The 112342-nt window shown below is 70.4% G+C and carries 108 protein-coding genes, 3 tRNA genes, 1 other RNA gene, 3 pseudogenes and 1 riboswitch (1 of these 116 cut by a window edge); of the genes and pseudogenes, 49 read left to right on the forward strand and 66 right to left on the reverse strand.

The features are described from left to right. From ABEA62_RS03310 to ABEA62_RS03325, 4 genes and pseudogenes are all read left to right on the forward strand, one after another. Positions 1-854 (forward strand): IS30 family transposase (locus ABEA62_RS03310; protein WP_345378574.1); only part of this gene is annotated, 854 nt, incomplete at its 5' end. After that, a complete protein-coding gene (locus ABEA62_RS03315; protein ID WP_286214826.1) occupies positions 838-1143 on the forward strand; it encodes an integrase core domain-containing protein in 306 nt (101 codons plus the stop codon). The genes ABEA62_RS03310 and ABEA62_RS03315, both read left to right, overlap by 17 nt. 403 nt (positions 1144-1546) lie before the next feature. Then, positions 1547-2797 (forward strand): glycosyltransferase family 4 protein, encoded by a 1251-nt coding sequence (locus tag ABEA62_RS03320; protein ID WP_286214825.1) that lies wholly within the window; start codon positions 1547-1549, stop codon positions 2795-2797. Between the two features lie 39 nt (positions 2798-2836). After that, a pseudogene (locus tag ABEA62_RS03325) lies at positions 2837-2965 on the forward strand (GDP-mannose 4,6-dehydratase); the annotation flags it as partial. Here ABEA62_RS03325 and ABEA62_RS03330 read toward each other — a convergent pair. Both ABEA62_RS03330 and ABEA62_RS03335 read right to left on the reverse strand, forming a co-directional pair. Then, positions 2965-3915 (reverse strand): integrase core domain-containing protein, encoded by a 951-nt coding sequence (locus ABEA62_RS03330; protein WP_286214824.1) that lies wholly within the window; start codon positions 3913-3915, stop codon positions 2965-2967. The pseudogene ABEA62_RS03325 and the gene ABEA62_RS03330 overlap by 1 nt on opposite strands. After that, entirely contained in the window at positions 3912-4229 is a 318-nt protein-coding gene (locus ABEA62_RS03335; RefSeq protein WP_286214823.1) for a helix-turn-helix domain-containing protein, read from the reverse strand. The genes ABEA62_RS03330 and ABEA62_RS03335 overlap by 4 nt, the downstream gene beginning before the upstream one ends. Before the next feature lie 194 nt (positions 4230-4423). On the opposite strand from ABEA62_RS03335, the gene ABEA62_RS03340 reads away from it, so the two are divergent. Continuing rightward, positions 4424-5455 (forward strand): AMP-binding protein, encoded by a 1032-nt coding sequence (locus tag ABEA62_RS03340; protein ID WP_286214822.1) that lies wholly within the window; start codon positions 4424-4426, stop codon positions 5453-5455. Beyond that, the gene (locus ABEA62_RS03345; RefSeq protein WP_286214821.1) at positions 5452-6321 is read left to right on the forward strand and encodes a 1,4-dihydroxy-2-naphthoate polyprenyltransferase; all 870 of its coding nucleotides are present in this window, start codon (positions 5452-5454) and stop codon (positions 6319-6321) included. Before ABEA62_RS03340 ends, ABEA62_RS03345 begins: the two co-directional genes overlap by 4 nt. A 12-nt stretch (positions 6322-6333) precedes the next feature. On the opposite strand, the gene ABEA62_RS03350 is transcribed toward ABEA62_RS03345, so the two are convergent. Beyond that, the gene (locus ABEA62_RS03350) at positions 6334-6615 is read right to left on the reverse strand and encodes a DUF4229 domain-containing protein (RefSeq protein ID WP_286214820.1); all 282 of its coding nucleotides are present in this window, start codon (positions 6613-6615) and stop codon (positions 6334-6336) included. A 31-nt stretch (positions 6616-6646) separates the two neighbouring features. Between ABEA62_RS03350 and ABEA62_RS03355 the strand changes: the two genes are divergently transcribed. Next, positions 6647-6946: a PLD nuclease N-terminal domain-containing protein gene (locus ABEA62_RS03355; RefSeq protein WP_286214818.1), complete on the forward strand. Its 300-nt coding sequence runs from the start codon at positions 6647-6649 to the stop codon at positions 6944-6946. Here the strand turns inward: ABEA62_RS03355 and ABEA62_RS03360 are convergent, their stop codons facing one another. Genes ABEA62_RS03360 through ABEA62_RS03380 form a run of 5 tightly spaced genes read right to left on the reverse strand, consistent with a single transcriptional unit; the run spans position 6947 to position 13785 of the window. Next, complete coding sequence (locus tag ABEA62_RS03360; protein WP_345378579.1) at positions 6947-8200, reverse strand: endo-1,4-beta-xylanase; 1254 nt, start codon at positions 8198-8200, stop codon at positions 6947-6949. It abuts the gene before it with no gap. Continuing rightward, on the reverse strand, positions 8197-10464 hold the full coding sequence (locus ABEA62_RS03365; RefSeq protein ID WP_345378580.1) for a beta-xylosidase/alpha-l-arabinosidase: 2268 nt from the start codon (positions 10462-10464) through the stop codon (positions 8197-8199). Before ABEA62_RS03365 ends, ABEA62_RS03360 begins: the two co-directional genes overlap by 4 nt. Then, on the reverse strand, positions 10461-11351 hold the full coding sequence (locus tag ABEA62_RS03370) for a carbohydrate ABC transporter permease (RefSeq protein ID WP_286214815.1): 891 nt from the start codon (positions 11349-11351) through the stop codon (positions 10461-10463). The genes ABEA62_RS03365 and ABEA62_RS03370 overlap by 4 nt, the downstream gene beginning before the upstream one ends. Positions 11352-11356: 5 nt before the next feature. After that, positions 11357-12406: a carbohydrate ABC transporter permease gene (locus ABEA62_RS03375; RefSeq protein ID WP_286214814.1), complete on the reverse strand. Its 1050-nt coding sequence runs from the start codon at positions 12404-12406 to the stop codon at positions 11357-11359. Positions 12407-12441: 35 nt separating this feature from the next. Beyond that, positions 12442-13785 (reverse strand): ABC transporter substrate-binding protein, encoded by a 1344-nt coding sequence (locus ABEA62_RS03380; RefSeq protein ID WP_286214813.1) that lies wholly within the window; start codon positions 13783-13785, stop codon positions 12442-12444. Between the two features lie 128 nt (positions 13786-13913). On the opposite strand from ABEA62_RS03380, the gene ABEA62_RS03385 reads away from it, so the two are divergent. Then, positions 13914-14927: a LacI family DNA-binding transcriptional regulator gene (locus ABEA62_RS03385; RefSeq protein ID WP_286214812.1), complete on the forward strand. Its 1014-nt coding sequence runs from the start codon at positions 13914-13916 to the stop codon at positions 14925-14927. Positions 14928-14938: 11 nt separating this feature from the next. Here the strand turns inward: ABEA62_RS03385 and ABEA62_RS03390 are convergent, their stop codons facing one another. The 7 genes from ABEA62_RS03390 to ABEA62_RS03420 are packed head-to-tail and all read right to left on the reverse strand — an operon-like array spanning position 14939 to position 20941. Continuing rightward, positions 14939-16063, reverse strand: coding sequence for a glycosyltransferase family 4 protein (locus tag ABEA62_RS03390; protein WP_286214811.1), 1125 nt, complete (start codon positions 16061-16063; stop codon positions 14939-14941). Between the two features lie 3 nt (positions 16064-16066). Next, a complete protein-coding gene (gene ccsB / locus ABEA62_RS03395) occupies positions 16067-17101 on the reverse strand; it encodes a c-type cytochrome biogenesis protein CcsB (RefSeq protein WP_286214810.1) in 1035 nt (344 codons plus the stop codon). Beyond that, a complete protein-coding gene (gene resB, locus ABEA62_RS03400) occupies positions 17098-18723 on the reverse strand; it encodes a cytochrome c biogenesis protein ResB (protein WP_286214809.1) in 1626 nt (541 codons plus the stop codon). Before resB (ABEA62_RS03400) ends, ccsB (ABEA62_RS03395) begins: the two co-directional genes overlap by 4 nt. Then, positions 18723-19487: a cytochrome c biogenesis CcdA family protein gene (locus ABEA62_RS03405; RefSeq protein ID WP_345378589.1), complete on the reverse strand. Its 765-nt coding sequence runs from the start codon at positions 19485-19487 to the stop codon at positions 18723-18725. Before ABEA62_RS03405 ends, resB (ABEA62_RS03400) begins: the two co-directional genes overlap by 1 nt. Continuing rightward, positions 19484-20059, reverse strand: coding sequence for a TlpA family protein disulfide reductase (locus ABEA62_RS03410; protein ID WP_286214807.1), 576 nt, complete (start codon positions 20057-20059; stop codon positions 19484-19486). Before ABEA62_RS03410 ends, ABEA62_RS03405 begins: the two co-directional genes overlap by 4 nt. Beyond that, a complete protein-coding gene (locus ABEA62_RS03415) occupies positions 20056-20685 on the reverse strand; it encodes a histidine phosphatase family protein (protein ID WP_286214806.1) in 630 nt (209 codons plus the stop codon). The genes ABEA62_RS03410 and ABEA62_RS03415 overlap by 4 nt, the downstream gene beginning before the upstream one ends. A gap of 19 nt (positions 20686-20704) precedes the next feature. Further along, positions 20705-20941, reverse strand: coding sequence for a glutaredoxin family protein (locus ABEA62_RS03420; protein ID WP_286214805.1), 237 nt, complete (start codon positions 20939-20941; stop codon positions 20705-20707). A 196-nt stretch (positions 20942-21137) separates the two neighbouring features. Between ABEA62_RS03420 and ABEA62_RS03425 the strand changes: the two genes are divergently transcribed. After that, entirely contained in the window at positions 21138-22004 is an 867-nt protein-coding gene (locus tag ABEA62_RS03425) for an HAD family hydrolase (protein ID WP_286214804.1), read from the forward strand. 91 nt (positions 22005-22095) lie between these two features. On the opposite strand, the gene ABEA62_RS03430 is transcribed toward ABEA62_RS03425, so the two are convergent. Both ABEA62_RS03430 and ABEA62_RS03435 read right to left on the reverse strand, forming a co-directional pair. Then, positions 22096-22194, reverse strand: a complete 99-nt coding sequence (locus ABEA62_RS03430) for a 30S ribosomal protein bS22 (RefSeq protein WP_074789180.1) — start codon at positions 22192-22194, stop codon at positions 22096-22098. Positions 22195-22281: 87 nt separating this feature from the next. After that, a complete protein-coding gene (locus ABEA62_RS03435) occupies positions 22282-22515 on the reverse strand; it encodes a helix-turn-helix domain-containing protein (RefSeq protein ID WP_286214802.1) in 234 nt (77 codons plus the stop codon). 176 nt (positions 22516-22691) lie between these two features. On the opposite strand from ABEA62_RS03435, the gene ABEA62_RS03440 reads away from it, so the two are divergent. Together ABEA62_RS03440 and ABEA62_RS03445 are read left to right on the forward strand one after the other, a co-directional pair. Then, positions 22692-24062, forward strand: a complete 1371-nt coding sequence (locus ABEA62_RS03440; protein ID WP_286214801.1) for a TrkH family potassium uptake protein — start codon at positions 22692-22694, stop codon at positions 24060-24062. Next, positions 24055-24720: a potassium channel family protein gene (locus ABEA62_RS03445; RefSeq protein ID WP_286214799.1), complete on the forward strand. Its 666-nt coding sequence runs from the start codon at positions 24055-24057 to the stop codon at positions 24718-24720. Before ABEA62_RS03440 ends, ABEA62_RS03445 begins: the two co-directional genes overlap by 8 nt. A gap of 163 nt (positions 24721-24883) precedes the next feature. Here ABEA62_RS03445 and ABEA62_RS03450 read toward each other — a convergent pair whose 3' ends face one another. The 7 genes from ABEA62_RS03450 to ABEA62_RS03480 all read right to left on the reverse strand — a co-directional run bounded on the left by ABEA62_RS03450 (position 24884) and on the right by ABEA62_RS03480 (position 32108). Continuing rightward, on the reverse strand, positions 24884-25660 hold the full coding sequence (locus ABEA62_RS03450) for an anti-sigma factor (protein ID WP_286214798.1): 777 nt from the start codon (positions 25658-25660) through the stop codon (positions 24884-24886). Continuing rightward, on the reverse strand, positions 25647-26219 hold the full coding sequence (locus ABEA62_RS03455; protein WP_286214797.1) for an RNA polymerase sigma factor: 573 nt from the start codon (positions 26217-26219) through the stop codon (positions 25647-25649). Before ABEA62_RS03455 ends, ABEA62_RS03450 begins: the two co-directional genes overlap by 14 nt. Before the next feature lie 11 nt (positions 26220-26230). Continuing rightward, positions 26231-26896, reverse strand: coding sequence for a class F sortase (locus tag ABEA62_RS03460; protein WP_286214796.1), 666 nt, complete (start codon positions 26894-26896; stop codon positions 26231-26233). Positions 26897-26966: 70 nt separating this feature from the next. Then, on the reverse strand, positions 26967-27779 hold the full coding sequence (locus ABEA62_RS03465; protein ID WP_286214795.1) for a DUF4397 domain-containing protein: 813 nt from the start codon (positions 27777-27779) through the stop codon (positions 26967-26969). A gap of 152 nt (positions 27780-27931) precedes the next feature. Next, complete coding sequence (locus ABEA62_RS03470; RefSeq protein ID WP_345378602.1) at positions 27932-29128, reverse strand: anti-sigma factor domain-containing protein; 1197 nt, start codon at positions 29126-29128, stop codon at positions 27932-27934. Between the two features lie 52 nt (positions 29129-29180). Beyond that, positions 29181-29582, reverse strand: a complete 402-nt coding sequence (locus ABEA62_RS03475) for a GreA/GreB family elongation factor (RefSeq protein WP_286214791.1) — start codon at positions 29580-29582, stop codon at positions 29181-29183. Positions 29583-29684: 102 nt separating this feature from the next. Then, complete coding sequence (locus ABEA62_RS03480; protein WP_345378605.1) at positions 29685-32108, reverse strand: glycoside hydrolase family 94 protein; 2424 nt, start codon at positions 32106-32108, stop codon at positions 29685-29687. A 245-nt stretch (positions 32109-32353) separates the two neighbouring features. Here ABEA62_RS03480 and ABEA62_RS03485 point away from each other — a divergent pair, with 245 nt between their 5' ends. Beyond that, the gene (locus ABEA62_RS03485; RefSeq protein ID WP_286214789.1) at positions 32354-32638 is read left to right on the forward strand and encodes a PLD nuclease N-terminal domain-containing protein; all 285 of its coding nucleotides are present in this window, start codon (positions 32354-32356) and stop codon (positions 32636-32638) included. A gap of 247 nt (positions 32639-32885) precedes the next feature. Here the strand turns inward: ABEA62_RS03485 and ABEA62_RS03490 are convergent, their stop codons facing one another. Together ABEA62_RS03490 and cmtR are read right to left on the reverse strand one after the other, a co-directional pair. Beyond that, positions 32886-33488 (reverse strand): cadmium resistance transporter, encoded by a 603-nt coding sequence (locus tag ABEA62_RS03490; RefSeq protein WP_094364785.1) that lies wholly within the window; start codon positions 33486-33488, stop codon positions 32886-32888. Next, the gene (gene cmtR / locus ABEA62_RS03495) at positions 33485-33844 is read right to left on the reverse strand and encodes a Cd(II)/Pb(II)-sensing metalloregulatory transcriptional regulator CmtR (RefSeq protein ID WP_006590980.1); all 360 of its coding nucleotides are present in this window, start codon (positions 33842-33844) and stop codon (positions 33485-33487) included. Before cmtR ends, ABEA62_RS03490 begins: the two co-directional genes overlap by 4 nt. A 217-nt stretch (positions 33845-34061) precedes the next feature. Between cmtR and ABEA62_RS03500 the strand changes: the two genes are divergently transcribed. Then, a complete protein-coding gene (locus ABEA62_RS03500) occupies positions 34062-34418 on the forward strand; it encodes a copper resistance CopC family protein (RefSeq protein ID WP_345378776.1) in 357 nt (118 codons plus the stop codon). A gap of 4 nt (positions 34419-34422) precedes the next feature. On the opposite strand, the gene ABEA62_RS03505 is transcribed toward ABEA62_RS03500, so the two are convergent. Next, positions 34423-35337 carry a cation diffusion facilitator family transporter gene (locus tag ABEA62_RS03505; RefSeq protein ID WP_013882289.1) on the reverse strand — a complete coding sequence of 305 codons (915 nt, stop codon included), beginning with the start codon at positions 35335-35337 and terminating at the stop codon, positions 34423-34425. Beyond that, positions 35337-35714: an ArsR/SmtB family transcription factor gene (locus tag ABEA62_RS03510; RefSeq protein ID WP_286214766.1), complete on the reverse strand. Its 378-nt coding sequence runs from the start codon at positions 35712-35714 to the stop codon at positions 35337-35339. The genes ABEA62_RS03505 and ABEA62_RS03510 overlap by 1 nt, the downstream gene beginning before the upstream one ends. A gap of 129 nt (positions 35715-35843) precedes the next feature. Between ABEA62_RS03510 and ABEA62_RS03515 the strand changes: the two genes are divergently transcribed. Continuing rightward, positions 35844-36836 carry a cytochrome c oxidase assembly protein gene (locus tag ABEA62_RS03515; RefSeq protein ID WP_084074644.1) on the forward strand — a complete coding sequence of 331 codons (993 nt, stop codon included), beginning with the start codon at positions 35844-35846 and terminating at the stop codon, positions 36834-36836. Between the two features lie 11 nt (positions 36837-36847). Here the strand turns inward: ABEA62_RS03515 and lnt are convergent, their stop codons facing one another. The 12 genes and pseudogenes from lnt to ABEA62_RS03575 all read right to left on the reverse strand — a co-directional run bounded on the left by lnt (position 36848) and on the right by ABEA62_RS03575 (position 47687). After that, positions 36848-38698 carry an apolipoprotein N-acyltransferase gene (gene lnt / locus ABEA62_RS03520; RefSeq protein ID WP_286214765.1) on the reverse strand — a complete coding sequence of 617 codons (1851 nt, stop codon included), beginning with the start codon at positions 38696-38698 and terminating at the stop codon, positions 36848-36850. Between the two features lie 174 nt (positions 38699-38872). Continuing rightward, positions 38873-39859, reverse strand: coding sequence for a c-type cytochrome biogenesis protein CcsB (gene ccsB / locus ABEA62_RS03525; protein WP_286214764.1), 987 nt, complete (start codon positions 39857-39859; stop codon positions 38873-38875). 2 nt (positions 39860-39861) lie between these two features. After that, a pseudogene (gene resB / locus ABEA62_RS03530) lies at positions 39862-41442 on the reverse strand (cytochrome c biogenesis protein ResB). Between the two features lie 125 nt (positions 41443-41567). Continuing rightward, a complete protein-coding gene (locus ABEA62_RS03535; RefSeq protein WP_084074653.1) occupies positions 41568-42254 on the reverse strand; it encodes a DUF305 domain-containing protein in 687 nt (228 codons plus the stop codon). Further along, complete coding sequence (locus ABEA62_RS03540) at positions 42254-42892, reverse strand: thioredoxin-like domain-containing protein (RefSeq protein ID WP_084074655.1); 639 nt, start codon at positions 42890-42892, stop codon at positions 42254-42256. Before ABEA62_RS03540 ends, ABEA62_RS03535 begins: the two co-directional genes overlap by 1 nt. A 30-nt stretch (positions 42893-42922) precedes the next feature. Then, positions 42923-43663 carry a cytochrome c biogenesis CcdA family protein gene (locus ABEA62_RS03545; protein WP_084074658.1) on the reverse strand — a complete coding sequence of 247 codons (741 nt, stop codon included), beginning with the start codon at positions 43661-43663 and terminating at the stop codon, positions 42923-42925. 2 nt (positions 43664-43665) lie between these two features. Further along, complete coding sequence (locus ABEA62_RS03550) at positions 43666-43935, reverse strand: TlpA family protein disulfide reductase (RefSeq protein WP_286214756.1); 270 nt, start codon at positions 43933-43935, stop codon at positions 43666-43668. Positions 43936-43947: 12 nt separating this feature from the next. Continuing rightward, positions 43948-44253 carry a TlpA disulfide reductase family protein gene (locus ABEA62_RS03555; RefSeq protein ID WP_286214755.1) on the reverse strand — a complete coding sequence of 102 codons (306 nt, stop codon included), beginning with the start codon at positions 44251-44253 and terminating at the stop codon, positions 43948-43950. Positions 44254-44332: 79 nt separating this feature from the next. After that, complete coding sequence (locus tag ABEA62_RS03560) at positions 44333-44728, reverse strand: ArsR/SmtB family transcription factor (protein WP_286214753.1); 396 nt, start codon at positions 44726-44728, stop codon at positions 44333-44335. Between the two features lie 87 nt (positions 44729-44815). Further along, positions 44816-45310, reverse strand: coding sequence for a signal peptidase II (locus tag ABEA62_RS03565; protein ID WP_286214751.1), 495 nt, complete (start codon positions 45308-45310; stop codon positions 44816-44818). Positions 45311-45342: 32 nt separating this feature from the next. Further along, positions 45343-47307, reverse strand: coding sequence for a heavy metal translocating P-type ATPase (locus ABEA62_RS03570; RefSeq protein ID WP_345378622.1), 1965 nt, complete (start codon positions 47305-47307; stop codon positions 45343-45345). Next, entirely contained in the window at positions 47304-47687 is a 384-nt protein-coding gene (locus ABEA62_RS03575) for an ArsR/SmtB family transcription factor (RefSeq protein WP_286214749.1), read from the reverse strand. The genes ABEA62_RS03570 and ABEA62_RS03575 overlap by 4 nt, the downstream gene beginning before the upstream one ends. A gap of 146 nt (positions 47688-47833) precedes the next feature. Here ABEA62_RS03575 and ABEA62_RS03580 point away from each other — a divergent pair, with 146 nt between their 5' ends. Then, on the forward strand, positions 47834-48427 hold the full coding sequence (locus tag ABEA62_RS03580) for a cadmium resistance transporter (protein ID WP_286214748.1): 594 nt from the start codon (positions 47834-47836) through the stop codon (positions 48425-48427). A gap of 114 nt (positions 48428-48541) precedes the next feature. Here the strand turns inward: ABEA62_RS03580 and ABEA62_RS03585 are convergent, their stop codons facing one another. After that, positions 48542-48931, reverse strand: a complete 390-nt coding sequence (locus tag ABEA62_RS03585; RefSeq protein ID WP_019285885.1) for a heavy metal-responsive transcriptional regulator — start codon at positions 48929-48931, stop codon at positions 48542-48544. Between the two features lie 98 nt (positions 48932-49029). On the opposite strand from ABEA62_RS03585, the pseudogene merA reads away from it, so the two are divergent. From merA to ABEA62_RS03640, 11 genes and pseudogenes are all read left to right on the forward strand, one after another. Beyond that, positions 49030-50377 (forward strand): annotated as a pseudogene (gene merA / locus ABEA62_RS03590) (mercury(II) reductase); the annotation flags it as partial. Positions 50378-50428: 51 nt separating this feature from the next. Next, positions 50429-51826: an IS30 family transposase gene (locus tag ABEA62_RS03595; protein ID WP_286216765.1), complete on the forward strand. Its 1398-nt coding sequence runs from the start codon at positions 50429-50431 to the stop codon at positions 51824-51826. A 420-nt stretch (positions 51827-52246) separates the two neighbouring features. Beyond that, positions 52247-52846 (forward strand): recombinase family protein, encoded by a 600-nt coding sequence (locus ABEA62_RS03600; RefSeq protein WP_147794727.1) that lies wholly within the window; start codon positions 52247-52249, stop codon positions 52844-52846. A 7-nt stretch (positions 52847-52853) separates the two neighbouring features. After that, a complete protein-coding gene (locus tag ABEA62_RS03605) occupies positions 52854-54257 on the forward strand; it encodes a Mu transposase C-terminal domain-containing protein (RefSeq protein WP_286214744.1) in 1404 nt (467 codons plus the stop codon). Further along, a complete protein-coding gene (locus ABEA62_RS03610; protein ID WP_147794725.1) occupies positions 54254-55072 on the forward strand; it encodes an AAA family ATPase in 819 nt (272 codons plus the stop codon). Before ABEA62_RS03605 ends, ABEA62_RS03610 begins: the two co-directional genes overlap by 4 nt. Positions 55073-55238: 166 nt before the next feature. Next, entirely contained in the window at positions 55239-55523 is a 285-nt protein-coding gene (locus ABEA62_RS03615) for a PLD nuclease N-terminal domain-containing protein (RefSeq protein ID WP_286214740.1), read from the forward strand. Between the two features lie 177 nt (positions 55524-55700). Then, positions 55701-56273 (forward strand): dCTP deaminase, encoded by a 573-nt coding sequence (gene dcd / locus ABEA62_RS03620; RefSeq protein WP_286214739.1) that lies wholly within the window; start codon positions 55701-55703, stop codon positions 56271-56273. An 86-nt stretch (positions 56274-56359) separates the two neighbouring features. Next, a complete protein-coding gene (locus ABEA62_RS03625; protein WP_286214738.1) occupies positions 56360-57325 on the forward strand; it encodes a DUF2510 domain-containing protein in 966 nt (321 codons plus the stop codon). Between the two features lie 51 nt (positions 57326-57376). Next, positions 57377-57513, forward strand: a riboswitch (TPP riboswitch). A gap of 18 nt (positions 57514-57531) precedes the next feature. Continuing rightward, on the forward strand, positions 57532-58626 hold the full coding sequence (locus ABEA62_RS03630) for a thiamine ABC transporter substrate-binding protein (RefSeq protein WP_286214737.1): 1095 nt from the start codon (positions 57532-57534) through the stop codon (positions 58624-58626). Positions 58627-58654: 28 nt separating this feature from the next. Next, positions 58655-60295 (forward strand): ABC transporter permease, encoded by a 1641-nt coding sequence (locus ABEA62_RS03635; RefSeq protein WP_286214735.1) that lies wholly within the window; start codon positions 58655-58657, stop codon positions 60293-60295. Continuing rightward, a complete protein-coding gene (locus ABEA62_RS03640) occupies positions 60292-60957 on the forward strand; it encodes an ABC transporter ATP-binding protein (protein ID WP_345378630.1) in 666 nt (221 codons plus the stop codon). Before ABEA62_RS03635 ends, ABEA62_RS03640 begins: the two co-directional genes overlap by 4 nt. Positions 60958-60997: 40 nt before the next feature. On the opposite strand, the gene ABEA62_RS03645 is transcribed toward ABEA62_RS03640, so the two are convergent. Next, positions 60998-61480 (reverse strand): rhodanese-like domain-containing protein, encoded by a 483-nt coding sequence (locus ABEA62_RS03645; protein WP_286214733.1) that lies wholly within the window; start codon positions 61478-61480, stop codon positions 60998-61000. 216 nt (positions 61481-61696) lie between these two features. On the opposite strand from ABEA62_RS03645, the gene dnaK reads away from it, so the two are divergent. The 4 genes from dnaK (at position 61697) to ABEA62_RS03665 (ending at position 65686) form a co-directional block, all read left to right on the forward strand. After that, positions 61697-63565: a molecular chaperone DnaK gene (dnaK, locus tag ABEA62_RS03650; protein WP_286214732.1), complete on the forward strand. Its 1869-nt coding sequence runs from the start codon at positions 61697-61699 to the stop codon at positions 63563-63565. Positions 63566-63644: 79 nt separating this feature from the next. Further along, positions 63645-64235 carry a nucleotide exchange factor GrpE gene (locus ABEA62_RS03655; RefSeq protein ID WP_286214730.1) on the forward strand — a complete coding sequence of 197 codons (591 nt, stop codon included), beginning with the start codon at positions 63645-63647 and terminating at the stop codon, positions 64233-64235. Positions 64236-64257: 22 nt separating this feature from the next. Continuing rightward, entirely contained in the window at positions 64258-65226 is a 969-nt protein-coding gene (locus ABEA62_RS03660) for a DnaJ C-terminal domain-containing protein (RefSeq protein ID WP_345378634.1), read from the forward strand. A 46-nt stretch (positions 65227-65272) separates the two neighbouring features. After that, positions 65273-65686, forward strand: a complete 414-nt coding sequence (locus ABEA62_RS03665; protein WP_286214728.1) for a heat shock protein transcriptional repressor HspR — start codon at positions 65273-65275, stop codon at positions 65684-65686. On the opposite strand, the gene ABEA62_RS03670 is transcribed toward ABEA62_RS03665, so the two are convergent. After that, complete coding sequence (locus tag ABEA62_RS03670; protein ID WP_345378637.1) at positions 65683-66285, reverse strand: TetR/AcrR family transcriptional regulator; 603 nt, start codon at positions 66283-66285, stop codon at positions 65683-65685. The two genes, ABEA62_RS03665 and ABEA62_RS03670, sit on opposite strands and share 4 nt — an antisense overlap. 123 nt (positions 66286-66408) lie before the next feature. Then, positions 66409-67182, reverse strand: coding sequence for a hypothetical protein (locus ABEA62_RS03675; RefSeq protein WP_286214725.1), 774 nt, complete (start codon positions 67180-67182; stop codon positions 66409-66411). A gap of 176 nt (positions 67183-67358) precedes the next feature. Here ABEA62_RS03675 and ABEA62_RS03680 point away from each other — a divergent pair, with 176 nt between their 5' ends. Further along, positions 67359-70364 carry a sigma-70 family RNA polymerase sigma factor gene (locus tag ABEA62_RS03680; protein WP_345378640.1) on the forward strand — a complete coding sequence of 1002 codons (3006 nt, stop codon included), beginning with the start codon at positions 67359-67361 and terminating at the stop codon, positions 70362-70364. Between the two features lie 28 nt (positions 70365-70392). Here ABEA62_RS03680 and ABEA62_RS03685 read toward each other — a convergent pair whose 3' ends face one another. The 5 genes from ABEA62_RS03685 to upp form a co-directional block, all read right to left on the reverse strand. Continuing rightward, the gene (locus tag ABEA62_RS03685) at positions 70393-71001 is read right to left on the reverse strand and encodes a GlxA family transcriptional regulator (protein ID WP_345378642.1); all 609 of its coding nucleotides are present in this window, start codon (positions 70999-71001) and stop codon (positions 70393-70395) included. Between the two features lie 51 nt (positions 71002-71052). Then, entirely contained in the window at positions 71053-72249 is a 1197-nt protein-coding gene (locus tag ABEA62_RS03690) for a multidrug effflux MFS transporter (RefSeq protein ID WP_286216763.1), read from the reverse strand. A gap of 292 nt (positions 72250-72541) precedes the next feature. After that, entirely contained in the window at positions 72542-73531 is a 990-nt protein-coding gene (locus tag ABEA62_RS03695) for a ribonucleotide-diphosphate reductase subunit beta (protein ID WP_286214717.1), read from the reverse strand. Between the two features lie 29 nt (positions 73532-73560). Continuing rightward, on the reverse strand, positions 73561-76524 hold the full coding sequence (locus tag ABEA62_RS03700) for a ribonucleoside-diphosphate reductase subunit alpha (RefSeq protein ID WP_425557965.1): 2964 nt from the start codon (positions 76522-76524) through the stop codon (positions 73561-73563). Positions 76525-77104: 580 nt separating this feature from the next. Further along, a complete protein-coding gene (gene upp, locus ABEA62_RS03705; protein ID WP_286214716.1) occupies positions 77105-77746 on the reverse strand; it encodes a uracil phosphoribosyltransferase in 642 nt (213 codons plus the stop codon). Positions 77747-77808: 62 nt separating this feature from the next. Between upp and ABEA62_RS03710 the strand changes: the two genes are divergently transcribed. From ABEA62_RS03710 to ABEA62_RS03720, 3 genes are all read left to right on the forward strand, one after another. Next, positions 77809-78264: a nucleoside deaminase gene (locus ABEA62_RS03710; protein WP_425557959.1), complete on the forward strand. Its 456-nt coding sequence runs from the start codon at positions 77809-77811 to the stop codon at positions 78262-78264. Between the two features lie 36 nt (positions 78265-78300). Continuing rightward, positions 78301-79341 carry an FUSC family protein gene (locus ABEA62_RS03715; RefSeq protein ID WP_286214714.1) on the forward strand — a complete coding sequence of 347 codons (1041 nt, stop codon included), beginning with the start codon at positions 78301-78303 and terminating at the stop codon, positions 79339-79341. A gap of 34 nt (positions 79342-79375) precedes the next feature. Further along, positions 79376-79465, forward strand: a tRNA-Ser gene (locus ABEA62_RS03720). Positions 79466-79554: 89 nt separating this feature from the next. Here ABEA62_RS03720 and ABEA62_RS03725 read toward each other — a convergent pair. Next, on the reverse strand, positions 79555-80124 hold the full coding sequence (locus ABEA62_RS03725) for an NADPH-dependent FMN reductase (RefSeq protein WP_345378647.1): 570 nt from the start codon (positions 80122-80124) through the stop codon (positions 79555-79557). A 324-nt stretch (positions 80125-80448) separates the two neighbouring features. On the opposite strand from ABEA62_RS03725, the gene ABEA62_RS03730 reads away from it, so the two are divergent. Continuing rightward, positions 80449-82407, forward strand: a complete 1959-nt coding sequence (locus tag ABEA62_RS03730; protein WP_286214707.1) for a glycoside hydrolase family 127 protein — start codon at positions 80449-80451, stop codon at positions 82405-82407. 29 nt (positions 82408-82436) lie between these two features. After that, on the forward strand, positions 82437-83429 hold the full coding sequence (locus ABEA62_RS03735) for a LacI family DNA-binding transcriptional regulator (RefSeq protein WP_345378783.1): 993 nt from the start codon (positions 82437-82439) through the stop codon (positions 83427-83429). 23 nt (positions 83430-83452) lie between these two features. Here the strand turns inward: ABEA62_RS03735 and ABEA62_RS03740 are convergent, their stop codons facing one another. The 5 genes from ABEA62_RS03740 to ABEA62_RS03760 form a co-directional block, all read right to left on the reverse strand. Next, on the reverse strand, positions 83453-84145 hold the full coding sequence (locus ABEA62_RS03740; protein ID WP_286214705.1) for a YesL family protein: 693 nt from the start codon (positions 84143-84145) through the stop codon (positions 83453-83455). An 8-nt stretch (positions 84146-84153) separates the two neighbouring features. Continuing rightward, on the reverse strand, positions 84154-85515 hold the full coding sequence (locus ABEA62_RS03745) for an arabinan endo-1,5-alpha-L-arabinosidase (protein WP_286214703.1): 1362 nt from the start codon (positions 85513-85515) through the stop codon (positions 84154-84156). Position 85516: 1 nt separating this feature from the next. Next, positions 85517-86461, reverse strand: a complete 945-nt coding sequence (locus tag ABEA62_RS03750; protein ID WP_345378654.1) for a carbohydrate ABC transporter permease — start codon at positions 86459-86461, stop codon at positions 85517-85519. Positions 86462-86477: 16 nt separating this feature from the next. Next, positions 86478-87431, reverse strand: coding sequence for a carbohydrate ABC transporter permease (locus ABEA62_RS03755; protein WP_286214699.1), 954 nt, complete (start codon positions 87429-87431; stop codon positions 86478-86480). Between the two features lie 74 nt (positions 87432-87505). Beyond that, complete coding sequence (locus ABEA62_RS03760) at positions 87506-88906, reverse strand: ABC transporter substrate-binding protein (protein WP_286214696.1); 1401 nt, start codon at positions 88904-88906, stop codon at positions 87506-87508. A 424-nt stretch (positions 88907-89330) separates the two neighbouring features. Between ABEA62_RS03760 and ABEA62_RS03765 the strand changes: the two genes are divergently transcribed. The 5 genes from ABEA62_RS03765 (at position 89331) to ABEA62_RS03785 (ending at position 95329) form a co-directional block, all read left to right on the forward strand. Continuing rightward, positions 89331-90617 (forward strand): alpha-galactosidase, encoded by a 1287-nt coding sequence (locus ABEA62_RS03765; RefSeq protein WP_286214695.1) that lies wholly within the window; start codon positions 89331-89333, stop codon positions 90615-90617. A gap of 42 nt (positions 90618-90659) precedes the next feature. Then, complete coding sequence (arfA, locus tag ABEA62_RS03770; RefSeq protein WP_286214694.1) at positions 90660-92168, forward strand: arabinosylfuranosidase ArfA; 1509 nt, start codon at positions 90660-90662, stop codon at positions 92166-92168. Beyond that, the gene (locus ABEA62_RS03775) at positions 92165-93211 is read left to right on the forward strand and encodes an arabinan endo-1,5-alpha-L-arabinosidase (protein WP_286214693.1); all 1047 of its coding nucleotides are present in this window, start codon (positions 92165-92167) and stop codon (positions 93209-93211) included. Before arfA ends, ABEA62_RS03775 begins: the two co-directional genes overlap by 4 nt. A 49-nt stretch (positions 93212-93260) precedes the next feature. Next, on the forward strand, positions 93261-93542 hold the full coding sequence (locus ABEA62_RS03780; protein WP_286214692.1) for a hypothetical protein: 282 nt from the start codon (positions 93261-93263) through the stop codon (positions 93540-93542). A 167-nt stretch (positions 93543-93709) separates the two neighbouring features. Further along, positions 93710-95329 carry a hypothetical protein gene (locus tag ABEA62_RS03785; RefSeq protein WP_286214691.1) on the forward strand — a complete coding sequence of 540 codons (1620 nt, stop codon included), beginning with the start codon at positions 93710-93712 and terminating at the stop codon, positions 95327-95329. A 4-nt stretch (positions 95330-95333) separates the two neighbouring features. On the opposite strand, the gene ABEA62_RS03790 is transcribed toward ABEA62_RS03785, so the two are convergent. Together ABEA62_RS03790 and ABEA62_RS03795 are read right to left on the reverse strand one after the other, a co-directional pair. After that, positions 95334-96023, reverse strand: coding sequence for a LytR C-terminal domain-containing protein (locus ABEA62_RS03790; RefSeq protein WP_286214689.1), 690 nt, complete (start codon positions 96021-96023; stop codon positions 95334-95336). Positions 96024-96053: 30 nt separating this feature from the next. Continuing rightward, positions 96054-96141 (reverse strand) — tRNA-Ser (locus ABEA62_RS03795). An 83-nt stretch (positions 96142-96224) separates the two neighbouring features. Between ABEA62_RS03795 and ffs the strand changes: the two genes are divergently transcribed. From ffs to recR, 3 genes are all read left to right on the forward strand, one after another. Next, positions 96225-96321, forward strand: an RNA gene (gene ffs, locus ABEA62_RS03800) — signal recognition particle sRNA small type. A 63-nt stretch (positions 96322-96384) separates the two neighbouring features. After that, on the forward strand, positions 96385-98361 hold the full coding sequence (locus ABEA62_RS03805) for a DNA polymerase III subunit gamma and tau (RefSeq protein ID WP_345378660.1): 1977 nt from the start codon (positions 96385-96387) through the stop codon (positions 98359-98361). A 27-nt stretch (positions 98362-98388) separates the two neighbouring features. Continuing rightward, a complete protein-coding gene (gene recR / locus ABEA62_RS03810) occupies positions 98389-98985 on the forward strand; it encodes a recombination mediator RecR (RefSeq protein ID WP_286214685.1) in 597 nt (198 codons plus the stop codon). Between the two features lie 30 nt (positions 98986-99015). Here recR and ABEA62_RS03815 read toward each other — a convergent pair whose 3' ends face one another. The 3 genes from ABEA62_RS03815 to ABEA62_RS03825 all read right to left on the reverse strand — a co-directional run bounded on the left by ABEA62_RS03815 (position 99016) and on the right by ABEA62_RS03825 (position 102833). Beyond that, complete coding sequence (locus ABEA62_RS03815) at positions 99016-100257, reverse strand: ABC transporter permease (protein ID WP_345378661.1); 1242 nt, start codon at positions 100255-100257, stop codon at positions 99016-99018. Continuing rightward, positions 100254-101189, reverse strand: a complete 936-nt coding sequence (locus ABEA62_RS03820) for an ABC transporter ATP-binding protein (protein WP_286214682.1) — start codon at positions 101187-101189, stop codon at positions 100254-100256. Before ABEA62_RS03820 ends, ABEA62_RS03815 begins: the two co-directional genes overlap by 4 nt. Positions 101190-101300: 111 nt before the next feature. Next, positions 101301-102833: a carboxylesterase family protein gene (locus ABEA62_RS03825; RefSeq protein WP_286214681.1), complete on the reverse strand. Its 1533-nt coding sequence runs from the start codon at positions 102831-102833 to the stop codon at positions 101301-101303. 97 nt (positions 102834-102930) lie between these two features. On the opposite strand from ABEA62_RS03825, the gene ABEA62_RS03830 reads away from it, so the two are divergent. Beyond that, positions 102931-104202: an aspartate kinase gene (locus ABEA62_RS03830; protein ID WP_345378663.1), complete on the forward strand. Its 1272-nt coding sequence runs from the start codon at positions 102931-102933 to the stop codon at positions 104200-104202. Further along, the gene (locus ABEA62_RS03835) at positions 104199-105245 is read left to right on the forward strand and encodes an aspartate-semialdehyde dehydrogenase (RefSeq protein WP_286214679.1); all 1047 of its coding nucleotides are present in this window, start codon (positions 104199-104201) and stop codon (positions 105243-105245) included. The genes ABEA62_RS03830 and ABEA62_RS03835 overlap by 4 nt, the downstream gene beginning before the upstream one ends. Positions 105246-105323: 78 nt before the next feature. Here the strand turns inward: ABEA62_RS03835 and ABEA62_RS03840 are convergent. The 3 genes from ABEA62_RS03840 to ABEA62_RS03850 form a co-directional block, all read right to left on the reverse strand. After that, a tRNA-Pro gene (locus ABEA62_RS03840) sits at positions 105324-105397 on the reverse strand. An 85-nt stretch (positions 105398-105482) separates the two neighbouring features. Then, entirely contained in the window at positions 105483-106385 is a 903-nt protein-coding gene (locus ABEA62_RS03845; RefSeq protein WP_286214678.1) for a metallophosphoesterase, read from the reverse strand. Positions 106386-106387: 2 nt separating this feature from the next. Beyond that, positions 106388-108970 carry a penicillin-binding protein gene (locus tag ABEA62_RS03850; RefSeq protein ID WP_345378667.1) on the reverse strand — a complete coding sequence of 861 codons (2583 nt, stop codon included), beginning with the start codon at positions 108968-108970 and terminating at the stop codon, positions 106388-106390. Between the two features lie 76 nt (positions 108971-109046). Here ABEA62_RS03850 and sp36 point away from each other — a divergent pair, with 76 nt between their 5' ends. Together sp36 and ABEA62_RS03860 are read left to right on the forward strand one after the other, a co-directional pair. Continuing rightward, positions 109047-109208, forward strand: a complete 162-nt coding sequence (gene sp36 / locus ABEA62_RS03855; RefSeq protein WP_286214676.1) for a Sp36 family protein — start codon at positions 109047-109049, stop codon at positions 109206-109208. 2 nt (positions 109209-109210) lie between these two features. After that, entirely contained in the window at positions 109211-109684 is a 474-nt protein-coding gene (locus ABEA62_RS03860) for a RidA family protein (protein WP_286214674.1), read from the forward strand. 18 nt (positions 109685-109702) lie between these two features. Here the strand turns inward: ABEA62_RS03860 and ABEA62_RS03865 are convergent, their stop codons facing one another. Together ABEA62_RS03865 and ABEA62_RS03870 are read right to left on the reverse strand one after the other, a co-directional pair. Continuing rightward, positions 109703-110395 carry a Crp/Fnr family transcriptional regulator gene (locus ABEA62_RS03865; protein ID WP_286214673.1) on the reverse strand — a complete coding sequence of 231 codons (693 nt, stop codon included), beginning with the start codon at positions 110393-110395 and terminating at the stop codon, positions 109703-109705. Between the two features lies 1 nt (position 110396). Continuing rightward, positions 110397-110801, reverse strand: coding sequence for a hypothetical protein (locus ABEA62_RS03870; protein WP_345378670.1), 405 nt, complete (start codon positions 110799-110801; stop codon positions 110397-110399). Positions 110802-110893: 92 nt separating this feature from the next. Between ABEA62_RS03870 and nth the strand changes: the two genes are divergently transcribed. Then, a complete protein-coding gene (gene nth, locus ABEA62_RS03875; protein ID WP_345378672.1) occupies positions 110894-111598 on the forward strand; it encodes an endonuclease III in 705 nt (234 codons plus the stop codon). Between the two features lie 39 nt (positions 111599-111637). On the opposite strand, the gene ABEA62_RS03880 is transcribed toward nth, so the two are convergent. Beyond that, positions 111638-112342, reverse strand: the 3' portion of a protein-coding gene (locus tag ABEA62_RS03880) for a response regulator transcription factor (protein WP_286214667.1). The gene runs 6 nt beyond the window's last position; only the last 705 of its 711 coding nucleotides appear in the window; its start codon lies off the right edge, out of view; its stop codon occupies positions 111638-111640.

The following is a 112342-nucleotide window of genomic DNA, read 5'->3' on the forward strand; positions in this document are numbered from 1 at the left end:
CGCGCTTCACCGGGCGGGGCAAGCCGCACCGCAAGGACCGGGCGTGGACGCAGGCGTGGAGCCCTGAGCAGATCTCGAACCGGCTGCCGATCGACTTCCCCGATGATGAGTCCATGCGTATCAGCCACGAAGCGATCTACCAGTCGCTGTTCATCGAGGGACGGGGTGCGCTCAAGCGTGAGCTGGTGTGGTGCCTGCGGACGGGGCGCGCGCTGCGAATGCCACGTGAGCGCTCAAGGCGCAAGACGTGGGCCCACGTCACCCCCGAGACGCTGATCAGCGAACGCCCCGCCGAGGCCGACGACCGGGCCGTGCCCGGCCACTGGGAAGGCGACCTCCTCATCGGGCTTGAGCGGTCCGCGATCGGCACCGTCGTGGACCGCACGACACGCTTCACAATGCTCGTGCACCTTCCCCGTGAGGAGGGCTACCGGCACAAGGAGACACCGAAGAACGGACCGGCGCTGGCCGGCTACGGCGCACTCACGATGGCGAAGGCACTGACGAACACCATGTCGACGCTGCCGACCGAGCTGGCACGGTCGCTGACCTGGGATCGTGGCAAGGAGATGTCCGCGCACGCCCAGTTCAAGGTCGCCACCGGCATTCCGGTGTTCTTCGCCGACCCGCAGTCGCCGTGGCAGCGCGGCACGAACGAGAACACCAACGGGCTGCTGCGCCAGTACTTCCCCAAGGGCACCGACCTATCCCGCTGGTCCGCCGACGAGCTCGCCGCCGTCGCCCACGCACTCAACACCAGACCCCGAAAGACCCTCGGTTGGAAGACCCCAGCCGAAGCCTTCAACGAGCAACTAGTCTTGCTCACACAAGCCGGTGTTGCATCGACCGGTTGAACCTGGTCAATACACCAGCGCACAGATCGCCGCTGCCGCCAAGGAACTCGGACTGCTGCGATCGATGGGCCGCACCGGCGTGTGTTGGGATAACGCCCCGGCCGAGTCGTTCTGGTCGGTGTTCAAAAACGAGTACTACCACCGGCACGTCTTCGCGACCATCGAGGATGCCCGGCGAGGCTCCTACACCTGGATCGACGGCTGGTACAACGCCCGCCGACGCCACAGCGCCCTGGGCTACCTCAGCCCGCTAGAGTACGAACGCCACCAGCTCGCGCTGGCCGCATGACCAACCAACTACCTGTCCGGGAAACGGGGTCAACTTCACAGTGGTTGACGCGGTGCCAAAGGATCAGCGCGGAGTTGTCCAGCATGACGAGGAGCGCCAAGCGTCTCAGCACAGAACCTGACGACTTCAGATCCTTGCGAATAAGTCGGGAGGTGGACTCAGCACACTGTGGACAGGCGCGAGACGCGCGTGAGTGGAGATTCAAGACCGTCGCCCCCGTAATGCCAGCCTGGCCGCCCCGGTTTGTCCTGTCAATGGGCCGGGTGTTCGTACACGAATAATATGCGGGGACCTACACATTGTGCCGAGGCCACCCAGCGGCGCACGGAGGATGGCATCGCGCACCGACCTCGAGCGCTAAATTTTAGTACGACGTGCTCATTTACATCGGTAGAGTAGCGGCGTGGCATCCGGGCGCAATGTGACTCTCCTCGCACTGAACTACTCGCCCGAGCCCACCGGCAACGCCCCGTACACCACCGCTCTCGCACGCCGATTGGTGGAGAACAGCGGGGTGACGGCCGTGACCGGCTTCCCCCACTACCCCCAGTGGTCGCGGTATGCAGAGTACCCCGGTCTGTACGCGCGGTCCGAGGACCAGGGGGTTGATCTGCGCCGCGTTGCCCACTGGATCCCGAACCCGCCGCGCGGCCTCAAGCGGCTGCTCTCGGAGCTTCATTTCGGGTTGCACCAGATGAACTCGCCCTGGGGCCGCACCGACGCCGCGATCCTGGTCTCCCCGGCGCTGTTCGCATCTGCGCTCTGTGCGGTGCGTCTGCGATTCCCACGGCGCATCCCCCACGCGGTGTGGGTACAGGACCTCTACACCCACGGAATGATGGAGACCGGCGAGGGCTCGAGCATCGCTGTCCGCATCGCCAAGACGGTCGAGCGGTGGCTCTTGAAGCACGCCGACGCGGTCGTCGCCATCCATCCGGCCATGCGCGAGCGCATGATCCGCGACCTGGGCGCCGATCCCGATCGCACCTTCGTGATCCGCAATTGGTCGCACGTGTCGCCCTCGCCCCGGCGCCGGGACGATGCACGGGCAAGGCTTGGGTGGGACCCGGCGGCGCGCATCGTCCTCCACAGCGGCAACATGGGTCGCAAGCAGGGCCTCACGACTGTGGTCGAGGCCGCGCGCCTCGCCCACCAACGCGGCGACGATGTCCAGTTCATTCTGTTGGGCGACGGCGCCGAGCGCGCCGAGCTCGAGTCGCTCGCGGACGGCGCACCCACCCTGCGATTCATCGACCCGCTATCGGATGAGTTGTTCCCCGACGCGCTGGCGGCAGCGGACGTCCTGCTGGTGAATGAGCTCCCCGGGGTCAAGGAGATGGCGGCGCCGTCCAAGTTGACGTCGTACTTCGCAGCGGAGCGGCCAGTGCTCGCCGCGGTGGATCCCGAGGGAATCGTTGCAGGCATCCTCAGGGAGTCGCAGGCTGGCCGGATCACTCCGTCCGGCGATCCTCACGGCCTGCTCGACGCGGCATTGGAGTACCTCGAGGACTCGGACGCACTGGATGCCGCCGCCTTGGCAGGTGCCGCGTACTGGCGCTCTCACCTGTCGGAGGATGCCGCGATCAAGTCATGGCTCGAAGTTCTGGACGTAGTAACCCAGCGGAAAACTGCGCCCGGTACCCTGGCCTCCTGAGCGGAACTCACGACCACACCGACACATGGGGGAACCGACGTGGCCGAGAAGGCATTCATCACCGGTATCACGGGCCAGGACGGCAGCTACCTCGCCGAGCTCCTGCTGAGCAAGGGGTATGAGGTCCATGGCTTGATCCGTCGGGCTTCCACCTTCAATGTCCCGCGTCAAGTAGTTGGCAGGATTTCTTCGGTTTCAAAGGTGGGGATGGTCGGGTCTGCCAGCCCCTGGTGGACCTCGGCGGGCCGGTTCCAGGCGATCGCCTCGTGAGATCGCACGTGGTTGTAGTCGGCGCGGTACGCGTCGATTTGGTCGACGAGGTCCAGGGCGTCGTCGATCTCGTGGCGGTACAGCCACTCGTACTTCATCGATCCGAAGCCGCGCTCGCGCGAGCCGTTCTGGCCCGGCGTGCGGACGCGGGTGCGGACGTGGCACAGCTCGGGATGGGCGGCGATGAACGCCTCGAACGTGAACGACCGGAACGGTCCGCCGTTGTCCGTCACGATCGTCACCACCGGGATCAACAGACCCGTCTCGGGGTCCTCCACCGCCAGATCGCGCAGCGGCCGGCCGAGCATCGCTTCAGCCTCCGCGAGGGCCTTCTCGACGGCGGCGATGGCGTCGTACATGTTCGCACTCGGTGACACGTGAGCGTCGAACTCGAACTTGGACCAGTAGTCGCGGCAGGCGGCGATGCGCCACGTGCCGCCGGCGGTGGTTTCGAACTCGCTGAAGTCCAGCTGCCACACCTGATTCGGCCCCGTCGGTTCGGTCGCGAACGCCGCTTTGCGTCGCTGCGCGAGCTGCTTGCGTTCCCGCTGGTAGTGGGCGGGCAGCAGCAGTCCCTCGGCGCGAAGCGTGCGCAGCACGGTCGCCTCGGACGTGCGCACGCCGTCGTGGCGCACCATCGCCCAGATCTTGCGGTGCCCCCACGCCGGATGCGCGGTCGCGTGCGCCACGACATGCTCACGCACGGCGGTGCGCGCGGGTTGCGGCCACGGCCCCTTCACCTGCTCGCCGCCACGAGCACGCGCTTGCCAACGCCGCCACGTCCGCTCGGGCATGTCGAAGATCTCGCAGAACCTCGAGGTCGACATGCCCGCCTCTACGCGGATCATCTCGAGGTCCGTGAAGGGCCCAAGCGGCCCTCCGCGGACTTCTTCCACACCCGGATCTCGACCGCCGCCTCACCCAGCGCTTGCGTCAGCTCCGTGACCTCAGCCTCAAGCTGCTGCTCGCGTGTTGACGGACCCGAGCGGCCCGATGTGAGGGCGCTCTTGCCGGCCTCGAGGAAGTCGGCCTTCCAGCGGCCGATCGACTGCTCCGAGACCTTCTCCTTACGGGCCGCCTCAGCAATCGACAACTCGCCGGCCAGCACTGCCAGGACGATCCTGGTCTTCTTCTCCGCGGGGATCTGCGGGGGTCTTCCCATGACTGACTCTCCGTTCAGGACTCAACTAACAGCCCTGCCACTAAGTCTGACGCGCGACAGGTCGACCCCACCCGCACCCCCATCCTGGGAGGCAAACGAGCCCTCGACCTCCACCCACCCCAAGCACCACCACAAGCCGCATGAGTGCGCCGCGGCACGACACTGCCACGCGTGGCACCGCCTAGGCTGGAGCGGTGAGCTACGCGCGCCTCGACCGGGACCCGCATCGCGCCCTGACCGAGGCCCGCGAGGGTCGGTCCGAGGGAATCATCGTCCCCACGTCGGGTTCGACCGGAGCCCCACGCGACGTGCTCGTGAGCGCGGCCGCGATCCGTGCATCGGCCGCACTCACCGCCGCCCGACTGGCGGGCGACTCAGACCCTGCGGCGACCGCGTCGTGGCTCCTCGCACTCCCTCCCACGCGGATCGGCGGCGCGATGGTCATCGCCCGCGCGATCCTCGCGGGCACCGCACTAGCGACCATGCCAGCGGGCCCCTTCACGGCATCCGCATTCGCGAGCGCCGCCGCCGCAATGCCCCACTCCGGCCCGCGCCGAGTCTCGCTCGTGCCCACCCAGCTCAGGCGCCTCCTCTCGGATCCCGAGGGGCGCGCAGCACTCGCCACCTTCGACAACGTCCTGGTGGGCGGCGCCGCCCTGACCGAGCCGGACGCCCCCGCGAACGTCGTGACCACCTACGGCATGTCCGAGACCACGGGCGGCTGCGTCTACGACGGCATTCCGCTCGACGGCGTCGGGGTTCGGGTCGACGCCGACGGGCGCATCTGGCTGTCGGGGCCCACCCTGGCGCTCGGCTACGCTGACGGCGACGCCTCCGACTTTCGGGAGCGCGACGGCACCCGCTGGTTCGTCACGAGCGACCTGGGCGAACTGTCCGGCGGACGGCTTCGCGTGCTCGGCCGCGCCGACCACGTCATCAACACCGGCGGCGTCAAGGTCCATCCGCAGCGCGTCGAGCTCGCGATCGAGCGCGCGGGAGCCGCGGCGGCGGCCGTGGTCGGTGTGCCCGACCCCGACTGGGGCGAGCGCGTGGTCGCGGTAGTCGAGGGCGACATCGACGCGGACGCACTGGCCGCAGCCCTCGACACCCTGGAGCGCTACGAGAGGCCGCGGAGCATCATCCGGGTCGCGCGCCTGCCCCGCACCCCGGGTGGGAAGATGGACCGGCCCGCCGCCCGGAGGCTGGCGCAACAGGAGGATCGATGACCACCACCGCCGACTGGATCGCGGGCGCCCGCCCACGCACGCTGTGGACCGCGGCAGTGCCCGTGATCGTGGGAACGGCGTCAGCCATCGCGATCGGCGGCTTCCGCCTGCTGCCCGCGGTCCTCGCGCTCGGCGTCGCGCTCGCCCTCCAGGTGGGCTCGAACTACGCCAACGACTACTCGGACGGGGTGCGCGGCACCGACATCGACAGGATCGGCCCCGAGCGGCTGGTCGCGTCGGGCAAGGCGCTGCCGTCCTCGGTCAAGCGCGCCGCGTACCTCTCGTTCGCGGTCGGAGCGGTGCTGGGCCTGGCGCTCGTCGTGGTCGCGGGACCGTGGTGGCTCCTTGCGGTGGGTGCGGTCGCGATCGTGGCCGCGTGGACCTACACGGGCTCGTCCCGGCCCTACGGATACGACGGCTGGGGAGAGGTGAGCGTCTTCATCTTCTTCGGACCGGTCGCGACCCTGGGAACGATGCTCACACAGGCCGGCACGGTGACGTGGTGGGCTGCGGCGGCATCGGCGGGCGTGGGGCTCTACGCCGTCTCGCTCCTGCTGGTCAACAACATCCGCGACCTCGCGACGGACGCCCTCGCCGGCAAGCGCACGCTCGCCGTCAAGGTGGGCGAGGTGCGCGCGCGCCAGCTCTTCGCGGCGTCCGTGACCCTGCCGATCGGACTCGCCGTCGTGGTGGCCTTCGCTCACCCGTGGGCGCTGCTCGCCACGATGGTCGCGCTGCCCGCCGTGATCATCGCGCTCGGGATGCGCATGGGGGCGTCGGGCGCGAACTTCGGCGTGATGTTCCGCGGCATCAGCGGCGTGGGGCTCGCCTACGGGCTCCTCCTCGCGATGGGCATCGCGCTCTAGCGAGCTGCGCGATCAGCGGTGGTCGGGCGCGGCGTCCGACGCGCCGTCTGCCCCGATCTCCGAGTCCTCCTCGGCATCGAGCTCCCGCAGTCCCTTCTCGGAGCGGTTGATCCACCCATCCATCTGCACCGCCGCGCGCTGACGCAGTCCCGGCAGCGCGATGTACGACAACAGCCAGGCCACGATGAACGCGGCGAAGAACGCAATCACGTCCCGCCAGTTCACGGCCCACAGCACCCCGAGGACGACGAGGAAGATGCCCGTGCGGGCACCCCAGTACGCGACAACGCTCATGGCTCCACGGTACCCGGCGTAAACTTGATCGATGCTCCGCTACCTGCCCGTGCTGCTCTATGTGGGCCTCGTGATCTACGCGCTCGCGGACATGACCCAGCGTCCCGACAAGGCGCCCTACGGCGTCCCCAAGTGGGGCTGGGCCGTCATCATCGTCGTGGTGCCCATCCTCGGTGCCGGAGCCTGGATCGTGCTGAGCAAGTTCTATCCGGACCAGCCCACGCAGGGGCGCACGCGACCCAGCGCGCCGGACGACGACCCGGAGTACCTCGCGTGGCTGCGCGATCAGGCACGCAGGCGCCGCCAGAGCGGCGAGGAACAGGGCCGGTAACTAGCCGAGCGTGCTGGCGGTCGCGTCGGCAGTCGCGCCAGCCGCGTGGTGCGCCGCGTGCGCGACAACGTCGACGTCGACGTCGACTTCGCCGCCCGACCACGTCACGCGGTACTCCCCCGCGGCGCCCTCGATCCGAAGGTTGCCGTCGGCATCGGTCACCGCGGCCGCCGGACCGCTCCACCACTCGCGCGTCACGAGGTCGCGGAGCACGTCGTACGAGGGCTTGGGCGTGCCGTCGGCACGAATGAGCCCGGCGGGAGCATCAAGCCATTGGCCGCGGTCCTGGAGACCCCACCACGTGATGGACTCGACGGCCGGGTGGTCCCATACGGCGCGATAGTGCGCCTCAAGCTCGCGCGCCTGGCGCTCCTCACCCTCCGGCGTGGACGGCCACGCGTCGACCACGTAGTCGTTGAGGTCGACGATCTCGGCAGGCATGAGCGCGCCCGACACCAGGCTGGTCTCGGTTAGTTGCAGCGGCAACCCGAACCGGCCGAACCGGTCGAGGATCTCGGTGACCTGCTCGGCTCCGCGATAGCCCTGGTGCATGTGGGTCTGCAGCCCCAGTGCGTCGATCTCGATGCCCGCGGCCAGGCACTCCTCGATGAGGAGTTCGTACTCGGCACTGAGGTTGAAGTCGTTGAGCACCAGGCGTGCCGACGGGTTCGCGGCGCGCGCCGTCTCGAACGCGAGCCGCACCACCTCGACCCGTCCGCGTGCCTTCGCCAGCTCGGTGATCGCGTTGTCCTCCGCCGTGAAGACGGGCAGGATCACGGCCTCGTTGATCGCGTCGAACTCCTCGATGATCCCCGAGAAGGCCGCGGCGTCGCGGGCGATCCGCGCGCGCACCGTGTTCTCGACGTCACGCTCCGACCGCCCGAGCAGCCACTCGGGGGCGAGCGTGTGCCAGAGCAGCGGGTGCCCCTTGACGCGCACGCCATGCCCGCGCAGCCAGCGCGCGGTGGCCGCGATGCGATGCGTGTCCGGCCGTCCCGGCACCGTCTCAAACCAGCGCCAGTACAACGGGAGCGTCGCGCGGTTAAACACCGCGAGCCACTGCGCGGCCTCGCGCGCGGTGTGCGCGGGATCCGCGGCCGCGCCTCCCGGGATGAGCTCGAAGGCGGTGCAGCCGAACCCAAACGCGTGCGATCGCTGCTCGACCAGCACTGGCTCGTGCGCCGCCGGGGCGCCGGTCGCGTCCGTGAGACGGACGGTCGCGGCGCCCCGGCGGGGGTGAGGCGCTGGAGTCATCGCACGCGCGAGAGCGTGCGGCGGCGGGACTCCCGCGTCGCCGCCACCCGCTCCCCCACGAGGCTCACCACGCCCTCGGCATGCCGGATGCGCGGCGTGCCCACCCACAGCTCGACGTCACCGGGCTCGACCGATCGCACCAGGTCCCTGCCCGTGAATGCGAGCCGCGCGGCCGGAATGTCGAACTCGACCCGGACGCTCGCACCCGCCTCGAGCGGCACGCGCGCGAATCCCACGAGCTGCGCGAGCGGACGCGTGACCGAGGCCCTGCGCTGACGTGCGTAGACCTGCACCACCTCGTCACCCTGGCGCTGCCCGGTGTTGCGCACCGTGACGGCGAGCGAGATTGCCCCGTCCGTCGCGGCATCGGCCACCTCGAGGCCCTCGTAGGCGAACGTCGTGTACGACAGCCCCTCACCGAAGGTCATGGGCACCACGGAGGACAGGTTCGTCACGTCCGAGTCCGCGCCGAGGCGGGGGTGGATGTACGTGAACGGCTGCGCCCCGGTCGACCGCGGGATGCTGACCGGCAGCCGCCCCGAGGGGTTGACCCGGCCCGACAGCACGCCCGCGATCGCGCGCGCACCCTCCTCGCCAGGGAAGAACGCCTGCACCACAGCGGCACAGCGCTCGAGCGCCCAGCCGACGGCGTACGGCCGGCCCGTCACCAGCACCAACACGACCGGCGTGCCGGTCTCGAGCACGGCCTCGATGAGTTCGCGCTGGACTCCCGGAAGCTCGAGCGAGTCGGTGTCACACCCCTCGCCCGAGGTTCCACGCCCGAACAGCCCCGCCTGGTCGCCCATGACCATGACGGCCACGCTCGCCTCGCGGGCCGCCGCGACGGCCTCGTCGAAGCCGGAGCGGTCATCGCCCTGGACCTCGCAGCCGCGCGCATACGTGGCGCCACCCATCTCGGAGCGAAGCGCTTCGAGAACGGTCGGGACCTCGAGGCCCAGCTCCGTCCCGGGACGCTTGTCGAGCACGTGGTTGGCGAACGAGTAGCAGCCAAACATCGCCTGGTAGCGATCCGCATTCGGGCCGATCACCGCGATGGAAGGACAGCCGTCCTCCCCCAGCGGCAGCGTGCCGTCGTTGCTGAGCAGCACGATGCCTCGCTCGGCCAACAGTCGCGCCACCTCGCGGTGCTCGGGACCGTCGAGTTCGACGCCGGTGGGAGACGGACCGTTGAAGCGCTCGTCGAGCAGCCCCAACTGCTCCTTCTGCGCGAGGATCCTGCCGACGGCGCGGTCGACGAGCGCCTCGGGAACGCGTCCCGACCGCACGGCAGCCGCGAGCGGCGCGAGGTACGCGTCACCCGTGGGCAGCTCGACGTCGATGCCCGCGGTGAGCGCGAGCGCGGCCGCCTCGGACAGGTCCTCGGCGATCCCGTGGAGCAGGTGCAGGAAGGCGACGCCGAAGTAGTCGGCCACCACCACGCCATCGAAGCCCCACTCGTCGCGCAGCACGCCCTCAAGCAGCGTCGGGTCCGCCGCGGTGGGCATCCCGTCGATCTCGGTGTACGCGTGCATGACGGACTTCACGCCGCCGTCGATGACCGCCATCTCGAACGGCACCATCATGATGTCGCGCAGTTCGCGCGGACCCATCGACACGGGGCCGAAGTTGCGGCCCGACCGCGACGCGGAGTACCCCACGAAGTGCTTCAGGGTCGCGTGCACGCCCTCGGACTGCACGCCCTCGACATAGCTGGTTCCGAGCTCGCCCACGAGGTACGGGTCCTCCGCGATGCACTCCTCGACCCGCCCCCAGCGGGGGTCGCGGACCACGTCCACCACGGGCGCAAGCCCCTGGTGCACGCCGAGCGCGCGGCAGTCACGGCCGATCAGTGCGCCCATGCGGGCCACGAGCTCGGGATCGAACGCGGCGCCCCACGTCAGCGGACCGGGGTACGTCGCGGCCTTCCACGCGGACAGACCCGTGAGGATCTCCTCGTGCACGATCGCGGGGATGCCCAGCCGTGTGCCCTCCACGAGCGCCCGCTGGCGCTCCCACAGCGTCGCCGCCCGGGCATCGGCGTCCAGCGGAGTGGTCCCGTAGATGCGGGTGAAGTGGCCGATGCCGTGCGCGGTGGCCTCCTCGAGGCCGCCGGTGACGGACACCTCCCCCTGCAGGGGGGCGACCACGTCGCCCTTCTCGTCCTCCCAGAATCCCGTGATCTGCGCGAGCTTCTCCTCGAGCGTCATGCGCGACACGAGGTCCGCGACGCGCGAGCTGACGGCGGCGGATGCGACGGCCGTCATCCCTTCACCGCGCCGGTCAGGCCATCCACGATCCTGCGCTCCATGAGCAGGAAGAACACGAGCGCGGGCAGCATTGCGAGCGACGTGTACGCCATGATCATGGTGGTCGCCGCGGAGTGCTGGCCCTGGAACGTGGTCACACCGAGCGGCAGGGTCATGCCGCTCGGGTCGCCCGTGAGCAGCAGCAGCGGCAGCAGGTACGCGTTCCACGAGCCGATGAACGCCAGCACGCCGACCGTCACCATCGCGGGACGCGCGAGCGGGAGCAGCATCCGCCAGAAGAAGCCGATGCGCGAGATGCCGTCCATGAACGACGCCTCCTCGAGCTCCTTGGGCAGGGCCGCGAGGAACGGGCGCAGGATGATGATGGTCACCGGCAAGCCGAAGGCGATCTGCGGGATCACGAGTCCCCACAGGCCCGAGATGCCCATGTCGCGCAGCAGCAGGTACAGCGGCAGCACCGCGACGGTGAGCGGGAACATCAGGCCGGTCGTGAAGATCACGAAGATGAACTCGCGGGCCTTGAACGAATACCGCGCGAGCGGATACGCGGCCATCGTGCCGAAGAGCACGACTCCCGCGGTGGTGGCCACCGCGACCAGCGTCGAGTTGAGCAGCTGGCGCCAGAACATCGGCTTGGACAGGATGTCCCAGTAGTTCTGCCACATGAATGGGTCGGGCAGACCCGTCGGGTTCGCCGCGAGGTCGCCCTGCGTGCGGAATCCGCCCAGGATGAGGTAGAGGATCGGGCCCAACGTGAGGCCCACACCGACGAGCGCGATGCCGATCGCGACGTAGGTCGAGCCCTCGGGGAGCAGGCCGCCGCGACGGCGGGTGCGCCCGGTCGAGCGCGGCGTCTCGGTACGCGTGTTCAGGTCGACAGCCATCGCCGTTACCTGGCCTTTCGGGGGTGAGCGTTGTCGCGTCGCAGGATGGTCGCCATGTAGGCCAGCGCGATGACAAAGGAGAGGATGAACATGATCACGGCGATCGCGGAGCCATAGCCCCAGTCCGCGCGGAAGAAGCCGATCTCCATCATGTAGCTGGCGATGGTCGAGTACTGCCCCGCGGTGCCGCCTCGGTTGAGGACCCACACCATGTCGAAGAGCTGAATCGAGCCGATGATCGACAGGAACGCCCAGATGCGGATCGTGGGGCCGATCAGGGGGATGTTGATCCGCCACTGGATCTGCCACCAGCTGGCGCCATCGATCGCGGCGGCCTCCTGGAGGTCCTCGCTCACTCCGGACAGTCCCGCGAGGAAGAGGATGATCGCCAGTCCCACGTACTTCCACGTGATGATGAAGAACACGGTCCAGAAGCCCCACGTGGGGTCCTCGAGCCATCCACCCGCGGGCGAGTCGAGTCCGATCGACTGCATGAACTCGGTGGCGATGCCGTTGGGGTCGAAGATGATCAACCACATGATTCCGGCGATGACCTCGCTCAACACATAGGGAGCGAAGATCACGACGCGCGTGAAGGCGCGGCCGCGGAACTTGCGGTTCAGCGTGAGGGCGACCAGCAGTGCGATGGGCAACTGGACCGCCATCGACAGGAAGATGATCGCAAAGTTGTGGCTCAGTGCCTGCCAGAAGGGCTCGGAGTAGGCCGTCACGAACGCCTCTTGCGTGGCGGGGTCCGTGCCACCGAAGAGGGCTCGCGCGTAGTTCTCGAAGCCGATGAACTCGGCGTCGGAGAACTGCGACACGCCGTTCCACTTGTAGAGGCTGAACCGGGCCGCCGAGACGACCGGGTAGACCACGAAGGTCAGGAACAGGACCAGCGCGGGTCCCACGAAGAGGGCGATCTCCGCCCACTTGCGCACCGTGTCACGGCGCGGGTGATCAGTTGCAGGGGTCACCGGGCGCGGCCCCGCCGCCGACGCTTGCGCGTCGACGGCGGGGACCGTGCTGCGACCCGAGGCCTCCAGTGCAGTCACCAGGGAGCCTCGCTTTCTTGGGTCTCGAGAGTGGATCAGGCAGTCGCCGCGGCGGCGATCATCGCGTTGACAACGCCCTGGGCGTCGCCCGTGCCGTTGAAGATGTTGACGATGCCGTCGTTCATGGCGCCGCCCACGTTCGGGCCGAGGAGGGTGTCCATCCACAGCTGCACGTAGGCCGCGCTGCTGGTGGTCTGGGCGATCTCCTGGAGAACAGGGGAGGCGATGGCGTCGGCGGCAGCCGGAGCAACCGGCAGGCCACCCACGGCCTCGGCGTAGCCACGCTGGACGTCGTCGCTCACGATGTAGGCGAGGAAGTCAGCGCACTCGGCGGGAGCGTCGACGTAGCACGAGAAGCCATCGCCACCACCCATCGCCGCGCTCGGGTCACCCGCACCGCCATCTGTGGCGGGCATCGGGAACCAGTCGAGGTCGTCGAGCAGGGCCTGGTTGGCCTCGTCCGATCCGTCCGTGAAGCCCTGGTACACGAAGTAGTTCCACTGGCCCATGAGCTCCATCGCCGCGGTGCCGTTGGCCACCATGCCGGCGGACGACGTGGCACCCACCTGCGCGACGGTCGACATGAACTGGTCCTGGAACGGCTTAGTGGCGATGAACTCCTCGAGCTGCGTGCCGGCGTCAAGCCAGCACGGGTCGCTGAAGTCGAGGGTCGTGCCGGCCGCGGCCACCACGTCCTGCGAGCACGAGCGCAGCGCGAAGTTGTACCACCAGTGAGCAGCCGGCCAGCCGTCGGCCGCACCCACCGCGATCGGCGTAATGTCGGCGGCCTTCAGCTTGTCGACCGCGTCGGCGAGCTCGTCCATCGTGGTCGGCTCGGCGGTGATGCCCGCCTGCTCGAACAGCGACTTGCGGTACCAGATGCCCTCGACCGCGAACTGGTACGGAAGGCCGTACGTGACCTCGCCCACCTGCCACGGAGCGACACCGCCGCCGAGGCGCTCGATGTCATCCGCCAGCACGTCGGACAGGTCCATGAGGTAGCCGGCCTCGGCCTGAGCGGCCATCTCGCCGCCGCCCCACTGCTGGAAGAGGTCCGGGGCATCGCCCGACTGCAGCGCGGTGGGAATGCGGGTGCGCTGGAGGTCCTCGTTCTGAATCTGCTCAATCTCGATGGTGACGTTCGGGTTGGCCGCCATGTAGTCGGCCGCCACCTTGTCCCAGTAGTCGCCCATCGAGTTCTCACCGGAATCACCGGCGACGCCGTTGTGCCACCAGGTGAGAGTGACGGGCTCGGCGGCCCCTCCCGTTGCGCCGCTGGTCGCGCCGCCCTCGGGCTCCTCGTTCGAGCTGCACGCTGCAAGCAGCGCCATGGATGCTGCGATCGCCACCCCTGCGGTGACCCGTCGCATGTTCGCCATGATTTCCCCTTTCGTCTCCGTTGACTCAAGCCGAACAGTGGTGAGTGTGGCACCTTCGCGCCCGGCACGTCAATCGTTATCGATAACGTTTTCGCAACGGGATCGCGTGAATCGCTATAGTGCGAACCATGGAACCTGTCGCCCGGGTGAAGCTTGCCGACGTCGCCCGCATCGCGGGCGTGTCGGTCGCCACCGTATCCAAGGTGGTCAATGGCCGCTACGGCGTGTCCAAGGACACCATGGCCCGCGTCCAGGGCGTCATCGACGACCTCGGCTACGCGGGCAACCTCTCCGCCGCGGGTCTGCGCGGACAGCGCACCAACGTCCTCGGCATCCTGGTGGGTGGCTTCGAGCCCTTCGCGGCCGAGCTCCTCAAGGGCGCATGGACCGGGGCGGAGAACAGCGGATATGAGCTGCTCGCGCACTCCGGCGGCCACGGCCACGGCTGGGAGCGGCGCTCCCTCGCGCGGCTCGCCGGCACGCTCATCGACGGAGCGGTACTGGTCACGCCCACGGTCCTCAACACCGCGACCGGCGTGCCCGTCGTGGCGATCGACCCGCACTACGGCCCGTCCTCCCTCCCCACCGTCGACTCCGACAACTTCGGTGGCGCGTACACCGCGACAGAGCACCTGCTCGACCTGGGACATCGCAGGATCGCCTTCCTCGGCGGTCGCCACGACCTCGACTCGGGCCGCAGGCGCGAGGAGGGCTTCCGCGCCGCGATGAAGGCCGCGGGCGTCCCGATCGACGAGGACCTCGCGGTGGAGACGAGCTACGAGCCCGACCTCGCGGCCCACGCCACGGAGTCCATGCTGAGCCTGCCCGATCGCCCCACCGCGATCTTCGCCGCCAACGACACGACGGCGCTCGCCGCGATGGACGTCGCTCTCGACATGGGGCTGTCAGTTCCGGGCGACGTGTCGATCGTCGGCTTCGACGACATCCCCGAGGCGGTCGCCGCCCCCGTGCCGCTCACCACCGTGCGGCAGCCTCTCCAAGCGATGGGAGCGGAGGCGATGTCGATGCTGCTGACGATGGTCAGGGGCGGCACGTGCGAGCAGCACGTGCGCATGGACACGACACTGACGGTGCGCGACTCGACGGCACCGCCAGCGTCTACCGCACCGCCCGCTTCCTAGCGAGCGCCGGCTTAGGCTCCGTACAACTCCAGCACCTGCGCACCCACGCGCTGGATGTCGAACTGACGCACGTGCTCGGCCTGCTCGGCGTGCAGCTCCGCGCGCAGCTCGGCGTCGCGCACGAGCCGCTCGAGTGCCGCGGCGAACGCGACGTCGTCCGCGGCGTCGACACTCACCTCGGGTCGCGGCCCGATCACCGAGAGGTAGCCGGGGTTGGCCCCCGCCAGCACCACGCCCGCGCCCGACGCCATCGCCTCGACCAGCACGATCCCGAAGCTCTCGCCTCCCGTCGCGGGGAAGACCGCGATGTCGGCATCGGCGTAGAAGGCCGCCTTGTCCTCCTCCGCGACGAACCCAAGCAGCGCCACGCGCTCGAGCCCCAGCTCTGCGACCTCCTCGGCGACCGCATCGGCGAGGGGACCCTTGCCCCCGATACGCAGCTCGATCCGCTCACGCACCTCGCCCGGCAGCAGCGCCACCGCCCCCAGCAGCTCGAGCACGCCCTTGCGCGGGACCAGCCGGCCCAGGAAGGACACCACCAGCCGCCCGTCCTCGCCGGGCGCCGGCACGCGCGCGGCGGCCTCGGCGGCGAAGCGACTCACGTCGACGGGACAGGGGATCACACGCGGAGCGATCCCGAACGCGCGACCGGCGAACGCGGCAGCGGGCGCCGACACCGCGCAGAACGCGTCGAACTTACGTAGGTTGCGCGCGAGTGCGCGTCCCAGCGCGTGCGTTCCCCACTCCGCGACCCGCGAGTCGGGAAGGATGTGGAAGGTCCCCACGATGCGCACCGAGCGCGCCTGCAGCCTGCGTGCCTCGTCGACCACGCGCGCCGCGAACAGCGGCGAGTGGGGGGTCTGGACGTGGATGACGTCGTAGCGCTCGGCCTCGAGTAGCGCGCGGATCGCGCGGCGCGACGTGGGCCTCGGCACGCGCAGGCCGTTGCCGTTGAACGTGACACCCACATTGCGGGCGAGCGAGTGCACCGTGACGTCCGAGCGGTCCGCCGCCTCGGAGCACAGCACGTGCACCTCGTGCCCGGCACGCATGAGGAAGCCCGCAAGCGTCATGACGTACTGCTGCACCCCGTCGGGGCGATCGATCGAGTCGTCTAGCACCAGCGCAATCTTCATGCGTCAAACCGCATAGGTATGCAGCCCCTGGAAGTAGAGATTCACCACGGTGAAGTTCATGATGAGCGCCACGAATCCCGCGATCGCGAGCCACGCGCTGCGGCGCCCCGCCCATCCCTGCGTGGTGCGGGCGTGCAGGTAGGCGGCGTAGAGCACCCAGATCACGAAGCTCCACACCTCCTTGGGATCCCAGCCCCAGTAGCGGCCCCAGATGTGCTCGGCCCACACCGCGCCCGCCATGACCGTGAAGGTCCACAGCACGAAGCCCACGGCGTTGAGGCGGAAGGACAGCGCCTCAAGCGACGTCGCGGAGGGCACGGCCTCAAGCCACCGCGCGCGGTCGTACGAGCGCGCGAGCAGGTTGTGCCAGCGGCGCCACGCGCGGCGTACCGGGCCACCCTCGACGGGCAGCTCGCCCTCCTCGCGGTAGTCGCGCATGAGCTGCAGCGCGGTCGCGATGAAGGACACGATGAAGATGCCGGTCACGAGCACCGCGATCGACACGTGGATGACCAGCCAGTAGCTCTGGAGAGCGGGCGGCAGCGGGCTCACGTCCGCGTACAACACGGTCAGCGCGATGCCGAGAGCGACGGTGGCAAACCCCGTGACACCTGCGCCGAGGAACGCGATGTCGCGCCGGCGCTGCACGATGAGGAAGACGGCGACCGCGAAGAACGAGCCCGAGATCGTGTACTCGTACATGTTCGACCATGGCGCGTGGCCGGCGTCGATTCCGCGCGCGATCAGGCCCACGCCGTGCAACACGGCGCCCACCAGGGTGGTCGATCGGGCGATGCCCGCCGGCTTGGCGACGGACGCGCGTCCGGTGCGGACGGACGATGCCGGAGCGGGCGCGTCTCCCGTCTCACCCGCGGAGGCTTCCGCGGAGGACGCGGCGCTCCCGGCCGCGACCGCGACCCGCGCGGCCGCGCGCTGATCGGCGACGCGCGCGAGGCGGATCGCGTGCGCGACCATGGCGATCGCGTAGAGCGTCGCCGCTCCCCACAGCGCCATCACGCTCAGATCGGTGACGTTCATTGGTGCTCCCTCTCCCCTGGGTCACGCGCGGCGTCCGGCTCCCCACCCGACGCCACCGCGAGCGCGCGCTCGAGGGCCTCCATCACGGCGGTGTCGTGGGCCGGCGCGAGCGCGGCGCCGGTCACCACTGTAGTTCCGTCGACCTCACGCGCGACCATCCACAGCCGCCGGCGCGACGCGAACAGCGACGTCGCGAGGCCCGCGAGCGTGAGCACCGCGGCCACGAGCAGCCACGGCAGCGACGGATCCGCGCGCAAATCGAGCGCCACGAACCGCGGCAGCTCCTCGAACGAGACGGTCGCGCCGCTCGGCAGCTCGACGGTGTCGCCCAGCGCGAGGCGCAGCGTGAGCGGCTGGCCGTCGTCGCCGCGCACGGGGCTCAACTGCGACTCGTCGAGCCGGTACACGTTCTGCGGCACGCCCTCGTCGAGACCCAGGTCGCCCTCGAAGGCGAGCATCGTGATGACGGGATTGGCGGGGTCGGGATGCACCGAGCCGATCGCGAACGGTCCCTCCACCGCACTCGGGTAGAGCGTGGCCTTGAAGCCCAGCTGCTCGCCCACCGTCACGTCGGGCGCCTTGATGACTCCCGAGGACGTGTACACCGCGTCCTGCGGGAGGAACGGCACGGGTCCCGAGAACGCGACCTCGCCGGCGGGGTCGCGCACGGTCATCACCGGGGCGAAGCCGTTGCCCTGCAGGTAGACCTTCGCGCCGTTGACCTCGAGCGGGTAGTTGACCGCCACCTCTGCGGCCACCGGATCGGCACCGGGCGCGGTGTAGGTCACGTGCGCGGTGAAGTCCAGCGCACGGCCCGCATCGTCGAAGACCGCGTCGAAGGTGTCGAGGCGCAGCGTGAAGGGGTCAAGCGACGCGGGGTTGAACAGCCGCCCCGCGTCGAAGGTGTCGTAGGCGACCACCGCGTTCGTGAAGGACCGTCCCTCGACGATGATCGCCTGGCCGCGATACGTGAGCAGCGAGCCGGCGCCCATCGCGAGCAGCACACCCACGAGGGCCGCGTGGAAGACCAGGTTGCCGACCTCGCGGACGTGGCCCGTCTCGGCCGCGAGCGCCACCTCGGGGGTGCCGTCCGCGCGCTCGCGACGGTCGATGCGCACACGGTAGCCCGTGAGGGCGCCCAGCCAGCCCGCGCGGGGGCGCAGGTGCGCACCCACCCGTGCCGCGGCATCGTCCGCCGAGACCGACACGGTGACGGGACCACGCGACGCGTAGCGGTCGAGGCGGCGCGGGGTCGCGGCGACCGGACGGCGCAGCTCGCGCCAGTGGTGGAGCGTGCGGGGCGTGATGCAGCCGATCAGCGACGCGAAGAGCAGCAGGTAGATCGCGGTGAACCACGCCGAGCCGAACACGTCGAGGAAGCCCAGCGTGTCGAGTAGCGGACCCCAGAACGGGTTGGCGGCGATGAAGCCGCGCGTGGCGGCGGCATCCTGAGGCCACTGCGGCAGCACCGATCCCGGAATGGACGCGAGCGCGAGCAGCACCAACAGGATGATCGCCACGCGCATGCTCGTGACCTGGCGCCACATCCATCGCAGCCACCCACGCACGCCCAGCCGCGGCGCCTCGGGCACCACGTAGTTGTCGAGCTTGAGGCGCGCCATCAGACCGCCACCCAGAAGCCGTCGATCCAGCCCTGCAGCAGCCCCGTGAGGCGCTCCCACAGCCCCGTCACGAGCAGCACGCCCAACACGATGAGCATCGCCCCGCCCGCGCGCATGAGCGGCAGCCGCCAGCGTCGCAGCCAGCCCAACACCCGGCCCGAGCGCTCGAACAACACCGCGAGCAGGATGAACGGCAGGCCGAGTCCGATAGAGTACGCGACCGCGAGCGCGACCCCGCGTCCCTGGGTCGCCTCGGACAGGCTGAGCGTGAACACCGCGGCAAGCGTGGGGCCGATGCACGGGGTCCAGCCGAGCCCGAACGCGACACCCAGCACGGGGGCGCCCGCGAGGCCCGCGGTGGGACTCACGTGAAGGCGCTTCTCGGACTGCAGGAACGGCATCGCGCCCATGAAGGCGAAGCCCAGCAGGATGACGATCACGCCGAGCACGCGCGTGATGATCGTGAGGTACGGGGTGAGTGCGGCGCCCAGAGACGAGGCAAGGAATCCGAGCGTCACGAAGACCGCCGAGAAGCCCAGCACGAACAGCACGGCACCCGCGACGAGCTTGGGCCGCGAGGTCTTGCCCGTCCCGCCCGCGCCGGCCATACCCGACACGTAGCCCAGGTACCCGGGCACGAGCGGCACGACGCACGGCGAGGCAAAGCTCACGAGCCCGGCGAGGATCGCGACGAGCACCGCGAGCAGCATCGACCCCGACAGCGCGATGCCGGCGAACGAGCCGTCGAGGGCAAGCCCGCTCACGCGGCGGCCTCGCTCGCCGATCCGGCGGCCTCGTCGATCAGCGAACGCAGCGTGGACTCATCGACCGTGCCGATGATCCGCGCATGCAGCCGCCCCTCGGTGTCGAGCACGAGCGTGGTCGGAACCGCGTTCATCGCGACGATTCCCTGGAGAGCGGCGGTGGCCGCGCCGTTCGAGTCGTCGATGCTCGGATACGTGATGCCGAAGGTGCGCTCAAAGGCCTCGGCGGTCGGGGCATCGTCCCTGCCGTTGACGCCCACGATCTGGACGTCGTCGCGCGCGTCGATCTCGGCGAGCGCGGGCGCCTCGGCGCGGCACGGCGGGCACGCTGCGTACCACGTGTTGATGAGCACCACCTGGCCGCGGAAGTCCGCGATGTCGACCTCGCTGCCGTCGAAAGCGGTCCCCGCGAGAGCGACGGGATCGCCCTCACCGCCCAGCACCGTCACGGTGCCGTCACCCGACACGTACCCGGGGGATTCGGGCGCCTCGCCCGGCGCGCACGCCGCGAGGGTGAGCACGATCGCGAGCACGATCGCGGCGAGCACCGCGAGCCGTGCGGTGCGGCTCATCGGGGGACCCCGATGTGCGCCGCGGGCGTCGAGTAACCCGCGAAGGTGACGCGGGGGGCGTCCGGTGCGAGGTCGACGTCGAAGCTCGTGAGGGACGCAAGCGCGCACTGGCGCGAGCGGGGGTCGTGGAGGAACGAGCGGCCCTCGGCGTCGATGCGCGCGACCCAGATGGGCAGCTGGTGGCTCACGAGCACCGTGGCGGAGTCGGGGTTCGCGGCGGCGGCGTCGACGATCGCGGCGCGCATGCGCGCGGCCTGCTCGCGGTAGGGCTCGCCCCACGACGGCCTCCACGGGTTGCGCAGCAGCCACCAGTGGCGCGGGTGCGCGAGGGCGAGCGGTGTGGGGGTGGGCCCGCCCGCGAAGGCGTTGTCTGCCTCGATCAGGCGGTCGTCCGTCGCGATCTCGAGCCCGTACGCGGCCGCGACCGGCGCGGCGGTCTGCTGAGCGCGCAGCAGCGGCGAGGAGACCACGCGGCCCACCGGCTCGGACGCGGCCACCAGGTGGTCCGCGACGGCCTGTGCCATGCGCTCTCCGGTGTCGGACAGGCGGAACTCGGGAAGCCGGCCGTAGAGCACACCATCCGGGTTGTGCACGTGGCCATGGCGCAGGACATGGACGCGGGGCATGACGCCTATTGTCTCCCACCTACACAAGTGCCGAGCGCAGCCTCTCGGGATCGATGTGCCAGAAGCCCACGACCTCTCCGTCGACCGTCGCGACCGGCACCTCGTCGCCGTAGCGCTCCTTGAGATCGGGGTCGGAATCGACGTTGATCTCGAGCCAGTCCTGGCCCAGCGCGGCGCACGTCGCCTCGACCACGCCGCGCGCGTCCTCGCACAGGTGGCAGCCGGGGCGGGTGTAGAGCATCACGCGGGTGGGCATGGCCTCAGCCTAGGCGGCTGCGGCTCTCTGCCCCGGCATGCCCCCTCCCCCGCGGCTCCGCCACACGAATTCGCGGCTCCGCCACACGGTGCTGGGCGTGTCGTCGGCGTGTCGGCGCTCGCGGCGGGGATGAGGGGACGATGCCGCGGTCGCGGTGTGGCGGAGCCGCGGAGATGGCGGTGGGTAGAGTTGACGAGTGACCTCCGATGCCGCCAGCACCGCTCCCCGGGTCGCGGCGTTCTTCGACGTCGACAACACGGTGATCCGCGGTGCGAGTGCCTTCCACATCGCGCGCGGCCTGTGGCAGCGCGACTACTTCACGTTTCGCGACATCCTCAAGCTCGGCTATGAGCAGGCCTCCTACGTGTTGTTCGGCGAGTCCAAGGAGCAGATGGACAGGGTCCGCAGCCAGGGACTCGGCATCATCCGCGGCTGGTCCGTCGCGGAGATGACCGCGGTGGGCGAGGAGGTCTACGACGAGCTCCTCGCGAGCCGCGTCTTCCCCGGCACTAAGGAGATCATCGACGAGCACCTCGCCCAGGGTCACGAGGTGTGGCTGGTGACGGCATCCCCCATCGAGATCGGGCGCATGCTCGCGCGCAGGATTGGGGCGACCGGGGCGCTCGGCACGGTCGCCGAGCACGTCAACGGCCACTACACGGGCCGCCTCGAGGGCGACTTCTTGCACGGCCCGCGCAAAGCCGATGCCGTCGAGCGCCTCGCGGCGGAGCGCGGGATCGACCTCGCCGCCAGCCATGCCTACGGAGACTCCGTCAATGACGGCCCGATGCTCTCGACGGTCGGCCACCCGTGCGCGATCAACCCCGATCCCCGCATGCGCCGCCTCGCGCACGAGCAGGGCTGGCCGATCCGCGAGTTCCGCAAGCGCAACAAGCACGGCCGTCGCGGGATCGTGAAATCCTCGGTCACGGGTGCCGCGTGGGTCACGATTCAGGTGACGCGCGGAATCAAGAACGCGCTCCGTGCTCTCGTCCGTGGGATTTTGCGCCGGCCGGCCGCAGCGCCCACCACCGCCCACCCGGACGAGTCGCGCGAACTGTAGCCGCGCATCGTCCCGCTGCCGACGCGCGCACCTGGGAACGCAAGAACGCCCGCCCCGCCGGGTGGCGAGACGGGCGTCGGAGCGCGAGGCTCTACTTCTTGTTGCGGCGCTGGTGACGCGTCTTGCGAAGCAGCTTGCGGTGCTTCTTCTTCGACATGCGCTTGCGACGCTTCTTGATGATGGATCCCACGGAACCTACCTCATTCGATTGCAGCTTTTGCGGAGCGTACCTCGGCACGCCGGCGTCCAGGCCGCGCCGGACGCGACAGACAAGGGCCTAGCCTACCGTGCCCGTGGCCCTGCCGTCATCCTCGACCGGAATGCCGCCTGCGAGGGCGGCCTGCTCCATGAACTGCTCGACCGCCTGCTGCGGCACGCGGAACGAACGCCCGAACCGCACGGCAGGCAGCTCGCCCGCGTGCACCCAGCGGTACACCGTCATGCGCGACACCCTCACCATGTCGGCCACTTCGGCCACGGTGAGAAACGTCGTGCGGGGTGTGTCGGCCATGATCGTCTCGTCCCTCTTCGAAAGCGTCTGGCGCATCTATCGGCCTGAAGCTTCTTCAACTGTAGGGGCAGAAGTGACAGTTGTGAAGTGTGGGAAACCTGTCGATGATGTGGGGTGACACCGCGCTCGCGCGCGGACGCAGGGGAGCCGCCTGGCCCCCCGGAACAGGGAGACGGATGGAGAGCCTGCGCACGGCGCGCGACCGCTTCCGCGCCTGGTTCGATCGCGTCGCGCTCGAGTCCCCCGCCCGGCTCACGCTGGGCGGATTCGCCCTGGCGATCCTGATCTTCGCGGGGCTCTTGTCGCTTCCCGCCGCCACGGCGGACGGCGAGCGTGCACCCTTCATGGACGCGCTGTTCGTCGCGACCTCGGCGGTCTGTGTGACCGGGCTCAGCACCGTCGACATGGGCACCTTCTGGTCGCCCTGGGGGCTCGCGATCGTTGGGGTCGCGGTCAAGGTCGGCGGACTCGGCATTATGACGCTCGCCTCGCTTGCGGGCCTCGCGATCTCCCGCAGGATCGGCCTCACACAGCGACTCCTGGCAGCGGATGAAAGCCGTGCCTCAGGGCTCGGCGATCTCGGCTCACTCCTCCGCACGGTCGTCGTGGTGTCGACCACCGTCGAGCTCACGATCGCCGCGGTGCTTATCCCCCGCTTCCTGACCCTCGACTACGGCTGGCACAAGTCCGTGGGCTACTCACTCTTCTACGGGGTCTCGTCGTTCAACAACGCAGGGTTCTCTCCTGACCCCGTGGGCCTCTACCCCTACTCGGGGGACCTGTGGATGCTCGTGCCCATCGGGCTCGGCGTCCTGATCGGCGCGCTCGGGTATCCGGTCTACCTCAACCTGTTGCGCGAGCGACGCCCCTCGAAGTGGACCCTGCACACGAAGCTCACTCTCGTCACCATCGCCGTACTGTCGTTCCTCTCCGCCGGCCTGCTCGCGCTCTTCGAGTGGTCCAACCCGCTCACGCTGGGATCGGCGAGCACAGCGCAGACCATCGGAAACGTATTCTTCCAGTCGATCAACCAGCGCTCGGGTGGATTCGCATCATTCGATATCGGGCTCGCGCGTGAACAGACCTGGCTGCTCGAGGACGTGCTGATGTTCATCGGTGGCGGTTCGGGCGGCACCGCGGGAGGAATCCGCGTCACGACCCTCGCGGTGCTGGTGCTCGCGGCGTGGGCCGAGGCTCGCGGCCGCCGCGACATGGAGGCGTTCGGCAAGCGAGTCGGCACCGAGGTCCTGCGCGTCGCCGTGGCGATCACCCTCGCAAGCGCCGGGGTCGTGCTCCTCGGCACGGCAATCTTCATGTGGCAGACCGACATCCCCCTCGATCGCTCCCTGTACGAGGTTGTCTCGGCGTTCGCGACGTGCGGCCTGTCGACCGGCATCACCGGGAGCATCGACGACGATGCGAAGATGACCTTGATTGTGATGATGTACGTGGGACGCGTGGGCTCGCTCACGCTGGCCTCCGCCCTCATGCTCAACCGGCACCGGCGCGTCATCCGGTACCCGTCAGAAAGGCCGATCATTGGCTAGCAACGACACCGACCGCTCGGGCGTCCTCGTCTTTGGCCTCGGCCGCTTCGGCTCCGCGCTCGCGGACACCCTCGACACGATGGACGTGGACGTGCTCGCCGTCGAGCGCGACCCGGCGGTGGTCGAGCGCTGGTCCAAGAGGCTGCCGTGTGTTGAGGCGGACGGCGCGGATCCTCGCGCGCTCGAGCAGATCGGCGCGGCGGACTTCGCGGCCGCCGTGGTGGGCGTGGGCACGTCGCTCGAGGCCTCGGTGCTCATCACGGGCAACCTGGTGGACATCGGAATCCCCGAGATCTGGGCCAAGGCGACCTCGGTGGAGCACAAGCGCATCCTCGAGCGCATCGGGGCGCATCACGTGGTCCTTCCCGAGTCCGATGCGGGCGCGCGCGTCGCGCACTCCGTGGGCGGGAAGATGCTCGACTACATCGAGATCGAGGACGGCTTCACGATCGTCAAGATGCGCCCGCCCAAGGAGACGCATCACTTCACGCTCGACAAGCTCGACCTGCAGGGCAAGTACGGCGTCCACGTGATCGGCGTCAAGGGCGCCGGACGCGACTTCGAGTACGCGACTCCGCACACGATGGTCGGCCCCGAGGACCTGCTGGTGGTCGCGGGCGAGGGTGAGCTGCTCGAGCGCTTCGCGCAGCGGCCGTAGGGACGCGGTGCGGGGCGCTTGGCGACCATGAGCGTCCCATGGCGCGCTCACACCTCCCGAAAGCGACCATGAGCGTCCCATACGGGGCGCGGGTGGGGACGATGCGCGGGCGAGGTGGGGAGGGTTCAGCACGCGCGGGTGGGGGAGGCCCCACGCGCCTGGCCTAGCCCAGGATGCCGCGCGTGATGGAGTCGCCCGAGTGGGTCGGGTCGCCATCGGGCGGCTCGATCGAGATGTCGACGATCGGGAACGCGTCGACGTCGTAGCCCGCGGGGATCTCGAACTCCCCGCGCTCCCCCGTGAGGAAGCCAAGGGACACCATGCCCACCACGTCGGGGTCGATCAGCCACACCTCAAGTGCTCCCGCGTCGGTCGCGGTGTACGGAGTCTCGACCACGAGCACCTGCGTGCCGTCCGCTCGGCGCTCGACACGCGCCTCACCGGCGGCCGCCTCGGTCGCGAGGTCGGCGAGCTCGGCCTGAGCGACCACGGTCGCGGCGGGCTCGGTCCAGGGGCCCAGCACGCCCACGCCGATCGCGCCGAGCACGATTCCGGACGCGGCCGCAACGGCCACCACCCACGGGTGGAACAGCCTGCTCGACCCGCGGCGGGACCCGGGTGCTGACCCGCGACCGCGGCGGTCGAGCGTCAGCACCGTCGCGCCGTCCCCCGCGTGCCCGCCGGCCTCGCCCGCCGCACCAGCGAAGCCAGCCTCGCGACCCTCATGGGCCTCGACCTCAGCGCTGATCGCCTCCCACACGCGCTCGGGAGGCCGCACGAGCGTGGTCCCGGAGGCGCCGGAGACCGCAGCCACCGTCTCGCGCAGCGACGCGACCTCGGCGGCGCACGTCGCGCACTCGGAGACGTGCGCGGCGTCGCGCGACTCGGCAGGCTCGCCGAGCGCGATCGCGGCGAGAGTCTCGTCATCACAGTGACGCATCGGCGGCCTCCAATCCTTGTCTCAGCGCCATCAATGAGCGGCGCAGGTGGCTCTTCACGGTGCCGAGCGGCATGCGCAGATGCTCGGCGATCTGTTCGTGCGTGCGTCCCTCGAAGAACGCCAGCGACACGATGGTCGATCGCGGCGGTCCCAGGCTCTCGACCTCGCCGCGCACCATAATGCGCTCGGCCTCGCGCTCAAGGGGATCGGCGACCGCCACGACGGGCTCGTCCTTGACGGCCTCGAGGCGCCTGCTCTCGCGCGCCCTGGCAGCCAGAGCATCGGCGATGCGCCGCTTGGCGATCCCCACCACCCATCCGCGCGCGGAGCCGCGGGTGGGGTCGTACCCGTCGCGTCCGCGCCAGGCAGCGACAAACGTCTGCTGCGTCACGTCCTCCGCCTCGCTCGCGTCCCCTAGCGAGCGCAGCGCGAGCGTGTAGACCAACGCGGAGGCTGACCGGTAGAGGCCCTCGAGCGAGCCCTCCACGCCGGCCGCGAAGTCCAGGTCGAGGGCGCGGTCGCCGGACGCGTCGCCGCGCTCCGCCGTCTCCGTCGCCATCGCCGTTCCCATCATGGTCGCGTGTCGCCCTCCGGGTAGGCCCAGACGAGCACGTTGTCCTCGTAATGTCGCACATCGGCGTCCCAGCGTCCACCACACGTCACCAGCACGAGCGCGCGCTCCGCGGTCCCGAACACCACGGAGAAGTCCACCTCCTGCTTGGACGTCTGCTCGACGCGATCGACCACGTAGACCACCGACTCGCCGTCCTCGAGCGCGACATCGACGCGGTCACCCGGCTTCGCGTCACGAAGTTCGGCGAAGGGCCCGCGGCCCATCTCCGAGTCGTCGACGTGGGCCGCGATCACCACGTTCTCCTCGGCGCGCAGCCCACCAGCGGGGCTGCCGCCCAGCCGGAACCAGCCCGCGACGCCCGCACTTTCCGGCAGCTCCATCCCGCCGGACTCGTCGATCCCCACGTCCGTCACCGGCATGTCGATCCCGAGCGACTCGACCACCAGCCGCTCCGGATCCGGCGCGATCGGCAGGCTGTCGACGGTCGCGGGACCCACCGGCACCTCGCCGGCGATCACGCGGGCCCGAATCTCACCCTGGGTCGGCTCCGCCGCCACGGCCTCGGCCGTGGGTGACGATGCCGGGACAGACGCCTCCGGCGGGTTCGCCGCCGCGCAGGCGGTGAGCGCCATCACGGCGAAGATCGAGACGATGCGCAGCATCGCGGCCTCCCTGAGAGAAAGGGGTGGGCGGGGCGCGCCGGAGGATTGGCGCGCCCCGCCCCTGGGGGGACTAGCGGCGGGCGAGCACGGCCCGGGTGGCGAGGCCCGCGGCGGCGAGCGCCGCGGCTCCGACCACGATCACGCCCACCGGGACGGATCCGTTGTCGGCGGCGAGGCCCTGGGTACCGGCGGCGACCTCATCAGGCATCGAGGTGTGCGTCGCGACGGACTGGACGGCGACGGCAAGGTTGCCGTCCTCGGCGGAGCCCCACGCGTACACGATGGTGTTCATGCCCTCCTCGACGGGGACGTCGGCGGGGCCGATCACGGGCTCGGTCTCACCGGTGAGGGACACCGCGGCCTCGTAGGTCGCGACGGGAAGGTCCGCCATGACCTCATCGGGGTTCGCGAGGTTCTCGAAGGCGACCTCTCCGTTGGCCCACACGTCGACCGCGGGCGCCGCTGCCGTGTGGCGGACCGTGAGGCGGCCCTCGCCGGAGGCGGTCTCCGAGATGTCGTTGGTGAAGAGCGTCGCGGTCGCCTCGCCTGCCTCGGTGAGGTGCGCGACGGCGGTGTAGCTCATGCCCTCCTCGAGCGGGAGGTCGATCGGGCCGAGCACCGGGGCGGAGTCATCCGCCGCGTCGGAGGCCGTGATCGCGACCGAGTAGGTGCCCGGGTCGAGAGACAGCGGGCCGGCGAGGTCGCCGGGGGCGAAGTCGTCGAGCGTAAGGGCACCGTCCACGTAGACGTCAACGGTGAGGTCGGGGATGCCGTGCAGGACGGCGAGGTCCGCCTTGCCGTCCTCGACGGCGAATGCGGGGGCGGCGGTTGCCGCGGCGAGCAGGGTGCCGGCGGCGATGCCGGCCAAGATCGACGAGCGCATGACCTTCTCCTTTCGTGGGCCGCCGCCCGGGTGCGACGTGCCTTCACCCCGTACTTCCGACGCAGGGTGGCCCTTGGATGCAGGAGATCTCAGATTTCGCTCAGAGTGAACACCGGGCGGCGCGATAGGGGCCGACCCGAGCAAAGGACCACTCAACCGAGCGCGCCGCGTGCCACCACTTCGCCACCGCGGGTGGGGTCTCCGTCCCACGGCTCCCTGCTGATCTCGATGGTCGCGCCCATGGCCGAGCCCGCCGCCTCGGGCACCTCCACCTCGTAGCGGCTCGCGCGCAGGTGACCCACGGAGATCGGATCCTCGCCAGCCGGCACGAGCCACACCTCGAGATACGCGTCCGGATACTCGGCGAACACGGTGTCGATCACCAGCACCTCTGCGCCGCCGTCGCGTCGCTCGAGCACCACCGAGCCGGCATCGGCCCCGCCCTGGCGCGGGTCGGCGAGCACCGCGGAGGCGATGGCCGCGCGGTCGGGCTCGACCAAGAGCTGCGCGAGGATCACCGTCAGCCCGACCAGCAGGCTCGACATCACCACGGCACCGACGAGGATGAAGGTGCGACGGCGCTGGGCCCGCTCGGCGGCGCGGCGTGCCTCCTCACGCCAGTCCGGCTCGGGGACCGCGCCGGCTGCCACCGCCTCGCGCACCTCGTCCCACAGCCCCCCGCGCGGCGGCAGCACCGGACCGGCCGAGGGCATGCGCGCGATCGCGCCCACGAGGTCGTTGAGCGACCGCGACACGTCGCGACACTCGCGGCAGCGGCCCAGGTGATCGGAGTGAGGCGGCGCGGCGGAATTGCCCAGCGCGCGCGACGCGAGGTCGGCGGCCGGAGCGTGTTCACCACGCATGCGCGGGCCCGTCCACAGCTCAAGTAGCGCGTCCCGCAGCATGGCCTCGAGGTCCTCGGTCGAGACGCCCGTCATCATCGCGAGCTCGGGACGCGGGTCGCCATGAACCAGAGCGCGCTCGAGGAGCGTGCGCCGCTGCTCGTCGAGCCTCGACATCGCCGAGCGCAACAGGATCCGATCCGCCTCGGCCACCACGGCGTCGTGATCCGTGACGGCGTCCGCACCGAGGCGTGGGTCATCGAGGGCGGACAGCTTGGCCCGCACGCGCCGCTCAAGGTCGCCGGTGACGCGCTCGGCGGCATCACGCAGCAGGGACTGCGGCGCGAGGTCTCCGCTCGCGGCGGCAGCCGCGAACACACGACGCACGACGTCCTCGGCCTCGTCGACCGAGCCGAGCGCCCGCAGCGCGAGGGTGTGCACCAACGGCGCGGCCTCCCGATACGCGTCCTCGATCTCGGCCCCGGCCATCGGCGTCCCTTCGCTCATCGGAAGTCTCCCACGCACGGGTCCCGGGTCGTCTCGACGCGCGTCACGCGCCTCAGGCGACGGGGTGCGCCTCGAGGATCGTCGCCGAGCGCGGGCCGCGCGGAGTCTCGAACGTCACGGTGTCCCCCACGTAGCGGCCGTCAACCGCAGCACCCATGGGGGAGGTGGGCGAGTAGACGGTCTCGTCGGCGCCCGGCGCCACGAGCGAACGGTCACCCAACACAAAGGCAAGCGGGGCATCGGCCCCATCCAGCCGCACCACGACGCGCATGCCGGGCTCCACGAGGCCGTCGTCGGGCCGCGGGCTGGTGTCGGCCGCCGCGATGCGCTCGCGCAATTCGACGATACGCGCGCGGGTGGTGGGGTCATCGTCGCGGGAGGCCGCCTCGAGAGTCGCGAGTTCCTCACGAAGCAGCTCGAGGGCGGCGGGGGTCATCCACACGGTGGCGGACATGGCAGATCTCCTTTGACGATGCCGGGCACGGCGGCCCGCGGGTAAAGGTGACATTCTACCCGCGGGGCGCCGTGACGAACGCCATTGGCCGGCCGGTGCGGCTCAGACCGTGGCGCGAACCTCGACCACCGATCCGGGCTCGGCGTAGGGCACCAGCGATCCCTCGATCGCCATGCCGTCGACCGTGAGCGAGGCGCCCTTACCGCCCGAGTTGGTGACGTGGATGACGTAGGTCGCGCCGCGCACGACGCGGCGCACCGTGTACTCCGAGACCTCGGCGCCGATGCACGGGTCGACCACCAGGCCGTCGTAGTCGGGGCGCACGCCCAGCAGATACTGCGAGACGGTGACGAAGTTCCACGAGGCCGTGCCGGTGAGCCACGAATTCTTGGCCTCACCGTGACGCACCGCGTCCTTGCCCGCGATCATCTGCGCGTACACATACGGCTCGAGCCGGTGCACCTCGGACTGCTCCTCGCGGTACGCGGGGGCGATCTGCTTCCAGTACTCCCACGCGTGCTCGGCGCGGCCCACCACGGTCTCCGCGATGATCACCCACGGGTTGTTGTGGCAGAAGATGCCCGCGTTCTCCTTGTAGCCCGGCGGGTACGACGTGACCTCGCCGAGTTCGACGTGGTATTCGCGGTAGGCGGGGTTGAGAAGGACGATGCCGTGAGGAGTGTTCAGCCGCTCGCGGGTCGCGTCGAGCGCCTTGAGCGCGCGGCCGTCCTCGACGCCGATCCCGCCCATGATGCAGAAGCCCTGCGGCTCGATCCAGATCTGGCCGTCCTCGTTCTCGTGGCTGCCGACCTTGGTGCCGAAGTAGTCGTAGGCACGCAGGAACCACTCGCCGTCCCAGCCGTGCTCGAGCACCGCGTCACGCATGGCCGCCACGGCCTCGTCTGCCCGCTGGGCCTCGGCATCGTCCCCGCGCCTGCGCGCGAGCGCCGCGTACTCGGGGCCGATCGCCGCGAACATGCCTGCGATGAAGATCGACTCGGCGACGCCGCCCGTGCGGTTGCCGGTGGTCTGGAAGGACTCGCCGGGCTCTGTCGAGAAGCAGTTGAGGTTGAGACAGTCGTTCCAGTCGGCGCGGCCGATCAGCGGCAGGCCGTGCGGGCCGCGGTTGTTGATCGTGAAGTCGAAGGACCGCTTGAGGTGCTCCATGAGCGACGCGGCCTTCGACTCGTCGTTGTCGAACGGCACCAGCTCGTCGAGGATCGCGAAGTCGCCGGTCTCCTTGACGTAGGCCGCGACGCCGAGGATCAGCCACAGCGGGTCGTCGTTGAAGCCGGACCCGAGCGTGTGGTTGCCGCGCTTCGTGAGCGGCTGGTACTGGTGGTACGCGCTGCCGTCCTCGAACTGCGTGGACGCGATGTCGATGATGCGCTCGCGGGCGCGCTCGGGCACCAGGTGGACAAAGCCGAGCAGGTCCTGCGACGAGTCGCGGAAGCCCATGCCGCGGCCCATGCCGGTCTCGAAGAAGCTCGCCGACCGGGACATGTTGTAGGTGACCATGCACTGGTACTGGTTCCAGATGTTGACCATCCGGTCGAGCTTCTCGTGGCCGGACTCGACCGTGTAGGAGCCGAGCAGCCCGTCCCAGTACGCGTTGAGGGTCGCGAACTCGGCGAGGGTCTGCTCGTCGGTCGCGAAGCGGGCGAGGAGCTCGCGCGCGCCGTCCTTGCGGATGACGCCGGGCGCCTCCCACTTGTCCTCGCGCGGGTTCTCGAGGTAGCCGAGCACAAACGTGAAGGCCTTCGACTCGCCGGGGGCGAGCTCGACCTCGAGCTGGTGCGAGGCGATCGGGTACCAGCCGGACGCGATCGAGTTGCCCGCCTTGCCCGCGTGGGGCACCGCGGCCTCGTCGAAGCCGTTGCCGAATCCCAGGTAGGTGTCGCGGTCGGTGTCGAAGCCCGCGATGGGCGCGTTGACGCCGTAGACGGCGTAGTGGTCGCGACGCTCGCGGTACTCGGTCTTGTGATAGATCGCGCCGTCGACCACCTCGACCTCGCCGATCGATAGATTGCGCTGGTAGTTGGTCTGGTCGTCCTCGGCGTTCCACAGGTTGAACTCGAGGAAGCTGAACAGCGAGAAGGACTTGGGGGCGTCGGACGTGTTGGTCACCTCGACGCGGTGGACCTCGGCATTGACGTCGACGGGGACAAAGAGCAGCACGCTCGCGGTGAGGCCGTTGCGCGAGCCGGCGATGCGCGTGTAGCCCATGCCGTGACGCGTCTCGAAGCTGTCGAGCTCGGTCTTATACGGGCGGTAGCCGGGGCTCCACACCTCGCCACCGTCGTTGATCGAGAAGTAGCGCCCGCCGTCGTCGACCGGCACGTTGTTGTAGCGGTAGCGCGTGAGGCGGCGTAGCTTGGCGTCGCGATAGAAGCTGTATCCGCCGCCGGTGTGCGACACCAGCCCGAAGAAGTCCTGGGCACCCAGGTAGTTGATCCACGGGTACGGGGTGTGGGGGGTCGTGATGACGTACTCGCGCGCTTCGTCGTCGAAGTGGCCGAACTGCATGGGCGGGTGCCTTTCGTGTGGCTCGGAATCGTGCTGAGAGAGCGCTCTCCCGAGGGTGATGGCGCCCACTCTATCGAAACGATTCGGGCCGCGCCACGTCGGTGGTCCCGGCCGCACGATGCCGCGGGTTGCCCCCGCGACCCGTCGCCACGGGAGGTGCTCAGTGCCCGAAATCGCTCGTTCTGGGCACTCAGCACCTCACAGAACGCTGGCCTGAGAGCGTTTCACCTGCTATGCATGGCGATATGCGCCTCCTGCTGCCGCTGTTCTACATCGCCCTCACGGTGTACGCGCTCGCGGACATCGTCCAGCAGCCCTCGGAGAACCCTCACCACCTGCCCAAGGTGGGGTGGATCCTGCTTGTGGTGTTCGTGCCGTACATCGGCGCCGGCGCGTGGCTGCTCGTCACGTACCTCGACGGCCCACAGCGGCGGCCGCTGCCGCCGACTCCGCTCGCGCCGGACGACGACCCGGCCTACCGCGTGTGGCTGAACGAACAGGAGCGGCGACGCTCGCTCGGAGGCGAGTAGCGGGCGCCCGGCCGATGCTGGGCACCAGTCCGGCGCGCGGTCCACCGGCTCGCGAGGTGCTCAGTGCCCGAAATCGCTCGTTCTGGGCACTCAACACTGTGGCTTCGTTCGCTTGGTGGCGGGGTTTTTGCAGCGCTCCGTGGCGGTCTTGTTGCCGCGATCACGCAGGACTGGCTGCAGGTAGGTGTCGCGGTCTGAACCGAGAGGGGTGCGCCCGGTCGGGGCCGTTTGGATCGCTGCCGCTACGTCAGAGTCCGAAGGCTCCGCCGCTGACGAGGATCACGATGCCGAGGCCGATGAGAACGATGGGGAAGAGGATGTGCTCCCAGCGTTCGAGCACTTCGGCGATCGGGGGGCGGGTGGCGACGAACTTTGCCAGGGCCACCAGGACCGCGACGAGCGCGAGGAAGATGATGCAGTAGGCGACTACTGCGAGAGGTTCCACGCTGAGGAAGACAGGGGTGTAGACGCCGATGTTGTCGCCGCCGTTGGCAAGGGTGACGCCTGCGACTGTCCACACGCCGACCTTCTTGCCGGCAACCTTGGCCTCGTCGTCATCGTCGTCATCGTCTCCGCGCCAGGCCTGCCATGCGGCCCAGAGGCCGAGGCCCAGAGGGATGAGACCGAAGTACGGGATGGCTGCCGAGGGCAGGAATGCTCCGGCACCGATGGTCACCAGGACCGCGGCACCGAGGATGCCGGCGAATCCGAGGTACTGGCCGGCCAGAATGCGGGCGGTAGTGCCGCGCTGGCCTGCCCCTCGCGCGAAGAAGAGGGAGAGCACGATGATGTCGTCGATGTTGGTCGCTGCGAACAGGCCCATCGCCTGCAAGACCGAGGTGAGGATCATGCGCCCTCCCCAGCTGCGTCGCATCCGGGAAGCGAGCAGGCGGGATCGATGCACGGGGCATCTTCGTCCACTGCCAGGGTGGCATCGACCAGTGCCGTCAGCGCCTGCGCCAGGTGCGAATCGGCGATCTCATATCGTGTCCGACGACCCTCGGGCTCGGAGACGACGATCCCGCAATCGCGCAGGCATGCCAGGTGGTTGGACACGTTCGGGCGTGTCAGGTCCAGATCTCGGGCCAGTTCCGCCGGGTAAGCGGGATGGTCGAGCAGGGTCAAGATGATCCGGGATCGAGTGGGGTCGGCCAGTGCACGACCCAGGCGGTTCATCACGTCGAGACGCGAAGCAATAGTCAGCATGGACTGAACTATACAGCGCGCACTGAACACTCGGTCACAGGCGTCAGCCCAGATCGCATGCCCGTAAGGGGAACCCTCACCGGACACCACCGCTACTTATCGAGAGGAACGATGTGACTCCCGGCGGAAGTTGGCGGGCTCCTGCCGGGACTAAGTGGCGGTGGGCTGGCCGGGCGTTCGATCCGCTGACCAGCTGGCCGTGGGTGCCGTCGTCGCGGTGAACGGACCTGACGGGCAGGAGTGGGGCGACGGAGCCACGACGGTGTCCGGCGCCACTGTTACCCAGCGCCTTGGCGATGGCCTCCCGGCCGGGGACTTCCAGGTCGCGTGGCGCTCCGTGTCCGGTGACGGCCACCCTGTCGACGGGACCTTCCGCTTCACCGTTGAGGCGGCGCCTGAAAGCGCGAGCACATCTGAGCCGTCGCCCGAGCGTGCCGACGAAGGGGCGACACCGACCTGGCCGCCTACAACGCGATGCTCGCACGCCTGGCCCGGCGCGCCGATGCCACCGCCCCTGGGCGCACCCAGCAACCAGGGGCCCCCCAAGCGCTCGGCGGAGGTGTCGAGGGACTGAGCGGCTACCAGGTCAGGTCTGAGCACTCGTGCTGCTGCTGGGCCGTCTCCACCTGGAGCGTGGCGTGGGCGATGCCGAAGCGATCCCGCAGGATGTCCCGCGCGGCGGCCAGGACCGCGGCGTGATCCGATCCGCTGCTCGCGACGAGGTGAGCGGTGGCGACGTTCATCCCGGAGGTCAGCACCCACAGGTGCAGGTCGTGGATGGCGCTCACGCCGGGCACGGCGCTCAGCTCTCGGCTGACGGCCTCCGGGTCGATGCCGGCGGGTGCGTGCTGGCCGAGTACCGCGACGACCTGCCGCCCCAGGGTGACGGCACGCACGATGACGAAGATGGCGATCGCCAGGGCGACGACGAGGTCCCAGACCGGTCGCCCGGTGGCGATGATCAGAACACCGGCGACCATGACACCGACGGAGCCGGCAGCGTCGGCCACCACTTCGAAGTAGGCGCCCCGGACGTTGAGGCTGTCCTTGGACCCGCTGCGCAGCAGCAGCATGGAGACAAGGTTGATCACCAGGCCCACGAAACCGACCGCGAGCATCACGCCCGAGGGTAGGGACGGGTCCTCGCCGATCCGGCTGATCGCCTCGACCACCACGTACACCCCGACGCCGAGCATGATCAGCACGGTCAGGCCGGAAGCGAAGACTTCCGCGCGGTACGAGCCGTAGGTTCTTCTTCCGGTGGGGTCGGGGCGGGTGGCGATCCGGGTGGCGAGCAGGGACGCCCCCAGGGCCACGACGTCGGCGGCCATGTGCCCGGCGTCGGAGATCAGCGCGAGCGAGCCTGAGATCAGCCCCGCTGCCAGCTCGACGGCGAAGAACGTCGCGGTCAGGAAGAACGCTGCGGCGAGGCGGCGTCGGTAGCGCCCGCCGGCGTGCTCAGCGACGGGGGCGTGAGCGTGCCCGGCGCCCATCAGCGGATCCCTTCGTGTCCGGTGTGCTCGCGGCACACGTCCAGCAGCATCCGCACGTGGGTATCGGCCAACCGGTAGTACACCCGGCGGCCCTCTCGCCGGTTGCCCACCACCCCCGAGGCCCGCAGTAGACGCATCGTCTGGGACACCGACGCCTCTGGGACCTGCACCGCTGCGGAGATGTCGCACACGCACAGCTCACCGGCCTCCAGCAGCGCGTAGAGGATCTTGGTGCGCCGTACGTCACCGAGCAACCGGAACAGCTCGGCCAGCGTCCCTGCCTCGGCGTCGTCCGGGACGCTGGCGCGGACCAGCGCCACGCGCTGCGACAGGGGATCACCACCGACGCAGCCGTCCAACGGCAGGACCCGACCCATGGGCATCTCCTCATCTGCGCGGATCTTCAGATAAGGTCACCCTAGCGCTGCGCTCGCCGTGAGTCGCAATCTGGTCGATCGCCTTCACACCCATGTCGCTGTGAGGGGGCGAAGGCGGAGGAGGAGCGGATGCAGGACGACCCGGGCGTCACGGGGCCGGTGTGGCTGCCGACCGCACCACCGTCCCTGGAGACGATGCTGGCCCCGACGCTGCAGCCCGTGCCGGTCCTTCCGGCGCTGGCCGCGGTGCTGCTGGTGCTGTACCTGGCGGGCGCGTGCCGGCTGTGGCTGCGAGGGCGGCGCTGGTCGATCGGTGCGACCATCTCGTTCACGGTGGGCTGTGTGGTGCTGGCGCTGGTGACCGGTGCGGGCATCGAGGGGTACGGGTTGCGGCTGTTCTCGGCGTTCATGTTCCAGCAGCTGACGTTGATGATGCTCGTCCCACCGCTGCTGGTGCTGGGGCGGCCCGGCACGTTGCTGCTGCGCGCGACCCCGCACCGGGGGGTGGGCACGGTGGTGCTGGTCACGGCGCGGCGGGCCCTGCGCAGCCGGGTCAGTCGGGTGGTGCTGCACCCGGCGGTGATGGTGCCGTTGTTCCTGCTGGCGTTCTACGGGCTGTACCTGGCCGAGCTCGCCGACCCGCTGCTGCGCACCTGGACCGGGCACCTCGCCCTGGAGGTGGGGTTCCTGGTGGCCGGTCTGCTGTTCACCGTGCCGGTGCTGTCCACCGACCCGTTGCCGATCCGGCAGACCCATCATGGCCGGGCACTGGACCTGGTGCTGGAGATGCCCCTGCACGCGTTCTTCGGGGTGATCGTGATGATGGCCACCGCGCCGATGGTCCCCTTGTTCGCCGCGCCGCCGGCCGGCTGGGGGATCGATCCCCTGCGCGACCAGCAGCTGGCCGGTGGGCTGGCCTGGTCCTACGGGGAGGCGCCGGGACTGCTGATGCTCCTGCTGATCGCCAGCAGGTGGCAGCGCAACGACACCGAGCGGTCCAGAGCCCGAGACCGGCAGATCGACCGCGACGGCGGCGCCGACGCCGAGCTCGAGGACTACAACGCCTACCTCGCGCGCTTGAACGGCTCGCGGCCCTCGGGGGCGCCACCTGCACAACCGTGATGGTCGGAGCCTCACAGGACCTCGGCATCGGAGGTTGCCGACACCGCGGTGGTGGTCTTCTCGACGATGTCCTGGCCGAGCCGGATCCCGGTGTAGGCCGCGACAGCCATCAGCGCGAGGAACCCGACGATCAGGCGCCCCTCCAGCCACGAGGGCCACACGCGGGTCACCCACACCCGGCCCGGCACCCGCAAGGCGCGCACCCGCTGGGCCCGCACCCCCAGCCTCGGGGCCTGGGCCTCCGCCGCGCGGAGCCGCCGCGGGAAGGGGCGGCGGCTGCGGTCACGGCCGGGTCGCCGACTGCCGACCAGCGCACCGCTGACGACAGCGGCCGCCGCCAGGACGTAGACGGCGGTCTGCGGCGTGGTGCCCAGTCGCGCCGCCGGGGTGAGCGTGCTGCGCAGCGGCAGCGAGGCGATGAGCTCCTCATCGGTGAACAGACCGGTCCGCGCCACGACCGCCCCGTCCGGCATGATCATCGCGCTGACGCCGACGGTGGAGACCTGGACGGTCGACCTGCCGTGCTCCACCGCCCGGAAGCGGGACATCGCCAGCTGCTGGGTCGACTCCGGAGTGCGCCCGAACGAGGCGTTGTTGGTCGGGATGACGATCAGCTCTGCCCCGTCGAGGACCCCTTCGCGGATGAGGTCTGCGTAGGCGACCTCGAAGCAGATCCCGGTGGCCAGGCGCACGTCACGTCCGAGCGCGTCGATCCACACGTCCATGACGGCGGGGTCGCCGCCGGCTGCCATGTCCGTGGCGACCCGGTCGACGAGCGGAGTGAGCTGGCGGAAGAATGCGCGGAAGGGGACGTACTCCCCGAAGGGGACCGGGTGCTGCTTGGCGTAGGCGTCGCCACTCCCCGCACCGGCGGTCCAGGAAATGATCTCGTTGTAGCGGATGTCCTGCCCGTCGGGGAACCGCTGGGTTCCCAGCAGCAGTGGGGCGCCGACCGCTGCGGCGGCGCGGTCCACGGTCGAAGCCTGCGCCAGGTCGGTGCGGGGGTCGATGTCGGCGGCACTCTCCGGCCACACCACCAGGTCCAGCTTGCGCCTTCCGGCGGTCGCCGCGAGCCGCTCGGTGCCTTGGGCGTGGTTGGCCGTGACGTCGCGGGCCTGCTCGGCCCAGTCGGCGCCCTGCTGCGGGACGTTGCCCTGGACGGCGCCGACCAGCAGTGAGCCGTTCTCCGGGCCGGCTGTCAGGGGAAGCCGGCCCGGGGCGCCGGCCAGGAGCACCGCGGCGAGCAGCGCCCGAGTCGCGGCGATAACCGCGGTGCGGCGCAGGTACTGCAGCGCCAGCGCGATCAGCGCCCCCGTCACGGCGACGAACGCGGAGACCAGGACCTCCCCTCCGTAGGGCGCGAGACGTAGCAGGGGCGCCTCGGTCTGGGAGAACGCCAGGAAGCCCCACGGGAAGCCCCCGAAAGGCCAGGAGCCGCGGACCTGCTCGATGGCGACCCACAGCACGGCTGCGGTGACCGCCTGGGCCAGCGGGCGACCGGTGAGCCAGACGGCCCTGCGCGCGTAGGTCCACAGCGCGCCGAAGCCGGCGACGTACAGCGCCTGGAACACGCTGAGCGCGACCCACGGGAGCGCCGATCCGGTGGCCTGCACTGCCCAGTGGACCAGCGGCAAGAAGAAGGCCAGCCCCCAGACCAGGCCGATGCCTGCGGCGCGGACCAGTGACGCGCCGCGCATCGCGAGCAGCAGGCACGCCATGCCGGCGTAGGCCAGCGGCCACCATCCCCGGTCAGGAAACGCGAGACTCGTCGCCCAGCCACCCACGCCTGCTCCGACCAGCACCAGCCCCGGCGGCATGAGGCCAGGCAATGAGGCGCCACCGTTGCGGCGTCGCGCATTCACGCGCTCGACCTCCTGCCGGGGCGACCCGGCGCGGACACGAAGCTCCCCGCCGGCCGTACGAGCTGGACCGGGCCGCGTGTCCGACAAGGAAGGCCGTTCGGACCCCGTGCTCACCCGGCGCCTCCCGATGGGTCGTCACGCACCTGCCGGGCGCACATCGGCGTCGGCCGGTCCTCAGACGCCGGCATAGGAATGCAGGCCCGTGATGAACAGGTTGACGCCGACGAAGTTGAACCAGAAGGCGGCGTATCCGGCCAGGGCCAGCCACCCGGCCTTCCTGCCGCGCCACCCGGCGGTGGACTGTGCGTGCAGGTAGGCGGCGTACAGCACCCAGGTGATGAAGGCCCAGGTCTCCTTGGGGTCCCAGCCCCAGTACCGGCCCCAGGAGTCCTCGGCCCAGATCGCGCCGGCCAGCACGGCGAACGTCCACACCGGGAAGGCGAACAGGTGGGCGGTGTGGGCGAGGCGCTCCAGGGTGGCGGCAGCCGGCGGCCGGCCGGCGTAGCCGCGGGTCGCCTGCCCGCCGGCGTCGCGCGCGTCGGCGCGTCGGCGCGTCAGGTACAGGCCGGTAGCAGCTGCCCCGACGGTGAAGACACCACCGGCGATGATCGCCGCCGCGACATGGATGACCAACCAGTACGAGTTCAGCACCGGGACCAGGTCCCCCGCGGGGGTGTAGAGCACCGTCACGGCCAACCCCAGGCACAAGGTGACCAGAGCAAGGACCCACACACCCAGGTCCCGAACCGGCTGGCCGCGGCGCAGGAACACCAGGTAAGCGGCCGTGGCGGCCAGTGTGGCGGCGGTCGTGAACTCATACATGTTGCCCCACGGCGCCCGGCCCACGGCCAGACCCCGGGCGACGACCCCGGCCAGGTGCAACACGAACGCGAGCGTGGTCAGTGCCGCCGCGATCCGCTCCGTGCGACGCGCGGCTGCATCGCGGATCGCGGGCCGGCCCCCAGCGGTCGGCGGCTGCGGGTCGGGAACGGCGGCATGTGCGCCGGCGGCGTCCGGCTCGAGGCGAGGCGCGTCCTCAGGCACCGGGTGCGACCGGCGGGCCGCCTGGTAGGCGTAGGCGAGCATCGCCAACGCATAAACCGCGATGGCGCTGTAGATGAGCCGGTCGCTCAGCTCGGCCAGGAGGTTGGGGATGGGCACGTTCAGTCCTCTCGGTCGTGCGGGGAAGCGTCTGCGCCGCCCGGTTCAGCGCCTGGCAGGGCGGCGAGCAGCGACGAAAGCTCGCCAGGGACCGGCTCACGGCGGGTCAGCGCGTAGCTGGCTGCCTCGACAGTCGCGGCGCCGCCTGCGGACGCTGCGCTGACACGGACCCAGACCCGGCGTCGGCGGACCGCCAGTGAGACCGTCAGGCCCAGCAGGAGGGCGACCGCGGCGACCAAGGAGAGCTCCTTGCCGGGGTCGTGGGCGATCTGAAAGTTCGCGAACCGCGAGACCGACTCGAACGTCAAGGTGCCCTGCCCGCCGGGCAACGTCATCGACTCACCAGGTCGCAGAGCGCGCGCGAACGGCTCGTCCCCGACCATGACCTGGCTCAGATCGGTCTTGTCCAGGCGGAAGACCGACTGCGGTGCGCCGTCACCCAGGCCGAGGTCACCGGTGTATGCGGTCAGCAGCAGCTGGGGATCGACCAGGTCCGGGTAGAGCGATCGAGGGCCGGCCGCGGGGTCGACGGAGGCGGTGGGCAGGAAGAACCCTTCGAACCCCAGCTGCGTCGGCTGCCCGTCCGGGACCTTGATCACGCCCTCGGAGGACAGGTTGCCGTCGAAGGGCACGAACACCACCGGCCCGGAGAACACCGTCTGACCCCGGCCATCGATGACGCTGACCACCGGGGCGTAGCCGTGGCCGGTGAGGAACATCTTGGTGCCCTCCACCTGCAGCGGGTGGTTCACCTCGACGGTGACCTTCTCCGCAGGGCCGCCGGGGGTGCGCAGCACGGTCAGGTCGGCCTGGAAGTCCCGGGCGCTGCCGCGTTGGGGGCCGGCCGTCTCGAACCTGGCAGTGAAGTCGTCCAGCGTGACCGAGAACGGACTCAGGCCCGCGGCGTCAGTCAAAGGCCCGGGAGTGAACTCGTCGTACTGCAGCCGCGTGTTCGTGAAGGAAGCACCCTCCACGACGATCACCCGCCCCTCGAAGCCGAAGAGCGACCCGATCGCGACGCCGAAGAGCAGGGCCAGAAGTGACAGGTGGAACACCAGGTTGCCGGCCTCGCGCAAGTACCCCTTCTCCGCCCGCACGGAATCGTCATCGACGACGACGCGAAACCTCCGGGCCCGCAGATGAGAGGCGGCTGCCTGCAGGATCTGCGCCGGCTCCGCGGCCACGGTCGCACGACGGTGGTCGTCCAGGCGCGCGAGGTTCGTCGGTGCCCGTGGGGGTTCAGCGCGCGCCGACTGCTACAGGCGCGCCGCGCGCGGCAGGACGCATCCAGTCATGGAGACCATGAGCAGCAGATAGATCGCGGCGAACCAGGGCGAGGAGTACACCTCAAAGAACCCAAGCCGGTCCAACCACGGGCCCACCACCGGGTTGTCAGCCAGGAAGCGGGTCACGGCGCCGGGGTCGAACGCGACCCCGCGCTGGGGAAGCAACGACCCGGGCACGGCAGCCAGGGCCAGCGCCAGCAACAGCAGCACTGCGGTCCGCATGGACGTCAGCGTCCGCCACGCCCACCTGGCCCATGCCACCAGGCCCTGCCCCGTCGGGCGCGGTGGCACCGCCATCACCCCAGGGCGAGCCGCCTCCTCGAGACGGTGGCTGAGCGCAGTGTCCTCGAGCGTGTCCTCGGCTGGCCGGGATGCCGTGGCCTCGGCGACGGCGTTACCGGGCCAGGCGCCGATTGATTCGGTCACCGGCCCGCAGACCCGGCTTCCCGCGCGTCGAGCATGTCATTGAGTACCGCGAGCTCGGCGGTCTGGGAGCTGACGATCGCCTGGGCCAGACGACGCACGTCCTGGTCCCCGACCAGGTCGAGGGCCGCCTGAGCCATGGCCACGCCGCCTTCGTGGTGCGCCACCATGAGCCGCAGGTACAGAACCTCAGCATCGAGCCCTCCCGCCTCGGCGAGCCTGCCCAGGTCCTCATCACTCGCTATCCCGGGCATCACCTCATCGGATCCCGGCCCCCCGGTCGCGTCAGCACCGTCGCCCATGGACCCCATGCCGGAGCCGGGTTCGCTCATCCACTGCATCGGCGCGGCCAGGCTGGCCTGCGGAAGGTCCCACTGCTCCAGCCAGCCGTACATCTGCCCAGCCTGCTGCTGCTGGGTCAGCAGGATGTCCAGCGCCAGGGACCGGACCTCGGGATCCTCCGTGCCGTCGCGCACCATCGTGGACATCTCCACCGCCTGGGCGTGGTGCGCCTGCATGTCGCGGGCGAACCCAGCCTCGGCTGACCCCTCGGCCGGCCGCGAGACCCGCTCGCCTGCGCTGGTGAGGGCCGAACCGGCGACCAGGCCGGCGACGCCCACCACGGCGGCCACCAGGATCACCACCGCAACGGTCGGGAGCCTGCGTGCGCCAGCGCTCTCGCTCATCACGCGTCCACCCCGCCCGTGCACGGCGCACCCGGCTCCGGTGTCTGCTCACCCTGCTGGTACTTGACCAGGAACTGCTCCAGGCGCGGGTCATCCGCGGTTTCCAGCGCCAGCTGGGTCCCCCAGGCGCTGGCCACCACCGGCTCCTCGGGCATGCCATCGAAGGGGCTGAGCAGGACGTACGCGTTGCCCTCAGCCAGCTCGGCGAGCCGCTGCACCTGCTCGGCCGGCAGGTCCGAGCTATAGGTGATCCACACGGCACCGTGCTCCAGGGAATGCACCGCGAGCTCGTTGGCGATCGGCTCGGTGTACGTCCCGCAGTTGGCCCACACGCCCGCGTGGTCACCACCGACGGGCGGCGTCTGCTCGTACCGCACCGGCTGCTGGACATGGCTGGCCGACAGGTCACTGAAGGTCGCAACCCCTTCGATGTCGCCCGATGCTGCCTCAGTGACTTCGGCGGCGCGCCGCTGCTCGCCGACGAGCACGACAGCCGTCGCTCCGATGAGGACCCCGGCCACGAGCACGCTCGTGCCGGTGATGACCGCCGTGCGGCGGCGTTCGGCGCGCCGCTGCTGCTCGCGGATCTCGGCCAACCGGGCAGCGCGTTCGGCCGCTTCGTGCTTACGGGTTGCCATCAGTGGAGGCCTTTCGCTCTTCGACGTCGTTCAAAGGACGGTAGTGTAGCCCGAGATCGTGGACTGCAGGCCTCGCATCAGGTGGTCCCACACCCCGGTGGCCAGCAGCAGACCGGTGGTGATGAGCATGACCGCACCAGCGCGTTTGATCCCCACGGTGTGCCGACGTGCCCACTGGGTCGCCGTCAGTGCCCGCCGCATGCCCAGACCGACCGCGATGAACGGGAGACCGAGCCCGGCGGCGTAGACCGCGGCCAGCGTCGCCCCGCGCCCGGCGCTGGCCTCGGTGAACGCCAAGGTCTGCACCGTGGCGAGGGTCGGGCCCAGGCACGGTGTCCAGCCCAGTCCGAAGGTGACCCCCATCAGCGGGGCGCCGACCAGGCCCGACTTGGGACGCAGCCGCGGCAGCAGCTGGCGCTGGGACCGGGGCAGCCAGCCGGCGAAGACCAGACCCATCACCACGACCACGACGCCCAGGACACGGGTGAGCACCGCTTGCGAGGACTGCAGCGTCGCGCCAAGACCGCCGAAGAGGGCGCCGTAGGCGACGAAGACCGAGGCGAACCCCAGGATGAACAAGGCAGTACCCACCACCACCGGACGTCGCCGCGTCGCGACACCCTCATCGAGCAAGGGGCCGCCAGCGACGTAGGACACGTACCCGGGCACCACGGGCAGCACGCACGGGGACACGAAGGAGATCAGCCCCGCCAGGGCTGCGACGGCCACGGCGGCCAGCATCGGGCCGGTCGCGACCAGGTCTTGGAGCATGCTCACGACGACGTGGCGGGCTCGGCCAGGACCGTGTCCAGCAGGGCGGTCAGGGTCGACTCCTGCACCGCGCCGAGGACGCGCGCCGCCGGCCTCCCGTCACGGTCCAGGAGCAGGGTCACCGGGACCCCGGCTCCGGGGAGGTGATCGGCCAGGCTCAGCAGGGTCTTGCCTTTCCTGTCGTCGATGCTCGGGTAGGTGATCCCGTAGCTGTCCTCGAACGCGATCGCCGCGGCCGGATTGTCGCGCACGTTGACCCCGACGAACCGCACTCCCTGGTTCGCCTATGCAGCCGACGTGGCGGCAAGGATCGGCGCCTCCTCCCGGCACGGCGCACACCACGAACCCCACACGTTGATCACCACGACGTCGCCGCGCCATGCGGCGATGTCGATCGCCTCACCAGTCAGCCCGGTTCCCGACAGTGCCACCGGTCCAGCCCGGTCCTCAGGTGCGTACTCCGTCACCGTCGTGCTGCCCGCCGCCGCCGAGGACCCCTCGAGCGCCGCGCCTTGGCCCGCCGACAGGAAGCCGGTGAGCTGGACCGCCACCACGCCTGCAGTGACGAGGACCAGGACCAGGAGGATCACCCGCGGGCCGGTCAGTGGCCGGCGCGGCCGTGCCCGTGCGGGCGATCCCTGGACCGGAGGTCCGCCGGCCGCGGTCGGCTCATCCACGAGCGGTGATCAGCTCGGACGGCTCCGCCCACAGACTCTCACCCGGTGCGGCGACGCCCAGGGCGTCCAGTAGCGCCGCGCCCTGGGAGGTCAGCCGGCACATGACCAGCTTGCCGTGCCGGCGGGAGGTCACCAGGCCGGCGCGGCGCAGAACGCGCAGGTGGTGCGAGACCAGGTTCGGCGCGGCGCCGACGACCCACGCCAGATCGCAGACGCACAGCTCGGCCCCGAGGGCCAGGGCCGTTGCCGTGCGAAGGCGCACCGGGTCCGCCAGTGCCTTGGCGGTAACGGCCATCGCCTGGGAGCGGTGCGCCTTCGGCAGTGCTGCACGGACCGCCTCGGCGCGCGACACGTCCAGGCACAGCAGGTCGCACCCCTCAGCCGTCATACGGTCATCGTAACGAACGTTGATGTGAGCACCGGCCGCCGATCGTGCTGGTGGCCACTACCGACGCGAGGCCCGCGCGAGTGCCACTCACCCGATCCCGCTCGTGCCGTCCCCGCTCGGTGTTGCGGGTGTCGGGTGGCGCAGGGTGACCAGCACCAGCAAAGCGACGCCGGTGACGATCGCGGTGTCGGCGATGTTGAAGGTCGGGAACCACCTGCTGTGCAGGTAGTCGGTGACCACCCCGTCCCCAGCCCGGTCCACGACGTTCGCGATCGCCCCACCCAGGACCAGGGCGAGGGCAGGCAACCGCCCGCGCGAAAGAGCGGCGCCGGTCCGCCAGGCGACCACACCGACCGCAGCGGTGACGAGCGCGGTGATAGTGAGCACGAGCCAGGTCGGGACGCCAGCCCCGACGGAGAATGCCACCCCCGCGTTGTAGGCCAACCTCAGCTCGACCGGACCCAAAGGGATGACCCGCTCCTGCAGCGAACCCACTGCCCAGGCCTTGACGCCCAGGTCGACAGCGGCCAACGCAGCAGCGCCCAGCCCTGCCGCCAGGCGCCGCCGCGTCGGGCTGGCCAAGCCCCGTTTCTCCTCCCTTGCGGTGCCAGCGGTCACCGCGTAGCCAGCGCCGGACGCTCGACGGCCGCAGCAGTCCCCGTGATGGCCTGCGGCAGTGGGCGAGTGCGGCCGGCGCGGACGCCGTTAGCGATCACTACGACCTCGGCCACCTCGTGCACGAGGACCACGGCGGCCAGGCCCAGGACACCGGTCAGGGCCAGGGGCATGAGCACGATGATGATCGCCAGGGACAGCCCGACGTTCTGCAGCATGATGCGCCTGGCCCTGCGGGCGTGGGCGAACGCCTGGGGCAGGTGACGCAGGTCCTCACCCATGAGCGCGACGTCGGCGGTCTCGATCGCCACGTCGGTGCCCATCGCTCCCATCGCGATGCCGAGGTCGGCGGTCGCCAGCGCGGGGGCGTCGTTGACGCCGTCACCGACCATCGCGGTGCGGCGCTGGGTGCGCAGCTGGGCGACCAGTGCGGCCTTGTCCTCCGGGCGCAGGTCCGCGTGGACCTCGTCGATGCCGACCTCGCGGGCCAGGGCGGTCGCGGTCAGCGTGTTGTCGCCGGTGAGCATGGTGACGTGGTAGCCATCGCGGCGCAGCTGGGCCACGACCTGCGCGGCCTCGGGCCGCAGCTCGTCGCGCACGGCGACCGCGCCGAGCAGCGAGCCGTTCTCCTCGATCAGGACGGCGGTCGCCCCCGCCTGCTGCATCCGCTCCACCTCAGCGGCCAGTGATCCGGCGTGGACCCATCCGGGTCGCCCGAGCCGGGCAGGCCGACCCTCGAACGTCCCGGTCAGGCCCGCACCGGGGACTGCCTCGACGTCGGTGGCGGGGGTGGCCGGGGTTACGGCGGCCAGGATGGCCCGTGCCAGGGGGTGCTCGCTGCGTGCTTCGAGGGCGGCCGCGACCTGCAGGACGCGCTCCTGGGTGCGGCCGGGCGCGGCGACGACGGCCACGACGGTAGGGGCGTTGCGGGTCAGCGTCCCGGTCTTGTCCAGGGCGACCCCGCGGATGGCACCGAGGGCCTCCACGGCCGCGCCGCCCTTGATGAGCACACCCTGCTTGGAGGCGGCCCCGACGGCGGCGACCACGGAGACCGGCACGGAGATCGCCAGGGCGCACGGTGACGCTGCGACGAGCACGACCAGGGCCCGCTCGATCCACGTGCCCGGGTCGCCCAGCAGGCTGCCGACGACGGCGATGAGCGCGGCGGCGATCATCACACCGGGCACTAGCGGCTTGGCGATGCGGTCCGCCAGGCGTTGGGCTTCGCCCTTGCGGGACTGCTCGGCCTCGACGATCCGCACGATCCGCGCCAGGGAGTTGTCCTGCGCGGTGGTGGTCACCTCCACCTCGAGGACGCCGGATCCGTTGATCGACCCCGCGTAGACGTCTTGTCCGGGTCCGGCCTCCACGGGCACCGACTCACCGGTGATGGCTGAGACGTCCAGGGCGGTGCGACCGGTGCGGATGATCCCGTCGGTGGCGACCCGCTCCCCGGGCCTGACCACCATCAGGTCCCCGATGCCCAGCTCACCGGGAGCTACCGTGGTCTCTGCACCGTCGCGCAGCACCGTCGCGGTAGCGGGCACGAGGTTCAGCAGCGCCCTCAGGCCGCGGCGGGTGCGGGCCAGGGAGTACTCCTCCAGGCCCTCGCTGATGGAGAACAAGAACGCCAGCGCGGCCGCCTCGGCGACCTCACCGAGCAGCACCGCGCCGATCGCGGCGATCGTCATCAGGGTCCCGACGCCGATCTTGCCCTTGACCAGTCGCCGGATCGTGCTGGGGACGAACGTCCACGCACCGACCAGCAGCGCCACCCAGTTCAGCACCGTCGCAACGGCGGACTGATCCCTGGACCCTGCGACCAGGCCCGCCAGGAGCAGCACGCCGGCGACGGCGGCGAAGCGGAGCTCGCTGACCTCCCACAGCCGCTCGGCCTCGTGCTCCTCGGCTTCCTCGCCGCCGGGGGTGGTCTCGTCGTCGCTGCAGCCGCAGGCGTCGCTCATCGTGCACTCTCCTTGGCGATCGGGTCAGAGGTGGTGGGACTTGCGTAGGTGGGGCACAAGGCCACAGCGTTGCCGGTCGCGGCCAGCAGGCCCTCGGCCACAGCCAGCAGGTCCAGCAGTTCAGGGCGGGTCAGGTGGTAGACCGACGCGCGTCCCTGCGCGCGGTAGTCGACCAACCCGCAGTCCCGCAGGCAGGCCAGGTGTGAGGACACGGTGGACTGGCTCAGGCCCAGCTCGGTGCACAGGTCCACGACCCGCGCCTCGCCCCTCGCCAGGCGGCGCACCAGCGCCAGGCGCGTCGGGTCGCCCAGGCCTCGGAACAACGCCCCTGCGGGCGCGAGCTCGGCCCGGCCACTTACATCAGGACTTGCGGTGATCATCGGCCTGGGTCGATGCTAGCGCCTATCGGGTGTGGATTCGACCCGGCCGGGCTCCGGAGGCTGCTGTGTCCGATCTATCGGCCGCCCCGGCCACAGCCGCGAGTAGCGCGCGGGCCTCGCACCGCAACCAACCGAAAGGCCCCTCGATGGAACTGGCCGTAGCCGCCCTGCAGGCCGTCGGTCTGTTCCTGGTGACCAACATCGACGACATCATCGTGCTCTCACTGTTCTTCGCCCGCGGCACCGGCGCCCCAGGCACCACCGCCAAGATCATCGCCGGGCAGTACCTCGGCTTCGGCGCCATCCTCATCGCCTCCGTCCTGGTCGCACTCGGCGCCAACGCCTTCCTGCCTGAAGACGCCATCGCCTACTTCGGACTCATACCCCTGCTCCTGGGCCTCTACGCCGCCTGGCGGGCCTGGCGTGGCCGCGACGCCGACGATGACGACCCGGGCAAGGCCGTCGCCGTCTGGACCGTCGCAGCGGTCACCTTCGCCAACGGCGGCGACAACATCGGCGTCTACGTCCCGGTCTTCCTCACCGTCGGCCCCGCCGCGACCGCCGCGTACGCCGTCGTGTTCCTCGCCCTGGTCGCCGTGCTCGTCCTGGCCGCCAGGTACGTCGCCACCCGACGACCCATCGCCGAAGTCCTCGAACGCTGGGAACACGTCCTGTTCCCCCTCGTCCTGATCGGACTGGGCATCGTCATCCTCCTCGAGGGCGGCGCCTTCGGGCTGTAGAGCCGTTGGCCGTTGCCGGTGGCGGCGGAGAAGGTCATCGTCGGCGGGCGATTGCCGGTCACGGTTCTCGGCCGCCCCCTGGCCTGCTGCCGATGCGCGGACGGCGGTCGCGGCTCAGAGGTACCGACAGACGTCGGTCGGGTCGCAGGCCCCCGGGTCAGGTGCGGCGGCGGCGTCTCGCAGCTCGGTGACGTTCTCGCGCAGCGCCTGAAGGTCCGCGATCTGGCGGTCGAGCTGGTGGACGCGGCTGTCGAGCAGCTGGCGGACGTGGTGGCAGGGCGCCGCACCGGCGTCTCGTACGTGCAGCACCTCTCGGATCTGCGCCAGGGTCAGGCCGGCGGCCTGACCACGGCGGATGAAGTTCAGTCGCTGGAGGGTCGCGGGCTCGTAGTCGCGGTAGCCGGTGGTGGTGCGCTCGGGCGCCGGGAGGAGCCCTGCCTGTTCGTAGTAGCGCAGCGTCTTGGTCGTGGTGCCGCTCGCCTGGGCCAGCTCTCCGATACGCACATCGCCTCCAGCTGCCGAGCCTACCGGCCTTGACCTTCCAGTGCGCTAGAAGGTCCAGGCTGGCGCCTGGACCGGGACCGACGACGAAGGGATCTGGTATGAGCGCGGGCTATGACGTGGACCTGGCGGTGGTCGGCTCCGGTGGTGCGGCGATGGCGGCTGCGATCACCGCTCGGCAGGCTGGGCACACCGTGGTCCTGATCGAGCGCGGCGTTCTCGGTGGGACCTGCGTGAACATCGGCTGCGTGCCGTCCAAGACGCTCCTGGCGGCCGCCGGCGCCCGACACTCCGCCCTGACCAATCCCTTCGACGGCGCTCCCACGTCCGCAGGTGGCGTAGACCTACGAGCGCTGGTTCACCAGAAGGACGAGCTCGTCGAGCGCATGCGCAGTACGAAGTACGCCCACGTCGCCGCCGCCCATGGGTTCGAGGTCGTGCCTGGGCACGCCAGGTTCCTCGATCGCGACACGCTCGCGGTCGACGGCAAGCCGCTGCGCGCCCAGGCGTACGTGGTGGCCACCGGGGCCGCGCCGGCGGTGCCCGAGCTGGCGGGTCTGGACAGCGTGGACTGGTTGACGTCGACGACGGCCATGGAACTCGAGCAGGTGCCGAGGTCCCTGGTGGTGATCGGTGGCGGCTACGTCGGGCTCGAGCAGGCGCAGCTCTTGGCCCGTCTCGGTGCGAGGGTGTCCCTGGTCGGGCGCGTGGCCCCCCGGGCCGAGCCGGAGCTGGCCGAACCCCTGCGTGCGGTCTTTGCCGAGGACGGCATCGGTGTCCTCGAGGAGCACGCCGTCGCCGTCTCGGTCGACGGAGGCGAGGTCGTCGTACGGGCCGCCTCGGGTGCTGCCGTCCGCGCAGAACGGCTGCTGATCGCCACCGGTCGCACGGCCCGCACCGACGGGCTGGGGCTCGCCGCAGCCGGCGTCGACGTCGACGAGCGGGGTTTCGTCGTCACGGATGAGTTCCAGCGCACGACCAACCCGCGCGTCTACGCCGCAGGCGACGTGTCCGGTGCCCCGCAGTACGTCTACGTCGCCGCCGCCGCAGGCCGCGCCGCCGCCACCAACGCACTGACCGGCCCGGACGGTCCTGGGGCGCGGGTCGACTACACCGGCCTGCCCACCGTGGTCTTCACCAACCCCCAGCTCGCCTCGGCCGGGCTGAGCGAGAAGGAGACCCTCGAGCGCGGCCACGACTGCAGGTCCCGAGTACTGAACCTCTCAGAGGTCCCGCGTGCCATGGTCAACCGCGACACCCGAGGGGCCGTGAAGATCGTCGCCGACGCCACAACAGGCAACGTCCTGGGGGGTGCACGCCCTCGCCGACGGTGCCGGCGAGATCATGCTCGCCGCGACCTACGCCATCAGAACCGGCATGACGGTCGACGACCTCGCAGACACCTGGGCGCCCTACCTGACCATGGCCGAGAGCCTGCGGATCGCCGCAAGCTGGGCGGATTCAACTGGTCGTCGCAACACCTTGATTGGGAGGTGTGTGATGGTGCGTCGTCAGCAGGATGCAGATCGAGCGATCAGGCCCAAGTTGAGGTCTCCTGGTCATCCGAAGTTCCAACGCCACGTCGAGGCTGCGTTTTGGGTCGAGATCGCCAAGGGGCTGATGCCGATCGAGGCTGCTGCGGTTGTCGGCGTGGCGCCCGCGGTCGCGCAGCGGTGGTTCCGCCACGCTGGCGGTATGCCGCCATTCGACATCGCGTGGAAGCCTTCGGGCAGGTATCTGTCGTTTCCTGAACGTGAGGAGATTGCGTTGCTGCATGTCCAGGGCAAGGGCGTTCGCGAGATCGCTCGCACCATCGGACGTGACCCGGGGACGATCTCGCGTGAGCTGCGCCGCAACGCCGCCACGCGCTCGGACTCGAGTGGCTATCGGGCGTCGGTCGCGCAGTGGAAGGCCGACATGGCGGCCAAGCGACCCAAGGTAGCGAAGCTCGTCGCGAACCCGCGCCTTCGCGCCTACGTCGAGGAGCGTTTGAATGGCCAGATCTGTCTGCCGGACGGAACGATCGTGCCAGGTCCGCCACCGCCTCGCTTCACCGGCTTGGGCAAGCCCCACCGCAAGGACCGCGCCTGGACCAGGGCGTGGAGCCCCGAGCAGATCTCGCACCGCCTCAAGGTCGACTTCCCCGATGATGTCTCCATGCGCATCAGCCACGAAGCGATCTACCAGTCGCTCTACATCGAGGGCCGCGGTGCGCTGAAGCGTGAGCTGGTGTGGTGCCTGCGCACGGGGCGCGCGCTGCGAATGCCACGTGAGCGCTCAAGGCGCAAGACGTGGGCCCACGTCACACCCGAGACGCTGATCAGTGAACGACCCGCCGAGGCTGACGACCGCGCAGTTCCCGGCCACTGGGAAGGAGATCTTCTCATTGGGCTGGAGCGTTCCGCGATAGGCACCGTCGTAGAGCGCAAGACACGCGTCACGATGCTCGTACACCTTCCTCGCGAGGAGGGCTACCGGCACAAGGCCACCCCGAAGAACGGCCCGGCGCTGGCCGGCTATGGCGCGATCACGATGGCGAAGGCGCTGACGAACACGATGTCGACCCTGCCGACGGAGCTGGCCCGGTCGCTGACCTGGGATCGCGGCAAGGAGATGTCCGCACACGCGCAGTTCAAGGTCGCGACCGGCATCCCGGTGTTTTTCGCGGACCCGCAGTCACCGTGGCAGCGCGGCACGAATGAGAACACCAACGGGCTGCTACGCCAGTACTTTCCCAAAGGCACGGACCTGTCGCGCTGGTCCGCCGAGGAACTCGCCGCCGTCGCTCACGCCATCAACACCCGACCCCGCAAGACCCTCGGCTGGAAGACCCCGGCCGAAGCCTTCAACGAGCAGCTACTGTTGCTTCAACAAGGCGGTGTTGCATCGACCGGTTGAACCTGGTCTGTTCCGCAACCATTTGCCGACGTCCTGCTGCGCCTGACCGGTCCAGCGCCCTCGACGCCACCGCTGTCATTCCGGCCGCGCTATGTGCTGACCGCACCAAACCCGGCACTGTCGCCCGCGACCCGGATGCTGTGGCCAGCTTCGGCCCCATGCCGCCGAGCTCAGCCACACACCCGGCTCTACACCTGGCGGCGGCTGGGCGCTCTGGGCCGCCCGCCGCTCCGCGCTGAGCCGAACCAGGCGCTGGCGCCGACCGTCTCACGCCACCGCCGGAAACGAACGATTCCGCTACACGCGCCGGAGGGCCGGGCGGCGCGCGTCGTCGACGAGGCGCCTGATGTAGCGGAACTGCGTGCCGAAAACTACGGCGCGATACTTCCCGTGTCGGACGGGTTTCGCTACGGTCGACGCGTGGGGCATCTCCTGGGGTACGCGCGCGTGTCGACAACCGATCAGGACGCGTCGCTGCAGGTCGATGCGCTGACCAAGGCCGGGTGCTACCGGGTGTTCGTCGACACCGGCTCCGGGTCGCTGCAGCACCGGCCGGAGCTGGACAAGCTGCTGGACCAGCTGCGCCCGGGGGACACCCTGGTGGTGTGGCGGCTGGACCGGCTCGGCCGGTCGATCCGCCACCTGATCGACCAGCTGCAGGTCCTGGCCGACCGCGGCGTGGGGTTCCGGTCGTTGCAGGAGACCATCGACACCACCTCCCCAGGCGGACGGTTGGTGTTTCACGTCTTCGCGGCACTGGCCGAGTTCGAGCGCGACCTGATCCGAGAGCGCACCAACGCCGGCCTGGCGGCCGCTCGTGCTCGGGGCCGCAGCGGTGGGCGGCCGTCGGCGTTGTCCGCGGACCAGGTCCGGGCGGCCCGACGGATGTATGAGCAGAAGGACATGACCGTCGCCCAGATCGGGCAGGTGCTCGGCGTCTCCCGCACCACCATCTACCGGGCCCTGAACCGCGCGCCCGCCGCAGCGGCCCCGTCACGACGAGCCACGAGCGCCGTGTAGGCCGGCCGTGGACGCGGACGGGCGGTGGCGGATCCTGCGGCTGCATGTCGAGGACCAGGTCCCGCTCGCCGCGCTGGCCCGTCACCACGGCCTGGGAGTGCGCACGCTGGAACGCTGGCATGCCCGCTACCGCGCCGGCGGCCTGTCGGCCCTGGGCCGAGTGCCGCGGGCGGACGCGGGCGGGCATCACCTGCCGGCGGACCTCATCGCGCTAATCGAAGGGCTCGGGCTGACCCGGCCCCGCCCACCGATCGCCGCGATCCACCGGACGGTGGTGAAGGTCTGCGCCGGCACCGCGTGGCCGGTCCCGTCCTACGGCGTCGTCCGGTCGATCATCACCGCCCTGGACCCCGGCATGGTCACCCTCGCCCTCGAGGGAGCAGGCTCCTACCGGGACAAGTACGAGCTCGCGTTGCGGCGGACGGCCGACCGCCCCAACGCGATGTGGCAGGCCGACCACACCTTGCTGGACATCGTGCTCGTCGGCACGGACGGCAAGCCGGCCCGGCCGTGGCTGACCGTCGTGATGGACGACTGCTCCCGCGCGATCTGCGGCTACACGGTCTTCTTCGGTGCGCCGTCAACGATGCACACCGCCCTGGCGCTACGGCAGGCGATCTGGCCCAAGGCCGACCCCCGGTGGCCGATGTGCGGCATCCCCGACCTGTTGTACGTCGACCACGGGTCGGACTTCACCAGCGACCACCTGGCCCGCACCGCCGTCGACCTGCACATCCGCCTGATCCACTCCGCCGTCGCGCGACCCCAAGGGCGAGGCAAGGTCAAGCGCTTCTTCGGCACGGTCAACACCGAGCTGCTCACCACCCTGCCCGGACACCTCCACAGCGGCGCGGAGCGCTGGCCCGCGCCAGCCCTGTCCTTGGCTGACCTCGACGCCGCCGTCGGGGCGTTCGTCCTGGACTACAACGACCGCGCCCACGGCGAGCTCGGCGTCTCGCCGCGGTCGGCGTGGATCGCCGACGGCTGGCTGCCACGCCTTCCCGACAGCCTCCAGGCGCTGGACGGGCTGCTGCTGACCGTGGCCCGATCCAGGACGGTGCGCCGCGACGGCATCCACTTCCAAGGCATGCGCTACGTCTCACCGACCCTCGCCGGCTTCGTCGGCCGCCCCGTGGTCATCCGCTACGACCCCAGAGACATCACCGAGATCCGCGTCTTCGACCACGACCAGTTCCTGTGCACCGCCGTCGATCAGGAACACCACGCCAAGCAGATCAGCCTCAAGGACGTCCAGGCCGCCCGCAACGCCCGTCGCCGCGCCCTGCGCCGAGGCATCAACGAGCGGATCGCCGTCGTCGCCGCCCACACCCCCGACGCCCCTGCCAGGCCCGTGCCGCCGCGCGTGCCGACCGTGGCGCGGCTCAAGGTCTACAAGGAGGACCTCAGGTGAGCGAACGCTTCATCGTCACCAAGGAGCACCGCCGCTTCACCGAGTTCGCCGACTCCGTCCGGCGCGGGCGCACCATCGGGCTGTGCTTCGGGCCGGCCGGGGTCGGCAAGACCGTCTCCGCGCGCCGCTACGCCCACTGGGACCAAGCCCACGAGCTGCTCACCGACTGGGGCCCGCGCTGCGATGACGACGCCAAGATCTACGCCGCGCTGGCCAAGAACCGCACCGCCCTGTACACCCCCGGGGTCCTGACCACCCCGCGGCTGCTGCGCGAGGACCTGGACCGGATCATCACGCGCACCAGCATCTGCATCCAGCAGCACGTCGAAGCCCCCGACCGCATCCCCTTGGACCGGTGGGGCACCCGGCGCACCACCAACTACGTCCAGCTCGTCATCGTCGACGAGTCCGAACGCCTGAGCCCCACCGCGCTCGAGCTCCTACGGGACCGCTACGACCGCGACCAGATCGCCCTGATCCTCATCGGCATGCCCGGGCTGGAGAAGCAGTTCAGCCACTACCCCCAGTTCTACAGCCGCGTCGGCTTCGCCCACCAGTACCGGCCCCTGAGCACCGACGAGATGCTCTTCGTCCTCCAACGCCACTGGCGCTCCCTGGGCAAGACCCTCAACCCCGACGACTTCACCGACGCCCAGACCATCGCCGCGATCAGCCGCATCACCCGCGGCAACTTCCGCCTCCTGGAGCGACTCTTCCCCCAGATCGAACGCGTCCTGAAGATCAACGAGCTGCAGACCATCACCAACGACGTCGTCGAAGCCGCCGCCAGCACCCTCGTCATCGGAGTCAACTAACCGTGCCCCTGAGCGGCTGAAGACCGCCGCCACTCACCGGAGAAAGTCACAGCCCCCGCGACCCGTCGCCACGGGAGGTGCTCAGTGCCCGAAATCGCTCGTTCTGGGCACTCAGCACCTCACAGAGCGCTGGCCTGAGAGCGTTTCACCTGCTATGCATGGCGATATGCGCCTCCTGCTGCCGCTGTTCTACATCGCCCTCACGGTGTACGCGCTCGCGGACATCGTCCAGCAGCCCTCGGAGAACCCTCACCACCTGCCCAAGGTGGGGTGGATCCTGCTTGTGGTGTTCGTGCCGTACATCGGCGCCGGCGCGTGGCTGCTCGTCAAGTACCTCGACGGCCCACAGCGGCGGCCGCTGCCGCCGACTCCGCTCGCGCCGGACGACGACCCGGCCTACCGCGTGTGGCTGAACGAACAGGAGCGGCGACGCTCGCTCGGAGGCGAGTAGCGGGCGCCCGGCCGATGCTGGGCACCAGTCCGGCGCGCGGTCCACCGGCTCGCGAGGTGCTCAGTGCCCGAAATCGCTCGTTCTGGGCACTCAACACCTCACAGACCGCTGGGGCAGGCCCCGGAACGATGTCTGACGAGGCGTGCGCACGAACGCACAGCACACTAGGTTGGGCACATGCTTCTCTCGGACAGGGACATCCGCGCTGAGATCGCCACGGGCAGGGTCGCCCTCGAACCCTGGGACCCCGAGATGATCCAGCCCTCGTCGATCGACGTGCGCCTCGACCGCTACTTCCGCGTGTTCGACAACCACAAGTACGCCGCGATCGATCCCGCTGCCGAACAGCCCGAGCTCACGCGGCTGGTCGACATCAACGACGGCCCGTTCGTGCTCCACCCCGGCGAGTTCGTGCTGGGTTCGACGTATGAGTCGGTGACGCTGCCCGACGACATCGCCGCGCGCCTCGAGGGCAAGTCCTCGCTGGGACGCCTCGGCCTGCTCACGCACTCGACCGCCGGCTTCATCGACCCTGGCTTCGAGGGCAACGTCACCCTCGAGCTGTCGAACACCGCGACGCTGCCCATCAACCTGTGGCCGGGCATGAAGATTGGCCAGCTGTGCTTCTTCCGGCTGTCCTCACCCGCCGAGCACCCCTATGGGTCGGACAAGTACGGGTCGCGCTACAAGGGCCAGCGCGGGCCCACGGCGTCGAAGAGCTACCAGAGCTTCCACCGCATCGACGTGTAGGCGGTGTCGGCCTGATCACACGATTGCGGCACGCGGTCGCATCTGTCCCTACACTCGGCTGAAACGCCTATCCATCAGGGGGGACGATGCCCGACGAGCAAAGCGGCGAGCTCGGCGACAACGCGCAGAATGTGTCGGCCACCGAGGGCTTTGCCAGCCCCGACTCAACGGCAGCGCCCGAGAGTCCTGCGGCGATCCCTCCGGGGTGGTATCCGGACCCGAGCGGCGGCGCTCAGCAGCGCTGGTGGAACGGTGCGACGTGGACCGAGCATGTGGCACCGCACGGCGCGCAGCACGCCACTTCCGTGACCGGGCCCGCGCCCAGCAAGAAGCGGCTCCCCACCCTCGCGATCGTCGGAATCGTGGTGGGCGGGATCGTGGTGGGCGGTGGCCTCCTGACCGGCGTCGTGCTTGCCACGACCGAACTCGCAGACTCGATCGAGGCGGACGTTCGCGCAGGCGGCGCAGATTCTCCGGCCGCGACCTCGACCGCAGAGGCGTCCGAGGCGCCCGTCACGAACGTGCCGTCCGAGCCCATCATGGCGGTTCCGGACGGGTGGGCTCGCACGTCCATTCTCAACGGCAGCGGCACCATCGCGTACAACCCCGAGTGGGAGGACGTGTCTGACTATTTGGGCGCCGATCTCATCGAGCAAGAGGCCCTTGACAGCGGTTTCGAGCTCTCGGTCGACGGGGCGTGGGGCCTGCGAGGGGACATCGAGACCGGCATGTCAATGGTCGCCGTGCACACCATGCCGGATGTGGGCGGCCCCAGCTCGGCGCGGATCGAGGCTCAGGCCTTCGTCAAGGGCGCCACCATAGGCGTCGAGGATGTCGAGATCTTCTCGGAGGGCCCCGTCACCACGTCGCACGGACACGAGGCATACCAAATCGAGCTCGGGTTCCCCTACTACGGCGAGCAGCTCACGTACACCGTGGCCGTGATCGTCAGCGGGCACAGCCAGGTGATCGTGTACGCCAGTGGCAGCGAGACACTCGGCTCGGGGATCGACGAGCTCGAGCTGATGCTGGATTCGGTCTGGATCAACTGACCCCACCACCCCTCGCGTCACCGCCGCGTCGCGGACCCGCGCTATTCTGACGGGACACGACAGGGGAGCGCTTCCCATCGCCGATGCTCGCATCGGCCTGGGCCCAGGGCGCTGAGAGTGCGGAACCGCCGCAGACCCTCGAACCTGATCCGGCTCGCACCGGCGTAGGGAGTCGAGTCTCGTCCCCTCCTTTCCGGGAGGAAACCATGCGTCACTCACGCACCGCGGCCATGGCCGCCATCACCATCTCTACCCTCGCACTCGCCGCCTGCACGGGCGGCGGCGACACCGAGGCATCGTCCTCACCGACGCCCGTCGCGACGGACGCCTCGACGGCCCCCGCCGCCGCCACGGGAACCGTCACGGTCGTCACCCACGACAGCTTCGCCGTGCCGGACGACGTCCTCGCGGACTTCGAGGCTTCCTCGGGCCTCGACGTCGAGTTCGCCGCGCCGGGCGACGCGGGCACCCTGGTCAACCAGCTGGTGCTCACCAAGGACGCCCCGCTGGGCGACGTGGTCTACGGCGTCGACAACACGTTCGCGTCGCGCGCGATCGAGGCCGGCGTGCTCGCCTCGTACGCCCCGACCGCGCCCGCGGCGGCCGACGCGGCGGAGTACGCGATCCCGGGGGCTGAGGACCTCCTCACCGCGGTCGACTTCTCCGACGTGTGCCTCAACTACGATCTCGCCCCCTTCGAGGAGGGACTGCCGGTTCCCACCAGCCTGGGAGACCTCGCCGACCCGATGTACGCGGGACTCGTCTCCGTCCCCAACCCTGCGACCTCCTCCCCCGGCCTCGCGTTCATGCTGGCGACCGTCGCGGAGCTGGGCGACGACTGGCTGGGCTGGTGGGAGGCCATGCGCGCCAACGAGGTGCGGGTGACGTCCTCGTGGTCGGACACGTACTACACGGACTTCTCCGCCCCCAACTACGGCGGCGACTTCCCGATCGTGCTGAGCTACGCGTCCTCGCCCCCGTTCGAGGTGATCGACGGGGAGCCCACGACCGCGGCGCTGCTCGACACGTGCTTCCGGCAGGTCGAGTACGCGGGCGTCCTCGAGGGGGCCGAGAACCCCGCTGGCGCACAGGCCGTCGTCGAGTGGATGCTGTCCGACGAGTTCCAGGCCGCGCTGCCCGAGAACATGTACGTCTACCCGGTGTCGACGTCCGTCGAGGTGCCCGCCGAGTGGGCGCAGTACGCCCCGCTCGCCGACGAGCCCCTCACGCTCGACCCCGCCGAGATCGACGCGAACCGCGACCAGTGGATCGAGGCCTGGACGGCCACGGTCCTCGACTGACCGCGACCCGTCACCCGAGCCCTCCGCGATGTCGCCCTCGGCCGCGAGCACCCGCCTGTGGTGGGTGCTCGCGGCCGTGCCCGTCGCGTTCCTGACCCTGTTCTTCCTGTGGCCGGTGGGGGCGGTGCTCGCGAGGGGCCTGCTCGAGGCGGACGCGGGAACCGGTTCGGGCATCGCCGCTGCGCTCGAGGTGCTCACCCGCGAGCGCACCGTACGCGCGATCCTCACCACCGTGGGCCTCGCTCTCGCGGGCACGGCGGGCTCACTCGGCCTCGGCCTGCCCGCGGCATGGGCCCTGTCCCGCTTCCGCTGGCGGGGCGCGCGCACCGTGCGCGCCCTGGTCACGGTGCCCTTCGTGCTGCCGACCATCGTGGTCGCCGCCGCCTTCTCCGCCCTGCTGTCGCGCTCGGGACTGCTCGGCGCGTGGGGACTCGACCAGAGCGCGCTCGCGATCGTTGCCGCCCTGGTCTTCTTCAACGTTTCTGTGGTCGTGAGGATCGTCGGCGGCGCGTGGGAGTCCCTCTCCCCGCGCATGGCCGATGCCGCGCGCACCCTGGGCGCTGGCCGCGCCACGGCGTGGTGGAGGGTGACGATGCCCGCCTTGCGTCCCGCGATCACGTCCGCCGCGGCGGTGGTCTTCCTGTTCTGCTCGACCTCCTTCGCGCTGGTGCTGATCCTGGGCGGCAGCCGGATCCGCACCGTCGAGACCGAGATCTACCTCCAGGTCAACCAGTTCCTCGACCTGCGTGCGGCCTCGGTGCTCGCGCTGGTCCAGGTGGTGTTCGTGGGGCTCGCGCTGCTGGTGAGCGCGCGCGTGCGTCCGCGTCGCGCGGCGACCGCCGTCGAGCGCGCGCGGGCGCCCCGGCGCGCGGAGTGGGTGGGAATCGCCGCCGCGCTCACGCCGGTCTTCCTGCTCCTCGCCGCCCCGGTGTACGCGCTCGTGGAGAGGTCGCTGCGGACCGCGGACGGCTACGGACTCGACCACTACGCGGCGCTATTTGGCGAGCCGCCCGCGCGGTCGACGCTGCCGGTGCCGGTGTGGGAAGCCGCCGTGAACTCGCTCGTCTCCGCGGTCGTGGCGACCGCGATCGCCGGCGTGATCGGGGTGCTGACCGCGCACCTGGTCGCGGCGCGCACGCGCCGCGCGGGATTGCTCGAGGCGCTCGTGATGCTGCCCTTGGGCGTCTCGGCGGTCGTGGTCGGCCTTGGCCTGCTGCTCACGCTGAACCGCAACGTGCTGGGCGTCGACCTGCGCGCCTCGTGGTGGCTGGTGCCCATCGCGCAGGCGATGGTCGCGCTGCCGCTCATGGTGCGCGCGCTGGTGCCCGCGGCGCGCGCGATCGACCCCGGCCTGCGCGCCGCCGCCGCCACGCTGGGCGCGAGCCCCTGGCGGGTGTGGCTGCGCGTCGACGCGCCGCTGCTGCGCTCGGCCACCGGGGCATCGGTCGCGTTTGCCTTCGCGATCGCGATGGGTGAGTTTGGCGCCACCGCGTTTGTCGCCCGCCCCGACCGGCCCACGCTTCCGACCGCGATCGGTCGCCTGCTGTCACGACCAGGACTGGAGAATGTAGGAATGGCCTTTGCCGCATCGGTCCTGTTGGCCGCCGTGACGGCGGCAGTCATGCTCGCATCGGAGCGCCTGCGCACCACCGTGGGAGCGGAGCTATGAACAGCGCCCCCCGAACGGGCCTCGAGGTCCGCGGCCTGCGCGTGGTCTACCCCGGTCAGCCCCCCGTCGAGGCGGTGCGGGGTGTCGATCTCACGATCTCGACCGGCGAGGTGGTGGCACTGCTGGGCCCCTCGGGGTGCGGAAAGTCCTCCCTGCTCAGTGCCGTGGTGGGCGTGATCGAGCCCGCGGGGGGAAGCGTCGCGTGGGACGGCGAGGACCTCACGCGCATGCCGGTCCACCGCCGCGGCTTCGGGCTGGTCTTCCAGGACGGACAGCTCTTCCCGCACCTCAGCGTGGGGGCGAACATCGCGTTCGGCCTCGAGATGGCCGGGATGGGGCGCGCCGCACGGACCGCACGCGTCGCCGACCTCCTGGACATGGTCGGCCTCGCCGGCCTCGGGGATCGCGGCGTGACGGAACTCTCGGGAGGCCAGCGTCAGCGGGTGGCGCTCGCGCGCTCGCTCGCACCGCGGCCCCGCCTGCTCGCGCTCGACGAGCCGCTGTCCTCCCTCGACGCGAACCTGCGCGCGCGACTCGCCGTCGAGGTGCGCGACATCCTGCACGCCGAGGGAACCACGGGCCTGGTGGTGACGCACGATCCCGCAGAGGCGCAGGTCATGGCGCACCGCGTGCTGCGGATGAGCGACGGGCACCTCCTGTAGGCGCGCGGTTGCGCCGAGAGTCGCGTGTCGAGGCGCGGCCTCAGCAGTCGCACGCGATGCGCACGCCCGCCACCGGCACCGGCGCGGTGAGAGGGTCGACGGGAAGAGTCGCGTCGACCGTGGTCGAGGCCCCTGCCGCGTCGCGCTCGACGCGATCCACGGGGAATCCCTCGCGCGCCCAATACTCGAAGCCGCCGATCATCTCGCGGACCTCGTAGCCCAGCTCCGTGATGATGAGGCCGGCGCGCGTGGCGCCGTTGCATCCTGGCCCCCAGCAGTACACGACGAACCGGGTGCCTGCGGGGTAGTCGGCCGGGATCCGCGCCGCCATGTCCGGCTTCGGCAGGTGCACTGCGCCGCGCGCGTGCCCCTGCTCCCATGCCTCGGCGCTGCGCGTGTCGATCAGCACGAAGCCGGGGGCGCCAGACTCGAGCGCCGCGTGCACGTCGGAGACGTCGGTCTCATGCGCGAGCTTGGCGGCAAAGTGTGCGCGGGCGGCGGCGAGCGCGGAAGCGGGGATCATGACGCGAGCCTAGGGACCACGGCCGGGGCCAGTCGAGTGTCGGGCGGCACCGGCGTGAGCGAGCAAGCGAATTCTCGGAACTTGAGCAGAGTTCGCTCAACTTTGCCTCGTTCCGCTTGACACGATTTGCGCGCCCGCCGTAAGTTGAGTGTTGGTCGCTCAAGTCCCGAGCGAAGTCGATCACGCGGCAACGGCCGCGACTGGAGGAAGAACACCATGGCACGAGCAGTAGGCATCGACCTCGGCACCACCAACTCGGTGGTCGCGGTCCTTGAGGGCGGCGAGCCCACCGTCATCGCAAACGCCGAGGGCGCCCGCACCACCCCGTCGGTGGTCGCGTTCTCGAAGACCGGCGAGGTCCTCGTGGGCGAGATCGCCAAGCGTCAGGCGGTCACCAACGTCGACCGCACCATCGCGTCCGTCAAGCGCCACATGGGCACGGACTGGTCGACGGAGATCGACGACAAGAAGTACAACGCGCAGGAGATCTCCGCGCGCATCCTCGGCAAGCTCAAGCGCGACGCCGAGGAGTACCTGGGCGAGAAGGTGACCGATGCGGTCATCACGGTGCCGGCCTACTTCAACGACGCCGAGCGCCAGGCGACCAAGGACGCGGGCACCATCGCGGGCCTCAACGTCCTGCGCATCGTCAACGAGCCCACCGCCGCGGCACTCGCCTACGGCCTCGACAAGGGCAAGGAGGACGAGCACATCCTCGTCTTCGACCTGGGAGGCGGCACGTTCGACGTGTCCCTGCTCGAGGTGGGTAAGGACGAGGACGACTTCTCGACCATCCAGGTGCGTGCCACCGCGGGCGACAACCGGCTCGGCGGCGACGACTGGGACCAGCGAATCGTCGACCACCTCATCAAGGAGGTCAAGAACGCCGAGGGCGTGGACCTCTCGAAGGACCGTTCCGCGGTGCAGCGTCTCCGCGAGGCCGCCGAGCAGGCCAAGAAGGAGCTGAGCTCGGCGCAGCAGACCACGATCTCGCTGCAGTACCTCAGCATCGGCGAGAACGGCCCCGTGCACCTCGACACCAAGCTCACGCGCGCGCAGTTCCAGCAGATGACGCAGGACCTGCTCGAGCGCACCAAGGCGCCGTTCCACCAGGTCATCAAGGACGCGGGCATCAAGCTGTCCGAGATCGACCACGTGCTGCTCGTCGGCGGCTCGACCCGCATGCCCGCGGTCACCGATGTCGTCAAGGAACTCACCGGCGGCAAGGAGCCCAACAAGGGCGTCAACCCCGACGAGGTCGTCGCCGTGGGTGCGGCGCTCCAGGCGGGCGTCATCAAGGGTGAGCGCAAGGACGTCCTGCTCATCGACGTCACCCCGCTGAGCCTCGGCATCGAGACCAAGGGCGGCGTGATGACCACGCTGATCGAGCGCAATACCGCGATCCCGACCAAGTCCTCCGAAGTGTTCTCGACCGCCGAGGACAACCAGCCCTCGGTGCTGATCCAGGTGTACCAGGGCGAGCGTCAGTTCGCGCGCGACAACAAGCTGCTCGGCACCTTCGAGCTGGCCGGCATCGCGCCCGCACCCCGCGGCGTGCCGCAGATCGAGGTCACGTTCGACATCGACGCCAACGGCATCGTCCACGTCCACGCCAAGGACCGCGGCACGGGCAAGGAGCACTCGATCACCGTGTCGGGCGGCTCGGCACTGTCGAAGGAAGACATCGAGCGGATGGTCAAGGACGCCGAGGAGCACGCGGAGGAGGACAAGCAGCGCCGCGAGGCCGCCGAGACCCGCAACAACGCCGAGACCTTCGCGTACTCGACCGAGAAGATCCTGGCGGACAACGAGGACAAGGTGCCCGCCGAGGTTGCCGAGGACGTCAAGACCGCGATCGCCGACGTGAAGACCGCGCTCGAGGGCGACGACATCGACGACATCAAGGCGAAGCACGAGACCCTGGTCGAGAAGGCCCAGAAGATCGGCGAGGCCGTGTACGCGGCCCAGCAGTCCGAGTCCGTGAACGTCGACCCCGACTCGGCCGCGCGCACCGCGACCGGCCAGGGCGCCGACGACGACGTGGTCGACGCCGAGATCGTCGACGACGAGGACAACAAGAAGTAAGGACGATGGCGGGCGTGCGGGCCGTGCACCATGTGCACCGGGCCGCCGCCCGCCCTCGCCGCTTCACGGAAGGGCAGCCATGACCGACAACCAGAACCCCACCCCCGACGAGGGCGCCGAGGCCGAGGCCGAGCGCATCCTCGCCGACGCCGCCGCGAACCTCTCCGGGGCATCGTTCCTCGACGAGAACCGCGACGGCATCGACGACCTCAGCACGGACGAGGCCGGTGCGGACGACGCGCTCGACGCGGCCTACGCCAAGGCGGCGGAGCACCTCGCCGACCTTCAGCGGCTCCAGGCCGAGTACGTCAACTACCGCAAGCGGGTCGACCGAGACCGCGAGCTCATCGCGATCAACGCGACCGCGAAGGCGATCGAGGCGCTCATCCCCGTGCTCGACGACCTCGCCGCGGCACGCGAGCACGGCGACCTGGCCGAGGGCCCGTTCGCGGCCATCGCGGACAAGCTCGAGTCGACCCTCGGCCGGCTCGGCTGGTCCTCGTTCGGCGCACCCGGCGACGGGTTCGACCCGCAGCTGCACGAGGCCCTCATGTCGCAGCCCAGCACCGAGGTCACCGAGCCGACCATCCAGCACGTCGCACAGCCGGGCCACAAGGTGGGCGAGCGCATCGTCCGCCCGGCGCGTGTGATCGTCGCCCAGCCCGAGTAACCACCAGCCGAAAGGAGGCGCCATGACGAGCCAGGACTGGTTCACCAAGGACTTCTACGCGACGCTCGGCGTCTCCAAGGACGCCGGCCCGGACGAGGTCAAGAAGGCCTATCGCAAGCTCGCGAAGGACCTTCACCCTGACCGCAACCCCGGCGACGCCGCCTCCGAGCGCCGCTTCAAGGACGTGGGCGAGGCGTATGCCGTGCTGTCCGACCCCGAGCAGCGCAAGCAGTACGACGCGATCCGCGCCATGGGCGCGGGGGGCGCGCGCTTCCAGGCCGGTGGAGGCGGCGGCACGGGGGGCTTCGAGGACATCTTGGGAGGGATGTTCGGCGGCGGCGCGTACCCCGGAGGCGGCAACGTCCGCTTCCAGACGGGAGGCGCGGGGGGCTTCGAGGACATCCTGGGAGGGATGTTCGGCGGGGGCCGTGCGCGTGGACCGCAGAAGGGCAGCGACCTCGCCGCCGCGGTTGAGGTGTCCTTCCGCCAGGCCGCGGAGGGCGCCACCGTCCAGTTGGGTCTCGACGGCAGCCGCGTCTCGACGCGACTGCCCGTCGGGGTCAAGGACGGCCAGCGCATCCGTGTGGCGGGCAAGGGCCGGCCGGGCGGCAACGGCGGCCCGCCGGGCGACCTGCTGCTGACGGTGCACGTCCAGCCCCACCCGGTCTTCACCGCCGACGGCCTGAACCTCAGGGTCAAGCTGCCCGTGCGGTTCGACGAGGCCGCCCTGGGTGCCCAGGTAGACGTGCCGACGCTCACCGGCGAGAAGGTCCGCGTCAAGGTGCCGGGCGGAACGCAGTCGGGGACGACCCTACGCGTCAAGGGGCGCGGCCTGACGTCGAAGAAGGGCACCGGCGATCTGCTAGTCACCGTCGAGGTCGCCGTGCCCAGGAAGCTCTCGCGAGAAGCGAAGCGCGCGGTTGAGGCACTCAGGGAGGCCACGTCGGGCGAGGACCCGCGCGCAGACCTGTACCGCGACGCGACCAGGTAGGAAGCAGGAACGATGCCCGCTAGCGTGGGCGCGAAGGAGGTGCACGGTGGAGCAGCCAGACGTTGACGAGCCAGTGTTCCTCATCTCCGCTGCCGCGGAGCTGGCCGGAATGCACGCGCAAACCTTGCGTCAATACGACCGGCTCGGCCTGGTGGTGCCGCGCAGGCGGCCAGGCGGCGGCCGCAGGTACTCGCTCCGTGACGTGGCCGTGCTGCGCGAGGTGCAGCGGATGAGCCAGGAGGAGGGCATCAACCTGGCCGGCATCGCGCGCATCCTCACCCTCACGCGCCGCGTGCAACAGCTCGAGCACGAGGTCGAGCGCCTGCGTCCGCGCGCGGATACCGGATCGCGCGTCTTCACGACCGGTCCCACCGGCAACGTCGTGATCGTCGAACGCGGGCGCCGGGCGCGGCGCGACGAGGGCCGCGCGGTCGTGGTCTGGACGGGCAGGCGAACCTAGTTCGCGACCCCGCGGGCGTCGACCGCGAGCGCGACGTCGACCGCCGCGGCGTAGTCGGAGAAGGGCTCGTCGCTCATCGCGTGCGTGCGCCGCAGCAACTCGAGGCTCACATGACCATGCAAGGTGGCCCACATGCGAGCCGCCGCCTCGTGCCACGCCGTGGGGTCGGCATCGGCGCTGTCCAGCGCGGCCGCGACGCGTGCACGGTGGGCGAAGAACGAGTCCCACGTCCGGTCGCGGGTCGTGTCCGAGGGCTGGTGGCCCGCCACGGCAGGCACGAACATCGTGTGGAACTGGGGCGCGTGTTCGAGCGCCCACGTCCGGTACGCGAGTCCGGTCGCGATGAGGCCGTCGCGGCCGCCGCCGCCGTCCTCGAACGCACGGTCGAGCGCGGCATCGAGAGAGTCGAATCCTGCCTCGACGACCGCGTCGATGAGGCCCGACTTGCCGCTGAAGTGCGTGTAGACGCCCATGGTCGAGCACCCCGCGGCCTTGGCGACCGCGCGGACCGTGAGGCCAGCGGTGCCCTGCGCCTCGACGATGGCGATCGCGCTGTCGAGCAGTCGTGACCGAAGGTCGGCGAGGGGGGATTCGGTCATAGGGAAAATAATAGGTGAAGGGTTAACCTTCACAGTCACGCGAACAGGTCCGCTGCCCCGTCGACCAGGTGAGACGACGAAGGGCCGACACCGCCCTCAGCTCGGTGCCGGCCCATCGCCCCCTCATCTCTGCAGCGACTCCACGAGTTCCACGGCGTAGTCGTGGAGATCGGGAAGTGTCTCGATCCACACCCGCGGAGGTTGCCGCATGAGGTTGCCGACGCGCATCTGAACCGCGCGCCGGGAGATGTGATCGCGGAGATCCGCCACGCCGCGGCCCATGTCGGGTCCGCGAGCGATGAGCACCGCGTAGAGACCGTCGGCGAGGCGGGCCATCGGGTGACCCTTGCCGTACGCGTCCTGAAGCGACTGGCCGATCGCGGCGTTGCGCGCCATGCGGTGCCACGGGTCGGTGTCCGCGGCGGCCACGTCGACCAGGACCAGCGCATACGAGGTGCTGACCGCGCCGCCGTCGCGCTCCACGGCGCCGTAGAGTTCGCCGAGCCGCGCGACCAGGTAGTCCATCGAGCCCAGGCCGGACTCCGGATCGTTCATCACCGGCACCACGCGCTGCGTGGCCTCGCCCTCGGTCCACCCCTCGCACAGCGCGCGAATCGAGCGAATGGGAGCGGCCTCGAAGCCGGCGGCACGGAAGAGGACGGCCATGTCATCGATGGCCTCGGTGATGCCCACGCCCGCCATGGCGCGCGCCTGTCCGAGCCGGTAGGCCGACGGAGCCGTGTCGAGGCGACCCTCGAGCGCCTCGGCCAGGGCCTCGGCCGCGGGCGTGAACCAGTCGCCCGGGCGGCGCCACACGCTGCCAAGGCTCGCGGTCTCCCAACGGCGCAGCAGCGGCACGGAAGGCGCTGCGCCCGGGATGTTCACTTCGCTGGTCATGCCCTATGAGACGCGACCCATGCATCGTCATGACGCGACTTCCGAGAAAATTCTTCCGACAGGCTCAAAAGGGGTGGAAGTGTGACGAATCACTCAGCGCGCCCCTTGCCCGCACGGTGCGCGAGCCGAGAGAATGACGAGACCCCAGGGCCCTGCATTCAGGAGCGAGCACGGAGATGACGCAGGAGGCACTGTCGCTATGGACGGAAACGTCCAGCGACCCTGAGCTGATCGCCGGTGTACGCGCCGGCGACCCGGCCGCCTTCGGCATGCTCTACGAGCGCCACTCCGACGCGGCCCGCAAGGTGGCGCGCCAGTACACCAACAGCGCCGCGGATGCCGAGGACGTGGTCTCCGAGTCCTTCTCACGGATCCTGCGCGCGCTTCAACAGGGTGACGGCCCCGACCTCGCGTTCCGGGCCTACCTGTTCACGATCGTGCGCCGCACGGGCCTCGACGTCATCGAAAAGGCGAACCGGACGCGACCGCGCGAGGACATGACGCCGTACGAGTCCGCGATGGGTCATCAGGCCGGATCGGACGAGCCCGCGCTGGACTCCTTCGAGCACTCGATGGTCGCCGATGCCTTCCAGTCGTTGCCCGAGCGGTGGCGCGCCGTGCTCTGGTACACCGAGGTCGAGAAGAAGAGCCCCAAGGACATCGCCCCGCTCCTGGGCCTGTCTGCCAACGGCGTGGCCGCCCTCGCCTACCGTGCGCGCGAGGCGCTCCGCCAGGCCTACCTGCAGCAGCATCTGGGCGCCGCAGACACGCTCGACTGCCTCGAGGTCAATGCTCAGCTGGGTTCCTACGTGCGCGGCGGACTGAGCAAGCGCGAGCACACGCGCGTCGATGACCACGTGCGCGCGTGCGTGAAGTGCAGCGCGCTGGTCGCCGAACTCGAGGACGTCAACCGCGGACTGCGCGCGATCATCGGCCCGATGGTCCTCGGCATCGCGGGTCTCAAAGCGCTTGAGGGCGGACTGCCCGTGGGCGGCGCGCTCGGTCAGGGTGCCACGAGCGCCTCTGGCGCGGGCGGCGCCGGAGGCGCGGGAGGGGCCGGCGCGGCGGGCACCGCGGGCGGCTCGACGGGCCTGGGCGGCGCGATCGCGGGCGGCTTCACGGCCGTCGCCAATGGCCTCGCCGCGGTCGCTCTTCCCGCCGCAGCCACCCTGGGAGTCGTGTCGCTCATCATGACCGGCGCGAGCGTCATGGGGATCATCGGCCAGGCGGCGACGACGCAGCCCGCTGCAGAACCCGCGCCCGTGGCGGAGCCCGGTGCGGGCGAGGAAGACGATGCCGTGGGCGAGGGGGAGGGCCCCGGCCTCGCGGGCGCACCGACTCCGTCGCCGAGCGCGGAGCCGTCGGTCGAGCCGTCTCCCGAGACGCCCGGAGTGCTCGCACCGCTCGATCTGGCGGTCGGCGAGTCCGAGGCGCGATCGGGCGGCGACGACGCTCCCGGCGACACCGTTCCTGACGACGTATCCCCCGATGACGTGACCCCCGGAGGCGGCGGCACGAGGCCCGGCAGCTCAACCGGTGGTGGAGACACTGGCGGTGGAGACACCGGTGGTGGAGACACTGGCGGTGGAGACACCGGTGGTGGAGACACTGGCGGTGGAGACACTGGCGGTGGAGACACTGGCGGTGGAGACACTGGCGGTGGAGACACTGGCGGTGGAGACACTGGCGGTGGAGACACCGGTGGTGGAGACACTGGCGGTGGAGACACCGGCGGTGGAGACACTGGCGGTGGAGACACTGGGGGCGGCACAACTCCTCGCACCGCTCTTGCGATCGCGTCCTCCCCGACGGGCCTGCTGACTCTCGCGCGCACCTCTCCGACGGTCGCGATGCCGCTCACCAACGACGGCGAGGACGCCGCCGAGGACGTGACCGCGAGCATCGTCTTGCCCGAGGGGCTAGCCTTCGCCGCGCCGGCGGCCGGTGCGGGCTCCTCGACTCCCGTCAGCGCCGAGGTCCTGGGTGACTACCTGTCCTTCGCTTCGGCGGGAACCGTGACGGCGGGCGACTGGACGTGCGAGCTCGCCGATGACCGCTCGACGGCCGACTGCTCCCTTGAGACCCTCGCGGCTGGTGGCAGCACCACGCTGTCGCTCGGGCTCGCGTCCGTGACAGGCGTCGAGCTCGGGGATGACGCGTGGACCGAATTCTCGGCGACCACCGGCGAGGACCACGTCTCGTACCGCGTGCGCACCACGCTCGCCGAGGCCGAGACCGAGCTTCCTCCGCACTACGACGCGACCGGCCGTGCGGCGGCGGTCGTGGTGGGTGCCCCGCTCCTGGGCTGCAACCTCGCGTTCCGGGACTGCGAGCGGGTCATGGACTTCCGAGGCTCCGACGCGAACTCGACCTACGACAACAACAGCCAGTCGATGCGCCCCCTCAACCTCGCGGGCGGACAGACCAGCTCGTCCGAGACCACCGTGGACGCCGACATGCTTCCCCCGGGGTCGACCGTGGTGAGCGCGACGCTGTCGTGGTCGGCGAACCGCGGCGTGCTGGACTCGTGGTCGGCCCCGCTCGACACCGCGCGCCTGCGGGTCCCCGGCGGCGACTACGTGACCGTGACGGCCGACGACGTCGAGACCAGCTGGCACCTCGCCGACCAGTACTACCAGGCCACGGCCGACATCACGGAGCAGGTCGCCGCGGCGGGCACGGGCGCGTATGCGCTCGCCGACGTCGCACTGCCCCAGCGCTTCTTGTCCTTCGCCCCCAACTACTACGCCGGCTTCGCGATCACGATCGTCTACGAGCACGCCGACCTTCCCGAGGCGACGGTGCTCGTGCTCGACGGCACGCAGTGGCTCTTCAACTCGAGCACGCAGCTCCACTTCCTCACCGAGGGCCAGGCGGACATCGACCTGGGTGTGGTGGCGTGGGAGGGCGACCGCGGCAAGCACGACGACCGCGTCGCGATCGACTCCAACACCCTCAACCCGTGGGGCTGGTCGGGGTCGGGCAGGATCGGTGCCAACTCGGGCAACGCGATGGACTCGACCGCGTTCGGCTCGCCGTTCGCCAACTCGCTCGGCACGGATGCCAAGCACTTCAAGACGCGCGGGGTGGGCCCCGGTGTCCACACGATCGAGCTCTACAGCGGCCGCGAGGATGCCTACCTGCTCGACTCGGTGATCGTCACCATCACGCCGCGCGACTAGCGCGGAGCGCGGCACGCCGCGCGCGAGGCTATCGCGCCGGGTCCGGGCTCCAGTCCAGGTCCAACTGGCGCGCGGTGCGCAACGCGAGCTCGACGGAGTGGGTCCTCGCCACCAGGTGCAGCGCGAGATGGATGCCAGACGTCAAGCCTCCGCTCGTGAGCACGCGCCCCGCGTCGACCCACCGAACCCCGGCCACGACCGAGCCGACCTCGTCGCACGCCGCGAGGTCCGCGAGGTCCTCCCAGTGCGTGGTCGCGGGAGCGTCCGCGAGCAACCCCGCGCGCGCGAGCAGGAAGGCGCCCGTGCAGACCGAGGCCGTCAGCGCCGCTCCCCCGCCCAGCCGCTCGATGGCCTCACGCAGCCCGGCATCGGCGAGGGCGCACGCCACATCGATGGTGCCAGGCACCACCAGAATGTCGGAGTCCTCAAGAGCGGAAGCGTCCGCGAGGCCGGTGAGTGTCATGCCCCCGTACGCGACGGCATCGTCCCCACCCACGCTCGCCAACACCACCTGGTAGGCGGGTGCGAGGCCGTCCCTCTCGAGCAGCCGCGAGGCCGTGAGCAGCACCTCGTAGGGGCCGCCGGCATCGATGAGATCAAAGCCCTCGAACAGCAGGATGACCGCGCGCATCGTCATGGCCCCACGGTAACGCGGGCGCCCCTGCGAAGCGACGATGCCGGGGCCGGGTTAGGCGATCGCGGTCGCCTGCACGCGCGGTCGCACGACGATCCAGAAGACGGCGTTCGCCACGATCAGGCACGCGACCATGACGATCGCCATCGACATCACCGAGACGCCGAGCACCCCGACGAGCGGCGACACGAGTCCCGCGACGCCGAAGTTCAGCGCGCCGATGAGGGACGCGGCCGTGCCAGCCTCCGCGCCGTGGTTCGCGAGCGCGGTGATCTGGACGGTGGGCATGATCACGCCCACCGAGGCGACCACGAAGAACAGCGGGACGAGCACGCCGATGAGTCCGAGGTCCAGCAGGTCACCCACGGCGAGCAGGACCGCGCCCGTGAGCATGATGATCAGTCCGCCGGTGGCGACCGCGCGCGGAGCGAGCACCCGCATGAGGCGCGCCGAGGTCTGGTTGGCGATCACGAGGCCGATCGAGTTGGCGCCGAACACGATGCCGTACTCCTGGGCGCTGAGACCGAACACGTCCTGAAGGACGAACGACGACGCGGAGAGGTAGGCGAAGAGTGCGGAGAACGTGAAGGCGCCGACGAGCGCGATGCCCACGAACGACGCGTCGCCCAGCAGGTGCGCGTAACGCACGCGCGTCGCCTTGAGCGACGTGCCGCCCCTGCGCTCGACGGGCAGGGTCTCGCGGATCACGCCGCCCACGACGAGCGCGACCAGGGCACCGTAGAGGGCGAGCACCACGAACAGGCCGCGCCAGTCCATGACGTTGAGGAGCTGCGAGCCGATCACGGGCGCGATCACCGGCGCGAGGCCGGTCACGAGCGCCATGCGGGCGAGCATGCGGATGAGCGCCTGGCCTGCAAAGAGGTCACGCACCATGGCCATCGCGACCACCGCGCCTCCCGCAGCGCCCACGCCCTGCAGCACGCGACCGACCATGACCCACTCGATCGTGGGCGCGAGCACCACCGCGATCGACGCGAGGATGTGGAGCACGGTCGCCGCGATCAGCGGGCGCTTGCGACCCAGCGAATCGCTCAGCGGCCCCACGATCAGCTGGCCGAGCGCGAAGCCGATCGTGGTCGCGGTGAGCGTGAGCTGGATGGCGGCGTCGGAGGCGAGCAGGTCGGCCGCCACGGTGGGGAACGCCGGAAGGTACATGTCGACGGTGAAGGGGCCGAGCGCCACGAGGGCACCCAGCACGACGATGTACATCAGCTTCTGGCGACGCGTCATCGCGCTGCCGGGGCTGAACGAGGTGGGTGCGACGGAGGGAGCGGCGGGGGCGGCGGCGGGCGTCGCGCCGGTGGCGGAGTCGAGCGTGGCGGTCAAGTCGGGGCCTTCTTGTGCTGGCGGGGCGCGGTGGCGTCCCTGTGCGGCGCGTGGTGTCGCGAGGGTGAGTGCGGAGGCGGGCGGAGGTCGGGTTGCTTCTCACGCCGCACACACGGAGACGCCCGGCGCTGAGCGATCGCTCAGCGCCGGGCGTCTCGTGGTCCGTCCGCCATTCTACCGGCTGTTGGACACTTGTCTACTGCTTCTTGGTCGCCTGGGCGTTGACCTCGTACGAGGTGTTGGTCGCCTCGAAGAAGTTGACTAGCTGAAGGGTGTCGTTGGCGGCGGCCATCCACTTGGCGGGGTTCGAGACGTTGTAGTGCGCCTCGAAGCCCAACTCCTCGAGCCGGCGGTCGGCCAGGTACTTGACGTACTGGTTCACGTAGTCGGAGTTGAGGCCCAGGATTCCCTTGGGGAGGAGGTCGCGGTTGTACGCCTCCTCCATCTCCACGGCACCCAGGATCATCTGACGGATCTCCTCGGCGAACTCGGGGTCCTGCAGGTCCTCGTTCTCCTCGAGCACCGTGAGGATGAGGTTGATGCCGAACTGCAGGTGCAGGGACTCGTCACGGATGATCCAGTCCATGAGCGAGCCGAAGTTGCGCAGCAGGTTCCGCTGACGGAAGCTCAGCGCGACCATGAAGCCCGAGTAGAACCAGATCCCCTCGAGGATGATGTTGTAGGCCACGAGGTTGCGGATGAAGTCCTTCTTGCCCTCGGTGGTCGTGATGTCGAGGGTCTCCTCCGTCATCCGCTTGATGAACTTGACCTCGAACTCCTCCTTGGCGGCCATCGAGGGCACGGTGACGTGCGATTCGTAGGCGGCCTCGCGGTCGATCGGGAAGGTCTCGAGCACGTACTCGAAGGACATGCAGTGGTTCGCCTCCTCCCACATCTGCTTCGCGAGGTACAGGTGACCCTCGGGAGCATTGATGTAGGGGTAGACGCCGAACGCGAGTGCCTTGTTCACCAGCAGCTCGTTGGGGTTGAAGTACGACATCAGGTACGTGATGGCGTGCTTCTCCTCCTCAGTCATCTTCTTGAAGTCCGCGAGGTCCTCACCGAGCTGAATCTCGTTGGGGAACCACGTGTTGGCGACGGCCTGGTTGTACAGGTCGTAGGCCCAGGGGTAGGTGATCGGCTTGAGCAGGAGTCCGTCCTGCACGCCGCTGCCGAGGATGCCCATGTGTGAAGTCTCCTGTTCCTAGTGATCCGCTACTGGCACGACTCGCACTGGAGCCGCTCCATGGGGTCCACGGGGCAGGCGACTCCGCCCACCAGTTCCGTGTCCCAGTCGACAACACTCTCCACCACGGTGAGCAGCGTGGCGCTCTCGGGGGCCGCGGCGGGAGTGGACTCGGGCAGCGAGGCCGGCGGGACCGCCGGCTGCTCCTGAGGGGCGGCGGCGAAGGCGCTCGCCGCGACCGCGGACAGGACCGATGCCGGGGCGGCGGTCGCGTGCGCAGCGGGTGCCGGGGTCGCTTCCGGAGTAGCAACGGGCGCCGACTGAGCGGAGGCCTCGGCGGGAGCCGCGGCCTTCGCCGCGCCGAAGCCGCCGAAGCCCTTCGCCACGGGGGACGCGGCGACCGGAGCGGCAGGCGCCGGGGTGGAATCGGCCACCACGGCATCGGCCACCACGGCGCTTGTCACGGCGGCGGCGACCTCGGCGGTCACCTCCGTGGGTGCGACGGCCTTCGCGGCGCCGAACCCCTTGCGCGCGGCGCCGAAGCCCTTGCGTGCACCGCCGCCGGTCGAGCCGGTGGCAGCGCGTCCCGCGGCATTGCCGGTGGCGTTGATCTTCTCGGTCTTGTTGACGCGCACCGTCGACTGCTCGGCGGTGTGACGCGGCTTCATGTGGAGGTAGTAGGTGGTCTTGACGCCACGCTCCCAGGCCGCCGCGTACAGCTTCATCATGTTCTCGACGTCGCGGTCCTCGAGGTAGATGTTGCGGCTGATGGCCTGGTCGATCCACTTCTGGGCGCGCGCCGCGACCTCGATGAAGGCGTAGGGCGAGAGCTGGAACGAGGTCTTGTAGACCTCCTTGAGGTGCTCGGGAACCTCGTCGATCTGGGACAGGTCACCCTGCACCTCGAGGAGACGGTCGCGCACCTGCTCCCACAGGCCCAGGTCCTGCAGGTCCTTCACCAGGTTGCGGTTGACCTCGAGGAACTTGCCCGACGAGGTCGCGCGGGAGAAGATCTGCGAGAACTGCGGGTCGAAGCCGGGCGTGGTGCCCGCCACGAGGCCGATCGACGCGGTGGGCGCGACGGCCATGAGGGTCGCGTTGCGGATGCCGCCCTTGACCTTCTCGCGCAGCGTGTCCCAGTCCTGGCGCACGGTGCGGTTGACGGCGATCGGGACGCCACGGTCGGCCTCGGTCTCGGCGATGGTGTCGAACGGCACCTTGCCCTGCGACCAGCCCGAGCCCTCGAAGTTGCTGTACGAGCCGCGCTCGCGGGCGAGGTCGGCCGAGGCATCGATCGCGTGGAAGGAGACGAACTCGACGATCTCGTCGATGAGGTCGTATGCCTCCTCGGACTCGTACGCGAGGCCCATGCGCTCCGAGATGTCGGTAAAGCCCATGACGCCCAGGCCGATCGCGCGGTTCTCGCGGTTCGCGAACTCCGACTCGGGCACCGAGGACAGCGTGATGTCGACCAGGTTGTCGAGCTGGCGCACCGCGAGGCGCACCGAGTCCTTCATGCGGTCCCAGTCGATCTTGCCGTCGACCAGGTGGGTCGACAGGTTCACCGAGGCGAGGTTGCAGACCGCGATGTTCTCGCGGTCCTGCGGAAGGCAGATCTCGGTGCACAGGTTCGACAGGTGGATCGTGCCCGTGTTGGTGTTGAGGGCACGGTTGTTGATCGTGTCCTTCCACGTGAGCCACGGGTGCGACGTGGTCTGCAGCATGATGAGGATCGACTTGTACTGCTCGCGCGCCTTCATCTTCTTGAAGTTGCGCATGCGTCCGGCCTCGGCCTGGGCCACGTACTCGGCGTAGCGAGCGGAGAAGGCCGCGCCGGTGAGCTCCACAAGGTCGGGGGTCTCGGCCGGGTCGAACAGGTACCAGTCGGCGTCCGCCTCGACGCGCTTCATGAACTCATCGGAGATCCACACCGCGGTGTTCGCGGTGCGCGTGCGGCGGTACGGGTCGCCGGAGTTCTGGCGCAGGTCGAGGAACTGGTGGAAGTCGAGGTGCCAGTTCTCCATGTAGAAGCACAGCGCGCCGAACTTCTTGCCACCGCGGCTCACGGCGCGCAGCGTCGAGTCGATCGTGTGCATGAACGGGATGGGGCCGGTCGAGGTGGTGTTGTTCGACTTGATCGGCGAGCCCTCGGAGCGCAGCTTGGTGACCGACAGTCCGATTCCGCCCGTGCCCTTGGTCAGCCACATAACGTCGCGCACCGACTTCGCGATGTGCTCAATGTCGTCCTCCATCTGCATCACGAAGCAGTTGGAGAGCTGGGGGTACGACGTGCCCGCGTTGACGAGGGTCGAGCCGGCGGGGAGGTAGTCGAGGCGCGAGATCTTGTCGTAGAACTCGAGAGCGGTCTCCGTGGGGTTCGCCTCGTTGAGGGCGAGTCCCATCGACACGCGCATCCAGAAGTACTGCGGAACCTCGAGGGACTTCCCATGACGGTCGGTGATCATGTAGCGGTTGCGCATCGTCACGGTGCCGATGTACTTCATGAGGTCGTCACGCGTGTGGTCGAGGGCCGCGGCGAGCGCGTCGAGGTCGAAGAGCTCGGTGAGGCGCGTGTCGAGCAGGCCCTCCTCGACCGCATCGCGGATGTAGCCGGGGAAGCGCGCCTGGTGGAGCAGCGCGAGCTCTAGCTCGGTGTCGTAGCCGCCCAGCACGCGCTTGTAGATGACCTTGCGCAGCATGCGCGCGGCGACCGTGTCGAAGCTCGGGTCGTCCTTGACGTTCTGGACGGCGACGCCGATCGCGGCCTCGTCGAGCTGCTCGGTCGTGATGCCGTCGAACAGAGTGATCGCGAGCTCGGTGGCGATCTGGGTGGTGATCGAGATCTGGTCGGGCAGGCCCTCGGCCGCGCGCTCGATCGCCTTGTTGATGCGGTCGGCGTTGTACGGCTCGCGCGTGCCATCACGCTTGGTGACGTGAATGCCTGGCGTGGCGGGTGCGACGCCCGCACCCTCGATGGTGGCGTTCTCGGTGATCGTCACGATGCTCCCCTTGGTTGTGCTCCGGACGCCTCGAAATGCCGTGCCGGAAGTGCTGAAGATATGGCGCTCGGGTGGCGGCGAGTTCCGGGGGACTTGCCGGCGTCGTCAGCTCGAGGCGCCCCCCGAATCTAACGCGAATCACACCCGTGTGCAACTAGATATGGGGGCATGTTGCGTCTTCTGCCCCTAGATGTTGTGGTCCTGTGGAGAAACCTGTGCAAAGCCTGTGGACGCCGCGGCGTGTCGTGTGGACGGCACGCGGACCCCTGTTGAAGACTGGTGGGCCGCCCCTGGATTCCACTAACCTCAGCCTCTCACCGGGGTCTGACAACGCCCCCACGCCCGCGGCTCCGCCACACCATTTCGCGGCTCCGCCACACGCGCATCGGCGTGTCGACGGCGTGTCGGGGCGAGAGGTGCGCCGATGCGGCCGCCACGACAGCGGACGTGTGGCGGAGCCGCAAAGGAATGCGCGAAGAAGTGCGCGCAGAAGTGCATGCAGAAGTGCGCGAAGAAGTGCGCGGATCAGACCGCGGACCAGAGCCCGCAGCCGAGCCGCCCTACCGGCCCGGAACTACAGGTCGACGACTCCGTACAGTCGGTCGCCCGCGTCGCCCAGGCCCGGCACGATGTACCCGACCTCGTTGAGGCGCTCGTCGACCTGCGCGACCACCACGGAGACGTCCGCGCGATCACCCACCTTGTCCTGCACGTGCTGGATGCCCTCGGGCGCGGCCAGCAGGCACACGCACGTGACGTCGGTCGCGCCGCGCTCGAGCACGTACTCGATCGCCATCACGAGCGAGCCGCCGGTCGCGAGCATCGGGTCGATGAGGAACACCTGACGCCCCGTGAGGTCCTCGGGCAGGCGGTTGGCGTACGTGATCGCCTCGAGCGTCTGCTCGTCGCGCTTGAGGCCCAGGAAGCCCACCTCGGCGCTCGGCAGCAGCCGCGTCATGCCGTCCAGCATGCCCAGCCCGGCGCGCAGAATCGGCACGATGATCGGCGCCGGATCCGCGATCTTGGTGCCCGTGGTCGCCGTCAGCGGTGTCTCCACCTCGCACTCGACCACGCGCACGTCGCGCGTCGCCTCGTACGCGAGCAGCGTGACCAACTCGTCGACGAGCAGGCGGAACGTGGGCGAGGGGGTGCGCTTGTCGCGGAGGACGGTGACCTTGTGACGGATGAGCGGGTGGTCCGCGACGTGCAGCTGCATGGGTCGAGCGTATCGCCTCCCACGCCCGCCGGGACGGGACGATGCGCGGGTAGCCTGGGCGCGTGAACGGCACCTGGGACGCGGCGATGGGCGAGGCGCTCGCGCAGGCGCGCCTCGCCGGCGAGTCCGGCGACGTGCCCGTGGGCGCGCTCGTGGTCGGCCCCACCGGCGAGGCCCTCGGAGTCGGCCGCAATCTGCGTGAGGAGCAGGGCGACCCCACCGCCCATGCCGAGGTCGTCGCGATCCGGGCCGCGGCATCGTCCCTGGGGACCTGGCGCCTCGACGGCTGCACCCTGGTGGTGACGCTCGAACCGTGCCTCATGTGCGCCGGCGCGCTGCTGCAGGCGCGCATCCCGCGGTTGGTGCTGGGGGCGTGGGACGCCAAGGCGGGCGCGACTGGCTCGCAGTGGGACGTGGTGCGCGATGCGCGCATCGGCTCGAAGGTCGAGGTCATCTCGGGCGTGCGCGGGGCCGAGAGCGCCGCGCTGCTCGCCGCATTCTTCGAGGCCCGGCGGTAGCGGGTGCCGTGGCGTGAGGGGGTGCGGCGCGCGGTCGTGAGCCTCGGCACGGTCGTGCCCGCCGGCGAGCCGCGGTGGCCCATCGCGCTGCAGGCGGCCATCACGCTGACCGTGCCGGTCGTCGTGGGTATCGCGGCCGGCCGCATGGACCTGGGCATGCTCGCGGCGGTGGGGGCCTTCACCGTGCCGTACTTCGCGGCCCTGCCGCGACTCGAGCGGCTGAGGCTGCGACCTCTCGCGGGGCTGGTGCTCGTGGCTACGGCGGCGCTCGGCGCGCTGCTGGCCCCCTCGGGCGTGTGGGCGGCGGTAGGGCTCGTCGCGGTGACCATCGCGGTGGGCGCCGCGGTTCACGGATATCGCCTGGGTCCGCCCGGGCCGCTGTTCCCCGTGCTGGTCTACGGGATGTCGTGGCACGCGGTGGGCAGCGGCGTGCCCGCGTCGACGCTGATCGCGTGTGTCGCGGCCGGCTGCACTTTCGCCGTGCTCGTGAGCATCACTCCCCTGGTGCGACGCGTGCACTGGTCCGTGACGCCGCGCCCCTTGCGCGTGCTGCTCGCCGCTCCGCTGTGGGACCGCGGGGCACGGGAACTCGTGATTCGCACCGCGATCGTCGCGGTGGCTGCCACCGCGGTGAGCCTCGTGTACGTGGACCCCGAGCGCGCGTACTGGACGGTCGCGGCCGGAGTGGTCGTGATTGGCGTGGTGCCTGGGCGCGGTCCCGCACTCACGCGCGGACTTCATCGCGCCGTGGGTACCGGCGTGGGGGTGGGCGTCTACCTCGCCATCGGAGCGGCGGGCCTCGCGCCGCTATGGCTCGCGGCGGTCCTCTTCGCCCTGCAGTTCATCACGGAGCTCGCGATCACGCGCCACTACGCGATCGCGGTGGCCGCGGTGACTCCCCTCGCGCTCGTGCTCGTGACGGCCGGGGCGGGCGAGCTCGGCACCACCGCGGTGGTCGGAGAGCGACTCGTCGACACCCTTGTGGGCGCCGCCCTAGGGGTCGCCACCGCACTCATCCATCCCCCCGCCCCACCCGATCCCGAGGGGCGACTGGCGCCACCGCATCGTCCCGATTAGGTCCCACGGGTGAACAGCGGGTAATCTCTTCCGCGGTGCCGTGTCCGAGCGGCCTAAGGAGCACGCCTCGAAAGCGTGTGTGGGTGAAAGTCCACCGTGGGTTCAAATCCCACCGGCACCGCCATGTGATGAAGCCCGTCTCGCGATCGCGCGAGGCGGGCTTTGTTGCGTTTGCGGACGCCTCAGGGTGGCGAGGCCCGATGGTCGTCGCGGCTAGCGTGCCGCCCGCACCTCGCGCATGGCGAGCGCGTGGTGCTCGACGTCCGCGAGCAGGCCCGCGAGCGCACGGTCGTGGTGGTCGACCGGCCGGGCCTCGTAGCCGTCGAAGTCCGCACGGTTGTCGAGCGTGACGTGGCGACGCACGTGCACCATTCCGACCGCGCTCAGCACGCCGCGCAGGTGCTCCGCGGCGCGGGTCCCCCCCGCGTTGCCGTACGAGACGATTCCCGCGGCCTTGTCATTCCACTCGGCCCAGAGGAAGTCGATCGCGTTCTTGAGCGCGGCCGGATACGAGTGGTTGTACTCCGGCGTGACAAACACGAAGCCATCGAGCGGGGAGATCAGATCGGCCCAGGCACGGGTATGGGCGTGGGCATAGTCGCCCTTCGCGGGCGACTCCGGCTCGTCGAGAAGGGGCAGCCCTTGGTCCGCAAGGTCGATCAGCGTATAGCGGGCGTCGCGAGTGCTCGCGAGTTCGGCGACCCACGCCGCGACAGACGCCCCGCGCCGGCGCGGGCGGGTGCTGCCGAGGATGATGCCGATGCCGAGGCCGCCTGTGTCCATGAGTCGATCCTGGTGCGCGCGGGCGGGCCGGGTCAATGGCGCTCGGAAGGGCGGCGCGCTGGAGCGAATCCCTTCGCGGGTGCGCCACACGCGAACGACCGTGAATGTCCCATAGGAGGCAGGGATCGGTCGAAAGCGACAATGGATGTCCCCAAGCGTGCGGCGTGTGTGGCGGAGGCGCGGGGCATGCCGCCGGCGGAGTCGCTGGGTGCTGGGGGCTGAGGCGCGGGCGAGGGGACACGGCGGTGCAGCACGTGCAGGCGCATCCCGTACGCTATACATCGATGTAAAGCACAAGCCCGCACGCTCGAGGAGGAGCCCCGCATGGTTCGCGTTCACGATGTCTGCGCCCCCGCGGCGCCCTCCGCCGTCGCGGCCCGCGACCTCACTCCGCTCCCCCTCGCGGACGTGACGCTCGACGCGGCGCACGAGCTCGGCGCATGGCAGAGCCTCAACCGCGACCACACGCTGCCGCACGTGATCGAACGGCTCGAGACCTCCGGCGTGCTCGACAACCTGCGCCGCATCCCCGGAGAGTCGGACGCCCCCTACCGCGGCTTCAACTTCGCGGATTCGGACCTCCACAAGACGCTTGAGGCGATCGCGTGGGAGGCCGCCCGCGTGCCGGGCGACCAGCCATGGGAGGCCTTCACCCGAGATGCCACCGCGCTGCTCGCGCGTGCCCAGCGCGAGGACGGCTACCTCGACTCGCACGTCCAGGGTCACCCCGACCAGGAGCCGTGGCGCGACATGCGGTGGGGTCACGAGCTGTACGTGCTCGGCCACCTGATCCAGGCCGCGATCGCGCGCGAGCGCGCCACGGGCGCGGACGACCTGATGGACGTCGCGCGCCGCTTCGCCGACCTCGCGGTCACGGAGTTCGGCCCCGCGTCGACCCGCGCGGACGGCTACTGCGGACACCCCGAGATAGAGACCGCGCTGGTCGAACTCTTCCGCCACACGGGAGAGCGCGCGTACCTGCGCACCGCGCTCGCGATGATCGATCGCCGCGGCACCGGGGCCCTGGGGACCGGTCCCTTCGAGTCCGCGTACCACCAGGACCACACCCCCGTGCGCGAGTCGCGCGAGGCCACCGGCCACGCCGTGCGCCAGCTCTACCTCAACGCCGGCGTCGCGGATGCGGCCGCCGAGACCGACGATGCCGAGCTGATCGACGTCCTCGCCGCGCAGTGGGAATCGGCCCACGGTGCGAAGGCGTACGTCACCGGCGGCATGGGCGCACGCCACAAGGACGAGTCCTTCGGCGATCCCTTCGAGCTGCCGCCGGACCGCGCGTACGCCGAGACGTGCGCCTCGATCGCCTCCTTCCAGTGGGACTGGCGCATGCTCCTCGCGACCGGCGACGGGCGCCACGCCGACGCGATGGAGCGTGCGCTGTACAACGGCATCGCGTCCTCGACGTCGGTCGACGGCCGTCGCTTCTTCTACTCGAATCCCCTGCAGCTGCGCACGGGCCACGACGGCACCAGCGAGTACTCGCCGTCCGAGCGGCTCGACTGGTTCGCGTGCGCGTGCTGCCCGCCCAACCTCGCGCGGCTCGTGTCCTCCCTCGGCGCCTACGTCGCCACCGGCACCGAGATCGCCGCCCGTCTCCACCTTTACGGAGCCGGCGAGATCCGCATCGGCGCCACCACCCTCACCGTGACGACCGACTATCCGTGGGACGGCCGCGTCGACATCGCCGTCGACGGCCCCCTCGAGTCGCTCGCGTTGCGGATTCCCGCCTGGGCCAGGGGAGCGACGCTCGAGGTGGACGGGCGAGGGGACGATGCCGTGGCCGGGTCGGACGGGTACGCCAGGGTGGCGCTGGGGGGCCACGCGGAGCATGCCGGCCCGCGCCGGATCACCCTCACGCTGCCGATGCCGGTCGACCTGCTCGACCCCCACCCGCGCGTCGACGCGGTGCGCGGCTGCGTGGCGCTGCGGCGCGGTCCCGTGGTGTTCTGCCTCGAGCAGGCCGACCTCCCCGGCGGCGTCGCGCTCGAGGACGTGCGCCTGGACCCCTCGGTCGCTCCGCGCGTGGGCCCCGCGGTCGCCTCACTGCGCGCGGGCGTCACGCTCCACGCGCAGGCGGTGGTGCGCCCCGCCGTGGGCCTGCCGATCGCGACGGCCCTGCCGCGGGCGTCGCGGACGCCCGCGCCGTCTGGCATGCTTCCAGGGAGGATCGCCCTGCGCGCCATCCCTTACGCCCGCTGGGCGAACCGCGGGGGCGGCGCGATGAGGGTGTGGATTCCCGTCGACGAGGAGGGTTCGGCCACGTGAACGGCACAGGTGTGGGCGGCAACGTGACGATGCACGACGTCGCGGCGCTCGCGGGCGTGTCCGTGAAGACCGTCTCGAACGTCGTGAACGACTACCCCCACATCCGTCCCGCCACGCGCGACAAGGTGCAGAAGGCGATCGACGAGCTCGGCTACCGCATGAACCTCTCGGCGCGCAGCCTGCGTCAGGGTCGCACCGGAATCATCGGCCTCGCGCTCCCGGAGCTGTCGCTGCCGTACTTCGCGGAGCTCGCCGACTCCGTGATCCGCGCCGCCGAGGCGCGCGGGGTCGTGGTCCTCATCGAGCAGACGGGTGCGGACCGCCAGCACGAGCTCGACGTGCTGACCTCGGACCGGCGCCAGCTCACGGACGGGCTGATCTTCTCGCCGCTCGAGCTGGGCCCCGACGACGCGGACGCGCTGCAGGTGAACTATCCGCTCGTGGTGCTCGGCGAGCGCATCTTCGGCGGCGACTGGGACCACGTCACGATGAACAACGTCGACGCGGCGAGGGCGGCCACCCAGCACCTCATCGACCAAGGCCGTCGCAGGATCGCCGTGGTGGGCGCGCACGCGGGCGAGACCATGGGCTCGGCGGCCCTGCGCGTGCTCGGATATCAGGCGGCACTCGCGGCCAACGGGATCCCGCTCGATCCCGCGCTCATCATCGAGGGCGGCCTGTGGCACCGCGCGACGGGCGCCGAGGGCACCCACCGTCTCCTCGACTCGGGTGTGCCGGTCGACGCGATCTTTGGGCTCAACGACGCCCTCGCGCTGGGCGCCCTCCACGCTCTTCACGCGCGCGGCATCGACGTGCCGGGTCAGGTCGCGGTGATCGGATTCGACGACATCGAGGACGCGGCGTACACCTCGCCCACGCTGTCCTCGATCTCCCCCGGGCGCGAGCAGATCGCGACCACGGCGGTCGACCTGCTGCTCGCGCGCATCGCCGGCTCCACGGAGCCGTACCGGCGCGTCATTCCCGACTTCGCCCTCATCGCGCGCGAGTCCACGGGAGGCTGAGAGGCCGCCGGGATCGGTCCCGGCTAGGCCCGGCGCGCGTCGACCTTGTCGAGCCAGCGGTCGACCAGCAGCCCGGTCAGCAACAGCGGCACGGCGATGCCCGCGAGCACCAGGAGCGGCGGGTAGCGCAGTCCCACCGCGATCAGGGCAACCGCCGTGACCGCGCATCCGACAGCGGTGAGCGGAGACAGGAGCGGGGCGAGCGCCACGAACCGCAGCGCGGGCAGCGGGGCGTCGCCGTAGCGGCGCAGCACGTGCGGGGCGTAGACCAGGCACGCGATCGCGTAGCCGCCCACGGCAATCACGGCCCCCGTCAGCACCGCGGCCAGCGTCCCAGACCCGTGCGCGAGCAACACCAGCAGCTCATACCAGGCGAGCACGACCACCAGGATGAGCGGGGCCGTGACGATCACGGCGCGGCGGAACTCCTGGCGATACGCACCCCAGAAGTCTCGCCACAGCGCATCGGACGCGTCGCCCTCGGCAAGCCTGCGCAGCAGGATCGCCCCGGCGGTCATCGCCGGCCCCAGGCCCGCAATCCCCAGCCCGAGCATCGTCCCTGTCACCATGAGGATCTGAATCCCGGCGAGCTGCGCCGCGACGCGCAACCACGCCATGAGCCGGCCCGACCAGCCAGGAATGTCCTGCTCGCCGGCGCTGCCCTCGAGCGGCACCGGCTGCTTCACGCGTCCGGGTCGCGCCTTCCTGTCCGCCACGATCGCCATCATCCCACCCGCGTGCCGACCACGACCGAGCCCGCCGGACCGCGCGCGGCACAGACGAGCGCCGCGCGGCCGCGCACCGCATCCCACCCGGGGAACACCACGGCGTCCACGGGCGACGAACCATCGCGAGTGAACCGCCCGGCGCCGTGCGCGACCAGCCCCTCAAGCTCCGCGGGGCCCACACGCACGCGCCGCGACGGCGTCACGACGTCCGTGGGGCCGCCAAAGTCGACGATCTCCCACTCGCCCTCGAGCTCCGCGAGGCGCGACGGCCATGTGGACTCGTCGTCGTTCTCGCGCGCTCCGGCCCACGGCTGGATCGACACCAGGGGCCAGCCCTCGTGGGTCCATACGAGCCTGCGCACTTGCACCTCGTGCTGTCGCGGCGTCTCCTCGAAGCGGGTGTGGTGGACCAGCAGCTGGCGCCCCTGCTCCGTCAGCACCGAGGCATGACCGGGCGCCAGGATGCCGCGCGCACCCTCGAGCCGATGGCTCGCGAGCACCGTGAGGCCCACCGAGGTCGGGTCGGCGTCGAGATCCGTCATCGCGTGACCGGCGGGATCGACGTACGGCCCCTCGAGGTCGCGCGCGACCGCGACGCGCAGGTGATACGTGCTGACGAGCGAGTCATAGGAGACCACCAGCGCCCAGCCCCCGCCGGGGCGGGCGATCACGTACGGGCCCTCGAGCGCGGTGTCGACGTCGCGCGGGCGCCGCGCGATGAGCGTGCCGGGGGACGATGCCGGCCCATCCGGAGCAGGCGTGATCGCCTTCCCGGAGGGAAGAGCGAAGCCGGTGACCGGGTCGAGCTCGATCACGTGAAGGCCCGCGAAGAACGAGCCGTAGACCATGACGTGACGCTTACCGTCGATCACCAGCTGCGCGTCGATCGCGTTGTGGTGGTCGACCTCGTGACGCGTCGCGACCACCAGCCCGCGGTCCTCCCACGGCCCCTCCGGAGCGGGCGCGGTCGCCAGGCCGATCGCCGACGTGCGCGAGCCGAAGGTCGACGCCGAGTAGTACATGCGCCACTGGACACCGTCCGCGGTCTCCACGCGCACCACGTCGGGCGCCCAGAGGCCGTCGGCGCCCGTGTGGGCGAAGGCCGGTGCAGGCACGCCATCGAGGGCGCAGCCCACGTACTCCCACGTGACCAGGTCGGTCGAGCGCCGGATCTGGACGCCGGAGGCGCGCAGGGGACCGTCGGCATCGGCGTCGGTCGAGAACAGCCAGTAGACGCCGTGGTCGTCACGCACCGCGGTCGGGTCGTGGGCGTTGCGCGCGCCCCAGGTGGACGGATCGGGACGCGAGGGGCCACCGGCCCCGCCGTCGAGGGACGGGGCCGTGTCGGTCGTGGTCATCTCAGGTCTTCGATCCGGTGAGGGCGATCGACTCGATGATCTGGCGCTGGAAGACCAGGAAGACGATCAGGATGGGCAGGACCGACACCACCGAGGCACCCATGATGAGCGGGTAGTCGCGCTGCGTCGCGTACTGGACGTTCATGTTCGCGATCACCACCTGGAGCGTCTGAATCTCGGGGGTGTTGAGGTAGATGATCGGCGCCAGGTAGTCGTTCCACACGAACATGAACCACAGGATGAACTGCGCGGCGATCGCCGGCCGGATGAGCGGCACGATGATGGTCCAGAAGATCTTCAGGTAGGAAGCACCGTCGATCTTGGCCGCCTCGACCAGCGAGTCGGGCACGTTGTGCAGGTACTGGCGCAGGAAGAAGATCATGATGACGTTGCCCAGGATGACGGGCACGATCAGCGGGAGCAGCGTGTCCACCCAGCCGATCTTCGAGAACATCACGAACTGAGGGATCATCAGCGTGGGGAACGGCACCATCATTCCCGACAGCAGCATGAGGAAGATCGCGTTCTTGCCGGGGAGGCGGAGCTTCGCGAGGGCGAAGGCCGCGAGCGCCGAGAACACGGTGCCGACCACGGTCACGCTGACCGAGACGATCAGCGAGTTCCTGATGCCCGACAGCACGTAGGTGTCGTCGAAGAGGCGCACGTACGTGTCCCACATGAACGGATCGGGAATCCACTCCGGGGGGAGGGCGTACACGCCCTCCTTGGTCTTGAGCGAGGTCGAGACCATCCACAGCAACGGCGCGGCCATGATGACGGCGCCGACCGCAAGGATCGCGGTGAGGAACGCATTGACCAGCGGGTTCTCGCGGGTGGCGCCCTTGGCCTTGAAGAAGCCGGGCGCAATCGCGGGACGGGGGTCGCCGCCGGTCGCCTTGACCATCGCGGCGGGGGCGGTCTTCGCGGTTGACGAGGTGACGCTCATGTGAAGTCTCCCTCCCTCAGTCGATCGAGAAGTTGTTGGCACGGTTCAGCCGGAACTGAATGATCGTGACGATGAGGACGAGGATGCCGAGGACCAGCGCCATCGCTGTCGCGTAGCCCATCTGCAGGTTGCGGAAGGCCTTGTTCCAGACGTACCAGACCAGGGACGCGGTGCTCCATTGCGGTCCGCCGGTGGGCGTCATGATGTTGATCTCGGTGAAGATCATCGAGCCGCCGATGATGTTGGTGACCACGAGGAAGAACGTCACGGGCCGCACCATGGGCCAGGTGATCTTGGTGAACCGCTTCCACGCGTTCGCACCGTCGAGCGCGGCCGCCTCATACAGCGACCGCGGCACCGCCTGCACGGCGGCCAGGTACAGGATCATCGAGTACCCGAGGCCCTTCCAGACCATCATGATGACCAGCGCCGGCTTGGCGGTGACCGGGTCCATGAGCCAGTTGGGACCCTGAATGCCGAACAGCGCGAGCACCTGGTTCACGAGCCCGAAGTCGCCGTTGTAGGCCCACTGCCACAGGATCGCGATCGCCGCGAGCGAGGAGATCACGGGGATGTAGTAGACCGTGCGGAAGAACGTGCGTCCGCGGATCTTGCGGCTCAGCGCAAGCGCGAGACCCAGCGACAGGGCCAGGCCGATCGGGATGCCGATCATGTAGAAGAGCGTGTTCCACAGCGCCTTCCAGAAATACGGATCCTGGAACAGGTTCACGTAGTTCTGCAGTCCGATCCACTGCATGGCCCCCAGGCCATTCCAGTTGGTGAAGGACGCATACACGGAGAACGCCATGGGGAACAGCAGGAACGCAATCCACCCGATCACGGGCGGCGCGAGGAATGCCGCCGCCCACACGTATTCCTTGCGGTGGAGCTTCGCGTTGCGCTTGCGCGCGGCGCGTGCGTCCTCCTTGGTCCAGCGGCTGGTCGCCTGCTCGGGCGCTGTGGTCGCCATCTCTCAGTCCTTCCTCGAGCGGTCCCGGGGCCGGTGCCGTGGTACCGGCCCCGGGATCGTGCTCGTGGGCTCGGCTAGCCCTGGGCCTTGGCCTGCTCGGCGTTGCTCCACGCGAGGTCGAGCTTGCTCTGCATGTTGGGCTGGACCTGCGCCGCATAGTCGGCTGCGGTCATCTGGCCGGTCAGGACCTGGTCGATTCCCACCCAGAACTCGTCGTACCACTCGGGCGCATACGTCCACGTGCCGGGGAGGGCACGGCCGTACTCGTCCGCGATCTGGAGGAACTCCTCGGTGTTGGCGGGCCAGCCGGCCGCGGGGGCATCGGTCTCGATCCACTCGCCGAACGCGTAGTCCTTGATGTTCGGGATCTGCACCTTATTCTCGGCGAGGATCTTCTGCGCCTCGAGGTCGGTCGACAGGTACACCGCGAGCTGAGCGGCGAGGTCCTTGTTCTTGGAGGTCTCCGCGACCGCGATGCCCAGCGAGCCGAGCCACGTCGCGGTCTCGTCACCCGCGTTGGCCACGGGGTAGGGGATCACGTCGTAGCCGAACGTGTCGGGGTTCTCCTCGGCCACTGCGTTGTAGGTTGCGATGTCCCACGGCGCCACGGGGAAGAAGCCGATCTCTCCCGCCATCCAGCGCTGGTACGTGTCGAGAGTCTGCGCCGGCTCGACCGAGGGCGTGACCTGCTCGACCAGCTGAAGGTCGGCGAACCACTGGAGCGCCTCCGCGAAGGCGGGGTCGTCGACCGTGACGGTCTTCTGGTCCTCCGAGATCCAGTCGCCGCCGGCGCCCCAGACGAAGGCCTGCGAGTTCCACTGGACGTTGAGGCCGGTGCCCCACTGGTCGAGCTCGCCGTCGCCGTCGGTGTCGGTGGTGAGCTGCTTCGCGATGTCGACGAACTCGTCGAACGTGAGCGGCACGTCCGGGTCGGGCGCCTCGATGCCCATCTTCTCGAACATCACCGTGTTGTAGCCGAAGCCGAACGGCCCCACGTCCTTGGGCAGGCCGTACAGCGGTCCGGTGCGGGCCTGACCGGTCTCCTTGTCGAAGCGGTAGGCCTCGACGCCGAAGTCCCAGATGTTGTCGAGCACGTCCTGCTCGACGTAGCTCGTGAGGTCCGCCAGGACGTTGGCGTAGACGTAGCCCTGCATGCGGCCGGGCTCAATGTAGAACACGTCGGGAACCTTGTTGCCCGCGATGGCCGCCTGCAGCTTGGTCGCGTACTGGTCGGCATCCGTGATGATCATCGTCACCGAGGCGCCGGTCTCCTCCTCGAAGCTCGCGATCGCCTGCTCGTAGGCGAGCTTGTCGTACTCGCCGCCGCGGAACATGAACGTGAGCTCGTTGGGGGCGTCGCCGCCCGAGGTGTCGGGCTCCTCGCTCGCGTTGCCGCTCGAGCTGCCGCTGCACGCCGCGAGCGTGAGGGCTCCAGCCATGGTGGCCGCGACCGCCGCCGCCTTCATCCTTCGCATCTGCCTGCCTCCCTGATCTTCATTGACGAGTGAGGTCGGGCCGGGCGGTAGTCCGGCTCCCCCTCCCGCGGGAAAGGGAACCAGTCTCCGACCTGGTCGTCATTGACCCCAGGCTGTCAGCCCGGCACCGTGCCGGGAGATTTACAACGATGGAACCATGACACATCTCGCGGCAGGCGGTCAAGCGGACCCAGGTCACGATTCCGTCTCGCACGACGGTAGGGCCGCTTTATGAGGGACGATGCCGTCACGCGGGGCCGGGAGGGCCCGCGAGAACGGCGCGCGACACCCGCGTCCCGGCACTGCTCCACACGCCGCCCAGCGCCACAACTTGACGAATCCGGCGCCCGATGGGCACGATTGGCCTACAACGATGTAGAGAGCGGACGGCCACCCACGGGCGTCCACGACCGAAGGAGCGACGATGCTCGCCTCCACCCCTCCCATGGGATGGAACAGCTGGGACTGCTACGGCACCACGGTGACCGAGCGCGAGGTCCTCGCGAATGCGCGCGTGCTCGCGGAGCGCTTGCTCCCCCACGGCTGGGACACGGTCGTGGTCGACATCGCCTGGTACGACCCGACGGCGCGCGCGCACGGATACAACGCGGATGCGCCGCTCGCCCTCGACGCGTTCGGCCGCCAGTTGCCCGCGGTCAACCGCTTTCCCTCCGCCGCCGGGGGCGCGGGGTTCGGCCCGCTCGCGGATACCGTTCACGGTCTCGGGCTGAAGTTCGGTCTCCACATCATGCGCGGGATCCCGCGGCTCGCGGTCGAGCGCAACCTCCCCATCCTCGGCACGCAGTGGACCGCGGCCGACATCGCCGACCCCGACCGCGCGTGCGCGTGGAACCCCGACAACGTGGGACTCGACCAGGACCACCCCGGTGCGCAGGCGTACTACGACTCTCAGGTCGCGCAGTTCGCCTCGTGGGGGGTCGACTTCATCAAGGCGGACGACATGCAGGCGCCGTATCACGCACGCGAGATCGAGGCCTACGCGCGGGCCATCGAGCGTTCGGGGCGGCCGATCGTGCTGTCCCTGTCGCCGGGCACCCACCTGTCGACCACCCACCTCGCTCATCTGCGCGACCACGCGCAGATGTGGCGTGTCTCGGACGACCTCTGGGACCGCCGGGAGGACGTCCACGCGCAGTTCACCCGCCTCGCGCGGTGGGCCCCGCACCAGCGGCCGGGCGGCTGGACGGATGCCGACATGCTGCCGCTCGGGCGCATCGGGATTCGCGCCGAGCGTGGGGACGAGCGCGACAGTCGCCTCACCCTCGCGGAACAACGCACGCTGCTCACGCTGTGGACGATGGCGAGGTCGCCCCTCATGGTCGGCGGCGACCTGCCTCACACGTCCGAGCAGACGCTCGAGCTGCTCGCGAACCCCGCGATCCAGGAAGTGCTCACGGGGTCACGTGAGGGCGCGGAGGCGCTGCGCGAGCCGCTCGACGACGGCGAGATCATCGCATGGACGGCATCGGCCGCACGGGGCGATCGCCGGTATGCCGCGGTGTTCTGGACGGGCGGTCAGCCACGCGCGATCCGCGTTCCCGTGTCGTCACTCACCCCTCATGCCACCCACGCGACGCGGGTCACCGACCTGTGGGGGGCATCGTCCCTTGCCAGGCTCGACGGGGGCGACCTGGTCGCCACCCTCGCGCCCCACGACGTCGCGTGGGTCGCGTTCGATAACGTTCTCTAGACTCGTCATCCGCGCAGCGACGCGCGGCCAGAAAGGACCATCGTGATCCACGCCTCCCTCATCCTCGATCCCGCCTACCGCGTAGGGCCGGTGCGCCGGCGCACGTTCGGTTCGTTCGTCGAGCACCTCGGCCGCTGCGTCTACAGCGGCATCCACGATCCCGCCTCCTCGACCGCGGATGCCGACGGCTTCCGGGAGGACGTGATCGCGCTCACGCGGGAGCTGGGCGTGTCGACGGTCCGGTATCCGGGCGGCAACTTCGTGTCGGGATACCGCTGGGAGGACGGGATCGGGCCCGTCGAGTCGCGGCCGCGGCGACTCGACCTCGCATGGCACTCGACCGAGCCCAACCTCGTGGGCGTCGACGAGTTCATGCGGTGGTCGGCCAAGGCGGGCACCGAGCCCATGATGGCCGTCAACCTCGGCACCCGCGGCGTGCAGGAGGCGCTGGACCTGCTCGAGTACTGCAACGTCGAGGGCGGCACGTACTGGTCCGACCTGCGCCGCTCCCACGGCGCCGAGCTCCCGCACAACATCCGCATGTGGTGCCTGGGCAACGAGATGGACGGGCCGTGGCAGCTCGGCCACAAGACGGCCGACGAGTACGGGCGCCTCGCGGAGGAGACCGCGCGCGCGATGCGCATGATCGATCCGGACCTCGAGCTGGTCGCGTGCGGGTCCTCGGCCTCGTCGATGCCCACGTTCGGGGAGTGGGAGCGCACGGTGCTCGGGCACACGTATGAGCAGGTCGACTACGTGTCCGCGCACGCCTACTACTTCGAGGAGGACGGCGACCTGGGCTCGTTCCTCGCCTCGGCGGTCGACATGGATCACTTTGTCGAGGCGGTGGTCGCGGCGGCGGACCTGGTGCGCGCGCAGAAGAAGGCGACCAAGCGCATCCACCTCTCGTTCGACGAGTGGAACGTCTGGTACCAGCATCGCGCGGAGTCGCGCCCGCCGTCGGGCACCGATTGGCCGGTCGCGCCCGTGTTGCTCGAGGACCGCTACAACGTCGCGGACGCCGTGGTCGTGGGCGGCCTGCTCATCTCGCTCCTGCGCCACACGGACCGGGTCCACTCGGCGTCGCTTGCACAGCTGGTCAACGTGATCGCACCGATCATGACCGAGCCGGGCGGACGCTCGTGGCGCCAGACCACCTTCCACCCCTTCGCGCAGGCCGCGGCGCTCGCGCGCGGCGAGGTGCTGCGCGTCGAGGTCCAGGCGCCGCTCTACGAGACCGCGCGCTACGGGGAGGTCCCCCTGCTCGACGCGGTGGCGACCCGCGATCCCGAGACGGGCGAGACCGTGATCTTCGCGATCAACCGCTCCCTGACCGAGCCTCTCGCGCTCGACGTCGACCTGCGCGCGCTGCCGGGCCTGCGGGTGCTGGGCGCGACAAGCCTCAGCAACCCCGACCACACGTGGTCGGCGACCGCGGATGACGACTCCTCTGTCGCGCCGGTCGCCAACGCCACGGCCGCCGTCACCGACGGACGGCTGGGCGCGAGCCTGCCCCCGGTGTCGTGGAACGTCATCCGGCTCGGCAAGTGACGCGTCGACGCACGCTGATCGCGGCGGCCGCGGGGCTGGCGGCGGCAGCGGCGGTGACCGCGACGGCGCTGTGGGCACCGTGGACGGCCGACTCCGCCGGCGCGACTCGCGTCGACGCGACGGGGGACATCGCCGTCCACGACCCCGCGCTCGTCGCCGGCACGCAGGACCACGACTGGTACGTGTACTCGACCGGCGACGTGCGCCGGGGACTCGGCGCGCCGCAGATCAGGCGGTCGAGCGACGGTGTCGAGTGGGAGTACGTGGGCACGGCATGGGACGCGGACACACGCCCCGAGTGGGTCTACGAGGCGATACCCGGGGTCGAGAACTTCTGGGCGCCGGAGCTCATCGAGCACGACGGCACGTGGTACCTCTACTACTCCGCGTCGACCTTCGGTTCCAACCGGTCGCTGATCGGCCTCATGACATCGCCCACTCTCGACCCCGACGATCCCGCCTACGGGTGGACCGACCAGGGCGAGGTGTGGCGCTCGGAGCCCGGCGTCACGCACTACAACGCGATCGATGCGGGCGTGGTCGAGGACGCGGACGGCGCGCCGTGGATGGCCTTCGGCTCGTTCTGGGGCGGCATCCACCTCCTGCAGCTCGAATGGCCCAGCGGGAAGCCGGTGGCGGAGGCCGAGCCTGTCATGATCGCGTCGCGGGGCACGCAGACCAACGCGATCGAGGCGCCCTACCTCGTGCACAGGGACGGCTACTACTACCTCTTCGTGTCGCGCGACTCGTGCTGCCAGGGAGTCGACTCGACGTACTCCGTCGCGGTGGGACGCGCGACGGACGTCACGGGTCCGTACCTCGACAGGTGGGGCAACGACATGAGGCACGACGGCGGAGACGAGCTGCTCGCGACCCGCGGCGCGATGATCGGCCCCGGCGGGCAGTCCTTCTCGGACGGCTACCTCGCGGCGCACGTCTACGACGCCGACCTCGGGGGAGCGCCGCGCCTCGAGCTGCGCGAGCTCGCGTGGACCGAGGACGGCTGGCCCATCGCCCGGACGGCCGAGGAGCTCGCCGACTAGTGTCCCGAATGCACACGCGGCGGTGCGGCGGTGGCGCTACGGTCGTGTCATGACAGGCTCCGCCCGGCGCGCGCTGTTCGCCCTCGCCGCCGTGGTCGCCGCGGCCGTCACCGGGATCTTCGCGTTCGTGGGGGACGGGGTGCCCCCGCGCACCGACGGCGGGGTCCTGGCGGTCGCGGCGAACCACGGTCACACCGCAGCATGGGTCCTCCTGACCGTGGCCTTCGCCGTGGCGGCGGTGCGCGGCGCCTGGAGCACCGCCTCCCAGGTTCCCGCGATGGGTGGCCTCGCGTGCTATGCCGCTTTCCTGCTCGCGACCTTCGTGTTCTGACGGGACGATGCCCGGGTGAGCCCGCGCCAGCCTCGCCCCGAAATTTGGTCACGATCCGGTAAAGACCGGGCGTAGGGTGGACCCAGGCGCGGCGAAGGCCGCGCCCTTCGCGACAGCGTGGTCGCGAAGGCCGGAGACCGGCGACGAAGCCGGTCCAAAGGAGGATCATGGCCGCCGCTCCAGTCCCCGATCCCGCCGCTGCCGCCGAGCACCGACGCGAGGCGTCCCCTCGCCCGCGGTCCCGATGGCCGCTGAGCGCGCGCGTCGCCGTGGTAGCGCTGGGCGTCGCGACTCTCGCCCTGCCGTGGGGGATGGTGACGCTGGGCGGAATGGTTGCGGACGGCGCGGTGCGCGTGGCGGGCGGAGCGGAACGCGTCGCGGATGGCGTGTCACAGGTCGACGAAGGCGCGCATGCCCTGAGCGCGGGAGCCTCGCAGCTCGCGGACGGCGCCACCCGTGTCGAGGAGGGCGCGACGACGCTCGCGACCGGCGCGACGGACTACACGACCGGGGTCGGCCACTACACGGATGGGGTGGCCGAGTACACCGAAGGCGTCGCGCTCTTCGCGGGCGGTGTCGACTCCCTCGCCTCGGGCGCGCGGCTCTACCTCGACGGCGTCGGGCTCGCGGCCGACGGCGCGACGACCCTCGACGCCGCCACCGCGGATGCGGCGCGCGGCGCGCACGACCTCACGGAGGGCGCGGCCTCTCTCGCGCAGGGCACCGCGGCAACCTCCGCCGCCGCGACCGAATCCGCCGAGGACGCCGCGGCACTCGCGGTCGACCTCTTTGCCGCGAAGACCGCCGCACGGGAACTCGATCGCTCGTCGGACGCCCTAGCCGCCGACGCCGCCGCGCTCGACGAGCACGCCACGGCCCTCGCCGGCGCCCTCGAGAACGCCTCCCAGGCAGCCTCGGGCACCGACGGCCTCCTCGAGTCCGTCGCCGCGCTTGAGGACCTCATCGAGGGCCTCCACGCCGGGACCGTGGACCCCGCGACCCTCGCGGCCCTCGACGCCGAGATGGCGCGGGTGGCCTCGCAGGCGGAGGGGGCCGCGCTCGCCCTGACCGCGGGGGCATCGGCGCTCGAGGGCTCGGCGGCCCCGGCCGCCGCCGCGCTCGCCGACTCGAGCCGCGCTCACCACGACGCGACGCTGGCGCAGTCCGCCAGGCTCTCGGACGCGTCGGACGCCGGATCCCGCGTCGCGGGTCTCGCTGGCGGCGTCGCGGTGGGAGCGCGGGACGTTCACGAGGGCGCGTCGACGCTCGTGGTTCACCAGGAGGAACTCGCAACCGGTCTTGACCGGGTCGACTCCGGTGCCGCAGAACTCTCGGCGGGTCTCGCGCGGCTCGACGACGCGAGCGGCTCGATCAACGAGGGCATCGACAGCCTCACGAATGGCGTGGCGCGGCTCACCGAGGGGGCGAGCAGGCTCGACGCCGCGGCCACGACCCTCGAGGAGGGTGGGCTCACGCTCGTCGACGGCGCGGGCCGGCTCGCGGACGGTACCGGCGAGCTCGCGGACGGCGCCGGAACGCTCACGGACGGCGCGGCGCGGCTCGCGACGGGAACCGGCGAGCTCGCGGCCGGGGGCGACACCCTGGCGAGCGGGGCGGCCGCTCTCGCGGACGGGGCGGCGCAGGCGGGACCCGAGGGGGTCGGGCGCGTGCTTGCCGCGGCCCTCGCCGCGGTCGCGCTCATGAGCGTGATGGTTGCCGGCGCGCTGGCGGGCCGTCGCCGTGCGCCCGCGGCGTCACGCCCGCGCCTGGCCGCCGCGCGAGGCTAGCGCGCTACGACGCCGACGGCGACGGGCTCGGGGAGGGCTCGGGGTCGAGCGGGTTCTCAGGAAGGGTGCGCGGGGCGGGCACGGGCGTCACCAGGCTCGCAGGCAGGCAGGCCGCGTTGGCGGTGAGGGTGCGGGTCTCGTCGAGCTCGGGGGCGAGCGCCGACCTCAAGGTCGATGCCTCCGCGAAGGTGTCGCCCAGCACCACGTCGACCAGCGTTCCGGGGCGATTGTCGAGCACCATGTCGACCGCCTCGAAGTGCCGCGCGACGGTGTACGCCTGGTGGACGCCGTTCGGGCCAAAGTAGAGGCGCACGCCCTCGGGGTAGCCGCGGCTCCAGTTGCTCGCGCCCAGCAGCACGAACCCGCGGGACTCGAGGTCACCGGCGACATCCGACGCGAGTCCGCTCGTCTCGGTGCCGTTGAGCACGCGCACGGCGACCTGATCCGCGGGAAGCGGCGTCGACGACGGCGGCGGGCACACGAGGTCGACATCGCTCTCGAAGGCGCCCGCCGGGGTGACGAACGGCTGCGAGAACGGACCGTCGACATCGCCCTTGTACACACCCGCGGCGAATACCGCCGCGAAGGCCACGAGGATCACCAGGACGCCAAAGACGATGATCTGGCGCTCGCGACGGTGACGGCGGACCTTCGCGCGCCGCGCATCGGGGCGGCCCATCGCTGGCTGGGTCACTCGTACCATCCCGTCGCGGTTCAGGACATCTGGCGGAGGATGGGGGATTCGAACCCCCGAGGGCTTGCACCCAACACGCTTTCCAAGCGTGCGCCATAGGCCACTAGGCGAATCCTCCAGGCCCGGCAATATTACCCGAGGCCGCGCGTCTGCGAGTACAGCGCGCGAGACAGGGGTGTCGGGAGTGCGGTTAGACTAGTCGGCGACCCCTCACGTGGCGTCATCTCGCCCAACTCCCCCAGGTCAGGAATGAAGCAAGGGTAAGCGGGCTCTGTCGGGTGCGTGGGGGGTCCTTTCGCGCCCGGACGATGCTGTGGATGGCCCGCGCGGGCCGTCTCACCCCCGCACTAGAGTCGTATCCGTGACCACCGCCCTGTACCGCCGCTACCGTCCCGACACCTTTGCGGACGTCGTGGGCCAGGAGCACGTGACCACCCCGCTCATGCAGGCGTTGAGGGCCGACCGCGTCAATCACGCGTACCTGTTCTCCGGGCCGCGCGGATGCGGAAAGACCACGTCGGCCCGCATTCTCGCCCGCTGCCTCAACTGCGCCCAGGGCCCCACGGACTCGCCGTGCGGCGAATGCGACTCGTGCGTCGAGCTCGCGCGCGGCGGCGCCGGTTCCGTCGATGTGGTCGAGATCGACGCGGCATCGCACAACGGCGTCGACGACGCGAGGGAGTTGCGCGAGCGCGCGGCGTTCGCGCCCGCGCGCGACCGCTACAAGATCTTCATCCTGGACGAGGCCCACATGGTCACCACCCAGGGCTTCAACGCGCTCCTCAAGCTCGTGGAGGAGCCGCCGCCACACGTGCGCTTCATCTTCGCGACCACGGAGCCGGAGAAGGTGATCGGCACCATCAGGTCCCGCACGCATCACTACCCGTTCCGGCTGGTGCCGCCGCCCGTGCTCACCGGCTACCTCCAGTCGCTGTGCGAGGCGGAGGGCGTGACGGTCGCCTCGGGCGTGTTGCCGCTCGTGGTGCGCGCGGGTGGGGGATCGGTGCGCGACACGCTGTCCGTGCTCGACCAGCTGATGGCGGGGTCGGACGCCGCCGGCGTGAGCTACGAGCGCGCGATCGCCCTGCTGGGCTTCACGGACGCGACGCTGCTCGACGACGCGATCGACGCGATCGCCGCGGCCGACGGCGCCTCGCTGTTCGACGTCGTGCAGCGCGTGATGTCCACTGGCCACGAGCCCCGCAGGTTCGTCGAGGACCTGCTCGAGCGCATGCGCGACCTCCTGGTGCTCACCGCCGCGGGCGAGGGCGGCGTCCGTGCCCTCGGCGAGATGCCCGAGGACCAGCTCGAGCGCATGCGTGACCAGGCGCGACGGCTGGGACTCGCGCGCGGCTCCGTGGCGGCCGACCTCATCAACGACGCCCTCACCCGCATGGTCGGGGCAACATCTCCGCGCCTTCACCTCGAACTGCTGTGTGCGCGGCTGCTCGCGTCGGATCCGGGAACGGTCGCCACCGCGCCCGCCGCACCCACCGCACCCGCCGCGCGCGCCAGTGAGCCCGCGGTGGCGACGCCTGCCCCTGCTCCCGCGGCCGCTCCGGCGCCCGCCCCTGCCGCGAATCCGACCCCCGCTCCCTCAGCCGCACCCGCGCCGGCACCCAAGCCCGCGCCCGCCCCCGCCGCGGCACCCGAGACCGCATCCGACGACGACTGGTCCCCCGCCCCGGCGGCCCCCGCGCCCACGACGGCCGGCGCATCGGCTCCCGCGACGACTCCCGCGACGACACCGTCAACCGGACCAGCGGGAGGCGCCGCCGACACCGAGCTCGTCCGCAGGCGATGGCCCGAGGTGCTCGGGACGCTCGAGCGGTGGCGCGTCACGTGGACGCTCGTGAGCCAGAACGCCCAGGTGTCCTCGGTCGAGGACGGCGCGCTGTCGCTCGCGGTCGCCAACCCCAACCTGGTGTCGATGCTCGACGGCGGCAAGCACGCCGAAAACCTCCAGCTCGCGATCCGCGAGACGCTCGGCATGCAGCTGCGCATCACGGCCTTCGCGGGACCCGTCGCCGCCACCCAGGCGTCACCGGCGCGCGCGGCGTCACCCTCCGCGGCAGCCGCCGCACCCCCGGCTGCCGCGACGCCCACGGCCCGGCCGTCCTCCCCCACGAGCCCCGCCTCCCCTGCCACGGGCGCGACACCGCGAGCCACGGCATCGGCCCCTCCGCCGTGGGACGTGCCGCCGGACCTACCACCCGATGTGGAGCCCCCCTTCGACGAGGAGGAGATCTCCGCGGACGATGCCCGCGCCGAGGACTCGCAGCTCTCGGGTGCGGAGGTCGTGGCGAAGATGCTCGGCGGAACGATCGTCGAGGACTAGTCACCCCGTGCGCCTACTCTTGACCCCATGTACGACGGCGCGGTGCAGGACCTTATCGACGAGCTCGGCCACCTCCCTGGCATCGGGCCCAAGAGCGCGCAGCGCATCGCGTTCCATCTGCTGAGCACAGACCCCACGGATGTGCGTCGGCTCGCCGACGCGATCATCACGGTCAAGGAGAAGGTGCGCTTCTGCGCGACATGCGGCAACGTCGCGGAGTCCGAGCAGTGCCGGATCTGCGCCGACCCGCGCCGCGCCGAGGACCTGCTGTGTGTGGTCGAGGAGCCCAAGGACGTGGTGGTCATCGAGCGCACGCGCGAGTTCCGCGGCCGCTATCACGTGCTGGGCGGCGCGATCGACCCGATGAACGGCGTGGGGCCCGACGACCTGCGCATCCGCGAACTGCTCACGCGCCTCGGCGACGGCAAGGTCGAGGAGGTCATCATCGCGACCGACCCCAACATCGAGGGCGAGGCCACCGCGACGTACCTCACCCGCATGCTCGTGCCGCTCGGCGTGACGGTGTCGCGCCTCGCCTCGGGACTGCCGGTGGGCGGCGACCTCGAGTATGCCGACGAGGTCACGCTGGGTCGCGCGTTCGAGGGCCGCCGCACCGTCAGTTGAGTCGCGCTCACTCCGCCGAGCGCCGCGAGGTCAGGCCACGCGCGTGCCCTGGCGGAGCTTCTTGTAGGGCACCCGCAGGCGAGAGATGACGATCCACACCGAGCCGAGCAGCAGCGCGATCTGGAGACCCAGGCCCACCCACGGCGCCGGCGCGTAGACCGACATCGCCTCCTGCTCCGCCTCCCAGTCGCCCTCGTCCATCATGGGCGGCTCCTCGCCCGCGGCCATCGCGGCGAGGTTGGCGCACTCGTCGTAGGTGCGCCCGGCAAGGTCCTCCTCGGACGGCCCCATGCGCCACCCGGACACGGTGGCATGCATGATCGCGAACACGCCGGGGGCGGCGCGACCGTCCTTCTCGTAGGTCTCGGCGTTGATGATCGGCGACACCTCCCCGATCATCACCACGGGGTTGGCGAGGATCATCCACGCGATGCGGTCGGTGTGAGCCACCCCGTACTGCGAGCTGTACTCCATGCAGGGCAGCGAGGCGACATCGAGCTCGGAGAAGTCGCCCGTCATCTGGGCATCCTCGTATGCACGCTGCTGCTCGGGAGTCATCGCCCCGTAGTCGACGTAGCGGTTGACGTCGGTCACCGTCTCGGACACCAGTGGCTGCACGAACACGAACGCCAGCAGCGTGCCGAGCAGCAGGAACCCGGTGGTGAGGTGCGCGAGCGACACGGACGCCACGGCACGCGCGGCGAGAGAGGACCACGCGAGGCCGATCGCGGTGGACGTGAGTACGACCAGCAGAATCGCGCCCAGCACGATCGCGAGCTCGTCCCAGTGCCAGCCCGAGCGCGAGAACGCGTACACGAGGAGGGGCGTGGTGGTCACCAGCACCGCGAAGGCGATGAACCACGAGGCGAGCAGCTTGCCGATCGCCAGGTCTCCTGCGGTGAGCCGCGTCATCTGCAGCGGGGCGAGCACCCCCTCCGCGGAGTCACCGTTGATCGACGTCGCGGCGAGGGACGGCGCGATGAGCATGCCGGCTCCGAGCACCAGCACGAGCACCATCTCGAGCGGTCCCGAGGTCTTCTCGTCGGACGAGGACACGGCGACGAGGATCCCGAGACCGAGGATCACGGCGAGCACGAGTCCGTAGAAGATCCACCCCTTGACGGTGGGGCGGCGGCGTCGCAGCTCGATTCCGGTGACGAGCCACACGCCGCGCGGAGTCGGCAGCCAGGGGTTGCCTCCGGCGGGGGTGCGGGGGGACGATGCGGGCGCCGGGACGCCCGCAGATGCCGGGTGCTGGTCCACGAGAGTCATCGCCGCTCCTCCTCCATCGCCATATACGTCTGTTCGAGCGCGCTGCCGGCGGGGCCGAAGCGGTGGACGGGCACGCCCTTGGACATGAGCCACGCGAGCGCCTGCGCCGCCTCCTGGTCGCTGCCCACGCGGATCACGATTCCCGTCGGCTCGTCGTCGTACGGCACCCGCGAGTCCGCGAGCGCGGCGCGCAGCAGGGAGTCGTCGAGAGTCGCGACCCGGTACCTGGTCTTCGCGTCCGCGACGTGTGCGGCGGCCTCGTCGCCCAGGGTGCGTCCCTTGGACATGAAGATCGCGTCGTCGACCATCTCGTCGAGTTCCGCGAGCACGTGGCTCGAGACCAGCACCGCGCGGCCCTGCGCCGCGAGATCGCGCACCAGTGTGCGCAGTTCGATGCGCGAGCGCGGGTCCAGGCCGTTGGCCGGCTCGTCGAGCAACAGCACTTGAGGGTCGTTCATGAGCGCCCGTGCCAGCGACAGCCGCTGCTTCTGTCCGCGCGACAGCACGCGCGCGGGCCGGTCGGCGAACTCGCCCAGGTGCACCGTCTCGAGCAGCGCGGCGCCTCGCGCGCGCGCCTCGTCCTTGGAGATCCGATATCCGCGCCCCATGAGCGTGAGGGTCTGCAGGCACGTGAGGTTGTCCCACGAGCCCAGCTGATCCGGCATCCAGCCGATCGACGCGCGCACCGCCGCGGAGTCGTGTCGAGGGTCCGCGCCCGCGACGCGGATCTCGCCTGCGTCCTGGCGCAGCAACCCCGCGAGCATGAGCATCAGCGTGGTCTTGCCGCAGCCGTTCGGTCCGATCAACGCCGTCACGTTGCCCGGCTGCACCTCAAGCGTCGCGTTGGTCACGGCCTGCACCGAGCCGAACGCGCGTGCCACCCCGCTGGCGCTGACCGCCGCGGTGGACACGGCGGATGACATCACCGTCATGGAGCCCCCTAGATTCGCGCGGCGCGGGAGATCGCCCGCAGCCGACACCCCACCCTGACACACTGTGTCGCGCGCTGCCATCAGGGACACCCCTGATAGTGCCCCAGGTGATTACCCCATTTGTGGGGGCTCGAGCGCGCTCGCCAGGCGGCTCTCCGGCTCGTAGCCCACGCGCACGTCGCGCAGCGGAAGCCCGTAGACGACGGTCGCGCGACCGTCCGCATGCACCGGCGCGTCGACCCGGCCGTCGACCACCATGGACAGCCAGTCGCCGTGGACGGCGTCCGCGAGCTGCTGCGGCGCGTCGGGTCCCGTGCGACGCACCGCGGTCGGCTCGCGCAGCACGTCGAAGCCGAACGGGAGGTCGAGGCAGTGAGAGGACAAGCCGTTCACGGGGCTCACCCACCGGAAGTCGTAGGCCCAGGTGCGCGACGATGCCGCGGTCGCGGCGCGCTGCCCCGCCCACCTGGCGACGTGGCGGCGGAAGAGGCCGTCGGTAAGGGCCTGACCCGCCGCGGACGCCGGGGTCGGCTCGGGGGCGCGCTCGATCAGCGCGGCGCGCTCGGCCTCTGGCACGCCGCCCTTCGCGAGCAGGCCTGTCGCGTCCGCCCCCTCGAGCCCCGTCACGTGGCCCAGTGCCCCGTTGAACTCGTGAGCGGTGGACCCGATGAGCAGCGCCACGCCGTCTCCCACTCCGGCACGGATCGCGTCGGCGATGGTGGTGGGCACCAGCTCGCCGTCGATCACGGGCGACAGCGGCAGGCCCGCCCCGCCCATCGCCCCCGCGAGCGGGTCGCCGGGGTCGAGCGCCGTCGCGGCGTCCTGCGCGGCGAGGATCCGCCCCTCGGGCACGTTCGCGAGGTCGGCCCTGCGGGGCGCAGCCGTCGTCGCCAGCCCCAGGGCAGCGGCGACCCGCGCGGCGGCGACCACGGCATCGTCCCTGCGCACGGGGATGTCCGCGGGCGACAGCGCCATCACCGCCCGGAAGAGGCCCTGCGCCGCGGGCATGGTCAGCAGCCGCATCACCGCCGAGCCGCCGGCGGACTGGCCTGCGATCGTGACGCGCGCGGGGTCGCCGCCGAACGCGCGGATGTTCTCCTGCACCCACGCGAGCGCGGCGAGCCAGTCGAGCACGCCACGGTTGGGCGGCGCATCCTCGATCCACCCGAAGCCGTCGAAGCCCAAGCGGTAGGCCGGTGCGACCGTCACGACTCCGTCGCGGTGGAACGCCTGCCCTCCGTACCAGGGGCTCGCGTGAGAGCCGCCCACGAAGCCGCCGCCGTGGATGTAGACCAGGACGGGCAGGCCCGCGTCGGGGCTCGGGTCGGGGGTGCCCACATCGAGGGTGAGCAGGTCCGTGCCTGGGATCGAGGGCTCGGGCACGAACGGGTCGTCCCACGGCGACCACCGTTGCGGGGTCGCGCCGTGGAGGAGCGCCGGCCGCACGCCCTCCCAGGGAGTCCGCGGCACGGGGGCAAGGAAGCGGCGCTCGCCCACGGGCGGCTCGGCGTAGGGGACGCCAAGGAAGATCGCGGCGCGGCTCACCGAGCCGTCGGCGGAACGATGCTCGCGCCACGCGCCGCGCACGGCGCCGGAGGCGGTGGTGACCACGGGAGACGACGGAAGGGATGCGACGATGCTCACGGGACCACCGTAGGTGCTCCACGCGCGCGTGCCCCTAGAATGAGACACCGTGTCCGCCATGCGGTCACGGACCCCCCATTTCCTCCTGGAGCCTTGCATGTCGCTTGTGGTGCAGAAGTACGGCGGATCGTCCGTCGCCGATGCCGAGGCGCTGCGGCGCGTCGCTCGGCGCGTGGCGGACACGGTGCGCGCGGGACACGACGTGGTCGTCACGGTGTCCGCGATGGGCGACACGACGGACGAGTTGATCGACCTCGCGAACCAGGTGACGGACTCCCCCGACGCTCGCGAGATGGACATCCTGCTGACCGCGGGCGAACGCATCTCCATGGCGCTGCTCGCGATGGCGATCGGCGCCGAGGGCGTCCCCGCGCAGGCCTTCACGGGCCCCCAGGCGGGCGTCATCACCACCGAGCACCATGGCCGCGCGCGCATCATCGACGTCGCTCCCGGCCGCCTGCAGCGCGCGCTGTCTCAGGGCAAGGTCGCGATCGTCGCCGGCTTCCAGGGCCTCAACCAGGAGACGCAGGACGTCACCACGCTCGGGCGCGGCGGCTCGGACACGACCGCGGTCGCCCTCGCGGCCGCGCTCGGCGCCGACGTGTGCGAGATCTACACGGACGTGGACGGGGTCTTCACCGCCGACCCGCGCATCGTCCCCACCGCCCGCAAGCTCGACCGCATCACGTATGAGGAGATGCTCGACCTGGCGGCCTCGGGCGCGAAGGTGCTCATGCCGCGCTGCGTCGAGTACGCGCGCCGGTTCACCGTACCCATCCACGTGCGTTCCTCCTTCTCCGGCCTGGAGGGAACGTGGGTCGTGGGGGAGACTGAAGAAGGAGACGAGATGGAAGACCCGATCATCGCGGGAGTCGCGCACGATAGGTCCGAGGCGAAGATCACCGTCACGGGCGTCCCCGACGTGCCCGGATCCGCGGCCCGCCTGTTCGAGGCGGTCGCGCGTGCCGACGTCAACATCGACATGATCGTGCAGAACGTGTCGGCGACCAACACGGGCGTGACGGACATCTCCTTCACGCTGCCCTCTGCCTCGGTGCCCGCCGCGATCGCGGCGATCGAGGCCGACGACGTCGCGATCGGCTACACGGGCCTCGCGACCGACGACTCGATCGGCAAGGTGTCGCTGGTCGGCGCCGGGATGCGCTCGAACTCGGGCGTGTCCGCCAAGTTCTTCGCCGCGTTGCGGGATGCGGGAGTCAACATCGAGATGATCTCGACCTCCGACATCCGCATCTCGGTGGTCACCCGCGACGTCGACCTCGAGAAGGCGGTGAAGGCGGTGCACACCGCGTTCGACCTCGACTCGACCGAGGGCGAGGCCGTGGTCTACGGAGGGACCGGACGATGAGCCTGACCATTGCAGTCGTGGGAGCCACCGGACAGGTGGGCGCGGTCATGCGCGAACTCGTCGCGGAGCGCTTTGCCGATGCCGACGTTCGCCTGTTCGCGTCGTCGCGCTCGGCGGGCACGACGCTGACGCACCTGGGGCGCGACATCCTCGTCGAGGATGTCGCGGCGGGCGACTTCGCCGGCATCGACATCGCGCTGTTCTCCGCGGGCGGCGCCGCATCCAAGGAGTACGCGCCACGGTTCGCCGCGGCCGGGGCGATCGTGATCGACAACTCGTCCGCGTGGCGCAAGGACCCCGAGGTGCCGCTCGTCGTCTCCGAGGTCAACCCCGACGCTCTCGACTCGATCCCCAAGGGGATCGTGGCGAACCCCAACTGCACCACGATGGCCGCGATGCCCGTGCTCAAGCCGCTCCACGAGGCCGCGGGACTCGAGCGCCTCATCGTGAGCTCGTACCAGGCCGTGTCCGGCTCGGGACTGGCGGGCGTCCAGGAACTCCACTCGCAGGCGCTCGCCGTGGTCGAGGGCGCGGACGCGCTCGCGCACGGCGGCTCGGCCGTCGAGTTCCCGGCGCCGGTCAAGTACGTGGCCCCCATCGCGTTCAACGTGGTGCCGCTCGCCGGCTCCGTGGTCGACGACGGATCGAACGAGACCGACGAGGAGCAGAAGCTCCGTCACGAGTCGCGCAAGATCCTGGGCCTGCCCGAGCTGGCGGTCTCCGGCACATGCGTGCGCGTGCCCGTCTTCACCGGCCACTCGCTGTCGATCAACGCCGAGTTCGAGCGCGGCATCACCCCCGAGGACGCGTACGAGATCCTGGGCTCGGCCCCCGGCGTGCGCGTCGAGGAGGTGCCCACGCCGCTCGCCGCCGCGGGCGGCGACGTCTCGCTCGTGGGCCGCATCCGCCAGGACCAGTCCGTCGAGGGCACGCGCGGCCTCGCGCTGTTCATCTCAGGAGACAACCTGCGCAAGGGCGCGGCCCTCAACGCGGTCCAGATCGCCGAGCTGATTGCCGCGCGCCTGGTCGCCACGACCGAATAGCCCGCGCGGGGCATCGTCCCCTCGCAGGAGACACAGAAGGGGCCGGATCCGTATGGATCCGGCCCCTTCTCTCAACCGTCGGGGTGACAGGATTTGAACCTGCGGCCTCGTCGTCCCGAACGACGCGCGCTACCAAGCTGCGCCACACCCCGGTTTTTGAGCCTGCTTAGGATATCGGACGCCGAGCGGTTTCATGAAATCGCGCGCACGGCCGCCCGGCGGCGGCCCGGCGACCGCTTAGCCGCGCGGGACGAGCGTGAGGATGCTCGCCTCGGGACGGCACGCGAATCGCACCGGCGCATACGGCGAGGTGCCCAGCCCCGCCGAGACGTGCACATAGGTGCCCGTGCCGCCCGACTCGGGACGCACTCCCGGCCAGCCGTGCAGGCCGCTCGCGCGGCTCGTGTCCAGGTCGCAGTTGGTGACCAGCGCGCCGTAGAAGGGGACGCACACCTGGCCGCCATGGGTGTGCCCGGCGAGGATGAGGTCCGCGCCGTCGGCGGACAGCAGGTCGAGGGCACGGCGGTAGGGAGCGTGCACCACGCCGATGCGGGCATCCGCGTCCGCGGGCCTGTCCGCGGGCGCGGGCATGGCGTCGCGACCGATGTGAGGGTCGTCGAGGCCCACCAGGTCGAGCACCGCGCCACCTGCCGTCAGGGATCCGCGCGCGTTGTCGAGATCGACCCATCCGGCCCCCGTGAGGCCCGCGATGAGATCGCCCGTGGGGAGCACGGTCGGCGAGCGCCTGACGCGCGTGGGGCTGACGAAGTACGTGAACGGGTTCTTGGGGTGGGGGCCGAAGTAGTCGTTGGAGCCCAGGACGAACGCGCCGGGCTTGTCGAGCAGCGGCTCCAGCGCCTCAAGCACGGTCGGGACGGCATCCACATGCGCGAGGTTGTCACCCGTCGTGATGACCGCGTCGACGTTCTCGCGCGCGAGCGACCTGACCCAGGCGACCTTGCCGCGCTGCGACGGCGTCATGTGCAGGTCCGACAGCTGCAGGATGCGCACCGGACGCGTGCCGGCGGGCAGGACAGGCACCTCGTAGCGGCGCACGGTGTAGGCGTGCGCCTCCGCGAGGCCCCAGACCAGCCCGGCACCCGCCGCGGCGGCCAGCCCCAGGAGAGCGCGCTTCGCCATGGTCAGTCGCTGCCGTTGTCGTTGTTACCGTTGCCGTTGCCGTTGCCGTTGCCCGGCCCGGGGTTGTCCCCTGGACCCGGCTCCTCATCCTCGTCACTCGGCCAGCCCGCGGGCGGGTTGTCCTTGAACTCGGCGGGCGGCCACGTGTCCCCCCACCAGTCGTCGGGTGCGACGTTCGGGTCCCATCCCGAGGGCCAGTTGGTGTACCAACCGGGCATGGTGTCGGTGGCCACCGTGAAGTTGACGGTCGAGCCCGGCAGGTAGTTGTAGCCCGCGCTGGGCGACTGACCGATGATCGTGCCCGGGGTCTGCGTCGAGTACCGGCGCGAGCCCTCGGCAGCGAGGCGGAAGCCGGCCTTGGCCAGGACGTCGCGTGCCTCGTCCTCCGTGAGTCCGACGATCGACGGCACCGGGATCGGCTTGCCGTAGAGGATCTCGTCGGTGGGTGCAGGGAAGTTCTCGACGGGCATGCCCTCGAGGGCCTTGTCCATGTACGCCTTCCACGTGGGAGCCGCGATGGTGGATCCGTAGAGGACATCGTGGAACACCCCGTTGAGGCGGATGTTCCGACCCGGCTCGTCGACGTTGGGGTTGCCCAGCCACACGGTCGCGACCAGGTTGGGCGTGAAGCCCATGAACCACGTGTGCGCGTTGAGCTGGGCGGTTCCGGTCTTGCCCGCCGAGGGGCGCCCGTCCGCGATGTTCACGTCGCGGCCCGAGCCGTTCTTCATCACCTCCTGCATCGCGTACGCGACGCCGTCGGCGACCTCCTTCTCGATCACGCGCTCGCAGTTCTGCTGCGGCACCTCGAGCTCGTTGCCGTCGGCATCCGTCACCGCGAGGATCGCGAGCGGGTCGCAGCGGACGCCCTCATTCGCGAACACCTGGGCCACCTGCGCCATCGACAGCGGCGAGGCATTTTGGGTACCGAGCGACATCGTCGGGGTGATCTCGAAGTCCTTGCCATCCGCGCGCTCGAAACCGAGTGCTCCGGCGGTGTCGCGGATCGCGCACAGGTCGAGCTGGTTGGTCATGTTGACGTAGGCGGTGTTGACCGAGTTCGCGGTCGCCTGAAGCACAGACTGCTGGTAGGCCCTCGCGCCCTCGACGTTGCCCGGCTTCCAGGTGTCACCCGTCGCGAGGCCATCGAGGCACGAGGCCTCCCACGACTCGGGCTGGTACTCCTGCTCACGCCCGTCGACGTTCTGCATCAGCGCGTGGCCGCTCTTGAGCCACTCCGCCAGGATGACGGGCTTGAAGGTCGATCCGGGCGAGAAGCCGCGCGATCCGCCCCACTCGCGGTCTACGGAGTAGTTGATCGCGGTCGAGCCCTCCTCCTCGGCGGACGGGTCGAACGTCTTGCTCTGCGACATCGCGAGGATCTGGCCGGTCTCGGGGTCGAGCGACACCATGGCCATCGCCCAGCCGCTCGGGTCGTTCGCGGGCAGCGCGTCCCGCAGCGCCGCGTTGGCCGCGCGCTGCTTCGACAGGTCGAGCGTCGTGATGACGTCGAGGCCACCGCGGTAGAGGAGGTCCGCCCCGGTGAGCTCGGCGCCCTCCTGGTTGAAGACGGCATCATCGCGAATGATCTTGGTGACGTAGTCGCAGAAGAACGGGGCATCCGCCGCGGCAACGCACGAGAACTTGGGGCTGGACACGCGCAGCGTGTCCTCGACCGGGATCGACGTGAACTCGTCGAACTCGGCCTCGGTGATGTACTCCTGCTCGTACATCGTGAACAGCACGGTGTCGCGGCGGTTCTTCGCGTTCTCGGGGTAGCGGATGGGGTCCCAGCGCGAGGGGTTCTGCGTGATGCCGGCGATGGTCGCCGCCTCGATCGCGGTGAGGTCGGCGGCGGACTTCGAGAAGTACAGCTGCGCGGCGGCCTCGGCACCATAGGTGTTCGAGCCGAACTGCGCGATGTTGAGGTACTGCTCGATCACCTGCTCCTTACCGCAATCGACGGCCAGGTCCTCGGGGTCGCACTCGATCCCGTACTCGTGGTCGAGGTTCTCCTCGAGAGCGAGCGCGAGTCGCCATTCGCGGATCTTGCGGGACAGGGACACCTCGGTCGCGGACTCCTCGGCCTCCTCGTCCTCGTTCGCGATCGCCTGCTGGAGAAGCGTGTTCTTCACGAGCTGCTGCGTAAGCGTCGAGGCGCCGGGCGAGTTGGGCGACGTGAGGTTGATGTAGGCCGCGCGCATCAGGCCCTCGCCGTCGACGCCGTGGTGCTCCCAGAAGCGCTTGTCCTCGATCGACACCACGGCCTTCTGCAGCCACGGCGAGATCCGCTCGAGCGGCACCACGACACGGTTCTGCGAGTAGAACGTCGCGAGCAGGTTCTCGCCGGTGCGGTCGTAGATGTTTGACTGCTGCGGCAGGCGCACCGCGCTCAGCTCCTGCGGCAGCTCCTCGAAGAGTTCGGCCGAGCCCTCGGCGGCGGATCCCGCGACCGTCACCGCAGGCAGGGCGAGCCCCGCGACCAGGAAGCCGCCCATGATCGACAGCACCACAAAGAGCGCGAGTGCCGTGACCAACTGGACAAAGGTCACCTTCGTGCGGGGACGTCGGGAGGACCGAGACATGCAACAACCTTAAGTCAGCCCCGTGTGGGCCGGTATCGAGGGGAGGTGCGCGGTCGCGCGCGTTAGGCTTCGGAACATGAGAACCACGTGGGAGTACGCGACCGTGCCGTTGATCGACCATGTTACCAAGCAGATTCTCGACCAGTGGGGAGAGGACGGCTGGGAGCTCGTTCAGGTGGTCACCGGGCCCACCGGCGGGCTGGTCGCCTACCTCAAGCGCCCGCGCGAGCAGGCGTAGTCGTGTCGGCATCGCAGCGGCTCGCCGCGCTGGGCCTGTCGCTTCCCGAGGTGGCGACCCCCGTCGGGACCTACGTGCCCGCGCGGCGCCACGGCGACCTGATCCACACCTCGGGTCAGCTGCCGCTCCTCGAGGGCGATCTGCTGGCGGTGGGACTCGTGGGCCAGCGGACCGGCGACGTCACTCCCGAGCGCGCGACCGAGTGCGCCCGCCAGTGTGCGCTCAATGCCCTTGCGGCGGCCGCCCAGGCCGCCGGTGGGCTCGACGCGATCGAGTCCGTGGTGAAGGTGACGGGCTTTGTCGCCTCGGCCCCGGGATTCACGGCCCAGCCAGCGGTCATCAACGGCGCGTCGAGCCTCATGGTCGAGGTCTTCGGCGAGGCCGGCCGCCATGCCCGCTCCGCGGTGGGCGTCGCGTCGTTGCCGCTCGGCGCGCCGGTCGAGGTCGAGATCACGGTCGCGCTGCGCCCGCTATAGCCGCCGCGGCAGGCTGGCCTAGCGCGAGCGCGCCCGCAGCCGGTCCGGCTCGCAGACCTCCACCGCGCCGATGTGGACGTCGATCCATCCACGCGACGCGAAGTCCGCGAGCGCCTTGTTGACCGTCTCTCGCGAGGCACCCACAAGCTGAGCGAGCTCCTCCTGCGTGAGCCCGTGGCGCACCGTGACGTGACCGCGCTCCATGCGGCCGAAGCGGTGGCCGAGGTCCAGGATCGCCTTCGCGACGCGGCCAGGGACGTCCGAGAACACGAGGTCGGCCATGGAGAGCGACTGACGCCTGATGCGCTGCGCGAGCGCCCGCAAGAGGTGCCGCGACATCTCGAGGTGGTCGTCGAGCCACTCGTCGAGGACCGCCTTGGGCAGTTCGAAGACGACGGTCTCCTCGACGGCGTGGGCGCGCGACAGCCGCGGGCCCGGGTCGAAGACGGAGAGCTCCCCGACCATGTCGCCCACCCCCAGCAGCGCGAGCAGGTTCTCGCGCCCGTCCCGCGCGGTGCGGGCCAGCTTGACCTTGCCCTTGACGACGACGTAGAGCGCGTGGCCGTCGTCGCCCTCGTGGAAAATCGTGTCGCCCTTGGCCAACTCGCGACGGCGCATCTGGGCGATCAGCGAGCGCGCGCTGGTGGCATCCATGCCGCCGAACAGCGGCGACGAGCGAAGCAGCTGCTCTTCGCGGGCCGCGTCGGCCATGTCAGCCCTCCTTCGTCACCGATGGGGTGCGATGGGCCTGCGTCAATGCGCGCACCATCTGCGCGGTCACATTATCAAGGGTCGCCGCCAGACGAGCCTCGTAGGCCTCGACCCGCGCATCGAGCGCGTCGATCTCCTCGATCGTCGACACGGAGAAGGCGGAGGCGTCGGGCCACGCGGCCGCACCCAGCTCGGCCGGCGTGGGCGCTCCAGCCGCGAGCGCCTCCCACGACAGATGGAGGCCGGTGGACGATGCCTGGGCCGGCTGGGCGAGAAAGGCAACGGCGAGATCGCGGCGGGCATGAAGGAGTCGCCGCCACCAGCGCACGCGCGCGAGTTCCCTCCGCATGTCTCGGCGTCGTTGCCGGAGGTCTGCGATGACGTCCGCCGCCACTGTCGTGACCACCCATACCTCCCGCACCCACGGCGCCGCGCGCGCCTACCCCCGATGTATCGGCGGGAGGGCGGCTCGTCTTGAGCGGTCGCTAGGGTGTGGCCATGGCCGGCCGCACCCCCCTCACCATCGCCACCGATGCGCAGACTGCGCCGCCGGTGGCGCTGGTGCGCCGGGCGCGCACCATCAATCGCGCGCTCGCGGAGGTGTACCCCGACGCACACTGCGAACTGGACTACCGCAATCCGTTCGAGCTGCTCGTGGCGACCGTGCTGAGCGCGCAGTGCACGGACGTGCGCGTCAACCAGGTGACGCCCGCGCTGTTCGCCCGCTATCCGGATGCCGCGACCATGGCCTCCGCCGATCGCGACACCCTCGAGGAACTGATCCGTCCCACCGGCTTCTTCCGCTCGAAGGCCGAGTCCCTGCTGGGACTCAGCCGAGACATCGTCGAGCGCTTCGGGGGTGTCGTCCCTGGCCGCCAGAGCGACCTGGTGACCCTGCGCGGCGTGGGCCGCAAGACCGCCAACGTCGTGCTCGGCAACGCGTTCGGGATCCCAGGGATCACGGTGGACACCCACATGGGCCGGCTCGCGCGCCGGCTGGGCCTCACGGTCAACGAGGATCCCGTCGTGGTCGAGCGTGACCTCATGGCGCTCATCGAGCGACGCGAGTGGACCCTCTGGTCTCACCGCGTGATTTTCCACGGCCGGCGGCGCTGCACCGCGCGGTCCCCCCAGTGCGGGTCGTGCGAGATCGCCGCGCTGTGCCCGTCGGCCCCGGGCGCGAAGGTGCGCCAGGAGCGCTGACCGGCGCCCAGACAGGCTGACCGCGGGCTGACCCCGCGCTTACCGCGCGGCGGCCTCGTGCGCCGCGCCGCGCGCGGGTTGCGGCGGGTCGAAGCGGTATCCCACGTTGCGCACGGTGCCGATCAGCTGCTCGTGCTCGGCGCCCAGCTTGGCGCGCAGGCGCCGCACGTGAACGTCGACGGTGCGGGTGCCGCCGTAGTAGTCGAAGCCCCACACCTCCTGCAGCAGCTGGTCGCGGGTGTAGACGCGCCCCGGGTGCTGCATGAGGTACTTGAGGAGCTCGAACTCCTTGTAGGTGAGGTCGAGCGGGACGCCCTTGAGACGGGCCGTGTACCCACCGACGTCCACGGTGAGCTCGCCCGACGAGAACTCGGCGACCCGGTCCAGCGGGTCTGCGGCGTTCGCGCGGCCGATCAACAGGCGAATGCGCGCCTCGACCTCGGCGGGCGCGGCGTCCGACAGCACCACGTCGGAGGCTCCCCAGTCCGCGTTGACGATCGACATGCCGCCCTCGCGCAACACCAGCAGGAGCGGCACCGCGACCCCGGTGACCTGGATGAGGTTGCAGTTATTGCGCGCCTCGGCGAGGTCGGTGCGCGCGTCGACAATCAGGACATCGGCGTCCATGGCGTCAAGCATCGCCGACGGCTCCGGCGCGACCACACGGGTGCGATGGGACAGCAGGGCGAGAGCGGGCAAGACCTCGGTCGCGCCGTCGCCTGACGGCGTGAGCACGAGCAGGTC

It is taken from the genome of Demequina sediminis, from assembly GCF_039545075.1.
In the GTDB taxonomy this organism is placed as follows: Bacteria; Actinomycetota; Actinomycetes; order Actinomycetales; family Demequinaceae; genus Demequina; species Demequina sediminis.

Coding starts and splice junctions, on each gene's coding strand:
- ABEA62_RS03330 (WP_286214824.1), bottom strand. CDS start 3,915: ATGATCCGCGTAGAGGCGGGCATGTCGACCTCGAGGTTCTGCGAGATC.
- ABEA62_RS03335 (WP_286214823.1), bottom strand. CDS start 4,229: ATGGGAAGACCCCCGCAGATCCCCGCGGAGAAGAAGACCAGGATCGTC.
- ABEA62_RS03345 (WP_286214821.1), top strand. CDS start 5,452: ATGACCACCACCGCCGACTGGATCGCGGGCGCCCGCCCACGCACGCTG.
- ABEA62_RS03350 (WP_286214820.1), bottom strand. CDS start 6,615: ATGAGCGTTGTCGCGTACTGGGGTGCCCGCACGGGCATCTTCCTCGTC.
- ABEA62_RS03355 (WP_286214818.1), top strand. CDS start 6,647: ATGCTCCGCTACCTGCCCGTGCTGCTCTATGTGGGCCTCGTGATCTAC.
- ABEA62_RS03360 (WP_345378579.1), bottom strand. CDS start 8,200: ATGACTCCAGCGCCTCACCCCCGCCGGGGCGCCGCGACCGTCCGTCTC.
- ABEA62_RS03365 (WP_345378580.1), bottom strand. CDS start 10,464: ATGACGGCCGTCGCATCCGCCGCCGTCAGCTCGCGCGTCGCGGACCTC.
- ABEA62_RS03370 (WP_286214815.1), bottom strand. CDS start 11,351: ATGGCTGTCGACCTGAACACGCGTACCGAGACGCCGCGCTCGACCGGG.
- ABEA62_RS03380 (WP_286214813.1), bottom strand. CDS start 13,785: ATGGCGAACATGCGACGGGTCACCGCAGGGGTGGCGATCGCAGCATCC.
- ABEA62_RS03385 (WP_286214812.1), top strand. CDS start 13,914: ATGGAACCTGTCGCCCGGGTGAAGCTTGCCGACGTCGCCCGCATCGCG.
- ABEA62_RS03390 (WP_286214811.1), bottom strand. CDS start 16,063: ATGAAGATTGCGCTGGTGCTAGACGACTCGATCGATCGCCCCGACGGG.
- ccsB (WP_286214810.1), bottom strand. CDS start 17,101: ATGAACGTCACCGATCTGAGCGTGATGGCGCTGTGGGGAGCGGCGACG.
- resB (WP_286214809.1), bottom strand. CDS start 18,723: ATGGCGCGCCTCAAGCTCGACAACTACGTGGTGCCCGAGGCGCCGCGG.
- ABEA62_RS03410 (WP_286214807.1), bottom strand. CDS start 20,059: ATGAGCCGCACCGCACGGCTCGCGGTGCTCGCCGCGATCGTGCTCGCG.
- ABEA62_RS03415 (WP_286214806.1), bottom strand. CDS start 20,685: ATGCCCCGCGTCCATGTCCTGCGCCATGGCCACGTGCACAACCCGGAT.
- ABEA62_RS03420 (WP_286214805.1), bottom strand. CDS start 20,941: ATGCCCACCCGCGTGATGCTCTACACCCGCCCCGGCTGCCACCTGTGC.
- ABEA62_RS03435 (WP_286214802.1), bottom strand. CDS start 22,515: ATGGCCGACACACCCCGCACGACGTTTCTCACCGTGGCCGAAGTGGCC.
- ABEA62_RS03440 (WP_286214801.1), top strand. CDS start 22,692: ATGGAGAGCCTGCGCACGGCGCGCGACCGCTTCCGCGCCTGGTTCGAT.
- ABEA62_RS03450 (WP_286214798.1), bottom strand. CDS start 25,660: ATGCGTCACTGTGATGACGAGACTCTCGCCGCGATCGCGCTCGGCGAG.
- ABEA62_RS03455 (WP_286214797.1), bottom strand. CDS start 26,219: ATGGCGACGGAGACGGCGGAGCGCGGCGACGCGTCCGGCGACCGCGCC.
- ABEA62_RS03460 (WP_286214796.1), bottom strand. CDS start 26,896: ATGCTGCGCATCGTCTCGATCTTCGCCGTGATGGCGCTCACCGCCTGC.
- ABEA62_RS03465 (WP_286214795.1), bottom strand. CDS start 27,779: ATGCGCTCGTCGATCTTGGCCGGCATCGCCGCCGGCACCCTGCTCGCC.
- ABEA62_RS03470 (WP_345378602.1), bottom strand. CDS start 29,128: ATGAGCGAAGGGACGCCGATGGCCGGGGCCGAGATCGAGGACGCGTAT.
- ABEA62_RS03475 (WP_286214791.1), bottom strand. CDS start 29,582: ATGTCCGCCACCGTGTGGATGACCCCCGCCGCCCTCGAGCTGCTTCGT.
- ABEA62_RS03480 (WP_345378605.1), bottom strand. CDS start 32,108: ATGCAGTTCGGCCACTTCGACGACGAAGCGCGCGAGTACGTCATCACG.
- ABEA62_RS03485 (WP_286214789.1), top strand. CDS start 32,354: ATGCGCCTCCTGCTGCCGCTGTTCTACATCGCCCTCACGGTGTACGCG.
- ABEA62_RS03490 (WP_094364785.1), bottom strand. CDS start 33,488: ATGATCCTCACCTCGGTCTTGCAGGCGATGGGCCTGTTCGCAGCGACC.
- cmtR (WP_006590980.1), bottom strand. CDS start 33,844: ATGCTGACTATTGCTTCGCGTCTCGACGTGATGAACCGCCTGGGTCGT.
- ABEA62_RS03505 (WP_013882289.1), bottom strand. CDS start 35,337: ATGGGCGCCGGGCACGCTCACGCCCCCGTCGCTGAGCACGCCGGCGGG.
- ABEA62_RS03510 (WP_286214766.1), bottom strand. CDS start 35,714: ATGGGTCGGGTCCTGCCGTTGGACGGCTGCGTCGGTGGTGATCCCCTG.
- ABEA62_RS03515 (WP_084074644.1), top strand. CDS start 35,844: ATGCAGGACGACCCGGGCGTCACGGGGCCGGTGTGGCTGCCGACCGCA.
- ABEA62_RS03535 (WP_084074653.1), bottom strand. CDS start 42,254: ATGAGCGAGAGCGCTGGCGCACGCAGGCTCCCGACCGTTGCGGTGGTG.
- ABEA62_RS03540 (WP_084074655.1), bottom strand. CDS start 42,892: ATGGCAACCCGTAAGCACGAAGCGGCCGAACGCGCTGCCCGGTTGGCC.
- ABEA62_RS03545 (WP_084074658.1), bottom strand. CDS start 43,663: ATGCTCCAAGACCTGGTCGCGACCGGCCCGATGCTGGCCGCCGTGGCC.
- ABEA62_RS03560 (WP_286214753.1), bottom strand. CDS start 44,728: ATGACGGCTGAGGGGTGCGACCTGCTGTGCCTGGACGTGTCGCGCGCC.
- ABEA62_RS03570 (WP_345378622.1), bottom strand. CDS start 47,307: ATGAGCGACGCCTGCGGCTGCAGCGACGACGAGACCACCCCCGGCGGC.
- ABEA62_RS03575 (WP_286214749.1), bottom strand. CDS start 47,687: ATGATCACCGCAAGTCCTGATGTAAGTGGCCGGGCCGAGCTCGCGCCC.
- ABEA62_RS03580 (WP_286214748.1), top strand. CDS start 47,834: ATGGAACTGGCCGTAGCCGCCCTGCAGGCCGTCGGTCTGTTCCTGGTG.
- ABEA62_RS03595 (WP_286216765.1), top strand. CDS start 50,429: ATGGTGCGTCGTCAGCAGGATGCAGATCGAGCGATCAGGCCCAAGTTG.
- ABEA62_RS03615 (WP_286214740.1), top strand. CDS start 55,239: ATGCGCCTCCTGCTGCCGCTGTTCTACATCGCCCTCACGGTGTACGCG.
- dcd (WP_286214739.1), top strand. CDS start 55,701: ATGCTTCTCTCGGACAGGGACATCCGCGCTGAGATCGCCACGGGCAGG.
- ABEA62_RS03625 (WP_286214738.1), top strand. CDS start 56,360: ATGCCCGACGAGCAAAGCGGCGAGCTCGGCGACAACGCGCAGAATGTG.
- ABEA62_RS03630 (WP_286214737.1), top strand. CDS start 57,532: ATGCGTCACTCACGCACCGCGGCCATGGCCGCCATCACCATCTCTACC.
- ABEA62_RS03635 (WP_286214735.1), top strand. CDS start 58,655: ATGTCGCCCTCGGCCGCGAGCACCCGCCTGTGGTGGGTGCTCGCGGCC.
- ABEA62_RS03640 (WP_345378630.1), top strand. CDS start 60,292: ATGAACAGCGCCCCCCGAACGGGCCTCGAGGTCCGCGGCCTGCGCGTG.
- ABEA62_RS03645 (WP_286214733.1), bottom strand. CDS start 61,480: ATGATCCCCGCTTCCGCGCTCGCCGCCGCCCGCGCACACTTTGCCGCC.
- dnaK (WP_286214732.1), top strand. CDS start 61,697: ATGGCACGAGCAGTAGGCATCGACCTCGGCACCACCAACTCGGTGGTC.
- ABEA62_RS03655 (WP_286214730.1), top strand. CDS start 63,645: ATGACCGACAACCAGAACCCCACCCCCGACGAGGGCGCCGAGGCCGAG.
- ABEA62_RS03660 (WP_345378634.1), top strand. CDS start 64,258: ATGACGAGCCAGGACTGGTTCACCAAGGACTTCTACGCGACGCTCGGC.
- ABEA62_RS03670 (WP_345378637.1), bottom strand. CDS start 66,285: ATGACCGAATCCCCCCTCGCCGACCTTCGGTCACGACTGCTCGACAGC.
- ABEA62_RS03675 (WP_286214725.1), bottom strand. CDS start 67,182: ATGACCAGCGAAGTGAACATCCCGGGCGCAGCGCCTTCCGTGCCGCTG.
- ABEA62_RS03680 (WP_345378640.1), top strand. CDS start 67,359: ATGACGCAGGAGGCACTGTCGCTATGGACGGAAACGTCCAGCGACCCT.
- ABEA62_RS03685 (WP_345378642.1), bottom strand. CDS start 71,001: ATGACGATGCGCGCGGTCATCCTGCTGTTCGAGGGCTTTGATCTCATC.
- ABEA62_RS03690 (WP_286216763.1), bottom strand. CDS start 72,249: ATGACGCGTCGCCAGAAGCTGATGTACATCGTCGTGCTGGGTGCCCTC.
- ABEA62_RS03695 (WP_286214717.1), bottom strand. CDS start 73,531: ATGGGCATCCTCGGCAGCGGCGTGCAGGACGGACTCCTGCTCAAGCCG.
- upp (WP_286214716.1), bottom strand. CDS start 77,746: ATGCAGCTGCACGTCGCGGACCACCCGCTCATCCGTCACAAGGTCACC.
- ABEA62_RS03725 (WP_345378647.1), bottom strand. CDS start 80,124: ATGGACACAGGCGGCCTCGGCATCGGCATCATCCTCGGCAGCACCCGC.
- ABEA62_RS03730 (WP_286214707.1), top strand. CDS start 80,449: ATGGTTCGCGTTCACGATGTCTGCGCCCCCGCGGCGCCCTCCGCCGTC.
- ABEA62_RS03735 (WP_345378783.1), top strand. CDS start 82,437: ATGCACGACGTCGCGGCGCTCGCGGGCGTGTCCGTGAAGACCGTCTCG.
- ABEA62_RS03745 (WP_286214703.1), bottom strand. CDS start 85,515: ATGACCACGACCGACACGGCCCCGTCCCTCGACGGCGGGGCCGGTGGC.
- ABEA62_RS03750 (WP_345378654.1), bottom strand. CDS start 86,461: ATGAGCGTCACCTCGTCAACCGCGAAGACCGCCCCCGCCGCGATGGTC.
- ABEA62_RS03755 (WP_286214699.1), bottom strand. CDS start 87,431: ATGGCGACCACAGCGCCCGAGCAGGCGACCAGCCGCTGGACCAAGGAG.
- ABEA62_RS03760 (WP_286214696.1), bottom strand. CDS start 88,906: ATGCGAAGGATGAAGGCGGCGGCGGTCGCGGCCACCATGGCTGGAGCC.
- ABEA62_RS03765 (WP_286214695.1), top strand. CDS start 89,331: ATGCTCGCCTCCACCCCTCCCATGGGATGGAACAGCTGGGACTGCTAC.
- ABEA62_RS03780 (WP_286214692.1), top strand. CDS start 93,261: ATGACAGGCTCCGCCCGGCGCGCGCTGTTCGCCCTCGCCGCCGTGGTC.
- ABEA62_RS03785 (WP_286214691.1), top strand. CDS start 93,710: ATGGCCGCCGCTCCAGTCCCCGATCCCGCCGCTGCCGCCGAGCACCGA.
- recR (WP_286214685.1), top strand. CDS start 98,389: ATGTACGACGGCGCGGTGCAGGACCTTATCGACGAGCTCGGCCACCTC.
- ABEA62_RS03815 (WP_345378661.1), bottom strand. CDS start 100,257: ATGACTCTCGTGGACCAGCACCCGGCATCTGCGGGCGTCCCGGCGCCC.
- ABEA62_RS03820 (WP_286214682.1), bottom strand. CDS start 101,189: ATGACGGTGATGTCATCCGCCGTGTCCACCGCGGCGGTCAGCGCCAGC.
- ABEA62_RS03830 (WP_345378663.1), top strand. CDS start 102,931: ATGTCGCTTGTGGTGCAGAAGTACGGCGGATCGTCCGTCGCCGATGCC.
- ABEA62_RS03835 (WP_286214679.1), top strand. CDS start 104,199: ATGAGCCTGACCATTGCAGTCGTGGGAGCCACCGGACAGGTGGGCGCG.
- ABEA62_RS03845 (WP_286214678.1), bottom strand. CDS start 106,385: ATGGCGAAGCGCGCTCTCCTGGGGCTGGCCGCCGCGGCGGGTGCCGGG.
- ABEA62_RS03850 (WP_345378667.1), bottom strand. CDS start 108,970: ATGTCTCGGTCCTCCCGACGTCCCCGCACGAAGGTGACCTTTGTCCAG.
- sp36 (WP_286214676.1), top strand. CDS start 109,047: ATGAGAACCACGTGGGAGTACGCGACCGTGCCGTTGATCGACCATGTT.
- ABEA62_RS03865 (WP_286214673.1), bottom strand. CDS start 110,395: ATGGCCGACGCGGCCCGCGAAGAGCAGCTGCTTCGCTCGTCGCCGCTG.
- nth (WP_345378672.1), top strand. CDS start 110,894: ATGGCCGGCCGCACCCCCCTCACCATCGCCACCGATGCGCAGACTGCG.